At 72.2% G+C, this 113,391-nt stretch carries 112 protein-coding genes, 1 tRNA gene and 1 pseudogene (1 of these 114 only partly in view); 49 read left to right on the top strand and 65 right to left on the bottom strand.

Annotated elements, in window-relative coordinates; translation table 11 throughout:
- Both BLS56_RS00550 and BLS56_RS30300 read right to left on the bottom strand, forming a co-directional pair.
- Positions 1-125 carry the 5' end (the start) of a DUF1540 domain-containing protein gene (locus BLS56_RS00550; protein ID WP_091446946.1) on the bottom strand. It extends 187 nt beyond the left edge of the window, so the window shows 125 of its 312 coding nt (coding positions 1-125); it begins with the start codon at positions 123-125; the stop codon falls past the left edge of the window.
- 31 nt (positions 126-156) lie between these two features.
- Entirely contained in the window at positions 157-393 is a 237-nt protein-coding gene (locus BLS56_RS30300; protein WP_139190445.1) for a hypothetical protein, read from the bottom strand.
- A 17-nt stretch (positions 394-410) separates the two neighbouring features.
- Between BLS56_RS30300 and BLS56_RS00545 the strand changes: the two genes are divergently transcribed.
- Positions 411-1,157: a class I SAM-dependent methyltransferase gene (locus tag BLS56_RS00545; protein ID WP_324187484.1), complete on the top strand. Its 747-nt coding sequence runs from the start codon at positions 411-413 to the stop codon at positions 1,155-1,157.
- 56 nt (positions 1,158-1,213) lie between these two features.
- Here the strand turns inward: BLS56_RS00545 and BLS56_RS00540 are convergent, their stop codons facing one another.
- Positions 1,214-2,137, bottom strand: a complete 924-nt coding sequence (locus tag BLS56_RS00540) for a 5'-3' exonuclease (protein WP_091446941.1) — start codon at positions 2,135-2,137, stop codon at positions 1,214-1,216.
- Positions 2,138-2,241: 104 nt separating this feature from the next.
- Here BLS56_RS00540 and BLS56_RS00535 point away from each other — a divergent pair, with 104 nt between their 5' ends.
- The 3 genes from BLS56_RS00535 to BLS56_RS00525 all read left to right on the top strand — a co-directional run bounded on the left by BLS56_RS00535 (position 2,242) and on the right by BLS56_RS00525 (position 4,458).
- Positions 2,242-3,375, top strand: a complete 1,134-nt coding sequence (locus BLS56_RS00535; protein WP_091446939.1) for a M24 family metallopeptidase — start codon at positions 2,242-2,244, stop codon at positions 3,373-3,375.
- A gap of 73 nt (positions 3,376-3,448) precedes the next feature.
- Positions 3,449-3,901, top strand: coding sequence for an Lrp/AsnC family transcriptional regulator (locus BLS56_RS00530; RefSeq protein ID WP_091446937.1), 453 nt, complete (start codon positions 3,449-3,451; stop codon positions 3,899-3,901).
- A gap of 131 nt (positions 3,902-4,032) precedes the next feature.
- The gene (locus tag BLS56_RS00525; RefSeq protein WP_091446934.1) at positions 4,033-4,458 is read left to right on the top strand and encodes a hypothetical protein; all 426 of its coding nucleotides are present in this window, start codon (positions 4,033-4,035) and stop codon (positions 4,456-4,458) included.
- Positions 4,459-4,596: 138 nt separating this feature from the next.
- Here the strand turns inward: BLS56_RS00525 and BLS56_RS00520 are convergent, their stop codons facing one another.
- The 5 genes from BLS56_RS00520 to BLS56_RS00500 form a co-directional block, all read right to left on the bottom strand.
- Entirely contained in the window at positions 4,597-5,652 is a 1,056-nt protein-coding gene (locus tag BLS56_RS00520) for a GDSL-type esterase/lipase family protein (RefSeq protein WP_091448654.1), read from the bottom strand.
- A 99-nt stretch (positions 5,653-5,751) separates the two neighbouring features.
- Positions 5,752-7,188 carry a S28 family serine protease gene (locus tag BLS56_RS00515; protein ID WP_228771255.1) on the bottom strand — a complete coding sequence of 479 codons (1,437 nt, stop codon included), beginning with the start codon at positions 7,186-7,188 and terminating at the stop codon, positions 5,752-5,754.
- Between the two features lie 123 nt (positions 7,189-7,311).
- Complete coding sequence (locus BLS56_RS00510) at positions 7,312-8,163, bottom strand: metal-dependent hydrolase (protein ID WP_091446932.1); 852 nt, start codon at positions 8,161-8,163, stop codon at positions 7,312-7,314.
- Between the two features lie 32 nt (positions 8,164-8,195).
- Positions 8,196-8,846: a TetR/AcrR family transcriptional regulator gene (locus BLS56_RS00505; protein WP_091446929.1), complete on the bottom strand. Its 651-nt coding sequence runs from the start codon at positions 8,844-8,846 to the stop codon at positions 8,196-8,198.
- A gap of 95 nt (positions 8,847-8,941) precedes the next feature.
- On the bottom strand, positions 8,942-10,375 hold the full coding sequence (locus tag BLS56_RS00500; protein ID WP_228771254.1) for a KamA family radical SAM protein: 1,434 nt from the start codon (positions 10,373-10,375) through the stop codon (positions 8,942-8,944).
- An 83-nt stretch (positions 10,376-10,458) separates the two neighbouring features.
- On the opposite strand from BLS56_RS00500, the gene kdd reads away from it, so the two are divergent.
- From kdd to BLS56_RS00470, 6 genes are all read left to right on the top strand, one after another.
- On the top strand, positions 10,459-11,505 hold the full coding sequence (gene kdd, locus BLS56_RS00495; RefSeq protein WP_091446926.1) for an L-erythro-3,5-diaminohexanoate dehydrogenase: 1,047 nt from the start codon (positions 10,459-10,461) through the stop codon (positions 11,503-11,505).
- Positions 11,502-13,163, top strand: coding sequence for an amidohydrolase (locus BLS56_RS00490; RefSeq protein ID WP_091446924.1), 1,662 nt, complete (start codon positions 11,502-11,504; stop codon positions 13,161-13,163). The genes kdd and BLS56_RS00490 overlap by 4 nt, the downstream gene beginning before the upstream one ends.
- Positions 13,150-14,724, top strand: a complete 1,575-nt coding sequence (kamD, locus tag BLS56_RS00485; RefSeq protein ID WP_091446921.1) for a lysine 5,6-aminomutase subunit alpha — start codon at positions 13,150-13,152, stop codon at positions 14,722-14,724. The genes BLS56_RS00490 and kamD overlap by 14 nt, the downstream gene beginning before the upstream one ends.
- Positions 14,725-14,794: 70 nt before the next feature.
- On the top strand, positions 14,795-15,613 hold the full coding sequence (kamE, locus tag BLS56_RS00480) for a lysine 5,6-aminomutase subunit beta (protein WP_091446918.1): 819 nt from the start codon (positions 14,795-14,797) through the stop codon (positions 15,611-15,613).
- Complete coding sequence (gene kal / locus BLS56_RS00475; protein ID WP_091446916.1) at positions 15,610-16,053, top strand: 3-aminobutyryl-CoA ammonia lyase; 444 nt, start codon at positions 15,610-15,612, stop codon at positions 16,051-16,053. Before kamE ends, kal begins: the two co-directional genes overlap by 4 nt.
- Before the next feature lie 175 nt (positions 16,054-16,228).
- Positions 16,229-18,295, top strand: coding sequence for an AMP-binding protein (locus tag BLS56_RS00470; protein ID WP_091446912.1), 2,067 nt, complete (start codon positions 16,229-16,231; stop codon positions 18,293-18,295).
- 2 nt (positions 18,296-18,297) lie between these two features.
- Here the strand turns inward: BLS56_RS00470 and BLS56_RS00465 are convergent, their stop codons facing one another.
- The 3 genes from BLS56_RS00465 to BLS56_RS00455 are packed head-to-tail and all read right to left on the bottom strand — an operon-like array spanning position 18,298 to position 19,681.
- On the bottom strand, positions 18,298-18,486 hold the full coding sequence (locus BLS56_RS00465) for a hypothetical protein (RefSeq protein WP_091446911.1): 189 nt from the start codon (positions 18,484-18,486) through the stop codon (positions 18,298-18,300).
- Between the two features lie 60 nt (positions 18,487-18,546).
- Positions 18,547-18,987 carry a nitroreductase family deazaflavin-dependent oxidoreductase gene (locus BLS56_RS00460; protein ID WP_091446908.1) on the bottom strand — a complete coding sequence of 147 codons (441 nt, stop codon included), beginning with the start codon at positions 18,985-18,987 and terminating at the stop codon, positions 18,547-18,549.
- A 19-nt stretch (positions 18,988-19,006) separates the two neighbouring features.
- Entirely contained in the window at positions 19,007-19,681 is a 675-nt protein-coding gene (locus tag BLS56_RS00455; protein ID WP_228771253.1) for a cyclase family protein, read from the bottom strand.
- Between the two features lie 179 nt (positions 19,682-19,860).
- Between BLS56_RS00455 and lnt the strand changes: the two genes are divergently transcribed.
- The gene (lnt, locus tag BLS56_RS00450) at positions 19,861-21,477 is read left to right on the top strand and encodes an apolipoprotein N-acyltransferase (RefSeq protein WP_091446905.1); all 1,617 of its coding nucleotides are present in this window, start codon (positions 19,861-19,863) and stop codon (positions 21,475-21,477) included.
- A 47-nt stretch (positions 21,478-21,524) separates the two neighbouring features.
- Complete coding sequence (locus BLS56_RS00445; protein WP_091446903.1) at positions 21,525-22,289, top strand: polyprenol monophosphomannose synthase; 765 nt, start codon at positions 21,525-21,527, stop codon at positions 22,287-22,289.
- Between the two features lie 186 nt (positions 22,290-22,475).
- Here the strand turns inward: BLS56_RS00445 and BLS56_RS00440 are convergent, their stop codons facing one another.
- The 6 genes from BLS56_RS00440 to BLS56_RS00415 form a co-directional block, all read right to left on the bottom strand.
- Complete coding sequence (locus BLS56_RS00440) at positions 22,476-22,820, bottom strand: RNA polymerase-binding protein RbpA (RefSeq protein WP_091446900.1); 345 nt, start codon at positions 22,818-22,820, stop codon at positions 22,476-22,478.
- Positions 22,821-23,060: 240 nt separating this feature from the next.
- Positions 23,061-23,816, bottom strand: a complete 756-nt coding sequence (locus BLS56_RS00435) for a thymidine kinase (protein ID WP_091446898.1) — start codon at positions 23,814-23,816, stop codon at positions 23,061-23,063.
- A 125-nt stretch (positions 23,817-23,941) separates the two neighbouring features.
- Complete coding sequence (locus BLS56_RS00430) at positions 23,942-25,360, bottom strand: MFS transporter (protein ID WP_091448647.1); 1,419 nt, start codon at positions 25,358-25,360, stop codon at positions 23,942-23,944.
- Positions 25,361-25,517: 157 nt separating this feature from the next.
- Positions 25,518-26,225, bottom strand: a complete 708-nt coding sequence (locus BLS56_RS00425) for a methyltransferase domain-containing protein (RefSeq protein WP_175482590.1) — start codon at positions 26,223-26,225, stop codon at positions 25,518-25,520.
- Complete coding sequence (locus tag BLS56_RS00420) at positions 26,222-27,106, bottom strand: arylamine N-acetyltransferase family protein (RefSeq protein WP_091446892.1); 885 nt, start codon at positions 27,104-27,106, stop codon at positions 26,222-26,224. The genes BLS56_RS00425 and BLS56_RS00420 overlap by 4 nt, the downstream gene beginning before the upstream one ends.
- Positions 27,107-27,181: 75 nt before the next feature.
- Positions 27,182-27,982: a glycerophosphodiester phosphodiesterase gene (locus BLS56_RS00415; protein ID WP_228771252.1), complete on the bottom strand. Its 801-nt coding sequence runs from the start codon at positions 27,980-27,982 to the stop codon at positions 27,182-27,184.
- 67 nt (positions 27,983-28,049) lie between these two features.
- On the opposite strand from BLS56_RS00415, the gene BLS56_RS00410 reads away from it, so the two are divergent.
- From BLS56_RS00410 to BLS56_RS00390, 5 genes are all read left to right on the top strand, one after another.
- Positions 28,050-28,412, top strand: coding sequence for a hypothetical protein (locus BLS56_RS00410; protein WP_091446886.1), 363 nt, complete (start codon positions 28,050-28,052; stop codon positions 28,410-28,412).
- A gap of 61 nt (positions 28,413-28,473) precedes the next feature.
- Positions 28,474-30,177, top strand: coding sequence for a putative bifunctional diguanylate cyclase/phosphodiesterase (locus BLS56_RS00405; RefSeq protein WP_091446883.1), 1,704 nt, complete (start codon positions 28,474-28,476; stop codon positions 30,175-30,177).
- 107 nt (positions 30,178-30,284) lie between these two features.
- Positions 30,285-30,653 (top strand): YciI family protein, encoded by a 369-nt coding sequence (locus tag BLS56_RS00400; RefSeq protein ID WP_091446880.1) that lies wholly within the window; start codon positions 30,285-30,287, stop codon positions 30,651-30,653.
- Entirely contained in the window at positions 30,650-31,876 is a 1,227-nt protein-coding gene (locus tag BLS56_RS00395) for an RNA polymerase sigma factor (RefSeq protein ID WP_091446877.1), read from the top strand. Before BLS56_RS00400 ends, BLS56_RS00395 begins: the two co-directional genes overlap by 4 nt.
- A 146-nt stretch (positions 31,877-32,022) precedes the next feature.
- On the top strand, positions 32,023-32,802 hold the full coding sequence (locus BLS56_RS00390; RefSeq protein WP_091446874.1) for a putative protein N(5)-glutamine methyltransferase: 780 nt from the start codon (positions 32,023-32,025) through the stop codon (positions 32,800-32,802).
- A gap of 246 nt (positions 32,803-33,048) precedes the next feature.
- On the opposite strand, the gene BLS56_RS31120 is transcribed toward BLS56_RS00390, so the two are convergent.
- Complete coding sequence (locus BLS56_RS31120; protein ID WP_175482589.1) at positions 33,049-33,192, bottom strand: hypothetical protein; 144 nt, start codon at positions 33,190-33,192, stop codon at positions 33,049-33,051.
- 110 nt (positions 33,193-33,302) lie between these two features.
- Between BLS56_RS31120 and BLS56_RS00385 the strand changes: the two genes are divergently transcribed.
- From BLS56_RS00385 to BLS56_RS00375, 3 genes are all read left to right on the top strand, one after another.
- Positions 33,303-33,500 carry a hypothetical protein gene (locus BLS56_RS00385; RefSeq protein WP_091446873.1) on the top strand — a complete coding sequence of 66 codons (198 nt, stop codon included), beginning with the start codon at positions 33,303-33,305 and terminating at the stop codon, positions 33,498-33,500.
- 118 nt (positions 33,501-33,618) lie between these two features.
- Complete coding sequence (locus tag BLS56_RS00380; protein WP_139190444.1) at positions 33,619-35,004, top strand: alpha/beta hydrolase domain-containing protein; 1,386 nt, start codon at positions 33,619-33,621, stop codon at positions 35,002-35,004.
- 186 nt (positions 35,005-35,190) lie between these two features.
- Positions 35,191-35,928 (top strand): class I SAM-dependent methyltransferase, encoded by a 738-nt coding sequence (locus BLS56_RS00375; protein WP_091446869.1) that lies wholly within the window; start codon positions 35,191-35,193, stop codon positions 35,926-35,928.
- 70 nt (positions 35,929-35,998) lie between these two features.
- Here BLS56_RS00375 and BLS56_RS00370 read toward each other — a convergent pair whose 3' ends face one another.
- The gene (locus BLS56_RS00370) at positions 35,999-37,240 is read right to left on the bottom strand and encodes a tyrosine-type recombinase/integrase (RefSeq protein WP_228771251.1); all 1,242 of its coding nucleotides are present in this window, start codon (positions 37,238-37,240) and stop codon (positions 35,999-36,001) included.
- A 157-nt stretch (positions 37,241-37,397) separates the two neighbouring features.
- On the opposite strand from BLS56_RS00370, the gene BLS56_RS00365 reads away from it, so the two are divergent.
- On the top strand, positions 37,398-38,612 hold the full coding sequence (locus BLS56_RS00365) for a hypothetical protein (protein WP_091446863.1): 1,215 nt from the start codon (positions 37,398-37,400) through the stop codon (positions 38,610-38,612).
- A gap of 93 nt (positions 38,613-38,705) precedes the next feature.
- On the opposite strand, the gene BLS56_RS30295 is transcribed toward BLS56_RS00365, so the two are convergent.
- Positions 38,706-39,086 carry a hypothetical protein gene (locus tag BLS56_RS30295; RefSeq protein WP_175482588.1) on the bottom strand — a complete coding sequence of 127 codons (381 nt, stop codon included), beginning with the start codon at positions 39,084-39,086 and terminating at the stop codon, positions 38,706-38,708.
- Positions 39,087-39,606: 520 nt separating this feature from the next.
- Between BLS56_RS30295 and BLS56_RS00360 the strand changes: the two genes are divergently transcribed.
- Positions 39,607-40,143, top strand: a complete 537-nt coding sequence (locus BLS56_RS00360) for an EF-hand domain-containing protein (protein ID WP_175482587.1) — start codon at positions 39,607-39,609, stop codon at positions 40,141-40,143.
- A 40-nt stretch (positions 40,144-40,183) separates the two neighbouring features.
- Here BLS56_RS00360 and BLS56_RS00355 read toward each other — a convergent pair whose 3' ends face one another.
- The 3 genes from BLS56_RS00355 to BLS56_RS00345 all read right to left on the bottom strand — a co-directional run bounded on the left by BLS56_RS00355 (position 40,184) and on the right by BLS56_RS00345 (position 43,260).
- Positions 40,184-41,206: an alpha/beta hydrolase gene (locus BLS56_RS00355; protein WP_228771250.1), complete on the bottom strand. Its 1,023-nt coding sequence runs from the start codon at positions 41,204-41,206 to the stop codon at positions 40,184-40,186.
- Between the two features lie 124 nt (positions 41,207-41,330).
- Positions 41,331-42,269, bottom strand: a complete 939-nt coding sequence (locus BLS56_RS00350; RefSeq protein WP_091448643.1) for an RluA family pseudouridine synthase — start codon at positions 42,267-42,269, stop codon at positions 41,331-41,333.
- Positions 42,270-42,279: 10 nt separating this feature from the next.
- Complete coding sequence (locus BLS56_RS00345) at positions 42,280-43,260, bottom strand: tyrosine-type recombinase/integrase (RefSeq protein ID WP_091446858.1); 981 nt, start codon at positions 43,258-43,260, stop codon at positions 42,280-42,282.
- Positions 43,261-43,791: 531 nt separating this feature from the next.
- On the opposite strand from BLS56_RS00345, the gene BLS56_RS00340 reads away from it, so the two are divergent.
- Positions 43,792-44,151, top strand: coding sequence for a hypothetical protein (locus tag BLS56_RS00340; protein WP_091446857.1), 360 nt, complete (start codon positions 43,792-43,794; stop codon positions 44,149-44,151).
- A 116-nt stretch (positions 44,152-44,267) separates the two neighbouring features.
- Here the strand turns inward: BLS56_RS00340 and BLS56_RS32860 are convergent, their stop codons facing one another.
- Positions 44,268-44,960, bottom strand: a complete 693-nt coding sequence (locus BLS56_RS32860; RefSeq protein WP_324187495.1) for a VOC family protein — start codon at positions 44,958-44,960, stop codon at positions 44,268-44,270.
- Between the two features lie 9 nt (positions 44,961-44,969).
- Positions 44,970-45,383: an STAS domain-containing protein gene (locus BLS56_RS00335; protein ID WP_175482586.1), complete on the bottom strand. Its 414-nt coding sequence runs from the start codon at positions 45,381-45,383 to the stop codon at positions 44,970-44,972.
- Positions 45,384-45,516: 133 nt separating this feature from the next.
- Here BLS56_RS00335 and add point away from each other — a divergent pair, with 133 nt between their 5' ends.
- On the top strand, positions 45,517-46,497 hold the full coding sequence (gene add / locus BLS56_RS00330) for an adenosine deaminase (RefSeq protein WP_091446852.1): 981 nt from the start codon (positions 45,517-45,519) through the stop codon (positions 46,495-46,497).
- A 105-nt stretch (positions 46,498-46,602) separates the two neighbouring features.
- Positions 46,603-46,875, top strand: a complete 273-nt coding sequence (locus BLS56_RS00325; protein WP_091446849.1) for a hypothetical protein — start codon at positions 46,603-46,605, stop codon at positions 46,873-46,875.
- Positions 46,876-47,032: 157 nt separating this feature from the next.
- On the opposite strand, the gene BLS56_RS00320 is transcribed toward BLS56_RS00325, so the two are convergent.
- Together BLS56_RS00320 and BLS56_RS00315 are read right to left on the bottom strand one after the other, a co-directional pair.
- Positions 47,033-47,554, bottom strand: a complete 522-nt coding sequence (locus BLS56_RS00320; RefSeq protein WP_091446846.1) for a DinB family protein — start codon at positions 47,552-47,554, stop codon at positions 47,033-47,035.
- Positions 47,555-47,563: 9 nt separating this feature from the next.
- The gene (locus tag BLS56_RS00315) at positions 47,564-48,514 is read right to left on the bottom strand and encodes an SRPBCC domain-containing protein (RefSeq protein ID WP_091446843.1); all 951 of its coding nucleotides are present in this window, start codon (positions 48,512-48,514) and stop codon (positions 47,564-47,566) included.
- Between the two features lie 86 nt (positions 48,515-48,600).
- Between BLS56_RS00315 and BLS56_RS00310 the strand changes: the two genes are divergently transcribed.
- From BLS56_RS00310 to BLS56_RS00295, 4 genes are all read left to right on the top strand, one after another.
- Positions 48,601-49,263: an O-methyltransferase gene (locus BLS56_RS00310; RefSeq protein WP_091448639.1), complete on the top strand. Its 663-nt coding sequence runs from the start codon at positions 48,601-48,603 to the stop codon at positions 49,261-49,263.
- A 53-nt stretch (positions 49,264-49,316) separates the two neighbouring features.
- Positions 49,317-50,282 carry a helix-turn-helix transcriptional regulator gene (locus tag BLS56_RS00305; protein ID WP_091446840.1) on the top strand — a complete coding sequence of 322 codons (966 nt, stop codon included), beginning with the start codon at positions 49,317-49,319 and terminating at the stop codon, positions 50,280-50,282.
- 120 nt (positions 50,283-50,402) lie between these two features.
- Entirely contained in the window at positions 50,403-51,314 is a 912-nt protein-coding gene (locus tag BLS56_RS00300; RefSeq protein ID WP_228771249.1) for a sucrase ferredoxin, read from the top strand.
- 63 nt (positions 51,315-51,377) lie between these two features.
- Positions 51,378-52,472: a DNA glycosylase AlkZ-like family protein gene (locus tag BLS56_RS00295; protein WP_091446838.1), complete on the top strand. Its 1,095-nt coding sequence runs from the start codon at positions 51,378-51,380 to the stop codon at positions 52,470-52,472.
- Between the two features lie 83 nt (positions 52,473-52,555).
- On the opposite strand, the gene BLS56_RS00290 is transcribed toward BLS56_RS00295, so the two are convergent.
- The 3 genes from BLS56_RS00290 to BLS56_RS00280 form a co-directional block, all read right to left on the bottom strand.
- Entirely contained in the window at positions 52,556-53,674 is a 1,119-nt protein-coding gene (locus BLS56_RS00290; protein ID WP_091446836.1) for an SPFH domain-containing protein, read from the bottom strand.
- Between the two features lie 28 nt (positions 53,675-53,702).
- A complete protein-coding gene (locus BLS56_RS00285) occupies positions 53,703-54,131 on the bottom strand; it encodes an NfeD family protein (protein WP_091446834.1) in 429 nt (142 codons plus the stop codon).
- Between the two features lie 70 nt (positions 54,132-54,201).
- Positions 54,202-55,029: a DUF3097 domain-containing protein gene (locus BLS56_RS00280; RefSeq protein WP_175482584.1), complete on the bottom strand. Its 828-nt coding sequence runs from the start codon at positions 55,027-55,029 to the stop codon at positions 54,202-54,204.
- A 145-nt stretch (positions 55,030-55,174) separates the two neighbouring features.
- On the opposite strand from BLS56_RS00280, the gene BLS56_RS30285 reads away from it, so the two are divergent.
- Positions 55,175-55,954 carry a VOC family protein gene (locus BLS56_RS30285; protein WP_175482583.1) on the top strand — a complete coding sequence of 260 codons (780 nt, stop codon included), beginning with the start codon at positions 55,175-55,177 and terminating at the stop codon, positions 55,952-55,954.
- A 150-nt stretch (positions 55,955-56,104) separates the two neighbouring features.
- Here the strand turns inward: BLS56_RS30285 and BLS56_RS00265 are convergent, their stop codons facing one another.
- Genes BLS56_RS00265 through BLS56_RS00255 form a run of 3 tightly spaced genes read right to left on the bottom strand, consistent with a single transcriptional unit; the run spans position 56,105 to position 58,438 of the window.
- The gene (locus tag BLS56_RS00265; RefSeq protein WP_228771248.1) at positions 56,105-57,049 is read right to left on the bottom strand and encodes an MBL fold metallo-hydrolase; all 945 of its coding nucleotides are present in this window, start codon (positions 57,047-57,049) and stop codon (positions 56,105-56,107) included.
- A 22-nt stretch (positions 57,050-57,071) separates the two neighbouring features.
- Positions 57,072-57,866, bottom strand: coding sequence for an SCO1664 family protein (locus tag BLS56_RS00260; RefSeq protein WP_091446826.1), 795 nt, complete (start codon positions 57,864-57,866; stop codon positions 57,072-57,074).
- A gap of 5 nt (positions 57,867-57,871) precedes the next feature.
- The gene (locus tag BLS56_RS00255) at positions 57,872-58,438 is read right to left on the bottom strand and encodes a DUF3090 domain-containing protein (RefSeq protein WP_091446823.1); all 567 of its coding nucleotides are present in this window, start codon (positions 58,436-58,438) and stop codon (positions 57,872-57,874) included.
- A 111-nt stretch (positions 58,439-58,549) separates the two neighbouring features.
- Between BLS56_RS00255 and BLS56_RS00250 the strand changes: the two genes are divergently transcribed.
- Positions 58,550-60,496: a S9 family peptidase gene (locus tag BLS56_RS00250; RefSeq protein ID WP_091446821.1), complete on the top strand. Its 1,947-nt coding sequence runs from the start codon at positions 58,550-58,552 to the stop codon at positions 60,494-60,496.
- Positions 60,493-61,410 carry a S66 peptidase family protein gene (locus tag BLS56_RS00245; RefSeq protein ID WP_091446818.1) on the top strand — a complete coding sequence of 306 codons (918 nt, stop codon included), beginning with the start codon at positions 60,493-60,495 and terminating at the stop codon, positions 61,408-61,410. The genes BLS56_RS00250 and BLS56_RS00245 overlap by 4 nt, the downstream gene beginning before the upstream one ends.
- A 13-nt stretch (positions 61,411-61,423) precedes the next feature.
- Here BLS56_RS00245 and BLS56_RS00240 read toward each other — a convergent pair whose 3' ends face one another.
- From BLS56_RS00240 to BLS56_RS00215, 6 genes are all read right to left on the bottom strand, one after another.
- Positions 61,424-62,110, bottom strand: coding sequence for an MBL fold metallo-hydrolase (locus BLS56_RS00240; RefSeq protein ID WP_228771247.1), 687 nt, complete (start codon positions 62,108-62,110; stop codon positions 61,424-61,426).
- A gap of 57 nt (positions 62,111-62,167) precedes the next feature.
- On the bottom strand, positions 62,168-63,751 hold the full coding sequence (gene mptB, locus BLS56_RS00235; RefSeq protein WP_175482582.1) for a polyprenol phosphomannose-dependent alpha 1,6 mannosyltransferase MptB: 1,584 nt from the start codon (positions 63,749-63,751) through the stop codon (positions 62,168-62,170).
- 78 nt (positions 63,752-63,829) lie between these two features.
- Entirely contained in the window at positions 63,830-65,482 is a 1,653-nt protein-coding gene (gene nikE, locus BLS56_RS00230; protein ID WP_091446815.1) for a nickel ABC transporter ATP-binding protein NikE, read from the bottom strand.
- Positions 65,483-66,325, bottom strand: coding sequence for an ABC transporter permease (locus tag BLS56_RS00225; protein ID WP_091446813.1), 843 nt, complete (start codon positions 66,323-66,325; stop codon positions 65,483-65,485).
- A complete protein-coding gene (locus BLS56_RS31935) occupies positions 66,322-67,341 on the bottom strand; it encodes an ABC transporter permease (protein ID WP_407640466.1) in 1,020 nt (339 codons plus the stop codon). Before BLS56_RS31935 ends, BLS56_RS00225 begins: the two co-directional genes overlap by 4 nt.
- 6 nt (positions 67,342-67,347) lie before the next feature.
- Positions 67,348-69,147: an ABC transporter substrate-binding protein gene (locus tag BLS56_RS00215; protein ID WP_228771246.1), complete on the bottom strand. Its 1,800-nt coding sequence runs from the start codon at positions 69,145-69,147 to the stop codon at positions 67,348-67,350.
- Between the two features lie 91 nt (positions 69,148-69,238).
- Here BLS56_RS00215 and BLS56_RS00210 point away from each other — a divergent pair, with 91 nt between their 5' ends.
- The 3 genes from BLS56_RS00210 (at position 69,239) to BLS56_RS00200 (ending at position 72,295) form a co-directional block, all read left to right on the top strand.
- A complete protein-coding gene (locus BLS56_RS00210) occupies positions 69,239-70,066 on the top strand; it encodes a M55 family metallopeptidase (protein WP_091448626.1) in 828 nt (275 codons plus the stop codon).
- An 8-nt stretch (positions 70,067-70,074) separates the two neighbouring features.
- Positions 70,075-71,388 (top strand): M20/M25/M40 family metallo-hydrolase, encoded by a 1,314-nt coding sequence (locus BLS56_RS00205; RefSeq protein WP_091446811.1) that lies wholly within the window; start codon positions 70,075-70,077, stop codon positions 71,386-71,388.
- 232 nt (positions 71,389-71,620) lie between these two features.
- A complete protein-coding gene (locus BLS56_RS00200; RefSeq protein ID WP_091446809.1) occupies positions 71,621-72,295 on the top strand; it encodes a J domain-containing protein in 675 nt (224 codons plus the stop codon).
- Here the strand turns inward: BLS56_RS00200 and BLS56_RS00195 are convergent.
- Positions 72,292-73,722, bottom strand: a complete 1,431-nt coding sequence (locus BLS56_RS00195) for a carotenoid oxygenase family protein (RefSeq protein WP_091446807.1) — start codon at positions 73,720-73,722, stop codon at positions 72,292-72,294. The two genes, BLS56_RS00200 and BLS56_RS00195, sit on opposite strands and share 4 nt — an antisense overlap.
- A gap of 68 nt (positions 73,723-73,790) precedes the next feature.
- Here BLS56_RS00195 and BLS56_RS00190 point away from each other — a divergent pair, with 68 nt between their 5' ends.
- The gene (locus BLS56_RS00190) at positions 73,791-74,447 is read left to right on the top strand and encodes a TetR/AcrR family transcriptional regulator (RefSeq protein ID WP_175482580.1); all 657 of its coding nucleotides are present in this window, start codon (positions 73,791-73,793) and stop codon (positions 74,445-74,447) included.
- A gap of 3 nt (positions 74,448-74,450) precedes the next feature.
- Here BLS56_RS00190 and BLS56_RS00185 read toward each other — a convergent pair whose 3' ends face one another.
- Entirely contained in the window at positions 74,451-75,182 is a 732-nt protein-coding gene (locus tag BLS56_RS00185; RefSeq protein ID WP_091446804.1) for a hypothetical protein, read from the bottom strand.
- Between the two features lie 107 nt (positions 75,183-75,289).
- The gene (locus BLS56_RS00180; RefSeq protein ID WP_091446803.1) at positions 75,290-75,817 is read right to left on the bottom strand and encodes a hypothetical protein; all 528 of its coding nucleotides are present in this window, start codon (positions 75,815-75,817) and stop codon (positions 75,290-75,292) included.
- A 561-nt stretch (positions 75,818-76,378) separates the two neighbouring features.
- On the opposite strand from BLS56_RS00180, the gene BLS56_RS00175 reads away from it, so the two are divergent.
- Positions 76,379-79,471, top strand: a complete 3,093-nt coding sequence (locus BLS56_RS00175) for a GH92 family glycosyl hydrolase (protein ID WP_091446802.1) — start codon at positions 76,379-76,381, stop codon at positions 79,469-79,471.
- Position 79,472: 1 nt separating this feature from the next.
- On the opposite strand, the gene BLS56_RS00170 is transcribed toward BLS56_RS00175, so the two are convergent.
- From BLS56_RS00170 to BLS56_RS00160, 3 genes are read right to left on the bottom strand one after another with little or no spacing between them, the layout of a single operon-like run.
- On the bottom strand, positions 79,473-80,174 hold the full coding sequence (locus BLS56_RS00170; RefSeq protein WP_091446800.1) for a histidine phosphatase family protein: 702 nt from the start codon (positions 80,172-80,174) through the stop codon (positions 79,473-79,475).
- 48 nt (positions 80,175-80,222) lie between these two features.
- Positions 80,223-81,050: an undecaprenyl-diphosphate phosphatase gene (locus BLS56_RS00165; protein ID WP_091446797.1), complete on the bottom strand. Its 828-nt coding sequence runs from the start codon at positions 81,048-81,050 to the stop codon at positions 80,223-80,225.
- Positions 81,047-82,096 carry an LLM class F420-dependent oxidoreductase gene (locus BLS56_RS00160; RefSeq protein ID WP_091446795.1) on the bottom strand — a complete coding sequence of 350 codons (1,050 nt, stop codon included), beginning with the start codon at positions 82,094-82,096 and terminating at the stop codon, positions 81,047-81,049. The genes BLS56_RS00165 and BLS56_RS00160 overlap by 4 nt, the downstream gene beginning before the upstream one ends.
- 91 nt (positions 82,097-82,187) lie before the next feature.
- On the opposite strand from BLS56_RS00160, the gene BLS56_RS00155 reads away from it, so the two are divergent.
- Both BLS56_RS00155 and BLS56_RS00150 read left to right on the top strand, forming a co-directional pair.
- Positions 82,188-83,177, top strand: coding sequence for an aldo/keto reductase (locus tag BLS56_RS00155; RefSeq protein WP_175482579.1), 990 nt, complete (start codon positions 82,188-82,190; stop codon positions 83,175-83,177).
- Positions 83,178-83,223: 46 nt separating this feature from the next.
- Positions 83,224-85,677: a non-ribosomal peptide synthetase gene (locus tag BLS56_RS00150; RefSeq protein ID WP_091446789.1), complete on the top strand. Its 2,454-nt coding sequence runs from the start codon at positions 83,224-83,226 to the stop codon at positions 85,675-85,677.
- Here the strand turns inward: BLS56_RS00150 and BLS56_RS00145 are convergent.
- The 14 genes from BLS56_RS00145 to BLS56_RS00080 form a co-directional block, all read right to left on the bottom strand.
- Entirely contained in the window at positions 85,638-86,051 is a 414-nt protein-coding gene (locus BLS56_RS00145; RefSeq protein WP_091446786.1) for a hypothetical protein, read from the bottom strand. The genes BLS56_RS00150 and BLS56_RS00145 overlap by 40 nt on opposite strands.
- A 186-nt stretch (positions 86,052-86,237) precedes the next feature.
- Positions 86,238-86,708 carry a GNAT family N-acetyltransferase gene (locus BLS56_RS00140; RefSeq protein WP_228771245.1) on the bottom strand — a complete coding sequence of 157 codons (471 nt, stop codon included), beginning with the start codon at positions 86,706-86,708 and terminating at the stop codon, positions 86,238-86,240.
- 127 nt (positions 86,709-86,835) lie between these two features.
- Positions 86,836-88,032: an NAD(P)/FAD-dependent oxidoreductase gene (locus BLS56_RS00135; protein WP_091448621.1), complete on the bottom strand. Its 1,197-nt coding sequence runs from the start codon at positions 88,030-88,032 to the stop codon at positions 86,836-86,838.
- Positions 88,029-89,390 carry an FAD-dependent oxidoreductase gene (locus BLS56_RS00130; RefSeq protein WP_091446777.1) on the bottom strand — a complete coding sequence of 454 codons (1,362 nt, stop codon included), beginning with the start codon at positions 89,388-89,390 and terminating at the stop codon, positions 88,029-88,031. Before BLS56_RS00130 ends, BLS56_RS00135 begins: the two co-directional genes overlap by 4 nt.
- Positions 89,391-89,394: 4 nt before the next feature.
- Positions 89,395-91,455 carry a molybdopterin oxidoreductase family protein gene (locus tag BLS56_RS00125; protein WP_091446775.1) on the bottom strand — a complete coding sequence of 687 codons (2,061 nt, stop codon included), beginning with the start codon at positions 91,453-91,455 and terminating at the stop codon, positions 89,395-89,397.
- On the bottom strand, positions 91,448-92,809 hold the full coding sequence (locus BLS56_RS00120; protein WP_407640478.1) for a nitrate/nitrite transporter: 1,362 nt from the start codon (positions 92,807-92,809) through the stop codon (positions 91,448-91,450). The genes BLS56_RS00125 and BLS56_RS00120 overlap by 8 nt, the downstream gene beginning before the upstream one ends.
- A 112-nt stretch (positions 92,810-92,921) precedes the next feature.
- Positions 92,922-93,743 (bottom strand): PAS domain-containing protein, encoded by an 822-nt coding sequence (locus BLS56_RS00115; RefSeq protein ID WP_091446773.1) that lies wholly within the window; start codon positions 93,741-93,743, stop codon positions 92,922-92,924.
- A 23-nt stretch (positions 93,744-93,766) separates the two neighbouring features.
- Complete coding sequence (locus BLS56_RS00110; RefSeq protein ID WP_091446771.1) at positions 93,767-94,507, bottom strand: SDR family NAD(P)-dependent oxidoreductase; 741 nt, start codon at positions 94,505-94,507, stop codon at positions 93,767-93,769.
- Positions 94,507-94,743, bottom strand: coding sequence for a phosphopantetheine-binding protein (locus tag BLS56_RS00105; RefSeq protein WP_091446770.1), 237 nt, complete (start codon positions 94,741-94,743; stop codon positions 94,507-94,509). The genes BLS56_RS00110 and BLS56_RS00105 overlap by 1 nt, the downstream gene beginning before the upstream one ends.
- A gap of 13 nt (positions 94,744-94,756) precedes the next feature.
- Positions 94,757-95,920, bottom strand: coding sequence for a cytochrome P450 (locus BLS56_RS00100; RefSeq protein WP_175482578.1), 1,164 nt, complete (start codon positions 95,918-95,920; stop codon positions 94,757-94,759).
- Positions 95,908-96,348 (bottom strand): hypothetical protein, encoded by a 441-nt coding sequence (locus tag BLS56_RS00095; protein ID WP_091446767.1) that lies wholly within the window; start codon positions 96,346-96,348, stop codon positions 95,908-95,910. Before BLS56_RS00095 ends, BLS56_RS00100 begins: the two co-directional genes overlap by 13 nt.
- Positions 96,349-96,410: 62 nt before the next feature.
- A complete protein-coding gene (locus tag BLS56_RS00090) occupies positions 96,411-97,937 on the bottom strand; it encodes an amino acid adenylation domain-containing protein (protein ID WP_091446763.1) in 1,527 nt (508 codons plus the stop codon).
- Between the two features lie 71 nt (positions 97,938-98,008).
- Positions 98,009-98,377, bottom strand: a complete 369-nt coding sequence (locus BLS56_RS00085; RefSeq protein WP_175482577.1) for a cupin domain-containing protein — start codon at positions 98,375-98,377, stop codon at positions 98,009-98,011.
- 287 nt (positions 98,378-98,664) lie between these two features.
- Positions 98,665-99,861 carry an MFS transporter gene (locus BLS56_RS00080; protein WP_228771244.1) on the bottom strand — a complete coding sequence of 399 codons (1,197 nt, stop codon included), beginning with the start codon at positions 99,859-99,861 and terminating at the stop codon, positions 98,665-98,667.
- Positions 99,862-100,062: 201 nt separating this feature from the next.
- Here BLS56_RS00080 and BLS56_RS00075 point away from each other — a divergent pair, with 201 nt between their 5' ends.
- A complete protein-coding gene (locus tag BLS56_RS00075; protein WP_091446753.1) occupies positions 100,063-100,920 on the top strand; it encodes a class-II aminoacyl-tRNA synthetase family protein in 858 nt (285 codons plus the stop codon).
- Positions 100,921-100,968: 48 nt separating this feature from the next.
- On the opposite strand, the gene BLS56_RS00070 is transcribed toward BLS56_RS00075, so the two are convergent.
- The gene (locus BLS56_RS00070) at positions 100,969-101,778 is read right to left on the bottom strand and encodes an ABC transporter ATP-binding protein (protein WP_091446751.1); all 810 of its coding nucleotides are present in this window, start codon (positions 101,776-101,778) and stop codon (positions 100,969-100,971) included.
- 2 nt (positions 101,779-101,780) lie between these two features.
- A complete protein-coding gene (gene leuA, locus BLS56_RS00065) occupies positions 101,781-103,574 on the bottom strand; it encodes a 2-isopropylmalate synthase (RefSeq protein WP_091446748.1) in 1,794 nt (597 codons plus the stop codon).
- 184 nt (positions 103,575-103,758) lie between these two features.
- Here leuA and BLS56_RS00060 point away from each other — a divergent pair, with 184 nt between their 5' ends.
- The 4 genes from BLS56_RS00060 to BLS56_RS00045 all read left to right on the top strand — a co-directional run bounded on the left by BLS56_RS00060 (position 103,759) and on the right by BLS56_RS00045 (position 106,654).
- On the top strand, positions 103,759-104,448 hold the full coding sequence (locus BLS56_RS00060) for a FadR/GntR family transcriptional regulator (protein WP_091446745.1): 690 nt from the start codon (positions 103,759-103,761) through the stop codon (positions 104,446-104,448).
- Between the two features lie 30 nt (positions 104,449-104,478).
- Positions 104,479-105,243: a thioesterase II family protein gene (locus BLS56_RS00055; protein WP_091446735.1), complete on the top strand. Its 765-nt coding sequence runs from the start codon at positions 104,479-104,481 to the stop codon at positions 105,241-105,243.
- A 203-nt stretch (positions 105,244-105,446) separates the two neighbouring features.
- Positions 105,447-106,445 (top strand): YncE family protein, encoded by a 999-nt coding sequence (locus BLS56_RS00050; RefSeq protein WP_407640465.1) that lies wholly within the window; start codon positions 105,447-105,449, stop codon positions 106,443-106,445.
- Positions 106,442-106,654, top strand: a complete 213-nt coding sequence (locus BLS56_RS00045) for a DUF5703 family protein (protein ID WP_091446731.1) — start codon at positions 106,442-106,444, stop codon at positions 106,652-106,654. Before BLS56_RS00050 ends, BLS56_RS00045 begins: the two co-directional genes overlap by 4 nt.
- Here BLS56_RS00045 and BLS56_RS00040 read toward each other — a convergent pair.
- The 3 genes from BLS56_RS00040 to BLS56_RS00030 all read right to left on the bottom strand — a co-directional run bounded on the left by BLS56_RS00040 (position 106,647) and on the right by BLS56_RS00030 (position 109,470).
- Positions 106,647-107,132 carry a DUF2231 domain-containing protein gene (locus BLS56_RS00040; RefSeq protein WP_091446730.1) on the bottom strand — a complete coding sequence of 162 codons (486 nt, stop codon included), beginning with the start codon at positions 107,130-107,132 and terminating at the stop codon, positions 106,647-106,649. The two genes, BLS56_RS00045 and BLS56_RS00040, sit on opposite strands and share 8 nt — an antisense overlap.
- Positions 107,133-107,193: 61 nt before the next feature.
- On the bottom strand, positions 107,194-108,087 hold the full coding sequence (locus tag BLS56_RS00035) for an alpha/beta fold hydrolase (protein WP_324187483.1): 894 nt from the start codon (positions 108,085-108,087) through the stop codon (positions 107,194-107,196).
- A 36-nt stretch (positions 108,088-108,123) separates the two neighbouring features.
- Positions 108,124-109,470, bottom strand: a complete 1,347-nt coding sequence (locus BLS56_RS00030; protein ID WP_228771243.1) for a M20/M25/M40 family metallo-hydrolase — start codon at positions 109,468-109,470, stop codon at positions 108,124-108,126.
- Between the two features lie 99 nt (positions 109,471-109,569).
- Between BLS56_RS00030 and BLS56_RS00025 the strand changes: the two genes are divergently transcribed.
- A tRNA-Leu gene (locus BLS56_RS00025) sits at positions 109,570-109,653 on the top strand.
- On the opposite strand, the gene BLS56_RS00020 is transcribed toward BLS56_RS00025, so the two are convergent.
- Positions 109,635-110,408 (bottom strand): zinc ribbon domain-containing protein, encoded by a 774-nt coding sequence (locus BLS56_RS00020; protein ID WP_139190439.1) that lies wholly within the window; start codon positions 110,406-110,408, stop codon positions 109,635-109,637. The genes BLS56_RS00025 and BLS56_RS00020 overlap by 19 nt on opposite strands.
- A 134-nt stretch (positions 110,409-110,542) precedes the next feature.
- Between BLS56_RS00020 and BLS56_RS00015 the strand changes: the two genes are divergently transcribed.
- The 4 genes and pseudogenes from BLS56_RS00015 to BLS56_RS00005 all read left to right on the top strand — a co-directional run.
- Positions 110,543-111,541, top strand: a complete 999-nt coding sequence (locus tag BLS56_RS00015) for an IS30 family transposase (protein WP_091446728.1) — start codon at positions 110,543-110,545, stop codon at positions 111,539-111,541.
- Between the two features lie 64 nt (positions 111,542-111,605).
- Positions 111,606-112,799: an alpha/beta fold hydrolase gene (locus tag BLS56_RS00010; RefSeq protein ID WP_324187482.1), complete on the top strand. Its 1,194-nt coding sequence runs from the start codon at positions 111,606-111,608 to the stop codon at positions 112,797-112,799.
- Positions 112,681-113,094 (top strand): alpha/beta hydrolase, encoded by a 414-nt coding sequence (locus BLS56_RS32855; RefSeq protein WP_324187481.1) that lies wholly within the window; start codon positions 112,681-112,683, stop codon positions 113,092-113,094. Before BLS56_RS00010 ends, BLS56_RS32855 begins: the two co-directional genes overlap by 119 nt.
- 71 nt (positions 113,095-113,165) lie before the next feature.
- Positions 113,166-113,391: pseudogene (locus BLS56_RS00005) on the top strand (IS630 family transposase); the annotation flags it as partial.

Here is a 113,391-nt window from a genome sequence, read left to right as displayed (position 1 = left end):
GCGCAGTCGGCGGCACCGTCCTCACCACTGACGGTGATGGCGAAAGCATGGCACTGAATGTCGTGGTTGTAGGAACACCCCGTCACGGTGCATTCGCTGACGGCAGGCATTTCGGTCATGGACATGACAGCTCCTCTGGGCAATGAGCTCGGGTGATCAGACCGTGTCATCGAATACCTGGCATCGCAACTTCAGGTGTTTAGGCGAGCCTTCCCTTGCCGAAAAAGAAAGGAGAACCTTTCCTGTGCGCCATTCTTTCCGGAAGGCTCGCAGGTCAGCGCCCATGTCGTGGCGGCCGAGCGTTGTCCAGGCTCGCGCCTGACCGCTCGTGACATGGTGGTCGCGCGTGAGCTGGATGCGCTTCGCGAGGCGGAACCGCTCATCGGCAATCACCCCGACGGGCGATATCCGTGGGCGATGTCGACTCGGGTCATCGTCGCGCGCGCAGATGCCGACCGCGATGTTCGCCGACGCGGAAGGGCGCGCTCTTCGCGGTGACAATCCGTGTCCGGAACCCCCGGCTGCCTCGCCGGGCCGGTCAGGGGCAGTCGGCGCCGCGGGCCAGCACCGGGCACTGGAGTTCGATCACCCAGCGGGCAGCGGCCGCAGCCGCAGGGTGCTGTTGGTCATGGTCAGCCCTGTCTCGATGGAGCGGAGCCGTCGCCGCACCCGGGCGAGGCGGGCGGTGTCGGGCCTGGACGCGGTGTTCGGCCGTCGGCCCGCGGGGGTACGTCCTGGCCGTGGACGACAACGAGGTGATGGTCGCCCGTGCCCGCGCGCTGGTGCGCGAGCGCGGGTGGGACAACGTCGAGGTGCGCCAAGCGGACGCGACGACGATGACGGTCGAGGGGTTCGACGCGGCGATCTCGACGTTCTCGGTGAGCGCGACCCCGGACGTCGCAGCCACCCTGGAGCGCGTGCGCGCCGCGCTGCGGCCGGGCGGGCGGCTGTTCGTCTTCGACATGCGACTGGTGCCGGGCGGGCGGGCCGCCCCGCTGATCCGGCTGTTCCGCCGGGTCTACCGGCGGCTGGCCGGGTGGAGCGGGGTCGATGTGCTCGACACGGCCCGCGCGACCTTCGCCGAGGTGCGCCTGCACGGCGGCGCCGCGGAGCCCGCGCCGTGGCCGCCGCTGGTGGCGCTGACCGCGGTCCGCTAGCGGCCGCGGCCGGGCCGTTCGCTGCGGGTCCCCGGCCGTGGCGTCAGGACTGCGGCTCAGGACAGGGCGGCGAGCAGCCGGTCGACAGCGCTGCCCAGCGCCCAGCGTTCCTGCAGTTCCCGCACCCGGTCGAGGTCGGCGGGGGCGTGCGGGATGGCGGGGTCGCCGGTGGCGGTGATCGCGGCGTCGGTGGCGACCCGGACCACCAGCGGGGCCTTGGCCAGGTAGTCGGCGTCGTCGGTGAACGCCTGGCGCACGCGCAGCGGGACGTCTTTCGACCCGGCGGCCGCGGCGTCGACCAGGGCCTGCAGGGAGCCGAACTTCGAGATCAGCTTCGCCGCGGTCTTCTCGCCGATGCCGGTGATTCCGGGCAGGCCGTCGGACGGGTCGCCGCGCAGCACGGACATGTCGGCGTAGGCCATGCCGTCCTCGGGCAGCCCGTAGCGCTGGGCCAACTCCCGGGGGCCGACGACCTCGGCCTTGGCCCAGCCGCGTCCCACGTACACCACGCGCACCGGGCTGGGCTCGTCGCGGACGCACTGGAACAGGTCCCGGTCGCCGGTGACGATCTCCACCGGGGCCGCGGTCTCGCGGTGGGCGAGGGTGCCGATGACGTCGTCGGCCTCGTAGCCGTCCGCAGCGGCGGTGGCGATGCCCAGCGCTTCGAGCAGGTCGATGATGATCGGCACCTGCGGGGTGAGGGTGTCGGGGACCTCTTCTGCGTTGATCGAGGGGTCGGCGACCCGCTGGGCCTTGTAGCTGGGGATGGCCGCGACCCGGAAGGCCGGGCGCCAGTCCGCGTCCAGGCACGCGACCAGCCGCGCGGGACGGCGGTCGGCGATGACCTGCGCGATCATCCCGGCGAAGCCGCGCACCGCGTTGACCGGTACCCCGTCGGGCGAGGTCATCGACTGCGGCAGGGCGAAGAACGACCGGAAGTAGAGGCTGGCCGAGTCCAACAGCACGAGAGGTCCGCTCACGAGGCGTGAGCCTGCCACACCCCACCCACAGCCGACTTCTCGCGCGGGCCGCGGTTCATGATCACTCGGGCGGGTGGGCGGCCGACCCGGCTAGGCTGCCGGGCATGTCGACCACCGCCGCCATCGACGCCGACCGCCTGCGAACCCGGCTCGACCGGGCCCGTGCCGCCGCCGCGGACGCGGGCGCCGATGCCCTGGTGATCGCCCCCGGCTCCGACCTGCGTTACCTGATCGGGGGAACCAACACCTCGTTCGAGCGGCTGACCGCGCTCGTCGTGCCCGCCGGTTCCGGCGAGCCGGTGCTGGTGGTCCCGAAGCTGGAGGCGCCCGGGTACGACGAGGTCCCCCTCGACGCGCTCGGGGTGCGGATGGCCACCTGGGTCGACGGCGACGACCCGTACCGGCTGGTCGCCGGGCTCCTCGGCGGCGCCGGACGGGTCGCGGTGGGCGACATGCTGCCCGCGCTGCACGTGCTGGCCCTGCGCGCCGCGCTGCCCGCCGCCGAGCAGGTGCTCGCCGGGCCGGTGCTGCGGGAGTTGCGGATGCGCAAGGACGCCGCCGAGATCGCCGCGCTGCGCGCAGCGGGCGCCGCGATCGACCGCGTGCACGCCCGCATGGGCGAGTGGCTGCGGCCCGGCCGCACCGAGGCCGAGGTCGCCGAGGACATCGCCGCCGCGATCGTCGCCGAAGGACACGCCCGCGCCGAGTTCGTCATCGTCGGGTCCGGGCCCAACGGGGCCAGCCCGCACCACGAGGTGTCCGACCGGGTGCTCGCCGAGGGCGACGTCGTGGTCATCGACATCGGCGGGCCGACCCCGGCGGGCTACAACTCCGACAGCACCCGCACCTACGCCCTCGGCGAGCCCCGCGACGCCGACGTCGCCGAGAGCTACGCGGCGCTGCTGGCCGCGCAGCGGGCCGCGGTCGCGGCCGTGCGCCCAGGGGTGACCGCCGAGCAGGTCGACGCCGCCGCCCGGCAGGTCCTCGCCGACGCGGGCCTGGCCGACCGGTTCATCCACCGCACCGGCCACGGCATCGGCCTCGACGTGCACGAGCACCCCTACATCGTCGCCGGGAACGACTTGGTCCTGGAACCCGGCATGGCGTTCAGCGTCGAGCCCGGGGTCTACCTGCCGGGCCGGTGGGGCGCGCGGATCGAGGACATCGTGGTCGTGACCGAGGACGGCGCGGAGTCGGTGAACGCCCGCCCACGCGAACTGGTGGTGCTGCCTGCATGAGGAACCCCGACTCAGTGCCCCAGGGCGAGCTGCCCGACGCGTTGTCGACGCCGCGCACGGGTGAGGTGGCCCGGTGAACGGGGAACTGGAGCCCATCGACAAGGCCATCGTGCGGGAGCTGGCGGCCGACGGCAGGCGCAGCTTCACCGACCTCGCCGAGCGCGTCGGGCTCAGCGTGTCCGCGGTGCACCAGCGGGTACGCAGGCTCGAGCAGCGCGAGGTGATCTGCGGGTACGCGGCGAAGCTGAACGCGCACGCGATCGGGCTGCCGCTGACCGCGCTGATCTCGCTGACCCCGATCGACCCCGCCGCCCCCGACGACTACCCGCAGCGGCTGGAGCACATCAGCGAGATCGAGTCCTGCTACTCGGTCGCGGGCGACGAGTCCTACGTGCTGCTGGTGCGCGTGCCGTCCCCAGTGGACCTGGAGGAGCTGCTGCGCAAGATCCGCGAGGCGGCGAAGGTCTCGACCCGGACCACAGTCGTGCTGTCCACCCCGTACGAGGGCCGCTCACCGGCGCTGTAGGGCGAACACGGCCAGCCGCAGCAACGCCCGCGTCGGCCAAGTCCAACTCCTCCACAAGCACCGCCCCGTTCTACCCCTTCCGGGGAGAACCGGCGGTGAGGCGCCTCGACGGTGGTGGCACAGTTCGCGGTATGCGGAACCCCGGAGCGTTCGTCGCGGCAGGCTGCGCCTTGGCCTACACCGCCGCCAAGGTCGACCTCGCCCTCCGCGGCGAACTCGGCCTCCCCGGCTTCCCCACGTCAGCCGAGACAACCCGCGACTTCGAGGGCAGCATCGCCCTCGCCCAATGGGGAAACGCGGCGGTCGGCCTGGCCGTCGCCGCACTCGCCATCACCCTGACCCACCCACGCGGCGGCCTCCCCCTACGCCTGGCGTCCTGGGTAGGCGCCACCCTGATCGGCGCGGGCGTCGCCGGTTTCGCCCTCCGCGCGATTACCGACCCACCCGCCCCGGCGGGCTGGGCGACCCTTGCCGTGGGCGCGCTCTGGGTGGCCTCCTGGATTCAAGCCACGGTCGCGCACAGGCACCTCGCCGCCTCACCGACCAACCGCGCTTGACCCCACCAGCGCTCATCGAAGCGGAGCAGCACACCGGAGCACCCGCCAGCGCCGCCAGTGCTCGATGGGGTGCAGCAAGGACACCCGCCCCCTGCCCAACCGCACCCACCCCATCGAGCAGCCAGCCCGGGAACCAGCTCACGGCCCCGCACTGCTGGCGGCGTGCAGATTGCCATCCGCCCCCGGCAAACACGCCGCGGCGCGATCCGCGGTGCCAAGGAACTCCCCCAGACAACGGCCGAACTGCGCGTGCCCAGCCGCGTTGGGATGGAACGACTCCTGCAAGGCATGTGTCGCCCGGGCCTCGTCACGCAAGTCCTGCCAGCGGACCGCGAGCCTGCTGAACCACTCCTGCGCCGGGTCCTGCCGCGCGCAGGCCTCGCGGCCCGCCCCGGCCCGCGACAGGTCCAGGAAGCGGGCCCCCGCGCCGCGGGCGACGCGGCGGACGCCTTCGGTCATGGCGGGCACCGCGGCGTCCCGGACCCAGCGCAGGTCTTCCTCACGGAACGGGCAGCCGTTGAGGTTGCGCAGCTCCGGGCGCACGTCCGGGCTGATCGGGGCCACATAGGACTGCACGACGAGTTGGTAGTCGGTGGGCTGGTAGCCCGCGGCGAGCAGCACCGAGCGGATGTCGGCCAGCGCCCGGGTGGCTTTCGGGACCATCGCGTCGACCCGCTGCTGCCACTGCCCGCCGACCACCGCCGCGCAGCCGGGCTTGCCGCGGTCGAACCAGGCCTGCACGCAGCCGTCGAGGACGTGGGAGAACGCCGGGTCGTCGTTGGCGCCCACGGCCACCAGGACCGCCACCACCCGCTTCTGCCGGGCCAGCACGCCCAGCCGGTGCGCCTGGGAGCCCTCGGTGTACTGCTCCGCGTCGCCGAGGGCGACCTGCGCCGAGGGCGCGCCGGAGCAGGCGAGGTTGATCGTCTCGTCGATCCCGCGCAGGCCGGTGTGGTGGATGGAGGCGTTGCGGGAGCGGTGGCACCAGTTGCCGTCGGCGCCGTCGGTGCCGTCTTCGTAGTCGCCTGCCGCCTCACCGGAGATCGTGCTGTCGCCCAGCGCGACCAGCACCCGGGGCACCCCGGTCGGCGGGGCGGGCGCGGGCGGCGGCTCCGGTTCTGTGACGACCAGGAACGCGCCGAGCAGGAGGATCACCATGAGCAGCACGGCAACGTGCCATCGGTACCGTCGCATCATCGCGGCTGAGTGTAGGGCGTCGGTCCCCGGTTCGATCCACTGTGGTGTGTCACCCGCGTGGGTCGCTCCCGCCGGTGGGAGCGACCCACGGCCCGGCTAGCGCGTTCGGCGCGTTCCGCGCGGCTCCGCCTCGTCCAGGGCGGTGATCTCCTGGGCCGTCAGGGTCGGCGCGGCGGTGTCGGTCCCGGCCCAGCGGCGCAGCATCGCGGTGGCGGCGGCCCGGTCGGCTGGGTCCAGGGCGGTGATGTTCGCGCCGTGGTTGGCGCCGGGGGCGGTGTAGGTCGCCGAGTCGCGGCGGCTCGGGGTGAACTGCTCGGCGCCCCACGGGTCGTTGGCGCCGTAGACGAACAGCATCCGCTCCGAGCGGGACCGCACCCAGACGTCGACGTCGAGCATGGGGCGGGCGTCGTGGTGGCCGCGCAGCTCCGGGGGCAGGCTGGAGTTCGCCTGGTACAGGCCCGGGTACCGGGTCAGGCCCCGCAGGTGCTCGAAGCGCGGCTGCGGCCAGCCCAGCTGCGTCGCGGCCTGGTAGTAGTACGGCGCGTACGGCAGGATCCCGGAGTCGCTGTAGAAGGCGAACCCGGCGACGGAGTCGATGAACGCGTAAAGCTCGTCGCTGGTCGCCGTGGCCGCCGGGACCGTGGCGCAGTCGGCCTGGGTCGAGTACTGCCAGAACGCCCACACGGTGTCCAGGACCGTCATCTCGTAGGCGCGGTCGATCGAGCCGAGCACCCGGGTGAAGGTCCAGCCCTCGGCGTCGGCGGCGGCCTGGTACTTGGCGACCATCTCGGGGCGGCGGCGCAGCGCCTCGCGCTGCACGTCGGCCAGCCGCGCCCGGCACGCGGCGTCGGTGCCGACGGTGTCGAAGAACCGGTCGTAGGCGTGGTCGAACGGGTTGACCCGGTCCTGCGGGGCGACGTAGGCGACGACGCCGTTGACGTCGTCGGGGTAGAACCGGCGGTGGTAGACCGAGGTCATGCCGCCCTTGCTGGCCCCGGTGGAGATCCACTTGGCCGGGTACAGCGGTCTCAGCGCGGCGACGATGCGGTGGTGGTCGGTCGCGGCCTGCCAGATGTCGAGGTCGTCCCAGTCGGCCGGGTCCGGCCGCGACGGGGAGAAGAACCGCTGCTCCACCGAGATCTGGTTGCCGTCGACCAGGCGGGTCGGCTCGGAACGGAACGGGTTGGCGGGCATGTGGTAGCCGGTGGTGTGCAGGATCATCGGCCGGTCCACGTCGCGGTGCAGCAGCTGGAACCGCTGCTGGAAGCTGGGTCCGCCCGGCTTCCGGTGGTCGACCGGCTGGGTGTAGGCCAGCAGCAGGAACCGGTACCCCGCCGGTGGGGTCGCCGATTCCGAGACCACGGTCAGGCCGGGGATCGCCCGCAGCCGGTCCGCGATGTCGGTGGCGCCCGCGACGCTGGTGGCGTCGGGCTGGGCGGGCACGGCCTGTGCCGGGGCGACCCCGACGGCGAGTCCCACGGCGGTGGCCGCCACCAGGGTGGCCGCGAGCGCCCGTCTTGTGCGGATGAGCACGCCGAAACTCCTTGGCTCCGGGCCGCCGGGTCAGCGGCGCGTCGTCGTGAGTCTCGCGCATGACGGGCCCGGGTGGGATCACCCGATCCGCCCACGCGCGCCTGCCCGGGCCGGACGGGGAGCTCAGCGCAGGTTGTGCGCCAGCCGCCCGTTCTCGCCGAACAGCTCCGGGGTCCAGCGGTCGAGCAGGGCGGTGTTGTCGTTGTCGTCGGGGTGGAACCCGGGCTTGTTGTAGGCGCTGATCCGGCGCACGACCTCGCGGCTGAGGAACGGCGAGTGCCGCAGGGCGGCCACGCTGCGGGCCAGCCGCGCCGGGTGGTAAGCCGCGCGGTCGCCGAGCAGGGACGCGACAGTGTGCCCGACGACGCCGACGATGAACGCGAAGGTCACCCACCGCATCGTCCAGATCCGCCTGCGCTCGCTGCCGCCCGCGGCCCGGTAGACGTCGAAGGCGACGGCCTTGTGCTCGGCCTCCTCGAAGGCATGCCACAGCAGCATCGAGCGGACCTCGGATGTCCCGAGCAGGGCTTGCGCGCGCTCGTCGGTGAGCAGGGTCTCGGCGAGCGCGGCCGTGTAGTGCTCCAGGGCGGCGGTGACCCCCAGGCAGGACAGCGGCGAGAGGCGCTTCTCGTACATCCGCAGCGCGCGGCGGACCATGCGGTCGACCCGGCGGGTCGGGTAGCCCATCCGCGCCAGGCGCTCGTTGAGGGCGCGGTGCTCGCGGCCGTGGGTGACCTCTTGGCCGATGAACCCGGCGACCTGGGCGCGCAGGTGCGGGTCGGTTACCTGGTCGGCGCAGCGGCGCACGGAGCGGACGAAGAAGTCCTCGCCCTCGGGGAACATCGCCGAGAGCACCGCGACGACGTGGCTCATCACCAGGTCGCCGTCGACGTAGTGCCGGTCGAGGGAACCGGCGCCGTACTCGAAGTGGATGCGGCGCGTGCGCAGGGTGCGTGCGGGGTCGGCAGGGGACATGGGGGACCTCCGGGCGGGGATGGGGAGAGGGGTCAGGCTTCGGCGAGCTCGGGGGCGGGCGCGGTGGCCAGGACCCGGGCGATGAGGATCTTGAGGAAGGCGCGGACCTCCGCGCCGCGCCCGCGCGGGTCGCCGTCGGCGAGGGCGTTGAGGGCCAGGCCGGTGTAGAGGGCGTGGATCGAGCGCAGCGCCTCGTCGATGAACGGCAGCGCGGCCAAATCGGGGAAGAACTCGGCGAAGACCGCCATGCCCAGTTCGGCCACCCGGTCGGGCATGTCGCCCAGCACCTCGCGCAGCTCCCGGTTGTGCCGGGCGGCGACCATCAGCTCCAGCATCGCCACACCCCCGGTGTCGTCGTAGAACGACCACAGCACCGCCAGCGCCTCCGCGGTGGTGCGCCGCTCGACGGCGATCGCGCCGAACCGCTCGCGGAAGTCGGTGGCCCTGCCCTCGATCAGCCGCTGCGCCGCGGCGTTGAGCAGGTCGGCCTTGGTGGGGAAGTGGTGGGCCAGCGCGCCGCGGGAGACGTGCGCGCGGCGGACGATGTGGTTGGTCGACATGCGGCCGTAGCCGAGGTCGGCCAGGCAGGAGATGGTCGCGTCGAGCAGCCGTGCGCGCATCGCCTCGGCGCGTTCGGCCTGCGGGACGCGCTCGCGGGAGGTGTGCCGGTGACGACGGGTCATGTGGGCAAGGTAACTGTGGAACACACAAACAGGCAAGCCTGCCTGTATCGGTGCGGGCCTGGCCGCGCGGGCGGTCGACCGCCCGGGGGAGGCGGTCAGGCGTGGTGGTCGGGGTGCGCGCGCCAGAACGCCCGGCCCGGCTCGGGCAGGGTGGTGATGGGGTCGTAGTACGGGTAGCGGCGGTCCAGGTCCGCGGCCGGGTCGGCCCGCTCCGCGCCCGCGAGGTAGTTCTTCGTCCAGTACGACACACCCAGCTCACGGTCGTACTCGGCGACCTGGTGCACCCAGCGTTTGCCCACATACGGCACGTCGCAGATGATCCGCGGGGTGGCGTACCCGGGCAGGTACCCCATGATCGCGTGCTGTAGGTCCTGGGCCTCCCAGACCGCGATCCGCCAGTGTTCGGCGTGGGGGATCATGTCGCACAGGTAGAAGTAGTACGGGAGGATGTTCGCCTCGCCCTGCAGCGCGAAGCACAGGTCCAGCAGCGCCGCCGGGGTCGTGTTCACTCCGCGCAGCAGCACGCCCTGGTTGCGCACGTCGCGGACGCCGACCGCCAGGGCGGTGCGGGCGGCCTCGGCGACCAGCGGCGTCACCGACTGGGCGTGGTTGACGTGGGTGTGGATCGCCAGGTTCACCCCGCGCCGGGCCGCGGTGCGCGCCACCCGCTCCAGGCCCTCGACGACGGCGGGCTGCAGCCAGTGCTGCGGCAGGCCCGCGAGCGCCTTGGTGGCCAGCCGGATGTCGCGCACGGTCTCGATGTCCAGCAGCCGCATCAGGAACGACTCCAGCTGCCGCCACGGCACGTTCGCCACGTCGCCGCCGGAGACCACCACGTCGCGCACCCCGGGGCTGCGGCGCAGGTAGTCGATCATCTTGTCCTGCCGGTCGACCGGTTTGAGCAGCAGCCGGTGCTTGTCGACCTGCGGGGTGGAGTTGCCCACCAGGTCCATGCGGGTGCAGTGCCCGCAGTACTGGGGGCAGGTGGAGAGCAGCTCGGCGAGGACCTTGGTGGGGTAGCGGTGGGTCAGGCCCTCCACCACCCACATCTCGGCCTCGTGCAGGGAGTCGCGCTCCGAGCGCGGGTGGCTGGGCCAGTCGGGGTCGCGGTCGGAGGCCACCGGGAGCATGTAGCGGCGCACCGGGTCGGCGAAGAAGGCGTCGGTGAACCCCGCGGGGTCGGCGGCGGGGGCGATGGTGTTGAGCATCTGCGGGGGCAGCAGCATCGACATCGTGGCCAGCCGCTCCTGGTCGGCGGCCAGGTCGGCGTAGAAGGACTCGGCGAGCAGTCCGCCGACGACCGCGCGCAGCCCGCGGATGTTCTTCACGCAGTGGGCTCGCTGCCACTGCGCGTCGCGCCACTGGGCCTCGGTGACGTGCGCCCACCCGGGGAACCGGCGCCAGTCCGGCTCGACCAGTTCGGCGCGGGCGTAGGTGTAGGGCTGGTGGACAGCGCGGCCAGCGTGGTCGGTCCGGTCCCCGGCCCCCTGGCCCGCACGGCGTCGCACCGTGTCGCGCAGCGCGGTCATCTTTTCTCCTCGCCGTTCGGGTGCCGTAAAGATATGCTGCCAGAACGTCAGTGTGCCGCAAATCTTCCTGAAAGGTGAGGCGAGTGGGTGAAAGTTTCGACAGGGGCTCGCCGTACGGGCTGCACCGGGTGCTCGACCCGCCCGGGGTGCTGCCGCAGCGGGCGCGCCGCCTGGACCCCGACCCCCGGCCCTACGCCGACGAGGTCGTCGTGGACGTCGAACGGCTCAACCTCGACGCCGCGTCCTACCGGCAGCTGCGCGACGAGCACGGCTCCGGCGCGGCCGTGCGCGCCGCGGTCCTGGCGATCGTCGCCGCGCGCGGCAAGATGCAGAACCCGGTCACCGGCTCCGGCGGGATGCTGCTCGGCGCCGTGCGCGCGGTCGGCCCCGACTCGCCGCTGGGCCTGCGCGTCGGCGACCGGATCGCGTCGCTGGTCTCGCTCACCCTCACCCCGCTGCGGATCACCGACGCCCTCGCCGAGTGGGACGGCGAGAGCGAGCAGGTCCCCTGCCGGGGCACCGCGGTGCTGTTCGGGCGCTCCATCGCCGCGGTCCTGCCCGCCGACCTGCCCGAGCCGCTGGCGCTGTCGGTCCTGGACGTGTGCGGGGCGCCCACGCTCACCGACCGGGTGGTCCGCGAAGCCGGGCCCGGCGCGTCGGTGTGCGTGCTCGGCGGCGGCGGCAAGTCCGGGTCCCTGTCGCTGGCCGCCGCGCGCCGCGCGGGCGCGACCAGGGTGGTGGCGCTGGTGCCCACCGGCGCCGAAGCCGCCGCCGTGCGGTCCGCGGGACTGGCCGACGAGGTCGTCGTCGCCGACGCCCGCGACCCGGTCGCCGTGGCCGCCGCCGTCGGCGCCCCCGTCGCGGTCACCGTGGTCTGCGTGGACGTGCCCGGCTGCGAGCACGGCGCGATCATGGCCACCGCCGACGGCGGCACGGTCGTGTTCTTCTCCATGGCCACCTCCTTCGCCGACGCCGCCCTCGGCGCGGAAGGGCTCGCCAAGGACGTGCGGATGCTCATCGGCAACGGCTATGTCCCCGGCCACGCCGAGTTCGCCATCGACCTGCTGCGCGCCGAGCCCGGGGTGCGGGCGCTGATCAGCGGCCGTGAACGGCAGACTCTCCGCCCATGACCAGTTCCCCCACGCCCCCGGCCGCCCCCGGCACCACCCTGCTGACCGGGGGCCGCGTGCACTCCCCGGCCGACCCGCACGCCACCGCCATCGCCGTGCGCGACGGCGTGGTCGTCTGGCTCGGGCAGGACTCGGTGGGCCGCACCCTCTACGCCGACGCCGACGAGACCGTCGACCTCGGCGGCGCGTTCGTCGCCCCCGCCTTCGTCGACGCCCACGTGCACACCACCGCCGCCGGGCTGCTGCGCACCGGCCTGGATCTGACCGCCTGCGCGTCGCTGCGCGACTGCCTCGACGCGATCGCCGCCCACGTCCGCGCCGCCGGTCACGCCGTGGCCTGGGGCCACGGCTGGGACGAGACCGCCTGGCCCGAGGGCCGCCCGCCCACCCGCGCCGAGGTCGACGCCGCCGCCGACGGCGCCGCGGTCTACCTCTCCCGCGTCGACGTGCACTCCGCCCTGGTCTCCACAGCCCTGCTCGACCGCGCCCCCGCCGCCCGCGGCGCCGACGGGTTCAGCCCCGACGGGCCGCTGACCCGCGACGCCCACCACCGCGCCCGCCGCGCCGCCCAGGACGCCATCACCCCCGGCCAGCGCGCCGCCGCCCAGGAGGCGTTCCTGCGGCACGCCGCCGCCAGCGGCGTCGCCGCCGTCCACGAGTGCGCCGGGCCCGACATCTCCAGCGCCGAGGACTTCACCGCCCTGCTCGCCCGCGCGGGCGGGGACCTGCCCGAGGTCGTCGGGTACTGGGGCGAGCGCGCCGCAGCCGACACCGCCGCCGCGCTCGGCGCGCGGGGCCTGGCGGGCGACCTGTTCGTCGACGGCTCCCTCGGCTCCCGCACCGCAGCCCTGTGCCACCCCTACGCCGACTCCGGCACCTCCGGCGCGCTCTACCTCGACGCCGAGCAGATCGCCGATCACCTCGTCGGCTGCACCGAGGCGGGCATCCAGGGCGGCTTCCACGTCATCGGCGACGCAGCCGTCGCCGAGGTGGTCGAGGGCTTCGCCCGCGCCGAGAAGATCGTCGGCCGCCCCGCTCTCGCCGGGGCCCGCCACCGGCTCGAACACCTGGAGATGGTCACCGCCGAGCAGGCCGACCGGCTCGGGCAGTGGGGCGTGGTGGCCTCCGTGCAGCCGCTGTTCGACGCCACCTGGGGCGGCCCCGACGGCATGTACGCAGCCCGCCTCGGCGTCGAGCGGGGGACCGCGCTCAACCCGTTCGCCCGCCTGGCCGCCGCCGGGGTGATCCTCGCGCTCGGCTCCGACGCCCCGGTCACCCGCCTCGACCCCTGGGCCGCCGTCCGCGCCGCCGTGCACCACCGCACCGAGGGCTTCGGGCTGTCCCCGCGCGCGGCGTTCACCGCCCACACCCGAGGCGGCTGGCGCGCCGCCGGGGTCGACGACGGCCTCACCGGCACCCTCGTGCCCGGCGCGCCCGCCACCTACGCCGTCTGGGACGCCCCCGACCTCGTCGTGGCCGCCCCAGACTCCCGGGTGGCCCGCTGGTCGACCGACCCGCGCTCCCGGGTCCCCGGGCTGCCGCCGCTGGACCCCGGCGCCGACCTGCCCGTGTGCCTGCGCACCGTCGCCGGTGGCCGCACCCTGTTCGACAGCACCGCCCTCGACACGCAGAAGGCGAGCCGCGATGGCACTGCTTGACCTCGACCCCCGCGCCGTCGCCACCGCGCGCCGCCTCGCCGAGCGCGCCGCCGCCCCGGTCATCGACCTCGCCCGCCGCCACACCACCGTGTCCCTGGAACGCGCCACCCTGCGCCTGGCGGGCATCACCGGAGCCGACCACACCCACCGCGCCGGGGACGTGCCCTGGGTCAACCGGGTCGTGGACACCGTCCGCGCGCACTGCGGCCTCGACCACGGGGCCGCGCTGCCGGTGTTCCACGCCTTGGCCGAACACGGCCTGGGCACCCTCACCGACCTCGCCGAGGCCACCGCCGCGGGCCAGGTCCAGTACCGCGTCCCCACCGGAGCCGACGCCGCCCGCGCCGAGGGCAGCGCCCGCGCCGCGATCGCCCGCGGCCTGCGCGCCGTCGACCGCAACCGCGCCGACCGCGACCGGCTCGTCGCCGACCTCGGCGACCCGCCTCGGCGGCCCTGGCTCTACCTGATCGTGGCCACCGGCGACATCGACGAGGACGTCGTCCAGGCCGCCAACGCCGCCCGCGCCGGGGCCGACGTCATCGCCGTCATCCGCTCCACCGGTCAGTCGCTGCTCGACTACGTGCCGGAAGGCGCCACCCACCACGGGTTCGCGGGCACCTACGCCACCGAAGAGAACTTCCGGATCATGCGCGCCGCCATGGACGAGGTGTCCCGCGAGGTCGGCCGCTACATCCGGGTCACCAACTACGCCTCGGGCCTGTGCATGTCCGAGATCGCCGTCCTCGCCGGGCTGCGCAGGCTCGACATGATGCTCAACGACTCCATGTACGGCATCCTCTTCCGCGACATCAACCCCGTGCGCACCTTCGTCGACCAGCGGTTCTCCCGGCAGATCCACGCCCGCGCCGGCATCATCATCAACACCGGCGAGGACAACTACCTCACCACCGACGACGCCGTGGACGCCGCGCACACCGTCACCGTCTCCCAGCTGCTCAACGAGCGCTTCGCGCACGAGGCCGGGCTCGGCGACCACCTGCTCGGCCTCGGCCACGCCTTCGAGATCGACCCGGCCCTGCCCGACTCGTTCCGCCTCGAACTCGCCCACGCCCTGCTCGCCCGCGAACTGTTCCCCGACGCCCCGCTCAAGTGGATGCCGCCCACCAAGCACATGACCGGCGACGTGTTCAACGGCTACCTGCTCAACGGGTTCTTCAACCTCGCCGGGGCGCTCACCGGCCAGTCGATCCTGCTGGTCGGCATGATGACCGAGGCCGTGGCCACCCCGTTCCTGTCCGACCGCGACCTCGCGCTGCGCAACGTGCGCCACGTCCTCGACGCCGCGGGCGGCCTCGCCGAGGACTTCCGCCCCGCCCCCGGCGGGCTCATCGTCAAACGCGCCCACCAGGTCCTCGGCGAAGCCGTCGACCTGCTCGCCCGCATCGCCGACGACGGACTGCTCAACGCCATCGCCGAAGGCACCTTCGGGCTGATGAAACGGCCCGCCGACCAGGGCAGGGGAGCCGACGGGGTGATCGCCAAGGCCGAGGGCTACCGCAACCCCGCCACCGACCTGCTCGACACCGGAGGCGACCAGTGAGCGAGCTCGCGAGCGAACAGTCAACACAGTGCGTAGGCGCGCGAAGTCACCGACCTTGTGAGGTGGCCCGATGAGCGCGCTTGTCCGCCCCTACGGCGACACCCGGGGCGACGGCATGGCGCAGCTGTCGTTCACCCTGCCCGTCCCGCACGGGCCCCGCGCCGAGGGCGCCGCGCTGCTGCTGGCCCGCAAGATGGGCATGGACCCGGCCATGGTCGTGCACTCGCACCCCATCGGCCCGGAGTTCACCTTCTTCGTCGTCTACGGCTCGGTCACCCACACCGTGGACCTCGACGAGGTCACCGTCGTCGAACGCGACTACCCGCTGCTCACCCCCGGCGAGGTCAACACCGCGGTCAGACAGCGCCTGCGGCGCGAACTCGTCGTCGTCGGCGCCTGCATCGGCACCGACGCGCACACCGTCGGCATCGACGCCATCTGCAACATCAAGGGCTTCGCCGGGGAAAAGGGCCTGGAGTACTACCGCGAACTGCGCGTGGTGAACCTCGGCGCCCAGGTGCCGGTCCCCGACCTGGTCAAACGCGCCCGCGCCGAGCGCGCCGACGCGGTCCTGGTCTCCCAGGTCGTCACCCAGCGCGACGCGCACCTGCGCAACACCCGCGAGATGTCCGCGGCGTTCCGCGAGGCCATGGGGGAGCGCCGCCCGCTGCTCGTCGCCGGTGGCCCCCGCTTCGACCCGAGGATGGCCGCCGACCTCGGCGTCGACCGCGTCTTCAGCCGCGGCACCACCCCCGGCGAGGTCGCCAGCTACCTCGCCCACGCCATCGCGGGCCCCACCGGTCCCACCGGCCCCGCCCGCGCTGAATCCGCCAGTACCGATCCCACCCGCGCCGATCCCGTTGCGAACCCGGAGGCCACCCGCCCATGAGCCGCGTCGTCGGATTCTCCGTCACCCACCGCCGGTACGTGCCGCACGGGCACGCCCACTACGGCGGCGCGCTCGTCGACGGCGCCTACGGCCTCGGGCTCTTCGGCGACGCGGCCACCGAGCTGTGCGTGCGCGCCGACGGCGACGAAGGACTGTTCGCCGGATACAGCCACGTCGAGTTCCTGGCGCCCATCCAGGCCGGGGACGTCATCGAGGCCACCGCCACCCTGGTGCGGATCGGCTCCCGCTCCCGCGGCCTGGAGTTCGAGGCGCGCGTCGTGTGCCGCGCCGCCCCGCGCCGCGGCCCCTCCGCCGCCGACGTCATCGACCCGCCGCTGGTCGTCACCCGCGCCGCGGGCACGGTCGTCGTCCCGACCGCGGCGGACCCGTCCGAGCCCGTTGACGGCAATCACAGCGACCAACCACGCGATGGTGGTTGACACCCGCGCGATCGGGTTGATCCATTACGCCGAGTGAGTGATCTTCACTGCTATTAGCCCAAATGGTGGCATGGGTGCTTGCACCGATTAGCGGTTCGCTGATAACAAGCGGTTCCATCGTGTGCCGCAATCACGTTCCGGGCGACAATCCGGGGCGCCTCGCTGACGGAGGACCATGCCGACCGAGCTCGTCGAGGTGGAACTGACCCTCGACCACACGCCGGAACAGGTCTGGGAGGTCCTCAGCGAACCCGCCCTCTATCCCCGCTTCGTCCGCGAGATCGCCTCCGCCGACCGCGCGGGCGGAACCCCGGTCGGGCGCGGCGCCCGCTACCGGGTCCGGTTCTGCGTCGCGGGCCGCGCCCCCGTGCCCGACGAGATCGAGATCCTCGTGCACCGCCCAGCCGAGCACCTCGTGCTCGTCGGCCCCCGCTGGGCGGGCGGGCACCTGTCCATCCGGCTCACCCCGCAAGGCCGCGGCCGCAGCCTCGTGCAGGTCGTGGTGTCCCTGCCGGAAGGCGTCACCGCTGGCACCGTGCTCACCGCGCCCTGGCTGCGCAAACGGATCCGCAAGGCCATCGCCCGCGTCGAGCACCACCTCTCCGGCAGGCCCATCACCGTCTCGCCCACCCGCATCGACCAGGCCGCGCGCCGCCAGTCGGTGTTCTCCGTGACCCGCACCCTGGTCCGCGCGGGCGTGCTGGTCCCCGGCCGACCCGACCGGGTCGCCCGGCAACTGGGCGCGCTGGCCCGCTGGGGCCCCACCATCGTCGGCGGCTACCGCGCCGCCGCCGCCCGCAAACCGGGCGCGGTCGCCGTCATCGACGAACGCGGCACCCTCACCTTCGCCGAGATCGACGCCCGCACCACCCGCCTGGCCAACGGCCTGGCCGAATACGGCGTGCGCACCGGCCGCCGGGTCGCGGTCATGTGCCGCAACCACGCCGGGCTGGTCGAGGCCACCATCGCCTGCGGCAAACTCGGCGCGGACGTCCTCATGCTCAACACCGGCATCTCCGCGGACCAGGTCGCCGACCTCATCGAGGCGCACCGGCCGATCGCGCTGCTCGCCGACGACGAGTTCGCCCCGCTGTTCCACAACCTGCCCGCGACCCTGCCGTGGATCTCCACCTGGAGCGCCGCCCCCGGCGAGGTCACCGTCGACGGCCTCATCGAGGACGCCCCCGACACCCCGCTGCGCGCGCCCAGCACCGCGGGCAAGATCATCGTGATGACCTCGGGCACCACCGGCACCCCCAAGGGCGCCCGCCGCCGCAACCCCCAGGGCCTCGGCGCCGCCGCGTCCGTGCTGTCGCGCATCCCGCTGCGCAACGGGGAGCGGATGCTCGTCGCCGCGCCCCTGTTCCACACCTGGGGACTGGCCGCGCTGCAACTGGGGATGCCGCTGCACGCGACCCTCGCGCTGCACCGCCGCTTCGACGCCGAGGCCACCCTGGCCGCGATCGCCGAACTCAAGTGCACCACGCTGATCGCCGTCCCGGTCATGCTGCAGCGCATCCTCGCCCTGCCCGAGCGCGTCCGCGCCCGCTACGACGTGTCCTCGCTGCGGGTGGTCGCCTCCAGCGGATCGGCGCTGCCCGGCCCGTTCGTCACCGAGTTCATGGACACCTTCGGCGACATCCTCTACAACCTCTACGGCTCCACCGAGGTCTCCTGGGCCAGCATCGCCGACCCGGCCGACCTGCGCGCCGCCCCCACCACCGCGGGCCGCTGCCCGGTCGGCACCAAGGTCGGCATCCTCGACGCCGACGGCGACCCCCTGCCCCCCGGCGTCGTCGGCCGCATCTGCGTCGGCAACGAGATGCTGTTCGAGGGCTACACCAACGGCACCCGCAACGAGATGCACGACGACCTCATGGTCACCGGCGACCGCGGCTACCTCGACGCCGACGGGCGGCTGTTCGTCTCCGGCCGTGACGACGACATGATCGTCTCCGGCGGCGAGAACGTCTTCCCCCGCCCTGTCGAGGAACTCCTGCTCAACCTTGACGGCGTCCAAGACGCCGCCGTCGTCGGCGTCCCCGACCACGAGTACGGCCAGCGCTTCGCCGCCTACGTCGCCCTCAAACCCGGCGCCCGCCTCGGCGCCACCGCCGTCCAGGAGTACATCCACGACCACCTGGAACGCTTCTCCGTGCCCCGCGACGTCTTCTTCGTCCGCAAGGTCCCCCGCAACGCCACCGGCAAGGTCGTCAAACGCCTCCTGGTCGACCAGGACTGACGCTAGGCGTCGGGCAGTGGGCCGAGCGGCCAGTTCTCCCCCTCGGTCAGCAGGCCGTCCCTGTCGGTGTCCGCGATCCCCAGCAGAGCCTCCAGGAACGGGCCATAGCCCTGGTCGAACGACTCGGGCGTCTCAAGCAGGCCCGCGGCGAACGCGGCCTTGTGCTCGGCCACGGCGTCGCTGTGCGTCACTGGTCGTCAACCTAGCGGAGCGGCCGGTGGGCGCCCACGCGCGTAGGGGTGACGCGGCGATCAGCGCTCGGGCAGCGGCTCCACCACTACCAGCGGGATCTCGCGGGCGGCCTTGGCCTGGTAGGAGTCGTAATCCGGCCACAGGGACGTCATCAGGTGCCACAGCCGCGGCTTCTCCGCCGCGGTGGCCGGGCGGGCGCGGGCCAGGAAGGTCTCCGGGCCCACCTGCACCTCCACCTGCCCGTCGGCCACCAGGTTCAGATACCAGGACGGGTGCCGGGGCGCGCCGCCGTCGGAGGCGACCAGCACGTAGCGGCCGTCGTCTTGGCCGTAGACCAGGGCGGTGCGGCGGCGTTTGCCCGAGCGCCTGCCCCGGGTGGTCAGCAGCAGCATCTCCAGGCCGCGCGCGACCTCGGTCTCCCGGCCGCCGGACTCGACGTAGCGGCGGATGTGCCGGGCGACGAAATCACGCGGGCTGTCCACGACCTCGTCAGCGCCCACCGGGCCCTCCCTCCTGCGTCTAGAGCACCGCGTACGCCCGGACCGGGAACGTGCCGAAGCCGACCACCGGGGCGGGCACGGCGTGGAAGCGGAACCCGGCGGGCGGCAGCCGGTCGAGTCCGCGCAGGTGCTCGACCACCGGGATACCCGCGCCCAGCAGCGCGGTGTGCACGGGGCGGGCCGGGTCGTCGGTGTCGTCGATGTTGAGGCTGTCGATCCCGACCAGCGCCGCGCCCTGGGCGACGAGCCAGTCCGCGGCATCGGCGGTCAGGTGCGGGTGCCCGGTGAAGTACTCCTCGGTGCCCCAGCGCGTGTCCCAGCCGGTGCGCACCAGCACCGCGCGGCCCGCCACCTCCCGCCCCAGCAGCGCCGCCCGCCCGATCACCCGCCGCCCGCCCGCGTCGACCACGATCCCGTCGAGGTCGGCGAGCCTGTCCAGCGGCAGCGCCGCCAGGTCCGCGCCGTCGGCGTAGCGGTGGAACGGGCTGTCGAGGTAGGTGCCGGTGTTGGCGACCATCGTGATCCGCCCGATGTGGAACTCGGTGCCCGGCCCGTAGTGGGCGCGGGACTCCGCCCGGCCGAGGTGATCGCTGATCTCCGGGCCCGGCAGCCCCGGGTAGGTCACCATCCCGTGCCGGATCGGGTGGCTCAGGTCGACCAGGTTCCGGGGGCCGCCCACTCGCTGCTCGCTCACCGGGCGACGCTAGCACCGCGCCCCCGACGATCTCGGCTAATCCTCGACCAGAGGGTGAGACTCGGGCACTCTAACCCTCAAGTAAAGGTTTAGCTAAGGCTGTGACCAGGGATTATCCGCCAGGTGACGATCCGGTTCCCGAAGCGGGAATCACACAGGCCCGCCCGTACGCTGAGCGCGTGGTCGCCCCCGCCCTGTCCCCGGAACCCGGACTCACCGGTCCCGCGAGCCCGGCAGCCCGGGCCCGCGCGCTGCCCGTGCTGCTGCGCTGCCTCGCCGTGCTCGCCGCGGGCGGCCTGGTGTTCCTCAGCGTCCCGCCGCGGCCGACGTGGTGGCTGGCGCCGATCGGGTTCGCCGTCCTCGGCTGGGTCCTGCACGGCCGCCGCGCTCGCGCTGGCCTGGGCTACGGGCTGCTGTTCGGCCTCGGGTTCATGACCCCGCTGCTGGCCTGGACCGGGGTGTTCGTCGGCCCGGTCGCCTGGCTGCCGCTGAGCTTCCTGCAGGCCCTGCTCGTCGGTGTCGCGTGCGCGGCGATCGCCGCGGTGAGCGGGCTGCGCGGGCGGGTGCTGTGGGCGGCGCTGCTGTGGGTGGCGGGGGAGACCCTGCGCGCGGTGGTCCCCTTCGGCGGCTTCCCCTGGGGCAAGATCGCGTTCAGCCAGCCCGAAGGCCCGTTCCTGCCGCTGGCCGCCCTCGGCGGCACCCCGCTGATCGCGCTCGCGGTCACCCTCACCGGGTTCGGCCTGGGCGAGCTCGCCCGGCTGCTCGCCGCCCGCGCCACCGCGCCCCGGCTGCTCGCCGTCCCCGCGCTCGCCGCCGTGCTCCCCCTCGCCGCGGGCCTGGGCGCCATCCCGCTGGCGAGCGCCGCCCCCGACGCGGGCGAGGCCACCGTCGCGGCCATCCAGGGCAACGTCCCGCGCGCCGGGCTGGACTTCAACGCCCAGCGCCGCGCGGTGCTCGACAACCACGTCCGGCGCACCGAGGAACTGGCCGCCGACATCCGCGCGGGCCGGGTCCCCCAGCCCGACCTGGTGATCTGGCCGGAGAACGCCTCCGACATCGACCCCTACCGCAACCGCGACGCCCGCGAGCGCATCGACCGCGCCGCCAAGGCCGTCGGCGCCCCCATCGCCGTCGGCGCGGTCCTCGTCGGCGACGACGGGCTGCCGCGCAACACCGTGATCCTCTGGGACCCCCAGGCCGGGCCGGTCGCCGAGTACACCAAGCGGCAGTTGCAGCCCTTCGGCGAGACGATGCCGATGCGCGGGTTCTTCCGGCTGTTCAGCGCCGCGGTCGACCGCGCGGGCCGCTTCGTCCCCGGCACGGAGCCCACCGTGTTCCCGATGGGACCGGCCCGGGTGGCGCTGGCCACCTGCTACGAGGTCGCCTTCGACGGGGTGGTCCGCGAGTCGGTCGCCAACGGCTCCACCTTGCTGGCCGTGCCCACCAACAACGCCACCTTCGGCCGCAGCGAGATGACCTACCAGCAGCTCGCCATGGACCGCGTGCGCGCCGTCGAACACGGCCGCAGCGTCGTGGTCGCCGCCACCAGCGGCGTCTCCGCCATCGTCCTGCCCGACGGCACGGTGACCCAGAGCACAGGCCTGTTCGCCCCGGCGGCGCTGGTCGAGCGCGTGCCGTTGCGGGCGGCGGCTACGATGGCGGACCGACTGGGTGCGTGGCCCGAACGGGCCATGGTGGCCGCTGCCGTGGCCGCGCTGGTCGTGGGACTGGTGTCGAGCAGGCGTGAACGGTCTGCCGCGCGGGACGTCTCACCCGCGGCAGGCAACGACGAGTAGACATATCGGACCGGGGTGCGCGCGCACCCCGGCGAGGAGGAAAACCGATGGCGGACCAGCCGCACGGCCAGGGGCAGCTTGAACCGGTCCTGGTGGTGATCCCGACCTACAACGAGCGGGAGAACCTCGGGCCGATCGTGAAGCGGCTGCACGCCGCCGCGCCCAAGACGCACGTCCTGGTGGTCGACGACGGCAGCCCGGACGGCACCGGCGACCTGGCCGACGAGCTCGCCGCCGACGACGAGCGGATCAACGTGCTGCACCGCACGCAGAAGGCCGGGCTCGGCGCCGCCTACGTCGCCGGGTTCCAGTGGGCGCTGGAGCGGGACTACGCGGTGATCGTGGAGATGGACGCCGACGGCTCGCACGCCCCGGAGGACCTGCCGCGGCTGCTCGACGCCCTCGGCGACGCGGACCTGTCGATCGGCTCCCGGTGGGTCGCGGGCGGCAAGGTCGTCAACTGGCCGATCCGGCGGGAAGTCCTCTCCCGCGGCGCGAACCTGTACTCGCGGATGGCGCTGGGCGCGAAGGTCAAGGACCTCACCGGCGGCTACCGCGCCTACCGCAGGGCTGTGCTGGAGAAGCTGCGGCTGCACAACGTGGCCTCGCAGGGCTACTGCTTCCAGATCGACCTGGCGTGGCGCACGATCGAGGCGGGCTTCACCGTCGTCGAGGTGCCCATCACCTTCGCCGACCGCGAGCACGGCGAGTCGAAGATGAGCGGCAACATCGTCCGCGAGGCCCTGATCCGGGTCACGAAGTGGGGTCTGCGCCGCCGCGGCACCCAGCTCAAGGCCCTGTTCACCCGCTGACCCCTGGCCCGGCACACAGGTGAGGCCCCCTTCCCGAGTGTGAACTGCTCCCCGGAAGTTGGACTGTGAACTCAGTTCTGGCTTCCGGGGAGCAGTTCAGTGACCGGGGAGGGGGCCTCACACATGCCCTGGGCAAGGGACGGCCGCCCGGATGGGGGGAGTTCCGGGCGGCCGTCGGCCAGGTGGTCAGGCGGTGCGGCTGCGCCTGCCGCGAAGCTCCTGCAGCCGTTCGGTCAGCAGGTCCTCCAGCTCCGGGATGGTGCGGCGCTCCAGCAGCATGTCCCAGTGCGTGCGCGGCGGCTTGACCTTCTTCGGCTCGGGGTCCGAGCCGTCGATCATCTTGGACTCGGTGCCGTGCAGGCGGCACTCCCAGACCGAGGGGACTTCGGCGTCGTCGGAGAACGGGACCTCGAAGTCATGGTCTTTCGGGCACGCGTACCGGACCGTACGGCGGGGGGCGAGGTCGTGATTGCGGTCAGTCTCGTAGCTGACCGCCCCAAGCCTGCTACCACGGAGAACACGGTCGGCCATAGCGGTGTCCTTTCAACTCGGTCCACTCGAGTGGACCAGGGTGTTGCTTACCCAGAGCAACGAGCGGATCAAGAAATGGATTCCCGCCACCCCCGCCGCGATTGCTCAGGGTGACAAGCTTCACCCGTCAACAACAGCATCCTCTTAAGAGATGCCCCGAAGCCGCGTTCGTGACGCAATTTCGCGCGATGGACATGAACATCTCACCCACTTGGGGGATGGTACCCGGGAAGGACCCGGTCAGGCGAATGTGAGCTGCCCCTGAACACCCGCGTCCGCACCCAGGTCGCCGAGTCTGAAGTGCCGTCGACACAACACCTGGTAACGCACGGTAGTGGAAGTCGAGGTGTCAGTGTGGTCACCGTTAGTGTCGACATGGGTGGTTTCCGTGTCCGCGACCACCACCGTGTCGCCCTCATGGGTGATGCGCCCGTTCTGGACCCGCGCGTTGAAGCGGGCGGGCAGCCCGCACCAGCACAGCACGTCGACCTGGACCGGCAGCAGCTCGTCGGCGAGCTCGAACAGCCGCCGCGCCCCGGGGAAGAGCCTGCCGCGGAAGTCGGTGGCGATCCCGAAGCAGTAGACGTCCACCTGGGAGTCGTCGGCGAGGACCGCGAGCTGCTCGACCTGCTCGGGCACGAGAAACTGGGCCTCGTCGACGATGAGGTAGTCCACACGGGACCCGCTCGCCCAGCGCGCGCGGACCAGGTCCCGCGGGTCGACCCCGGCGTGCACCTCGACGGCCTGGCGGGTGATCCCGATGCGGCTGGTGATCTGCGGCAGGCCGGAGCGGTCCCGGTGCACCAGCAGCAGCCCCTTGCGGCCCTGCCGGGCCTGGTTGTGGTCGACCTGCAGGGCCAGGGTGGACTTCCCGCAGTCCATCGGCCCGTAGTAGAAGCGCAGGTGCCCCACGACCGGGACCGCGCGGCGCGAGCCAGCGGCGGGGACCGCGGACAGCGCGTCGGTCGGGTCGGCGCCCTCGGTGTTCGACTCCACCCGCGAAACCCTAGGGCGTGGCCCGCGGCGCGCGGCAGGTGGGATTGATGATCAGCGAAACCGTCCCCAGGTCCTGTCTCGAAGTACCGGCACACGCCAGCCGCGCCGGTACTTCGAGACAGGACCTAGAGGACCTTGGGCGCCGGGTTGCCCACGGCGGCGATGGCGCGGCGGACCGGCACGAACCACATGAGCACCAGCCCGATGGCGAAGAACACCACCAGCGAGATGATCGCGTAGCGGTAGGAGCCGGTGGCCCCGGCCATGATGGCGAACAGCAGCGGGCCCAGCCAGGAGGTGGCGCGCTCGCCGATCTCGTAGACCGCGAAGTACTGGGCCTCCTTGCCCGGGGGCACCATCTGGCTGAAAAGCGACCGCGACAGGGCGTTCGTGCCGCCCAGGACCAGGCCGATGCCGCCCGCGAGGGCGTAGAACTGCACCGCCTGCCCGGCCTGCACGAAGTAGGCGGCGCCGATGACGAGCACCCACACCGACAGGCTGATCATGATGGTCTTCTTCGCGCCGATGCGGCGGGCGATGACACCGTGCACGACGCCGCCGAAGAACGCGACGAACTGCACGATGAGGATCGTGGTGATCAGCACGTCGGCCTCGAACTTGAGTTCCTCGCGCCCGTACTGCGCCGAGACGTTCGCGACCGTGGCGATGCCGTCGGTGTAGATCAGGTAGGTGCCCAGGAACGCCAGGGTCAGCGGGAACGCGCGGGCGTGGCGCAGCGTGTCGCGCAGTTCGCGGAACCCGGCGGTGACCGCCGAGCCCTCGACCGGCGCGGCTTGCGGGCGGTGGTGGCTCCCGCGCAGGCGGCGCAGCGGGATGAGGGTGAACAGCGCCCACCACAGGCCCGAGAGCAGGAACGCGATCTGCGCGGCGTTGCCCGCGGTGATGCCGAAGCTGTCGCGGAACAGGTAGATCACCAGTTGCAGGGCGAGCGCGGTGCCGCCGCCGAGGAACCCGAACGCCCAGCCCTTGGTCGAGAGGCCGTCGCGCTCGTCGGCGGTGGCGATCTCGGGCAGGTACGAGTAGTAGATGACCACCGAGGTGCCGTAGCCGATGTTGGCGAGGATGAACAGGACCACGCCCAGTCCCCAGTTCGCGCCGCTGACCAGGGCCATCGCCACGGTGGCTGTGGCGCCGCCGAAGGCGAACAGGGCCAGCATCGGCTTCTTGTTGGGCGACCGGTCGGCGATCGCGCCCATCAGCGGCACGATCAGCACCTGCACGACGGTCGCGACCGAGAGCAGGTAGCCCCACAGCGACCCGGCGGGGAAGTCGAGCCCGAACAGGCTGATGTCGCAGTCGCGCAGCTTGTCGGTGTTGCCCGCGGCGTCGGCCGGGCACGGGTCGGGCCCGTTGCGGCCGGTGTCGGCGGTGGCGGCGGTGGCCGCGACCTCGGTCAGGTACAGCGAGCCGAACACGGTGGTGACCGAGGTGGGGAACACCTGGTTCGCCCAGTCGTACCAGCACCAGCCGCTCTGCTCCCGCTTTCGGGCGGCGGCCGCGGCCGGGGTGCTGTCGTCCACCATGCTCAACGCCGCCTCCACTGTCGAGTGATGCCGCTTTCCCCGCGGAGGGTACTGCTCCGATGATCCACTACCGGTGATCGGTTACCGGCCCACAGCCCTGTCCCACACCTGATCCACGACCGGACGACTGCGGCCTCGGGTCGCGGGCGGGGCGCGGTCAGCCCGCGCGGACGCCGGTGGCCACGCCGGTGATCGTGGTCAGGGTGAACCCGCCCTCGGCGGCGACCACGTCTCGGACGCGGCGCTCGACGATGGAGGCCAGCAGCTCCCAGGTCACGTCGGTCTCCTCTGGCCGCGACGACGCGACCAGGGCCAGCGCGGCCTCGGCGGGCACCGCGACCGTGCTGCGCAGCGGCGTCACGGTCACCTCGCCGAAGTGCCGCGACAGCCACGCCTGCGCGTGGTCGAGTGGGAAGCTCTCGTCCGCGTCGAGGAACGGCGGCGGGTCCACCACACCGCAGTCGCGCGCCGCGGCCCACCACAGCGCGCGCAGCTCCCGCAGGTCGCCCAGGGCGTTGGCGGAGACCACCACCAGCCCGCCGGGGGCGAGCACCCGGGCGAACTCGGCGAGCACGGCGTCGATGTCGGCGACCGCGCGCAGCAGATGCGGGGCCAGCACCGCGGCGGCGCGGCCCGAGCGCAGCGGCAGCGCGCACGCCTCGCCCGCCACGTCCGCCCGCGCCCGGTCGACGGCGACCACGGTGAGATCGGGCCGGGACTGCCGTAACCGGCGCCCGATTCTCCGGTCGCCGCCGACGTCGACGACGACCCCCGTGACGTCGGTCAGCAGCTCCACAGTCTTGCCCGGCAGGTCTACCGGCTCCCGGTAAGCGCGGTCGAGCGGATCTTCGCGTGTCTCGGTCACGGCGTCAGGATGCCCGGTCCGGCCGAGACTGTGGTCACCAGCCGGGACAATTCGTCGTCGTTCAGCTCGACGCCGAGCCCGCGCAGCACCTCGCCGAGCCGCTCCGGGGGAACCGGTGTGGTCCGCGCCGACCCGTCCGGCCGTTCGACGCGCAGCTCGTCGCCCACCAGCCGCCTGCACATCCCCTCGCTGAGCCGGGTCACGACCGGCTTGCCGACGAACGGCGACCGGGGGTGGGTGGCGGTGTAGTGGTGGGACAGGGCGAAGTCGATCGGCCGCTGCTCGGTGTCGTCGAACTCGTGCAGCGGCTCCCACTCCCGCCCCGAGCGGCGCGACAGCAGCCACAGCGGGCCGCGCCGGTCGAGCCGGTGCGCCCATCCGGCGTGGTCGCCGCGCGCCCCGTCCACCAGCGGCATCGGAGCCCACAGGCCCGCGCCGAACCCCACGTCGGCCAGGTGCTCCACCCCGTCCGCGGTCACCACCAGCACCATGTGCGTGCGCGGGCCCGACCGGTGCGGCCGCACCCGCGCGATCCGCCTGCGCACCGGGTACCCCAGGCGCTGCGCGGCGGCGGCGAACAGGGTGGCGTGCTCGTAGCAGTACCCGCCTCGGCCGCGGCCGACCAGCTTCGCCGCCACGGCGGCCACGTCCAGCGCCGGGGGAGTGCCCGTGGCGGTGTCGATGTTCTCGAACGGGATGGTCCGCACGTGCGCGATGTGCAGTACCCGCAGCGCCGCGGCGGACGGCGCGCGCCGGGGCGCCCCGATCCTGGCCAGGTAGGCGTCGAGGTCGAGGTCGGCGATGCCCCAGTCGATCGGCTCGGACCCGGCCCGCGCCGAGCCGGGAGCGTCGGGGGTCTGGTCGGGCGCTGTGGTCGTCATGGGCCTATGCCAGCACCTGCACTCCACTGGAGGTCAACAGTGGCGATGGACACTGGAGGTCGAGTGGAGGTCGAGTCAGATCCGCTGCCACAGGCCGCGCTCGATCAGCACGTCCCGCAGCACCTTGGGCCGGTCGGTCATGATGCCGTCCACGCCCAGGTCGAGCAGTTCGCGCATCTGCTGCGGCTCGTCGATGGTCCACACGTGCACCTCCGCGCCGCGGCGGCGGGCCGAGGCGACCAACTCCTTGTCGACCACCCGCAGCGGCCCGTGCCGCACCGGCACCTGCGCCAGCAGCGGCCGCTTTCCCGGCCGCGTCCAGGTCGCGGGCAGCCGCCGCGCCGCCCAGAACGCGGTGATCGCCCGCATCCCCATCGAGGTCAGCACCCCCGGACCGGCGAGCCTGCGCACCCGGGCCAGGCGCGCCTCGGAGAACGAGGCCAGGCACACCCGGTCCTCGGCCTTGGCGCGGCGCAGCACCGACAGCACCGGCTCGATCGCCGCGGTCGACTTGACGTCGATGTTCACCCGCGCGTCCGGAAGCTCTTCGAGCAGGTCCGCCAACCGGCACACCGGCTCCCGGCCGTCGATCTTGGCCTGCGCCACCGTCCGCCAGGTCTGCTCGGCGACCAGCCCGACCTTGTCGGTGGTGCGGTCCAGCCGCGCGTCGTGGTGGACCACGGCCACCCCGTCGCGGGTGGCGTGCACGTCGGTCTCCAGGTACCGGTACCCCTCGGCGACCGCCCGCCGGAACGCGGACAGGGAGTTCTCCATGCCCGCGAGGTCGTCGTAGTGCCACCCGCGGTGGACGAACGCGCGCGGGTGAGGGCCGTGGAGGAACCCGTGAACGGATCGCTCGGATCTGTCGGATCGCACCCGTCGAGTGTGCCCCAGCGGCGTGGCTGCGCGGTGCACGCAAAGTGTCCGGCTAGCGTCCAGCGGTATGGCTGCGATTACCCGACTGGCGGAGCCGACCCGGCGCCGCGACGAGGCCCGGCCGTGCGGCTGGTGCGGCGCCCAACTGCCCGAGGACACCCGCGCGGGCAGGCCCCGCCGCTACTGCGCCCAGGCGTGCAGGCAGCGCGCCTACGAGCGGCGGACCGCCGTGCAGCGCGGCGGGCTGCCGGAGGACGCGGTCGTGCTGTCCGCCGCGGAGCTCGCTGACCTGCAGGATCGCCTGTTCGCGCTGCGCTGCGCCGCCGAGGACGTCCTGACCGCGGCCCGCGACGGGGCCGACCGCGATGAGCTGGGCGAACTGGCCGAACGCGTCCACTTGAGCGCCAAGGGGCTCGAGCGACTGCGCTGATCATGACCGGTCCACTACGCTTCGTGCTCATGTCCCCACGAGAACGGGTGAGGGAGGCCGGGTGACGGATCCATCGACCGCCCCGGCGGAGGTGGTGGCCGCCACCGACACCGCCTTCGCGCTCACCGACCACCGCGGCCAGATCAGGTGGGTCAATCCCGCCATGACGGCCCTGCTGGGTCTCACCGCGGCGCAGAGTGTCGACCGTTCGCTCACCGCGCTGCTCGCGGGCGCCCCGGACGCGCCCCGGGAGACCGACGTCGTGATCTCCTTCCCGCTGCCCGACGGCGCGGGCCACCGCTGGCTGGAGATCCGCTGCACCGCCGCGACCGACCGGCAGTTGCTCTACCGGGTGACCGACGTGTCCCGGTGGCGGGCGCGGGAGCTGGACGCGGCCGGGCTGGCCGCCCACCAGGACGAGCTGCTGCGCATGGTCGACGAGGACCCGCTGACCGGGCTGCCGAACCGGCGCGCGCTGACCAGGGAGCTGGAGCGGCAGCTCGCGCTGGGCGCGCGCGGGGCGTTCCTGCTGCTCGACCTCGACCACTTCAAGGACATCAACGACCTGCACGGCCACCCCACCGGGGACCGGGTGATGTGCACGCTGGCGTCGCTGCTGCGCGACCGCATCGGCAGCGGGCAGGTCCTGGGCAGGCTGTCGGGCGACGAGTTCGCCGCGGTGCTGGCCGACACCGACGAGCGCGAGGCCGTCGCCGCCGCCGACCGGCTGCGCAACGCGATCGCCGCGATCCCGATGAGCGGGGTCGCCGGGGCCAGCCGGATCACCGTCAGCGTCGGCATCGCCACCTTCGACTCCGGGGTGGGCTGGCAGGAGGTGCTGGCCAACGCCGACATGGCCCTCTACGCGTCCAAGGCGGCGGGCCGCAACCGGGTCACCGTCTACGAGCAGGGCCACTACCAGGACACCGCGCTGCGGGTCACCGTGGTCGAGCGGGTCCGCGCCGCGCTCGCCGACGGCGGGTTCGTCCTGCACGCCATGCCGATGGTGAAGCTGGGCAGCGGCCGGGTCATCGGCCACGAGCTGCTGCTGCGCCTGGAGGACGGCCGCGAGCCGCGGCTGGGGCCGGGGGAGTTCCTGCTCGCCGCCGAGCGCAGCGACCTGGTCTTCGAGATAGACCGCTGGGTCGCGGGCAAGGCCATCGAGACCCTGGTGGAGCACCCGTACCCGGGGCTGCGGTTCAACGTCAACGTCTCCGGCCGCACCCTGGAGGACGAGGACTTCGGCGACTTCGTCCTCGACCGGCTCACCGCCGCCGGGGTCGCCCCCGGCCGCCTCGGGTTCGAGATCACCGAGACCGCCGCGGTCACCAACCTCGACGCCGCCCGCAGCCTGGCCCAGCAGCTTCGGGCCAGCGGCTGCCGGATCACCCTGGACGACTTCGGCTCCGGGTTCGGCTCGTTCGTGCACCTCAAGCAGCTGCCCATCACCGGGTTGAAGATCGACGGCGAGTTCGTGCACGGCATCGACTACGGCAGCCGTGACACGGTGCTGGTGCAGGGCATCGTCGACATCGCCCGCGGCCTGGGGCTGTCCGTGGTCGCCGAGTGGGTCGAGCGCGCCACCCAGGTCGAGGCCCTGTCCCGGCTCGGCGTGCGCGTCGCCCAGGGCTTCCACCTGGGCGAGCCGGAGCCGCTGGAGCGGCTGCTCGCCCGCCCGCACGGGGTGTGGATGCGTCGGCCCACCCTCATGCGCGACCTCGACGGCGACCCGTCGCTCGCCGCGCCGCTGCGGGACCACTCGTAGAACCGGTCCGAGAAATATCCTGGCCGGTGTAGAGAACCTGTCGTCGTCTCCGTCTTCCCCGCGAAAGCGCCCCGATGGCGGGCGCGGCGAACCGAGGAGCGCGAAGCGTGAAGTACCTGCTGATCATGCAGATCAACCCGGCCATCCTGGAAGCCCTGACCGAGGACGAGAAGGCCGCGATCGGCAACGGCCACGAGCAGCTGATGAAGACGATGCGGGAGACCGGGGAGCTGATCGTCACCCAGGCCCTGGGCGATCCGAGCGCCAGCGCGGTCGTCGCCGCCCGCGACGGCGTGCCCGTGGTCACCGACGGCCCGTTCCTGGAGGCCAAGGAGTACATGGGCGGCTTCTACCTGGTCGACTGCGAGAGCCGGGAACGCGCGATCGAACTGGCCCGGCTCATCCCGGACACCAAGATCGACGGCCTGGCCGTCGAGGTGCGCCCGGTGATGTTCTCCGCCGGGCCGGACGTGTGAGCACACCCCCCGGGGCGATCGAGGACCTGCTGCGCCTGCACGGGCCGCGGGTCCTCGGCGTCCTCGTGCGCCACCACGGGCACTTCGACGCCTGCGAGGACGCCGTGCAGGAGGCGCTGCTCGCCGCCGCCGTCCACTGGCCGGACAAGGGCGTGCCCGCCGACCCGATGGCGTGGCTGGTCACCGTCGCGGGCCGCAAACTCACCGACCACTGGCGCGGCGAGACCGCCCGCCGCCGCCGCGAGGCCGCCACCTGCTCCCCGGACCTGCTCGCCGCGGGCCCCGACGAGCCCGACCCCCGGCACACCGACGACACCCTGGCCCTGCTGTTCCTGTGCTGCCACCCCGACCTGTCGCCGCCATCGCAGGTGGCGTTGACCCTGCGCGCGGTCGGCGGCCTGACCACCGCCCAGATCGCGCACGCGTTCCTGGTGCCCGAGGCCACCATGGCCCAGCGGATCAGCCGCGCCAAGCAGCGGATCAAAGGCGCCACCTTCCGCGACCCGCCCGACCCGGCCCGGCTGCGGGTCGTCCTGCACGTGCTCTACCTGATCTTCAACGAGGGCTACACCGCCACCTCCGGCCCCGACCTGCGCCGCCCCGACCTCACCGCGGAGGCGATCCGCCTCGCCCGCGTCGTGCACCGGCTGCTGCCCGCCGACGGCGAGGTCTGCGCCCTGCTCGCCCTGATGCTGCTCACCGACGCCCGCCGCGCCGCCCGCACCACAGCCGACGGCGCCCTGGTCCCCCTCGCCGAGCAGGACCGCGGCCGCTGGGACCGCGCCGAGATCGCCGAGGGCGTCGCCCTGGTCACCGACACCCTCGCCCACGCGCCGCTGGGGGAGTACCTGCTGCAAGCCGCGATCGCCGCCGTCCACGCCGAGGCCCCCAGCACCGGCGAGACCGACTGGGCGCAGATCCTGATCCTCTACGGCATCCTCGACCGCGTCGCGCCCAACCCGATGGTCACCCTCAACCGGGCGGTCGCCCTGGCCAAGGTCCACGGCCCGCGCGCGGGGCTGGACCTGCTCGCCACCCTCGACACCCGGCTGCGCGGGCACCACCGGCTCGACGCGGTGCGCGCGCACCTGCTGGAACTCGCGGGCGACACCGCCGCGGCCGCGGAGTCCTACCGGCTGGCCGCACGGCGCACCCTGAGCCTCCCGGAGCGCCGCTACCTGCAATCCCAGGCCGCGCGCCTCGGTGGCGGCCCGCTCCGGTAGCCTGGCCCGGTCCCGTGGTGCAGGCGTCGAGGAGGTGGGAACCCATGACCGCTAGTCCAGGTCGGGTGCTCTCGCCGCACGGCCACACCGTCCACATCGGATAGGTGACCGGGAGAGCGCCCGTCGGCATCCGGCGAGAGGCGCTCATGTCACTGTCAGTCCCCTTTTCTCCCACCATCGCCGCCCGGCTGCGCGCGGCCGGGTGCGTGTTCGCCGAGGACGAGGCCAGGCTCCTCGTCGAGGCGGGCGCACCCGCCGAACTCGACGCCCTGGTGCGGCGCCGCGTCGCGGGCGAACCGCTGGAGCACCTGCTCGGCTGGGCGCAGTTCCACGGCCTGCGGATCGCGGTCGACCCCGGCGTGTTCGTCCCCCGCCGCCGCACCGAGTTCCTCGTGGACCAGGCCACCGCACTCGCCGGGACCGTCGTGGTCGACCTGTGCTGCGGCTCGGGTGCGGTCGGCGCCGCGCTGCTCGCCGCCCGCCCGGGCATCGACCTGCACGCGGTCGACATTCACCCGGCCGCCGCCCGCTGCGCCGCCCGCAACATCGGCGCCGCAGGCCACGTCTATGCGGGCGACCTCTACCGGCCGCTGCCCGCCGCCCTGCGCGGCCGCGTCGACGTGCTGGTCGCCAACGCCCCCTACGTCCCCACCGACGCGCTCGGCCTGCTGCCCCCGGAAGCCCGCCTGCACGAGCCCCGGGTCGCGCTCGACGGCGGTGCCGACGGCCTCGACGTCGCCCGCCGGGTGGCCCGCGAGGCCGCCCAGTGGCTGGCCCCGGGCGGTCACCTGCTGGTCGAGACCAGTGCGGGCCAGGCGCCCAGGACCGCGGCCTGCTTCGCGGGCAGCGGCCTGACCCCGCGGGTGGCGACCGAGGCTGACCTGGGCGCCACCGTCGTCATCGGCACCCGACCCAGGGTGACGTAGTCGGCTGTCCTCGTTTGACACTCCGTCCGCGTCCGCCTGCGGGCGGCTCGTAATTCTCAAGCCCGACAGGCAGTCCCGGTAGTACCGTTCCTCGACGAAAACGGGGGGCAGGGCATTGGGTGATGTGGCGCGGAGCCTGCGCGGGTGGCTGCGGGCGTGGCGGCTGCCGGAAATCCAGGTGGTCGCGGAGCTGACCGACCTCGGCGACCGGTCCCGGGTCTGGAAAGTACGCGCGGGCGGCGTCGATTACGCGGTCAAACTGTTCTTCGACACACCGCGTTTCATCGAACCGGGGAGGAAGCGGACCGGATCGGCGGGCGCGGTGGTGGCGACCTCGCCGCCGCCGTCGCCGAGGTCCGCGACTTCGGCCGGCGCGTCGGGCTCACCCACGGCGTCCTCTACGGCGACCCCGCGCCGGAGGTCCTACGCCGCGCGGGCGCCGGGACGCTGGCCCTGATCGACTGGGGCACCCCAAGCCGGGGCCGCTGCTGCACGACGTGGTGAGCTGGCAGCTGTTCGCCGCCAGCCACCGCCGCGACGACCCGGCCGCAGCGGACCGCCTGCTGGCCGCGTACCGGGAGTGGGTGCCCATCACCGACGCCGAGTTGGCAGGCCGAGAATCGGTCGCCGCGCTCTATCACGCGATTCAGGCTGCCTGGGCGCCCGACCTCGACGGAAAAGGCGTTCCGCAGGTCTAAGTGTGGATGTCTACGTATTCCGGACGAAGCCGAACGCCGAACGCCGTGGTTACCGTTCGCGACGACCCGGATTCGTTTCCCTCAGCGGAGGTTGTCGCACATGTCTCAAAGCACGCCAGTGCGAATAGCGGTGGCCGCGGTGGCCGCGGTAGGCCTGATCGGTGGCGTCCACACAGCGGGGGCAGCGCAAACCGAGGAAGGTCCCACGGTGACCCCGATCGCCGCAGCGGCGGGGAAGGGGCACCCGGTCGCGGGCGTCGCGGGCCTGGCCGACCTGCCCGGATACACCGAACTCGAGTACCTGATGTCCGGCGAGGCCGACACCTATCAGCAGGACGGCTCCTGGACGGAAAACGGGAAATGGGCCACCCGGGTCGCCTCCCAGGGCAATTCCTACACAACCCGGCTTTTGGTCGAGCGTCCCACCGACCCGGCCAAGTTCAACGGCACCGTCATCGTCGAATGGCTCAATGTCAGCTTCGGTGTGGACATCCCCGTCGACCTGTCCCAGTCCTACGAGCACTTCACCCGGGCCGGATACGCCTATGTCGGGGTGACCGCGCAGAAGCGGGGCGCCGACAAGCTCCGCGCCCTCGACCCGGCCCGCTACCCGGGCGTCGACATCAGCGACGACGCGCTGTCCTACGACATCCTGACCCAGGCCGCCCAGGCCGTGCGCACCCGGCCGGAGCTGCTCGGCGGCGCCACCCCCAGCGTCGTGCTCGCCTCCGGCCACTCGCAGTCCGCGGGCAGGCTGACCACCTACGCCAACGCGATCCAGCCCACCGCCAACGCCTTCGACGGGTTCCTCGTCCACGGCCGCGGCGGCGGCGCGGCGCCCATCTCCACCGGCGTCTCGGCGCCCGCCCGCGCCAAGATCCGAACCGACCTGCGGGTCCCGGTGTTCGTGCTGCAGTCCGAGACCGACATCGTCACCTCCGCCGCCGTCCGGCAGAACACCGAGCGGGTGCGGACCTGGGAGGTCGCGGGCACCGCGCACGCGGACAAGCACGGCCTCGACCTCTACGACGCCATCAACGCCCGCGACCACGCCATCAACGACGGCGCGCCCACCACGTGCGACAAACCCGTCAACAACATGCCCTCCCGCTACGCGCAGAACGCCGCCTACCACCACCTCGACCAGTGGGTGCGCCGCGGTGTCGCGCCGCCGGTCGCGCCGATGATCGAGAGCCTGTTCGGGGTGTTCGTCGTCCGCGACGGCGACCAGAACGCCCGCGGCGGCGTCCGCTTGCCGGACCTCGACGCGCCGGTCGCGACCTACGCCCCGCGCAACAGCGGCGGCAACGTCCTCGGCGCGTGCCTGCTGCTCGGCTCCACCACCCCGTTCAGCCCCGCGAGGCTCACCGCCCGCTACCCTGACCACGACGCGTACGTGCGCGCGTTCACCACCGCCGCCGACCGCGCCCGCGACGCGGGGTACCTGCTCCCGCAGGACCACGCCGAGGCGCTGGCCCGCGCCCGCGCGGCCGACATCCCCTGATCCGACCCCGCCGACGTCTTGGTCGAGGCCTGCCCGCGGGCCTCGACCAAGACGCGCCGATCAGCAGGCACGTCGTCGTCGCTGCTCACGCAGTCGCCCTGGGATCGGCAGTATGGAGATCACGGTGGACCCCGACAACGATCCGCGGCGGCGGTCGATCCGCCACCTGGAGATGGAGGCGCCCTGATGTCCCACGCGCGGCTGTACGACGCCATCGGGGCGACCTACGCGGTGACGCGGCGCACCGAGTCGCGGATCGCGGTCCAGGTCTGGGCCGCGCTCGGCGACGCGCGGACCGTGCTCAATGTCGGGGCGGGCGCGGGCTCTTACGAGCCCTCCGACCGTGAGGTCACCGCGGTGGAGCCGTCGGCGGTCATGCGGGCGCAGCGCCCCGCAGGCGCGGCGCCGTGCGTGGCTGCCTTCGCGGAGAGCCTTCCATTCGCCGACCAGTCCTTCGACGCCGCGATGGCTTTCGCCACCATCGATCACTGGCAGGACCCGATCGCGGGTCTGCGCGAGATGCGGCGTGTCGCTCGCCGCGTGGTGGTGTTCACGAAGGACTTCAGCGCCCTGGGCCTGTTCTGGTTGGATCGCGATTATCTGCCCGAGCGCGCAGGCCTTCTCCTCGGCAGGCCGTCGCTGGCCGAGTTGGCCCGCTCGATCGGAGCCCGGGTGGAACCGGTGCTCATCCCGTGGGACTGCGCGGACGGCTTCTACGAGGCCTACTGGCGCCGACCCGAGGCGTACCTGGACGCGGATATCCGCCGCGGAATGTCGGTCTGGGCCAGAGTCGGGCCAGTCGCCGAGCAGCGGGCAGTGCGCGGCCTCCGTGCTGACCTCGCCTCCGGCCGGTGGTCCGAAAGCAACCGCGACCTCGTCGATCTGGACGCGGCAGAGCTTGGCGTGCGTCTGCTTATCGCCTGATCCGGCTGCCGCGACCGGTCAAGGTCTCCCGCTGTGCCTCGGCATGGGCGTGCGGCACGCTTCCGCCGGGTCAGTCGGTGGCGCCGAAGACGCGTCGGGCGACCAGGTCGCCGGAGGACCGGGCGGGGTCGGGGGCGGCGGAGCTGTAGACGTGGCGGGTGGTGTCGACGCTGGCGTGGCCGACGTCGACCGCGACGTCGGCGACCTGGGCGCCTTCCTGGATCGCGGTGGTGACGTAGTAGTGCCGCAGGGCGTGCGGGTGCAGGGTCGCCGCGAGGCCCTTCTCGTCCGGGTCGACGGCGCGGGCGATGCGGCGCAGCAGTTCCCAGATGGCCTGCCGGGTGCAGCGGCGGCCGCCGCGGTTGACCAGCAGCGGTGAGCTGCCCGCCGCCTGGCGCCCGCGCGGAGCGGGGGAGTTGCCGGTGGCGCTGTCGAAGGCCAGCAGGTAGTCGTCCACGGCGGCGGCGACCGGGGCGGCGAGGTAGACGATGCGGTCCTTCGCGCCCTTTCCGTGCACCCGCAGCGCCCGGTGGCCGCGGTTGCGGTGCAGGTCGCCGCGGTCGAGGTCGCACAGCTCGCTGACCCGGACCCCGGCGGTGAACAGGGCGACGACCGCGCGGGCCCGGAGCCGGTCCAGCTCACGCTGCCGCGGCAGGCGACCGGCGAAGTGGTAGAGGGCGGCGACCTCGGCGTCGGCGAGGGTGATGGTCCGGGAAGCGCCAGAGCGGGCCGCGGTCAGGCCGAGCCGCTTGCGGTTGAGGGCGGCCGGGTTGGTCTCGGCGAGATCGTCGGCGACGAGGTGGTCGTAGAGGGCGCGCACGGCGCCGAGCATCTTGTCGCAGGTGCTCACCGCGGCTCCCGCCGCGGTGAGGTCGGCCAGCCACGCCTTCGCGTGCGCGGCGCGCGCCGCGAGCGGGTCCAGCCCCTGGGTGGCGCACCACCGGAACCAGTGCAGGTGCCGCAACCGCCCCGGCGGCGCGGGGGGCGGCGCGTGCCCGGTGCGGGCGGGTTCGGTCGGCCGCCGCATCACCGCGGCGTAGCGGCGGACAGCGGTCGACCAGCCGCGCGGGGCGTCGGGGACGGTGGCCCACCGGCCGATGTCCTCCGGTTTGGTGGGCAGGCCCAGCGCCTGTCCCGCGTAGGTGTGCCGGGTGCCGGTGTTGCCGTACCCGGCCAGCCAGTCCGCCACGGCGGTCAGCAACTCCGGCGGGTCCGCCACCCCCGGCCACACCCCGGCGACGAGCACGTCGTCACCGGGGTCCTGGTTTTCCGCCACCTTGGGGACGGTCACGGTCAGGTCGATTTCGGTCACTGTGCGCTTCGCTCCGTCGCCTCGTTGTCCTGCCGCAAGTCTATGCCTACAGAAGCACACTTCTGTAGGCATAGATGCTATACCAAGCCCTGTTGGGCTGGTTAGTTGCTTGAGACTATGCTCTATGGGTAGTTACTACTAACTTTGAGGATCAAGCATGGCTCAGCTGTCGCAGGAGAACGCGGCGAACGACACCGGAAGCGATGTTCCAGGCGCGGCCGAGGAATCCCGGTGCCTGTGCTGCGCGCAGCCGCTGCCCGAACGCGCCGGAGCCCGCGGCGGACCCCGGCTGCGGTACTGCCCCGAGGGCGAGGGCCGCTGGGACGACGGGACCTTCTCCTGCAAACGCCACGGAGCCGCGGTGGTCCTCTACCGCACAGCCCGCGGCGACACCGCCGCGGAAGACCCCCTGGTCGTGCTGGACCACACCGTGACCAGCCTGCGGACCGTCCTGGCCCCGGTCGCCGCCGCGCTGGCCGAGACCACCGCCGCCGTGGACCGGCAACAGGAAGTCGTCCGGGCCGAGGCGCTGCGCGTCGCGGAAGCCGAGGCGCACGCCGAGCGCGCCGCACGGGCCACGCTGGCGGCCGAGCACGCCCGCGCCGAAGCCGCGGCCGCCGCCGACGCGGCCCGCGCGGAAGCCGAACAAGCCCGCCGCGACCGCGACGAGGCCCGCAAACAAGCCACCGACGACCGCAAGAAGGCCGCCGAGGCGGCAAAACAGGCGGCCATCGCCGAACAGGCCCGCGTCGACGCCGCCACGGCCGCCGCCGACGCGGCCAAAACCCGCGACGCGGCCACCGCACGAGCCGACAAACTCACCGAAACCGTCGACCGCCTCACCACGGCCCGCGACGCGGACCGCGCGGCCCTGCGCGACCTCCAAGCCGACCTCGACACCGCGACCGCCGCGACCCACGCCGCCCAGGCCACCATCGCCGACCTCACCCAGGCCCACGCCGCCGACCAGGCGACCCTGCGGGACACCCAGGAAAAACTGGCCGCCGCCACCGCGGCCGCGCGCAACGCGCAAGCCAACCTCGCCACTCTCACCGACCAGGTCGCCACCCTCACCGCCGCCCGCGACCACCTGACCGCCGAGCACACCAGGCTCACCGCCGCCCTGGCCGTGGCCCACTCGACCCTCGACTCCCGCACCGCCGACGAAGCCCGCCACTCCGCCGAACTGACCGCCCTACGCCACGCCCACACCGCCGCGACCGTCCACCTGCGCGCCCTGCGCCGCCTCGCCGCCGCCGTCCCCGAGGACGCCCTCGACCACCCCGCCGCGCGCTACCTGCTCACCACCCTCACCAACACCGACGCCTTCACCGACGTGCCCGAAGAGGAACCCGAACCCCCACGCCGCTGACCTCATCTAGCGCAGGGGCGCCGCGGCGTCCCTCGCGGGGATGATCACACTGACCCTCGGCGGGTCAAGCGCTCCCCGGGGTCGGCCCGCACGTCACAGGCAGGGCACGCGGTGCCGGACGCTGCCGGTCAGCCTGCCCGCGCGCCATGCGGCGCCGTAGAACCAGCGGCCCGCCCGGTCGAGGGAGGCAGCTCGGGGGCCCGGCGCGGCTATCCGCCCCGACTCCGCGCTGCGGCGCGGGCGCCAACCGGGGGCAGCCCGTAGGCCAGGAAGCCGCGCATCAACCGCGCGTCGGCCCGCCCGTACCCGTATGCCTGCCTGGCCAGCGGCCACAGCCTGTCCCGCCAACGCCGCGGGGGAGTAGGACCCGAGACCGGCCACATAGGCCACCTCCGCGCCGATCTCGGCGAGCACCACCCGCTCACCCACCCAGATCGCGCTGTCACCGACATTGCCGTGCGCGGGGAAATCCACGAGCGCGCACCGCGTCCCCGGGGGATCAACCGCCTCAGCACCGTCGCCGCCAGCAGCCGCAGCCGCCGAATGCGCGCGGTCACCGGGCCCTCGCCACCCAGCCCACTTCACCCGCGGCGGCCACATCGCACCGCTCACCGTCCCGCACCTCCGGCAGGTCGAACTCGCAATCCTCCGGCCGTGCGTGCGCTCGCGCCACCGTCCACCCCTTCGCCGTGCCCGCGACCCGCGCTTTCCCGCCACCGCGAAATGAAAACCCGCCCGCCGATCCTGGAACCACGCGCACAGCCCTGTCACCCCCGACGACCGCAACTTCACCGAGTTGCACGACACGATCACCACTTCGGCCGAACCACCCGACGACAGCCCACCGACACGGGTTTCCCACCCCAGACAAGTAAGCACATCGAGTGACCCGCCGAACCCGAATCGCCGCTGCCACCCCCTTTCCACGGCCGCTAACCTCAGCCGGGCACAAAACACGGCGCCAACGAGAAAGACACCGCCAATGCTGAGCCAGTTGCAGACCGAAAACATCGACCGCGTGTTCACCGTCCTCGACATGGACGGAAACGACGAGATCACCTGGGCTGACTTCGAGCAGGTGACCGCCGGGCTCGCCACGGAATTCGGCCAGGAACCGAACTCAGGACTCATCCAGGACCTACTCGCCGCCTACGCCCGGATATGGAACTACGTTCGCGAAGCCGCCGACGTCAACCAGGACGACTCGGTCGGCAAGGCCGAGTTCCGCGACGCCCACGACCAGGGACTGCTGACCGCGAGCGACCTCATGGACAAGTGGCTGGCCGCCGCGGACGCCTGCTTCGCCATCGCCGACACCGACGGCGACGGCTACATCGACCAGGACGAACTCACCCGCGTCTACCGCGGCGCGGGCATCACCGACCCCGCCGTCGCCGCGGCCGCGTTCGCCGCCATGGACTCCGACAACGACGACCGGATCGACAACGAGGAGTTCTGCGCCAACGTGCGCGGCGTCTTCACCGCCACCCACGAATCAATGAAGGGCGCGCACATGCTCCGCCTCGGGTAACCCGCTACGGCCACCGGCGCCCCGGTGGCCGTAGCGCGCCTCAACCCCCGACAGCGTCCATCAACATGTCCACCGACGCGACGAACTCCGCCTCCCAGTACTGCCAGTCATGCGTGCCCTCGTAATGGTGCGTCCGCAGCAGGGGAGCCCCCGAACTGCCCGGATGCGCCGCCACATAGGCCGCGTTCAGCCGATTCTCGAACGCCAGCGTCTCCCGGTTGGTCACCGTCTCCAAATTCAACGGATCACTCCCACGCGGCGGCTGACCCGAGGCCACATACACCGGAATGTCAAAAAGGGCGTCCACACTGTAATACGGGTCGTGCTCCTGCCAGCGCGCCCGCCCCGCCGCCGTCGTCGGATCACCCCACAGTCCGTTGATATCCTGGAAGTTCAAGAACAACAGCGACTGGATGAAACTGAAATCCGCGAGCGGGTGCAACGCCCCACTGTAGGACGCCACCGCCGCGAACTCACCCGGATACCGCGCCGCGTACGACATCGCGCCGAAACCACCCATCGACAGACCCGCGATCGCCCGCCGCCCGCTCGCCGCGTAATTGCGCTCAAGCAACTGCCGCAACTCCACCCGGTGGAACGTCTCCCAATACGCGCTGCCATTGACCCAGTCCGAATACCACCCCGCCGACGCCGCCTCCGGCATCACCACCAGCGCCGCATAACCCGCCGTCACCTCCGCGACATCGGTGTTCTCCGTCCAATCCCGATAACCCGCCGAACCGGACACCCCACCACCGTGCAACAGATACAGCGTCGGCCACCGCCGCCCCGGATCGGCGCCGTGCCCCGACGGCAACATCACCCGCGCCCGCTGCGCGGTGACCCGGTTCCCGGCCGTCGAATTGATCACCAGGTCGAACACCCGTCGCGCGGAGTCCACCGTGATCACCGACGTGATGCACGAACCGTCGTCGCTCTTGGCCTTGTTCACCATGCACGTCGCCGCCGCGGCCGTCCCCGCGGTCACCGGCAGCACCGCCGCGACCGCGGCCACCACGGCGACCGACCACAGCGCCCTACGTCTGCTTCCCTTGCCTGACATCAAGTTCCTCATGAACCCCATGCTGGCCCCGGCGAACCCGAAGATCACCCGGATGTGGACGTGCGCACAAATTCAACACCTGAGGAACAAATTCGGCCCGCCCGACGTACTCCCCCTGAACACCTCACCCCGCACCCGCCCGCCACACCTCAGGGGAATCCCACGCCGCCAACCGGCACCCGCTCTCGAACCGCCGCCGCACCCCCGACACCGGATCGTTGAACTCCAACACCCGCGCCAACAGCTGCAACGGCCGCGAAAAGTCATCCAACGGCTTCTCCGTCAGCACCGGATAGAAGTCATCACCCAGAATCGGCAACCCCAACCCACTCATATGCAGCCGCAACTGATGCGTCCGACCGGTCAGCGGCACCAACCGATACCGACCCAAACCCGCGCGGTGCTCCAGCAACTCCACCCGCGTCTCCGCGTTCGGCTCACCCGGCACCTCCTGCGCGGTGATCACCCCACGCTCCTTCACGATCCGGCTGCGCACCACCACCGGCGACGCCAACCCAGGATCATGCCGGGCCACCGCCTCATACTCCTTGTGCACCAACCGATCCCGAAACAACGTCTGATATCGGCCACGCAACTCCGGCCGCACCACGAACAGCAGCAACCCCGCGGTCACCCGGTCCAGTCGATGCGCAGGACTCAACGTCGGAATCCCCAACTGCCGCCGCAACCGCACCAACGCCGTCTGCACAATGTGCTTCCCACGCGGAATCGTGGACAGAAAATGCGGCTTGTCCACTACCACCAGATCCTCGTCCTGATGCACGATCCCCATCTCGAACGGAACCGGCGTCTCCACCGGCAAATCCCGGTGGAACCACACGAACGACCCCGGCGCGTACGGCGCGTCCACCGCCACCGGACCGTCCACCCCGACGATCAGCCCCTCCCGCAGCATCGACTCGATCCGCGCCGGATCGACCCGGGGGAGACGCTCCACCAAGTGCTCCAGCACCGTCGCCCACGCCCCCTCCTCGGGCAGGCGCAACCGCGCCGCGTCGAGACCGTGGCGCTGGGGGAGCGGGGACCGAAGCTTGCGTCGCATCCCCGCCAGCCTACTGACCCGCCGGACCCTCACCCGCCAACTCCGCCAACGCCCGATACGTCCGATTGCTCGCCGCGGCCGCCCGCCGCTCCTTGCCGGTCGCGTCGATGTAGTTCTGGCTCGTGTTCAGGCTCGCGTGCCCCAGCAGCACCATGATCTCCACCGCGTTCGCACCGTCCTCGGCCAACCGCGTCGCGAACGTGTGCCGCAACGCGTGCAGATTCGCCCCCGCGGGCACCCGGTCATGCATCCCCGCCCCCCGAAAACACGCCTTCACCAGGTAATCCAACGCGCCCCGGCCGATCCCCTCACCATCGGAACCCAACACCAACGGCGACTCCGCCGAGAACCGCGCACTCGGAAACCGCGCCGCGCACGAGGCCAGATACGCCTCGATCACCCGCTCCAACGGCGCCTCGATCGGAATCGACCGCTCCCGGTTCGCCTTGCCGTGCACGAACAACCGCCGCTCACCCGGGCGCCCCACCACCGACGACCGCCGCAGCGCCCGCATCTCCGAGGCCCGCAGCCCCGCCACCAGCCCCAGCGCCAGCACCAGCAGATCCCGCTCCGGCCACGGCCGCCGAGCCCGCCGCGCCCCGCCCGCGATCGCGGCCAGCAACTGCTCCGGCGTGCGCTCACCCCGCAGCGGCTTGGGGGAGAGGGGGGCGGGTCGCGGCCTGCCGATCGCCCCCATCGGATTGCCCGGCGCCAGCCCATCGGCCACGCAGAACTGGAAGAACTGGTTCCACGTCGACCACGCCCGCGCCACCGAGCTTTTCGCGTGCGTGTCCGCGAAGACGCCGAACGCCGCCCGCAGCGCCTGCGCGGACACTTCGGACAGCTCGATCCCCGCCGCGTCCCGCTCCAACACCTCGGCCAGGCGCGCGGTCACCCCGGCGAGATCACGGCGGTAGGCCGCCGTCGTGTGTGGAGAGTCCTTACGGGAGCGTCGCGCCACAAAGAACGCCTCGTGCGCCTCGATCAACATCACAGTGCGTGCCTACCCGACCCCACCGACAAAAGTCGATCAACGAGGGCTTCGAGTAATGGATAACCGCGATTATCCATGAAACATGTGTTCGACAGGAGTGCGGGAGTGGTCCAGGGTGGCCCTCAGGGCCTGAGTGATCGGGTCCGGAGAGGCCGGGTCAAAACGTCACGGTGACGTTTTGATTGGGTGCCTGGGCGGCGCTCCGGGTCGTCCAGGGGCGCTCTTTCAGGTGTCCGATAGCCGACCCGTCGTCACGCTGTCGGCTTGGCGCGTCTCGGCGTCGAACCTTCGGGGGTCGCGCCTGTGGCGAGAACGCGGCGCTCACGGTGACAGCGTGGTGACGCGTTTCGGGGTGGTCTGGAGCCCCTTCTGCGGCCGAACAGCCAGGTTCTGTTTGTTCGATAATCTACATTATGTCAAGTAACTGGTTCATTCGTTCGTCGCAGTGATGACTCGGCCACGGTGGGTAATCGATCAGTAACCGGCTCACACGAGCCGGGGAACTCGAACCCAAGGAGGCAGGAAGCAGTGTCGCCGACCGTGTCACCGACCCTCAGGTTCCAGACCCAGACCTTCGAGTACCAGTCCGACGCCCAGCATCCGCAGAGGAAGAAGCTGACCTTCCACTTCGACAACCCCGTCATCAGCGCGAACGCGGCGCTGAGGGGCTTCGAGGCCGAGTTCGTGGACCAGGAGCGTCCGGTGCACCTGTTGTTCCACCGCATCACCGACGTGCGCAAGGCGGACTACTCGACGCGACTGGTCGAGGTCACGGTGGAATACGGACTTCGGGACAACTCCTCGAACCATTACGACGACAAGTACCGGGGCAGCATCGACGTTCTCGTGATCGCCCAGATTGACGAGCCAGACCGCCGTGTGAATTGAGTGTGTTACCCCAGCCCGGCCTGGCCCGGGTGCGGACCACTCCCCCAGGTCCCGGCTTGATCGTTTCCGATCGCGGCTCGCCCCCGCTTCTCCTTGCGCGGGGGCGAGCCGCGCGGTCATGTCTGGGTCGAGGCGAGGATGTCGAGGTAGTGCTGGTTGAACATGATGCCCAGGATGTTGCCGAACGGGTCGATCACCGACGCCGTGACCAATCCTTCGCCCCGCACGCGCGGAGTGTCGTGGACCTCGGCGCCCAGGGACAGCAGGCGGGCGAAGGCCGCGTCGAGGTCGTCGACGTGCCAGTAGGCGATGGCGCCCGCTCGGGTGGTGGTGTCGTGCGGCGCGTGGCGGCTGTCGACCAGGCCACTCCCCTGGTTCGGCTTGCTAGGCGATGCCGCAGGGTGTTTGGTGCGGGGTGTTCGGTGCGGGGCACGACTTCGCTGTCGAGGGTTCGGCTTGCTAGGCGGTGCCGCGGGCGTGGTGGACGCCGCGGTGGTGGGCCGGTCTTGGGTGGGGTCTGTGGGGCACCGCTCCCCTGGTTCGGCGTGCCAGGGGCCGCGGGGTGGTGTGATGGCGGCGGTTGTCGGCCCGGTTGTGGGTGGGTGCCTGTGGGGCGCGCGGTCGGGGCGGGTGGTTCTCGGGGTGGGCGCTTGGCCGCGGTCCGGCGCGTTCGCCGGTGAGTGCCCGCTTCTGGGGTGTGGGCTTGCTCCCCTGCCCCGCGTGTCGAGGACAACGGGTGGTGCGGGGGTGGGGTAGCGGGTTCTCCGGTGCGCGGGTCCTGCGAGTGGTGCGCTGTCCGGTGGTGGCAGCCGAGGGCGTTAGGCGATGAGCCAGCTGCTGGTGGCGCGGGCGGCCGGGGTGGGGGCGGTGCGGGCGCTGGGGGTGATGGTGATGTCTTCCGGGAGGTGGGTGAGCTGCAGGCCGGTGAGGACGGGGCCGCAGGCGAGGACGCGCAGGGTGCGGCCGCGGCGGCGGCAGGCGCGGTTGGCGCGGACGAGGACCGCGGTGCTGGCCCAGCTGAGGAAGGTGACGGCGGTGAGGTCGATGACGACGCGGGTGGTGCCGTCGTCCGCGGTGCTGGCGGTCATGACTTCGTCGTGCCAGGGGGTTTCTGTGGCGAGGTCGATGCGGCCGACGGCGCCGATGACGGCGGTGCGGTCGTCGCGGTCGACGGTGATTGTGAGTTCTCGGAGTGCCTGTTCCTCGGCTGACCGGGCGAAACTCAGTGCCACGGGTATCCCATGCCCTTCGACTGGTAGTTGGTCTTGCTTTCTTGATCCGGGCGCCGGGGAAAAGGTTGCCAGCTTTTTCAGGTTTTTGAAAAACAAGGAGCGCGGGGAGCCTGGTACCTCTTACCATGGACGCATGGGGGATTTGGCACTGTTGCCGAAGGCGCATCTGCACGTGCATTTGGAAAGCACGGTGCGGTCGTCGACCTTGGTCGAGATCGGTGCTGCGAACGGGATCGCGGTTCCGCCCCAGGTGAGTCATGGGCCGTTTCGGTTTCGGGGGTTTCGGGAGTTCGCGGATCAGAACTCGCGGGTGCGGGACGTGCTGCGCGGGCCGGAGGACTTTCGGCGGATCGCGGTGGAGTTCTGCGCGGACGAGGCGGCGCAGGGCACCGGGTACGCGGAGGTGACGTTCACCGCGGCGTCGCATGGTGAGCGGCTGGGTGATCTGGAGATGCCGTTGGCCGCGGTGCTGGAGGGGTTGGCCGAGGGGCAGCGGCGGCACGGGATCGAGGTGCGGGTGCTGCTGGACCATTCGCGGCGCAAGCCGGTGGCGCGGTTGCGGCGGACGGTGGAGTTGGCGTCGCGGTTCGAGGGTGTGGTCGGGGTCGGGTTGGCCGGGGACGAGGCGTATCCGGCGGCGCCGTTCGCGGAGGTGTTGGCCGAGGCCCGGGAGGCGGGGTTGCGGTTGGTGCACCACGCGGGCGAGTGCGGTGGGCCGGAGAGTGTGCGGGAGGTGATCACCGTCGGCGGGGCCGAGCGGGTCGGGCACGGGTTTCGGGTGCTGGAGGACCCTGAGGTGGTCGCCGAGGTGCGGGACCGGGGGGTGCCGCTGGAGGTGTGCCCGTCGTCGAATGTGGCGTTGGGGCTGGTTCCGTCGTTGGCGGCGCATCCGCTGCCGCGGTTGTTGGCGGCGGGGCTGGTCGTCACGGTGAACACGGATGTGCCGAATGTGACCGGGCGGGGGCTCGCGGCGGAGTACGCGGCGCTGCGGGCGGCGTTCGGGTTGGACGACTCGGTGTTGGCCGGGTTGGCGCGGTCGTCGGTCGAGGCGTCGTTCGCCTCGGCGGGGACGAAGGCGCGGTTGTTGGCAGGTATTGGTTCGTGGTTGGGGTGAACTGGGGGAACGTGTGGGGTGGCCTGGGGGTATTCGGTCAGCTCGCGGTCAGTGGAGCCTGCTACCACATGGTGTGACCGTCACCACTGCACTGGGAGGGGCGAGATGACGGAGAACGAGAGGACGGCGTTGCGAGACGCCGCGCAGGGGGCGGTGCTGTTCCACAACGGGTTGTGGGGGGCGCCGATGGGATTTCTGTGGGCTGGTTCGGATGGTTCTCCCGCTGGGCGGTTGCCGCAGTGGGAGGAGGAGGCGCTGGCGCTGCTGGAGCGGCGTGGGCTGGTCGCCATCAGGCCGGGTGTGGGGACTCGGGACGTTCCGGTGCGGGCGACCGAGGCCGGGGAGCGGTTGTTGGGTGAGGTGAGGGCCGCTGCCTAGTGCTGTTCACAGCGGGCCTGGCGGTGTCCGCGGGAGGTCTTCTCGCCGGTGCTGTCAGGGCGTTGTGGGCCGGTCGCCGCACTGGTGTCGCCGCACTGGTGTCGCTGTGCTGCCGCGCCGTCTCGTCGGGTTTCCGGCGGGGCGGCGCGGGCGGGCGCTACTCCCCCACGTGGCCGTCGATGAGTTCGCGCAGGATGTCGAGGTGGCCGATGTGGCGGGCGGTTTCCTGGGTGACGTGGGCCAGGACCCAGCGCAGGGTGTGGGTGTCGTCGGCGCGGGCCGGGTCGTCGGGCCGCAGGCCAGCGATGGCTGATTCGGCGAGGTCCCATTCGACGCGGTAGGCGGCGGCGACGGCGGTGGGGGTGTCGGCCGGGGTGAGGCGCCATTCGGCGTCGGCGTCGTGCGGGTCCCAGAGGGCGGGCAGGGTGGCGCCGCCCGCGGTGCGGGTGAGCCAGTGCCGTTCGACGGCGGTGAGGTGTTTGAGGATGCCGGTCACGCTCATCAGCGGTGAGGTCGGCAGGGGTGTCTCGGTGGCCTGGGCTGGGCTCAGGCCCGCGGCTTTGGCGAGCGCGGTGGTGCGCAGGAAGGCCAGGAACTCCCACTGGAGGCGGAGTTCGTCGTGAGCGTCGGTGCGTGGCCAGGCGCGGTCCGTCGTCCGCGCCGACCCGATGATCGACATGGGCTCAGTTTACGGCATGGTCGCCTCGATCGTGTGACGGTAGCAGGCGTCCAGGTCGTCGTCGGGGGCGCCGGGGGTGGTGCCCATGAGTCGGGCGGCGAGGGCGCGGATGGCGGTGTGCCAGTGCACGAGGGCGGTGACGACGCGGTCTTCGGTGCCGTCTTCGGTGGGGCCATCGTGGGTGGGCAGGCCGTGGGTGGGCAGGCCGTGGGTGGGCAGGCCGTGGGTGGGCAGGCCGTGGGTGGGCAGGCGGTGGGTGAGCAGGCGGTGGGTGAGCAGCAGGCGGGCGCCGCCGGGGCCGGGGGTGAGGTCGATCTGGACGGTGTCGCCGGTGTCGTGGCGGGTGAGCAGGGTGTCGGGGGCGTTCTCGGTGACGGGGCGGCCGCCCGCCAGTGCGGCGAGGTGGGGCCAGACCTGGTCGGCGGGGACGGTGAGCTGGCGTTCGAAGCGGACCAGCCAGGTGTCGCCGTCGGGTTGGGCGGTGCCGTGCAGGAGGCCGAAGCGGGCGGTGTAGGTCTCGTGGGCGGCGGCCCAGTCGTAGTCGGGGGTGGGGGCGCCGTCGAGGTGGGCGGTGAGGGCGGCGAGGCAGCCTTCCCAGCCCGCGGCGAAACTGGCGGCGCCGGGGCGGTCGTCGAAGCGGTGGGTGAACACGAGCAGGCAGCCGTCGTCGGTGGGGCGCAGGTCGAAGCGGAGGTTCTCGCCTTGCCAGGTGAAGGCGAACAGGCGGGGCGGGTCGTAGTCGGTGATGACGCCGGAGCCGCCGTCGGTGCCGTCGTCGAAGGCGAAGGTGAAGGTGATGGGCGCTTCGGGGCGGCGTTCGCCGGTCAGGGTGGCGGGGAACCAGTGGGCGAGGTGGTCGGGTTCGGTGATGGCGCGCCAGACCTTGTCCGGTGGGTGGGCGAGGGCGCGGGTGAAGCGGAGCACGCAGCGGCCCGCGTCGGTGCGCAGTGTGGCGTCCATGGACGTTCCCTTCTCGGTGATTCTCCCTCGTCGAACATACCGATCGAAGTATATGCCCGTCAAGGAATGTAGGTAGGGTGGGGCAGGTGACCGAGACTCTGTGGACGACTGTCGACGACTACCTGTGCGCCGCGCTCCTGCCCGAGGACCCGATCCTGGACGCGGCGCTGCGACGCTGCGACGCGGCCGGGTTGCCGCCGATCGCGGTCGCTCCCAACCAGGGCAAGCTGCTCAACCTGCTGGCCAGGGTGCGCGGGGCGCGGCGGGTGCTGGAGATCGGCACGCTGGGCGGGTACAGCGCGATCTGGCTGGGGCGGGCGCTGCCGCCGCGGGGGCGGCTGGTGACGCTGGAGTTCGACCCGCGCCACGCCGAGGTGGCCAGGGAGAACCTGGCCGAGGCCGGGTTGGGCGGGATCGCCGAGGTGCGGGTGGGGGCGGCGCTGGAGACGCTGCCGACGCTGGTCGACGATGAGCCGTTCGACTTCGTGTTCATCGACGCGGACAAGCCCAACAACCCGCACTACTTCACATGGGCGTTGCGTCTGACCCGGCCGGGTGGGGTGATCGTGGTGGACAACGTGGTGCGCGGCGGCGCCATCGCCGACGCGGGCAGCGCCGATCCGGCGGTGGTGGGCACGCGGGCGCTCCACGAGCTGATCGCGGCCGAGCCGAGGGTGGAGGCCACGGCTGTCCAGACGGTCGGGGCGAAGGGGCACGACGGGTTCACCTTGATCCTGGTCACCGGGTAGACGGGCGGGCGTCGCGGACCGGAGCTGTCCGCGACGGCTGCGACACTGGGCCCATGTTGGAGACCTCGGCGCGGCTGCTGCGGCTGCTGTCGCTGTTGCAGACCCGCCGCGACTGGTCCGGCGCGGATCTGGCCGAGCGGCTGGGCGTGACCGACCGGACGGTGCGGCGCGACGTGGACAAGCTGCGCTCGCTGGGGTACCCGGTGCACGCGGTGACCGGGACCGCGGGCGGGTACCGGCTCGGGGCGGGTGCGGCGCTGCCGCCGCTGCTGCTCGACGACGAGGAGGCGGTGGCCGTCGCGGTGGGGTTGCGCACCGCGTCCAACGGGACGGTCGCGGGCATCGAGGAAACCTCGGTGCGGGCGCTGGCGAAGCTGGAGCAGGTGCTGCCCGCGCGGCTGCGCAACCGGGTCAACGCCCTGGGGTCGATGATGGTGCCGCTGCGCGGGCGCGGCCCCACGGTGGACGCGGGCACGCTCGCCGCCATCGCGGGAGCCTGCCGCGACCACGAGCGGCTGCGGTTCGACTACCGCGACCGCGACGGCGGGGAGAGCCTGCGCCAGGTCGAGCCGCTGCGCCTGGTGCACACCGGCCGCCGCTGGTACCTGGTGGCCTACGACCTCGACCGCGACGCCTGGCGCACGTTCCGCGTGGACCGGCTCGTCCCGCGCACCCCGACCGGGCCGCGGTTCGCGCCCCGCGACCCGCCCGACGAGGACCTGGCCGCCTACACCGCCTACGGGCTGTCCAACGCCGCCTACCGGCACCAGGCGGTGATCACCCTGCACCTGCCGCTGGACGAGGCCGCCGAGCACATCGGCCCGACCAACGGGGTCCTCGAAGCCCGCGACGAGCGGTCCTGCACGCTGCGGGCGGGCGCGAGTTCACTGGACGGGCTGGTCGTGTGGATCTCGCTGATCGGCTGCGAGTTCGAGGTCCAGGAGCCCCCGGAGCTGGCCGAGCGGATGACCGGGATCGCGGCCCGGCTCACCAGGGCGGCGCAGCGGTCCCGCCGCTGACCCGGGCGGCCTGGTCGGGCGCGTCCGCCCAGGACAGCCGGCGCGTGCGGTGGCCGGGTCGTGTTCGGTGACGCCCGGGTGCACACGAACGGCGGTACCGGGCGTGAGAGCCTTGTGGTGATGGTGACCACTCCCCCGGCGCTGCCCGGCGACGCCTGCTCCGTGCGCTCCCGCGCGCTCGACGAGCCCATGGCGGGCACCGCGGTGACGGCGGCGACCTGGCTGTGCGTGGAGCAACCCGGGCCGTGGGGCCGCGACGCGCCGCGGGAGAGCCACCTCGACACCGGTCTCGGCGCGGAACTCGCCGCCCGCGCGGCGGGGGCGGGGGTGCGGGTCGTGCTCATCCGCCGTCCCGGCGCGCATCCCGACCGGCACCGCCCCGCGCCCCGGCGGGTCTACCTCGCGCACACCGCGCCCGGGCGCGCGTTCCTGCGCCGGGAGGTCGTGACCGACCCCAAGCACCTGCTCGACCTGGACTTCGCCGCCGCGGGCGGGGGCGAGCCCGCCGGGTTCGGTGAGACGATCACCTGGCCGGTGCTGCTGGTGTGCACCAACGGGCGCCGCGACCTGTGCTGCGCCGTGCGCGGCAGGCCGGTCGCCGACGAGGTCGCGCTGACCCACGGCGACGCGGTCTGGGAGTCCAGCCACCTGGGCGGGCACCGGTTCGCCCCCACCGGTCTGCTGGTGCCCACCGGCTACGCCTACGGGGACCTCGACGCGGCCCGCGCCCGCGCGCTGCTGGCCTCGTCCGCGGTGGTGACCGACCGCTGCCGCGGCCGCTCCACCTGGCCCGCGGCGGGGCAGGCGGCCGAACTCGCGGTCCGGGAGCTCACCAACACCGTCCACCCCGACGTCCTGCGGGTGCGTGATCCCGAACTGGACGACGACGGGCACTGGCGGGTCGTGGTGTGGCATGTGGACGGGCGGGGGTGGCGGGTCACCGTGGCGGAGCGGGCCATGGGTGACCGGGTCCTCAGCTGCGGTGCCGCGCCGGGCGACCGGACCACGCACGTGGTCACCCGCATCGACTGAGCGCTTTTCGCCGGTGGGCATCTCGGTGCCGGTGTAGGTCCAGGCTTCGTCCACAATGGCGGCGTGGACCTCACCCGTGAGCGAGTGCTCGCCTACCGCGTCGCCCGGCACGGGCTGCACCGCGACACCGCCCGCGTCACGGACCTGGCGGTGCTCGACCTGGGAGTGCAGGACGGCGGCGCGCCGAGGGCCGCGCTGGCGGCGCGGCTGCCCGACGGCGCGGACCTCGACGACCCGGCGCTGGTGGTGGTGTGGGCGTTCCGCGGCGCGCCGCACCTGCTGCGGCGCGCGGACCTGCCGGAGTTGGCGGGGAGCCTGTGGCCGCGCTCGGACGCCGACGCGATCGCCCGGCTGGGCGGGTCCGGCACGAAGTTCAAGAAGGCGGGGATACCCGGGCTCACCGTGTTCGCCGGCGGGGCCCGCGCGCTGCGTGACGTGGTGGACCGGGAGAAGCCGCGCGGGCAGGTCAGCGCGGAGGTCACGGCCGCGTTGCCGCCGGAGTACTCCTACGACTGCCGGGTCTGCGCCGCCACCCACGTCTACGGGAGCCTGTTCCAGCTGGTCGGGCTGTTCGCCGGGGTGGAGGTGCGCGCCCAGACCCGGCCGACCACGCTGCGCCCGGTCGCCGACCGGTGCCCGGTGCCCGCCGAGTCGACCGGGGCGGGCCCGCTGGTCGAGGCCTACCTGCGGTTGCACGGGCCCAGCACCCTCGCCCACGCGGCGGGATTCCTGGACACCACGCAGGCGCAGGTCAAGCCGGTGTGGCCGGAGGGCCTGGTCGAGGTCCGGGTCGACGGCAAACCTTGCTACCTGGCCGAGGAGGACGTGCCCGCCCTGCTCGGCGCCCCACCCGCGGACCTGGTGCGGCTGCTGCCCCCGCACGACCCGCTGCTGCAACTGCGCGACCGCGACCTGCTCGTGCCCGACGAGGCCCGCCGCAAGCGGGTGTGGCGGATGATCGGCAACCCGGGGGCGCTCCTGGTCGGCGGGGAGGTCGCGGGCACCTGGCGCACCAAGACCGCAGGCCGCGCGTTGGCGGTGACCGTGGAGCCGTTCGCCCGCCTCGCCTCGGCGGCCCGGAAGGCCGTGGAGGATGAGGCGCAGCGGGTCGCGGTGGCCCGAGGGCACACCGAGGCCCGGGTGACGATCACCGCCTGACGGGAGTCCCCCGCGTGGGAAGGGCGTCCGCGGAAAAAAAAGGGCGCCATACCCGGTGATCGGGTATGGCGCCCTCGGACGCGTCAGGCGCCGGGGTTCAGCGGGCTTTCGACCTCTTTGCGGGCCACGGCCTCGGCCGCGCGCACGGCTTCCTCGATGCGCGGGTCGGTGGAGGTGTCGAACCAGTCCGCGATGGACGGGTCGTCTTGCTCCGGCTGGGAGGGCTGGATGTCCTCGGACGGCTCGTAGCGGAACACGCCGTCGTCGCCCTTGGCGCCGAGTTGGCGGGCGAAGCCCTCCAACGCCTTGCCGAAGTCGCTGGGGATCATCCAGACCTTGTTCGCGTCGCCCTGCGCCATCTGCGGCAGGGTCTGCAGGTACTGGTAGGCCAGGACTTCCGGGGTGGGGCGGCCCGCCTTGATCGCGGCGAACACCTTCTCGATGGCCTTGGCCTGGCCCTGGGCCTGCAGGTAACGGGCGGCGCGCTCACCCTGGGCCTTGAGGATGCGGGACTGGCGTTCGGCCTCCGCGGCCATGATGGTGGCCTGCTTCGCGCCCTCGGCGGCGAGGATCTGGCTCTGCTTCTGGCCTTCGGCGGTCTTGATCGCGGCCTCGCGCTGGCCCTCTGCGTTGAGGATGATGGCGCGCTTCTCCCGGTCTGCGCGCATCTGCTTCTCCATGGAGTCCTGAATGGACGGCGGCGGGTCGATCGCCTTGAGCTCCACCCTGGCCACCCGGATGCCCCACCGGCCGGTCTCGTCGTCGAGGACCCCGCGCAGCTGCCCGTTGATCTGGTCGCGGGAGGTCAGGGTCTCCTCCAGGCTCATCCCGCCGACCACGTTGCGCAGCGTCGTGGTGGTCAGCTGCTCCACCGCGATGATGTAGTTCGAGATCTCGTAGACCGCGGACCGGGAGTCGGTCACCTGGAAGTAGACGACCGTGTCGATCGAGACTGTCAGGTTGTCCTTGGTGATCACCGGCTGCGGCGGGAACGACACCACCTGCTCCCGCAGATCGATCCGGGCCCGGACCCGGTCGAAGAACGGCACCAGGAAGTTCAGCCCCGGCTCGGCGACGTTGCGGAACCGGCCCAGGCGCTCGATCACCGCGGACTGCGCCTGCGGGATCACCAGGATCGACTTCACCACGATCGTCAGGACGAACAACACCACCACGATCGTGACGATGAGTGTGACGCTCACGTGCCTTCCCTCCATTTCCGGTCGACTCTCATACCCGGTCCGCCCACACGACCGCGGTCGCCCCGGAAATCTCCATGACGGTGACGGTGGCCCCCGGTTCCAGCACCTGCGTCGCGTCGAGCGCGCGCGCCGACCACTCCTGCCCGTGCAGCCGCACCCGCCCGCCGGAGCCGTCCACTGTGGCCGTCACCACCGCCTGCGCCCCGACGAGCGCGGCGACGTTGTCGGCCACGCGCGGGGCGTTGACCCGCCGCTTGAGGGCCGGGCGGGCGACGGTGATCAGCCCGAGCGCGACCACCGCGAACACCAGCGCGCTGATCGCGGTGACACCGAAGAGCGCCTCGGCTCCCGCGCCCGCGAGCGCGGCGGCGCCGAGCATCAGCAGCACGAAATCCCCGGAGAGGACTTCGGCTGCGACGAGCGCGATCCCGCCGATCAACCAAATCAGGGCCGCCATAGGTCCATCGTGGCAGACCGCGCGGCCGGAAGTGGCCGAAAGCGGTCTACTCGTGACCCGCGGGGCGGTCTCAGTCGTCATCGGGGTCGGTGACGAAGTCGATCAGCCGTTCCACCGCGCCCACCAGTTGCGGCTCCAGGTCGCGGAACCCGGTCACCGCGGCCCGCACCCGCCGCCACCCGTCGGCCGGGTCGCCCCAGCCCAGGGCGGCGCACACACCGTCCTTCCAGGACACCCCGCGCGGCACCGGCGGCCACGCCGGGATGCCCACCGCGGCCGGTTTCACCGCCTGCCAGATGTCCACGTACGGGTGCCCGGTGACCAGCACCCGCTCGTCGCGCACCGCGGCCACGATCCTGGACTCCTTGCTGCCGTCGACCAGGTGGTCGACCAGCACGCCCAGTCGCCTGCCCGGCCCGGTCCCGAACTCCTCGACCCGCTCGGCGAGCCGGTCGACGCCGTCGAGCGGCTCCACGACCACGCCCTCGACGCGCAGGTCGTGCCCCCACACCCGCTCCACGAGTTCCGCGTCGTGGACGCCTTCGACCCAGATGCGGCTCTCCCGCGCCGTGCGCGCCCGCAGCCCCTCGACGCGCACCGACCCCGACGCCGACACCGCGGGCCGGGCTGGCGCAGCCGCCTGCGCGGGCCGCACCAGGGTCACCGGTCGGCCCTCCACGAGGAACCCGGCCGGGACCAGCGGGAACAGCCTGCGCCTGCCGTGCCGGTCCTCCAGCACCACCGAGGCGACCGCGCCCTTCTCGAACCCGACCACCGCACCGCAGAACCCGCTCGCCGGGTCCTCGGCCACCAAGCCGGGCTCGGCGACCACCTCCGGGATCTGCTTGCGCGGCTTACCGCTGGAGAGGACGTCGCGGCCGTAGTCGTGGGTGCGCACGGCCGCCACGCTAGCGAGGTCGCCCGACCGGGGCCCGCAGGCACGCCGTCGCCACGCGATCCGCGTGCGGGGTCTCGGCCACCGGGCAACGATGAGACGGCGGACCCCGTCCCCCGGGAGCCGCCGAGCACCCGCGGGAGGACACATGGCAGCCAAGACCCCCGTCCCGGAAAGCGCACTGGCCTGGCCGCCGACGCTGAGCCCCTACCTCGCGGTGGCCGACGCCCGCCGCGCCATCGACTGGTACACCGAGGTCTTCGACGGCCACCAGCGCGGCGAGGTCCACCTGATGCCCGACGGCGCGGTCGGGCACGCCGAGGTCGGCATCGGCGACGCCGTGCTGATGCTCGCCGAAGGCGGCGCGGGCGGCGTCCCGGTGGTCGCGCCGGACTCCCCCACCGTGTTCACCCACACCCTGCACGTCCAGGTGCCCGACGTCGACGCCACGTTCACCCGTGCTGTCGCGGGCGGAGCCACCGTCGAGCGCCCGCCCACCGACGAGGACTACGGCAGGGTCGCGGTCGTCGTAGACCCCTTCGGGCACCGCTGGCTGCTCAACACCCCGCCCGCGCGCGCCACCCGCCGCAGCGTCGGCGACGTCGCGTACGTGACCATGGTCGTCACCGACGCCGAGGCGGCCAAGGCGTTCTACGCCCACGTCCTGGGCTGGTCCTACCACCCGGGATCGACCCCCGGCGGGTGGGCCGTGGCCGACCACGACGGCCTGGGCCTCTACGGCGCGGGCCCCGACGCCACCGGGCAGGTCCAGCTCTGCTTCCGCACCGACGACATCGAGGCCGCCCTGGACCGCGTCCGCGAGCGCGGCGGCGAGACCGGCCCGGTGCGGCGCCAGCCCTACGGCTTCATCGCCGACTGCGTCGACCCCCTCGGCGCCGCGTTCCAACTGTGGGAAGCCGCCGGGTAGCGGTGCGCCCCGCGCCGAGGTGCTGCCGGGCGGGTTCTGGTAGGTGATGAAGGTGACGCCGACGGGGGCCCGCACGACCGGGGTGGACGTGGACGTGGGATAGCGGTTGGCGTTGGCCGCACTAGCTCCCCGGTGTGGTTTCCCACCGGGTCAGGAAAGCGGTGGGGGCCGCAGGACGCGGGTCTCGCCGACCGCGAGGTCCCACAGGTCCTCGGCCGGTCGCCCGGTGGCGGCCCACGCCGCGCGGACCCGGTCCAGCGGCTCGGCGACCGGCTCGCGGGTCAGCACGAATGTGCCCCAGTGCATCGACGCCAGCCGCCGCGCGCCCAGGTCGCCCAGGGCACGCACCGCCTCGTCGGGGTCCATGTGGACCGGCGACATGAACCAGCGCGGCTCGTACGCGCCGATCGGCAGCATCGCCACGTCGATGCCGGGGTAGCGGTCGCCGATCTCGGCGAACCAGTGCCCGTAGCCGGTGTCCCCGGCGTGGTACACGCGGACGCCCCCGGCGGTCATGACCCAGCCGCCCCACAGGGACGCGCAGGTGTCGCGCAGGCCGCGCCTGCTCCAGTGGTGGGCGGGCACGAAGTCGAACGCCACCCCGGCGACGGTCGCCGACTCCCACCAGTCGAACTCGACCACGCCGGTGAACCCGCGCCGGGCGAACCATTTCCCGGACCCGCCGGGCACCAGCAGCGGCGTGTCCCCCGGCAGCCGCCGCAGTGTCGGCAGGTCCAGGTGGTCGTAGTGGTTGTGGCTGATCACCACCGCGTCCACCCTCGGCAGCGACTCCCACGCCACCCCGGGCGGGGTGATCCGCCGCGGCGTCCCGGGGATGCGGTCGGACCACACCGGGTCGGCCAGCACGCACGCCCCGCCCATCCTGATCACATAGCTCGCGTGGCCCACCCAGGTCAGCGCGGCCTCGGCCGCGGCCACCTCGGGCAGCGCGGCCCGGGTCGCCGGGATGCGGTGCGCCTGGTCGGTCGGCCCGCGGAACCCGCCGGTCCGCAGCACCCGCACGACGTCGCCGACCCCGGGCAGCGGCGAGGTCAGCCGGTCGGCGAACGACGCGGGCCACACCCGGTCCGCCATCAAGACCCCACCCGCACGGCCATCAGAACGCGGGCCACGGGATCGGGCGGCCATCGGCGTCCGGGGTCGGGTACACCGGGGCGGCCAGCAGCGCCGCGGTCCGCGACCGCAGCGCGTCCACCTCGGCGCGGGTCAAATGCTCGGCCAGGTCCTCGGCCAGGTCGCCCTTGAGCGCGGCGTCGAGCGTGTGCAGCGCCGCCACCGCCTCGTCCGGCAGCGCCTCCCCCGCCCACCCCCACAGCACGGTGCGCAGCTTGTTCTCGCTGTGCAGGCAGATGCCGTGGTCCACCCCGTACACGCCGCCGTCGGTGCCGTGCAGGACGTGCCCGCCCTTGCGGTCGGCGTTGTTGAGGACCACGTCCAGCGCCGCCATCAGCGCCACGGCCGGGCTGTCGGAGTGCGCGAGGACCGCGGGCTCGCCGAACCGGTCGTGCGCGCGCAGGATCGGCCGCCACCCCGGGGGCAGGTCCTCGGGGGCGATCACGTCGACCAGGTCGTCGCCTTCCTTGGTCTCCACCCACAGCTGCACCATGCCCGGCCCGAACGGGCCCGGGCGCAGCACCGTCGGCGGGACCAGCGCCAGCCCCGCCGCCCGGGTCACCAGGTACGCCGAGACCTCCCGCCCGGCGAGGGTGCCATCGGGGAAATCCCACAGCGGGCGTTCCCCGCGGACCGGTTTGTAGACGCACTTCGCCGACACCCCGGCCGCCTCGATCTCGCAGAACAGGGTCGCGTTGGACGCGTCCACCAGCCTGCCCTCGACCTCGATGCTCCCGCGCAGCAGGAACTCCCCGGCGTCCGGGTCGGTGGGAAGCACGGGGCTCAGTCCTCTTCGCCGCGGCGGTACCCGTTCTGCCGGGGGCAGACGTGACCGGCCGGGTCGAGCGGCTCCGCGCACAGCGGGCACGGTTTGCGCCCGGCGTTGACGACCCGGTCGGCGCGCTCGGCGAACGCGCGGGCCTCGGTGGGCGAGAGGAACACCCGCACCGCGTCCGGCCCCTCCTCGGTGTCGTCGAGCACGACCGACTCGTCGACCTCGCCCTCGGTCGCGGCGAGCAACTCGATCACCACGGCGCGGGTCTCGGCGTCCCAGCCCAAGCCCATGGTGCCGACGCGGAACTCCTCCTCCACCGGCACCTGCAGCGGGTCGGCGTCGACGAGGTCGTCGGGCACGTCGGCGGGGATCTCCGCGCCGAAGCGGCGGTGGACCTCCTCCAACAGCGACCCGATGCGCTCGGCGAGCACCACGACCTGCTGTTTCTCGATGGTCACACTGACCGTGCGGGCGCTTTCGACAGCCTGCAGGTAGAACACTCGGTCACCGGGTTGCCCGACCGTGCCTGCTATGAAGCGGTCGGGCTGACGGAAGACGTGGATGACACGGGCCATGGCACCTCCGACCTTATGGGACATCGCCGGATCGAGCAGGCCTTACCCGCCGGTTTGCCGCACACGTCCACCGTATCGGGCCGCCCTCGCCCAGTCGGTAGGGTCCTGCTTGTGGTGAAGATCGCTTCATACGGTACCTGGGGTTCCCCGGTCGCCGCGGCTGATGTCGCCCAGGCGAGCAGCAGCCCCGCGTGGGTGACCCGGCACGCCTGCGGAGTGTGGTGGACGCAGGCCAAACCCGCCGAGGGCGGGCGGCTGGCGCTGACCCGCGACGACGGCCACGGCGCCCGGGAGGTGCTGGGCGCGCCGTGGAACGCCCGCAACCGGGTCCACGAGTACGGCGGGCGGCCCTACGCGCTGCTCGACACCCCCGACGGCGCCCGGGTCGCGTTCACCCACTGGGGTGACCAGCGGGTGTACCTGCTCGACCCGGACGAGGGCGACCCGGCCGCGATCAGCGCCGCCCCGGACCGCCCGCACGGAGTCCGCCACGCCGATCTGGTCGCCGGGCCCGCCGGGACGCAGGTGTGGTGCGTCCGCGAGACCGTGACCGGCGAGCGGCCCACCGACGTGCGCCGCGACCTGGTCGCGCTGCCCATCGACGGGGGGCCTGCCCGGGTGCTGGCCGCGAGCCACCACTTCATGACCGTGCCCAAGCCGAGCCCGGACGGCCGCCACGCGGCCTGGATCGGCTGGGAACACCCGAACATGCCGTGGGACGGGGCGGAGCTGTGCGTGGCGGAGATCCTGCGCGACGGCGCGTTCGGCCCGCACCGGGTGCTCGCGGGCGGGCCGCGGGAGGCGGTCTGCCAGGTCGAGTGGGAGTCGCCTGCGACGCTGCTGGCGCTGACCGACCCGGACGGCTGGTGGAACCTGCACCGGGTCGGCATCGACGGGACCGCGGTGAACCTGGCGCCGGGGCCGTGGGAGATCGGCGGCCCGCTGTGGCAGCTGGGCAAGCGGTGGTTCGCCGCCCTGGGCCGCGGCCGGTTCGCGGTGCTGCGCGGGCACCGGCTCGCGATCCTCGACGAGCGCACCGGCACCGTCACCGACGTCGACAGCGACTTCACCCGGTGGAGTGACCTGTCCGGGGGCGAGGACGGGGTGGTCACGGCGTGCGCGGCGGGCCCGTTCACCGACTGGACCGCGGTGCGGCTGGACCTGTCCACCGGGGACCTGACCGAGCTGAGCGCTCCCGCGCAGGGCCTGCCCGACCCCGCGTACCTGCCGGAGCCGGTCGCCCGGGTCTTCCAGAGCCCCGACGGCCGCGAGATCCCGGCCTACGTGTACCCGCCGACCAACCCCGACCACGCCGCCCCCGACGGGGAGCTGCCTCCGTACCTGGTGCACGTCCACGGCGGCCCGACCGGCCAGTTCTCCCCGGTGCTGGATCTGGAGTTCGTGTACTTCACCAGCCGCGGCTTCGGGGTGGTCGCGGTCGACTACGGCGGCTCCACCGGCTACGGGCGCGCGTTCCGCGAAGCCCTCGACGGGCAGTGGGGCGTGGTCGACGTGCGCGACTGCGCGACGGTGGCCGCGGCGCTGGCCGCCGAGGGGGTCGCGGACCCGGCGCGGCTGGCGGTGCGCGGCGGCAGCGCGGGCGGGTGGACCGCGGCGGCGTCGATGACCACGGTCGACACCTACGCCTGCGCCACGATCATGTTCCCCATCCTCGACCTGGAGGGCTGGACCAGCGAGGGCGCCGAGACCCACGACTTCGAGTCCCGCTACGTCGAGGGCCTGGTGGGGCCGCTGCCCGAGTTCCGCGACCGCTACCGCGACCGGTCCCCGGCCAACCACGTCGACCGGCTGACCGGCCCGGTGCTGCTGCTGCAGGGCCTCGACGACGAGATCTGCCCGCCCGAGCAGGCCGACCGGTTCGTCGCGGCCCTGGACGGCACCGGTGTCCCGCACGCGTACCTGACCTTCGAGGGCGAGCAGCACGGGTTCCGCAAGGCGGAGACGATCACCGCGGCGCACGAGGCCGAGCTGTCGTTCTACGGGCAGGTGTTCGGGTTCACCCCGCCAGGGGTGCCGGTGCTGGGGTTGCGCCGGTGACCCGGGCCCGGCCGGCGCGGCTGCGCCCGGGGGCGACGGTGGCGGTGGTGGCCCCCGCAGGCCCGGTCTCCCCCGCCCTGCTGGACACCGGGGTGGCGGTGCTGCGGTCGTGGGGCCTGACCGTCGAGGTCGCCCCGCATGTGCTCGACCGGCACCCGACCCTGCCCTACCTGGCCGGTGGTGACGCCGACCGCGCCGCGGACTTCCAGCGGGCGTGGTGCGATCCCCGCGTCGACGCGGTCGTCTGCGCGCGCGGCGGCTACGGCTCCCAGCGTGTCCTGGACCTGCTCGACTGGGACGCGATGGCCGCGGCGGGCCCGAAGGTGTTCGCCGGGTCCAGCGACGTCACCGCCCTGCACGAGGCGCTGGGCGCGACGCTGGGCGTGGCCACCCTGTTCGCCCCGATGATCGCGGGCGCCCTGTTCGACGCCGACGCCCAACGGCACCTGCGGGACACCCTGTTCGCCCCGGAGAGCGTCCAGCGGCTCATCGGCCCGGCCACCGCCACCGCCTGCCACGGCGTCGCCCGCGGGGTGACCGTGGGCGGGAACCTGACCCTGCTCGCCGCGTGCGTGGGCGCCGAGGGCGTCGCGCGGCCGCCGGACGGGGCGATCCTGCTGCTGGAGGACGTCGCGGAGCCGCCGTACCGGATCGACCGGATGCTGACCCAGTTGCTGCGGGCGGGCTGGTTCACCGGGATTTCGGGGATCGCGCTGGGTTCATGGGCCGACTGCGGGGACTTGGCGCAGGTGCACGACGTGGTCGCGGACCTGCTGGGCGGGCTGGGGGTGCCGATGGTGTGGGAACTCGGGTTCGGGCACTGCCCGGGGCAGCTGACCGTGCCGCTGGGTGTGGAAGCGGTCCTCGACGCCGACAACGGCACCCTGACCATGGCCGAACCGGCCCTGCGGTGACCCGGCCCGGGCTCTAGAGGTGGGCGGCCGCGGCGCGCAGGGCGGTGGCGGCGTCGCCGACGAGCGGGTCGCCGTGGCCGAAGCAGGCGATGTCGACGTCGAGGGCGGCCTGGCGGCGCATCGAGTCGGCGGCGCGGTCGGGGTCGAGGTTGAACACACCGAGGATGACCTGCCCGTCGGCGCGGGCGATGGTGTCGCCGCAGAAGAGGACGCCGTGGGCGGGCAAGTGGATCGCGATGCTGCCGTCGGTGTGGCCGGGCACCTCGATGACGTGGGCGCCGCCGCCGAAGTCGAGGGTGTCGCCGCCGTGGAGTTCCCGGTCGACCGGGCAGGGGGGCGCGGCGGGCACCCCGGGCACGATCCGGTCGTAGAGGTCCTGTTCCCAGGGCGTGGTGAGCACCGGGTCGCCGTGGCGGGTCTCGCCGCGGACGATGGGCGCGTCACGGTGGTGGGCGTGCACGGGCGCCCCGTGCCAGGACCGCACGTCGGCGGCTCCGCCCGTGTGGTCCTCGTGCCCGTGGGTGAGGACGACGCGGGTGATGGCGGCGGTGTCCAGCCCGGTTTCCCGGACGGCGGCGGCGATCGCGGCCCCTGACCCGGCGGCGCCGGTGTCGATCAGGGTGAGCGACGCCCCGTCCCGCCACAGGTAGGCCTGGCCCACCGGGAACCGCAGCATCGTCAGCCGTTCGGTGATCCGCATGTCCCCGACGGTAGGGGGCGCCGCGGCGGGCCGCCGCCGGTTTCGCTCAGGGGTGAGTCAGGCCTTGGCGGGGGCGGGGTCGACGGTGACCAGTTCTTCGCGGTCGCCGAACAGGCGCAGGGGGTCGTTGCGCAGGAGGGTGAAGCCGGCGAGGATCGACACGGCGACGGCCCCGGCGATGAACGGCCAGTTGTAGAGCAGGTCTTCCCCTGCCGGGGAGTAGGTCAGCACCAGGAACACCGCGGCGCTGACCAGGATCGCCAGCTGCCGTCGCTGCCAGGGCAGGGCGGCGGCGATGACGAAGCCCCAGGTCAGGTACCAGGGCAGGGTGGCCGGTGAGAGGACGGCGACGGCGAAGAGGATGAACGCCATGCGGCGGACCGCGTCGGACCCGCCGTGCCGCGACAGCCACCACTGGTGGATGCCGATGGTGAAGAACGCCAGGCCGCCGATGACGCGGGCGGTGTTGACGAACCAGCTCTTGTTGGCGTCGACGAACACGTCCACGAGGGTGTGCGCGATCTCGCCGACGCCGGTCGGGATGGACAGCCAGTTCACGATCATCGTGGGGGCCTGCAGGGCCTTGAACCAGCCGAGGTTGACCCCGGCGAGCAGGGTGGTCACCGCGAAGGTGACGACGAAGGTCGCGAACGCGGCGGCGACGGCGCGGGTGAAGTTCTTCCAGAACGTCGACTTCAGGTGCCCGGCCCACACCCACACCAGGAACGGCAGGGCGATGGCCGCGGTGGCCTTGACCGCGGCGCCGAGGGTGACCAGGGCGACGCCCAGGACGTGTTTGCGTTCCAGGACGCACAGGGTGCCCGCGGCGAGGAACCCGACCATGAGCAGGTCGTTGTGCGGGCCGCCGGTGAGGTGCACGACGGTCATCGGGCCCGCGACGGCCAGCCACAGGGTGGTGGGCAGGTGCCCGCCGAGGTGGCGGACGAGGCCGGGCAGCGCCCAGACCAGCAGCACCAGGCCGATCATGAGGACCAGGCGCATGAGGACGACGCCGAGGATCATGTTGGTGCCCGCGACGGCGGCGACGCCCTTGGCGAGCAGGATGAACATCGGCCCGTAGGGGGCGGGGGTGGTCTGCCAGAACGGGTGGACGTTCTGCACGACCTCCTGCAGGCCCAGCACGATCGGCCCGACCGCGTACGGGTCCTGCCCGTAGAGCGGCAGGGTGCCCTGGGCGATGTAGGAGAACACGTCGCGGGTGAAGATCGGCGGGGAGAACACCAGCGGCGCGATCCAGCACGCCGCGGCGACCAGCACCGGGCGGGACCCGACGCGTCCGGCGATGACGTGCCTGCCCAGCCGCACCCACGCCCACACCACCAGGGCGAAGCCGAGGTAGAGGGTGCCGGTGGCGAGCATCCGCCCGTGGCCGTAGCGGATCCACGACAGCGGTCCGTGTCCGAGGACGGGGTCGCTCACCAGGACGCCCGCGGCTCCGAAGGAGCTGAGCAGGATCAGCAGACTGCCCGCGGCGCCCAGCGCGATCGTGCGCACGGGCAGCGGACCAACCCGCTCGTCGGGCCGGTCGGTACGGCCGTCGACTGCGGATTCAACGTTCACTGCGTTCTCAGCGACCAAGGACTCTTCCACGTCTGGAGACGGATCTGTGGTGGTGGCCATCGTTGGATGAGATTACACAGGGGGTGTCCGACACTTTCGCGCAATGGTCGTTGCGGGCGGGTCGGGCGCCGCCGCGGGTCACCCTCCGGGCCGGTGGCCGAGGTGGTCAAGGGGGTCGCCGCGCTCACCGTGGCCGCCGTGGCCGCCGCGGCCGGGGTCGGGCAGCGCGGCCAGCAGTGACCGGGTGTAAGCGTGCTGGGGGTCGCCGAGCACGTCTTCGACGGGGCCCTGTTCGACGATGACGCCGCGGCGCATGACCGCGACCCGGTCGGCGATGTTCCAGGCCAGCCCGAGGTCGTGGGTGATGACCAGGGCGGCGAGCCCGAGTTCGGAGCGCAGCCGCAGCAGCAGGGCCAGGATCTCCCCGCGCACGGAGGCGTCCAGGGACGCGACCGGCTCGTCGGCGACCAGCAGCCGCGGCGCCAGCGCCAGCGCGCCCGCGATGACCACCCGCTGGCGCTGCCCGCCGGACAGCTCGTGCGGCAGGGCCCCGGCGTAGCGCTCGGGCGGGCGCAATTCGGCCGCGGCGAGCGCGGCGGCCACCAGGTCGGCCTCCGAGCCGGGGACGCGGTGGATGCGCAGGCCCTCGGCGACGGCATCGCCGACGGTGTGGCGGGGGTTCAGCGCGCTGGTGGGGTCCTGCAGGATCAGCTGCACCTGCCGCCGGTAGGCGCGCAGCCCTTTCCCCGTGGTCGGCAGGGGTTTCCCGGCGAACAGGACGCGCCCGGACCGCGGGCGTTGCAGGCCCAGGACGGCGCGGGCGAGGGTCGTCTTCCCCGAGCCGGACTGGCCGACGAGGGCGACGATCTCCCCGGCGCGCACGCTCAGGTCCACCCCGTCGACGGCGTCGACGGAGCCGAACCGCACCCGCAGGTCCTCGACCCGCAGCAGCTCCTCGCCCACCATGGCGGTCCCCGGTTCGGGTGATTTTCCGGAGGTGGCGGGGGCGTAGCGGTGGCGGGGGTCGCCGACGGTGGGGAACGCCGCGGCCAGCGCCCGGGTGTGCGGGTGGGCGGGGGCGGCGATGACCGCGCGGGCCGGTCCTTCCTCGACGATCTCCCCGTGGCGCATCACCGCGAGCCGTTCGCAGGTGGTGGCGAGCACGGACAGGTCGTGGCTGATCAGCAGCAGCCCGATGGCGCGCTCGGCGACCAGGCGGGTGAGCACGCCCAGGACCTGGGCCTGCACGACGACGTCGAGCGCGGTGGTCGGCTCGTCGGCGATGATCAGCTTCGGCTCGCAGGCCAGCGCCATGGCGATCATGACGCGCTGCTTCTGCCCGCCGGAGAGCTCGTGCGGGTAGGCGCCCGCGCGGTCCACCGGCAGCTCGACCTGCCGCAGCAGGGTCTCGACGCGGGCGCGGACCTGGGCGGGGCTGGTTTTGGGGGTGTGCAGGCGGATGGGCTCGGCGATCTGGTCACCGACGCGGTGCACGGGGTTGAGGGCGTGCATGGCGCCCTGGAACACCACCGACGCCCGCGCCCAGCGGACCGCGCGCAGCGTGCCCCACTTCATCGTGGCCACGTCCGCGCCGTCGAGCAGGATCTGCCCGTCGACCTGGGCGGCCGGGGGCAGCAGCCGCAGCACCGACAGCGCCAGGGTCGACTTGCCGCAGCCGGACTCCCCGGCCAGGCCGAGGGTCTGCCCGGCGTCGAGGGACAGGTCGACCCCGCGCACGGCGTGCTCCGCCGGGTAGCGCACGTGCAGGTCGCGCAGTTCGAGCAGGGTCATCTACGGCTCCCGCAGCCTGGGGTTGAGCACGGACTCCAGGGCGCGCCCGCACAGGGTGAACGCGAGCACCACCCCGGCGATGGCCAGCCCCGGCGGCACCAGGTACCACCAGGCGCCCGCGGTGACCGCGCCGCTGCCCGACGCCGCGCGCAGCATCGCCCCCCAGGACACCTCGGTGGGGTCGCCCAGCCCGAGGAACGACAGGGTGGACTCGGCGACGATGGCGGTGCCCACGGCCAGGGTGGTGTTGACGAACACCAGCGGCAGCACCCCGGGCAGCACGTGCCTGCCGATGACGTGCAGGTGCCCGCCGCCCAGGGCGCGGGAGCGCTCGATGTAGGGGCGGGCGGACACCGTCAGCGTCTGCGCGCGGACCAGCCGCGCCGCCGACGGCCAGGAGGTCAGGCCGATGGCGAGCACGATGGTGCCCACGCCGCGGTCCAGGACGGTGGACAGCGCGATCGCGAGCACCAGCGAGGGCAGCACGAGGAAGAAGTCGGTCACCCGCATCAGCGCCGCGGCTGCCAGGCCGCCGAAATGCCCGGCGACGAGCCCGACGACGGTGCCGATGGAGATCGACAGCAGCGTCGCGGACAGCCCGACCAGCAGCGACACCCGCGCCCCCCACAGGGTCAGCAGCAGCACCGAGCGCCCGTTCTCGTCGGTGCCCAGCCAGAACTGGCCGCTGGGCGGCTCCAGCCGCCCGCCGGTGGCCTTGGTGACCTCCAACCCCTGCGGGTCGGTGATCAGCGGCGCGAGGACCGCCAGCGCCACGATCAGGACCAGCGCGCCCAGCCCGACCAGGCCCGTCCGGTGCCGGGTGTACTCCCGCCAGGCGCTCACGAGGCACGCACCCGGGGGTCGAGGACCCGGTAGAGCAGGTCCGCGGCGAGGTTCATGACCACCACCGCGCCCGCCAGGACGATGAACGTGCCCTGCAGCAGCGGCAGGTCCGGCCCGCGCAGCGCCTCGTAGGTCAGCAGCCCCAGACCGGGCCAGGAGAACACCGTCTCCACGGTGATCGCCCCGGACACCACCAGCCCCAGGTGCAGGAACACCAGGGTGACGGTGGGCAGCAGCGCGTTGGGCACGGCGTGCCGTCGGCGGACCTGGTCGTCGCGCAGGCCCTTCGCGCGGGCGGTGAGCAGGTGGTCGGCGGTCATCTCCTCCACCAGCGAGGACCGCATGACCAGCTGGTACTGGGCGTAGACGACCGCGACCAGGGTGAGCACCGGCAGCACCATGTGGTGGGCGGTGTCCAGGGCCTGGGACAGGAAGTCCGGCGGGGTGTCGGGGTAGGTGATGCCGCCGGAGGGGAACAGCCCGCCGGTGGCCGAGAGCAGCAGCAGCCCCAGCCAGAACGTCGGCGCCGACCACAGGGTCAGCGCGATCCCGGTGGCGGCCTTGTCGAAGCGGCTGCCGCGCCGCCACGCCGACCGGGCGCCCAGCCACAGCCCCAGCGCCACCGCGAGGACCGTGCCGACGCCCACCAGCAGCAGCGTCGGGCCGATCCGCTCGCCGATCTTCTGGGTGACCGGCACGTTGAAGGTGTAGGACACGCCCAGGTCGCCGCGCAGGAGACCGCCGAGGTAGCGCAGGAACTGCTCGGGCAGCGGCCGGTCCAGGCCCAGGCGCGCCTGCAGTTCGGCGATCTGCTCGGCGCTGACCGGGCGGCCCCTGGTCATGGTCTGCACCGGGTCGCCGGGCAGCGCCCGGAACAGCAGGAAACCCAGCACCACGATCATGGCCACGCTCAGCAGCGCCCCGCCGACCTTGTTCAGCGCGTACCGGGCGGCCCCGCCGCCGCGCCGCGCCCGCGCGGGCGGCGGCTCCCCGGTCGGGGCCAGGACGTCAGACACCGGCCCTCACTCGCGCTCGTCGGCGGTGGACCGGCGGCGCCGGGCGAGCACCAGCGCCCCGGCGGCGGCCAGGACCAGCGCCCCGCCCACCACGCCGAGCACCACCCCCGTCGAGCGGCCCGCGCCGGTGGCCATCGCCACCGGGGTGGCGCTGTAGTACCCCCAGTACGACTGCTGGTTCATGATCACCCCGCCCGGGTCGGGCGAGACCTGGAACGGCGCGAACCGGTCCTTGCGGTAGGCCTCCAGCACGTTGTCGTAGCCCAGGATCACCATCGGCGCCTGCTCGTGCAGCACCCGCTGCATCCGCTTCACCAACTCGACCCGCTTGGCCCGGTCGAACTCCTGCGACTGCTGGGCGTAGAGCGCGTCGTAGACCGGGTCGCACAGGAAGCTGTCCGGCGTCGCGCCCTTGCCCTGGGCGTCTGGCCGCGCCGAACACGTCTGCAGCCGCAGGATGTAGTCCGGGTCCGGGTTGCCGTTCCACCCGCTGTAAGCCAGGTCGAACGTGCCCGCTGTGGTGGCCTCGTTGACCTTGGTGTCGGAGACCATCCGCACCTCGACCGCGATGCCCACCTCCCGCAGCCACTCCTTGACGAACGGCGCGGACTGCTCGTCGAAGTTCGTGCCCGCGTGACCCATCAGCCGAAACGCCAGCGGCCGCCCGCTGACCGGGTCCACCCGCACCCCGTCGCCGCCGCGCGCGTACCCGGCCGCGTCCAGCGCCGCGTTCGCCTTCCCCAGGTCGAACGGGCGCGCGAGCTCCGGCGGCGGCGACCAGTGGAACTCGGCGAACAGCGGCGGCACATACCCGCTGCCCGGCTCGGCGTACCCGCCCCACACCTTCTCCACCAGCGTCCGGGTGTCGACGGCCTGCGCGATCGCCCGCCGCAGCCTCGGGTCCCGCAGCGCGGGATGCCCGTCGCCGATCGGCGCCCCGGTGTCGTCGGCCGCGCCCGAGTTCATGATCAGCTCGTTGAACCGCTTGCCCTTGGCGTTGTTGCGCTCGACCGCGGGCTCACCGGCCAACCGGTCGAACTGCGCCGGGGTGAGCCGGTTGACCAGGTCCACCTCGCCGCTGAGCAGCGCCTGCACCGCGGCGTCGGAGTTCTTGTAGTACACGAAGTCCAGGTGGTCGATCTTCGGCGCGCCCCGCCAGTAGCTCTTGTTCGCCGTGAGCCGGGTGTACTGGCTCTCCTTGAACTCGGTGATCACGAACGGGCCGCTCGCGACCATCGGCAGCGCGGGCGGCGCGCCCACATCGGCGACCTTCGACCACACGTGCTCCGGCACGATCGGGATGTCCAGCGCCGTCATCGTCGCCTGCGGGGTCTTCGTCTTGACCACCAGCGTGCGATCGTCGACCGCGCTGACCGACTCCCACGACGCCACATAGTTCCCGTTGGCCGTGCGCGCCACCCCGTCGCGCAGCATCAGGTCGAAGGTGAACGCCGCGTCCCGGGCGGTGATCGGCGCCCCGTCGCTCCACCGCGCGCCAGCGCGGATCGTGAACGTCCAGGTGAGCTTGTCCGCCGAGGGCTCCCACCGCTCCGCCAACCCCGGCTCCGGGGCCAGGTCGTCCGCGCTCGCCGTGGTCAGCTGCTCGAAGTTCGCCCGCAGGATGTCAGTCCCCGTTCGGGTGATCGACAGGAACGGGTTGAGCGAATCCACCTCCTGGCTGACCGCCACCCGCAACGTGCTCCCCGACCGCGCCGCCGCCGGGGCCGCCGGGGCGCCCGCGGCCATGCCCGCCGACAGGGCCACCACCACGGCCACGCCGCCCAACCCCCATCGCCGCACCCGCACCGCGATCACCCCTTCCCCACGTGGTGGCAAGAAGTAACCACCCGGCCACGGCCGAAGTCAACGAATGACGGCCAGAAGTACCGTGTGGGCGGTGCGCATCCTCATCTCCGCCGACATGGAAGGCGCCACCGGCGTCACCTGCACCGCCGACGTCGTCCCCGGAACCGAGCAATGGCAACGCTTCCGCCGCCTGCTCACCGGCGACGTCAACGCCTGCGCCACCGGCCTGCTCTCCGCGGGAGCCACCGACGTGCTGGTCAACGAGGCCCACTCCGCCCAGCGCAACATCCTCATCGAAGACCTCGACCCCCGCGCCCGCCTGCTCACCGGCAGGCACAAACCCCTGTCCATGATGCAGGGAATCGACACCCGCGTGGATGGCGTCGTCTTCCTCGGGTACCACACCGGTGCGGGCGCCGACGGCGTCCTGGCCCACACGTACCTGGAGAACGCGATCACCGAGGTCCGACTCGACGGCGTCCCCGCCAGCGAGGGCAGGCTCAACGCCGCCCTCGCCGCCGAACACGGCGTCCCCGTCATCATGGTCACCGGCGACGACCTCACCTGCGCAGAAGCAGCAGGCTACGCCCCCCGCGCGGCCACCGCCGCCGTCAAGGAATGCGTCAGCCGCTACGCCGCGATCTGCGCCCCACCCCAGACCACCGCCGACCTCATCCGGACCGCCGCCGCGCGGGCCATGGCCACCGCCGGACGCGGCCACGGCGACGCCGCCGCGCACGTGATCGAAGTCGACTTCGACGCCACTCATCTTGCGCACGCGGCCGCTGTCGTGCCCACTGTTGACCTGAGCGCCACCCGCACCGTGCGGTTCACCGCCGAATCCATGACCGAGGCGATGAAGGCGTTCAAGGTGGTGACCGCCATCGCGGCGGCCGCCATGGACGGAATCTACGGCTGAGGAGGACCATGACCGAGGCGGTCGAGGACCTGTGCGCCCGCTTGATCCGGTTCGACACCACGAACCGAGGCCACGGGCAGGGCAACGGCGAACGGGACGCGGCCGAGTTCGTCGCCGACCGGCTCACCGACGCGGGCCTCAAACCCACCCTGCTGGAACGCGCCCCCCGCCGCGGCAACGTCGTGGTCCGGGTCTCCGGCGCCGACCCGGACCTGCCCGCCCTGCTGGTCCAGATGCACCTCGACGTCGTCCCGGCCGACCCGGCCGAGTGGACCGTGCCGCCCTTCGCCGGGGAAATCCGCGACGGCTACGTCTGGGGCCGCGGCGCGGTCGACATGAAGGACATGTGCGCCACCGTCCTCACCGTCCTCGCCCGCTGGTCGGCCGAACGCCGCGTCCCCCGCCGCGACATCGTCGTCGCCTTCGTCGCCGACGAGGAAGACGCGGGCGAATACGGCGCCCACTGGCTCGTCGACCACCACGCCGACCTCTTCGACGGCTGCGCCGCCGCCATCAGCGAATCCGGCGCCTACACCATGCCCGTGCGCCGCGCCGACGGCACGCTCGTCCCGCTCTACCCGATCGGCACCGCCGAACGCGGCACCGCGCACCTGCTGCTCACCGCCACCGGCCGCGCCGGGCACGGCTCCCGCCGCAACGACGACAACGCCGTGGTCAAACTGGTCGACGCGCTGCACCGACTCGCCGCCCACCCCTGGCCCGTCGTGCTCACCCCCACCGTCCGCGCCTTCCTCGAACGCACCGGAGCCGCCCTCGGCGTCGAGGTCGACCTGGCCACCGACGCGGGCGTCGACGCCACCATCGCCCGCTTCGGCCTCGCCGCGAAACTGGTCGAGAACGTCGTGCGCAACAGCACCCGCCCCACCGTGCTCTCCGCGGGCTACAAGGTCAACGTCGTCCCCAGCGTCGCCCAAGCCCAGATCGACACCCGCGTCCTGCCCGGCACAGAAGACGACCTGCTCGCCGAAGTCGACCGGCTCCTGGGCCCCGGCATCCGCCGCGAGTTCATCACCAACCAGCCCCCCGTGCAGGCCCGCGTCGACTCCCCCTGGTTCGACGCGATGGCCGCCGCGCTGCGCTCCCAGGACCCCGACGCCGTCGTCGTCCCCTACTGCATGGGCGGCGGCACCGACGCCAAAGCCTTCTCCCGCCTGGGCATCGAGTGCTTCGGCTTCGCGCCCCTGCTGCTGCCGGAAGGGTTCGACTACCGCGCCATGGCCCACGGCGTCGACGAACGCGTCCCCGTCGCGGGCCTGCGCTTCGGCGTCGAGGTCCTCGACCGGTTCCTGTCCGACTGCTGACCGCCTGCCGCCAGCCAAGATCGCCGCACTAGGCCCTGTCTCGAAGTACCGGCACACGCCAGCCGCGCCGGGTGCGGCCCCTGACGGCACGGCCACGACACCCAAGTACGACACCGGTACGAGCGGCGCCGGCGGCCGCACCGCCAGGAACCACCCCGATCACGACTGACACGCACCGGCACTTCGAGACAGGGCCTAAGATGACGGCGCTGTCATCGACGGGGGAAGCAGCGTGCCCGGAGCCGACCACTACGACGTCCTCGGTGTGTCCCAGGACGCCACGGCCGAGCAGATCAAGGCCGCGTACCGCAGACAGGCCCGCGGCGCGCACCCCGACCTGGGCGGCGACGTCGACCGGTTCCACCGCGTCCACCATGCCTACGAGACCCTGATGGACCCCGCCGCCCGCGCCGACCACGACCGGGCCCGCGCGGCGCGGCTCCCCACCCCCGAACCCACCCGCCCACCGGCCCCGCTGCCCCAGTGGATCTCCGGCCCGTGCTGGCTTTGCGTCAAACGCGCGGGCCAGCCCCTGCTGCGCATCACCCTCGAACACACCGCCAACCAGCCCAGGACCGTCGACATCCCCTGCTGCGACTCCTGCTGGTCGCGCTACATCATCTTCGGCACCACCGGCCTGGCCACCGCGGGCGCCGCCACCGCGGGCGCTGCACTGCTCATCGCGATCATGCTCGTCGACGGGCTCGCCCCACTCGACCCCGGCGGCCTCGCCGTCTTCGCCGCCTGCTGCGCCCTGCTGCTCGCCTGCGCAGCGGCGGTCGTGCGCGGAATGCGCCGCCGCACCACCGCCGCCCGCCTGGAGACCGCGGCCAGAGTCCACAACCGCATCGCCTGCTATCCGCCGATCTCCACCCTGCTCAAACTCGGCTACCGCATGGACCGCTAAGCCATGTTCCCGGTCGGCGCCCAGTTGCCGTGGAACCCGTTGGGCACCCGGGTCGGAAGGTGCACCGCGGCCACCGTCGCCAAGGTCTCCGCGTCCAACAGCACCAGATCACTGCGGTCGGCCGCCGCGTCGTGGACGTACCCCATCAGCACACCGTCGTCCTCAGCGGCGTCGGCACTGTTCGGGTGGAACACGAACTCCCCGATCGAGCGGCCCCGGCCGAACTCCCGCGCCACCGCAGAACCCGTGCCGTGGTCGTGCTTGAGCAGCGTCCCGGCCAGACCGTCCGCGCCGAACGCGACGCTGTAGCCGAAGCGGTGCCGCCTGCCCACCACCCGCTCGTCCACCCGGGGGAACTCCTGCGGGCGATCGTCCACCCGCGACGACGACACCGCCCCCGCGGCCAGATCCACCACCCACCGCTCCACCGTGGGCAGCCCCTCGGCCGGTCCCGCGATGTTCGTGTCGAACGTCTTCGGGTGCCGCACCACGTCCAGGACCACCCGGTCGCCGTCGTCGTAGGCGTTGAACGGGTGGTAGACGTAGCACGGCTCGATCTCGAACCAGCGCACGTCGGCCGAGCCGCCCGAGCGCGGCATCACCCCCACCCGCGCCGGATACCCCGGATTCCACCGGTAGGGCAGCGGCCCGTTCGGCCGCAGCGGCGTCCCCATCGCCGCCGCGATCGGGTCCGGCACCCGCACCCGCCCGATCACCGCCGAGAGCACCAACCGCGCCGCCGGGCGCACCGCCGCGGGCACCTCCGGCCCCACCGCCAGCCGAGGATCGAAGGTCACCGGCAGGTCGTAGAACACGACGTGCTTCTCGGTCAGCGAAAAGTTGTGCATCATCGGGCTGCCGCCGACCTCGATGTCCACCTGGCGCCGCAGCCGACCGTCCGCCCCGATCACGGTGTACCGCACCTTGTCGCCCCACCCGAAGAAGTACGACACCGCGTGCAACTCCCCGGAAACCGGGTCCCGCAGCGGATGCGCGGTGTAGCCGCCGCGCAGAGTCCCATCGAAATCGCACGCCCGCAGCGTGTCCAGCTCGTCGGACAACTCGTAGCCGGACACCCCGGCCTCGATGAGCGCGAGCGTGCGGCCCGCGTGCGCGAGCACGTTCGTGTTGGCTCCCAGCGTGTCCAGCGTCCCCGGCGCCCCCTTCGGGCCGCCCAGGGCGGGTGTGCGCACCCACCGGCTGCGGTACCACTCGGCGTTGCCGTCGCGCAGGCGGACACCGTGGACCATGCCGTCGCCCATGAACCAGTTGTAGGTGTCCGGGTCGACCTCCGCGACCGGGTTCGGCCCGATCTTGAGGTACCGGCCGTCGAGGTGCTCGGGGATCGCCCCGGTCACCGACAACCCGGTGAGCGTGCTCTCCTCCCGCACCGGCCGGTAGTTGCCTTCCAGGTAGCTGTTCCCCACGGGACCTCCCCAATCGCATAACGCGGTTATGGCGACAGGTATAACGTGGTTATGCCAGAATGGCAAGCATGGACATCCGGGACCGCCTCGTCGCCGCCGCCATCGACCTGCTCGCCACCGGCGGCCCCGACGCCGTGCAGACCCGCAAACTCGCCGCCGAGATCGGCACATCCACCATGGCCGTCTACACCAACTTCGGCGGCATGGCAGGCCTGGTCCAGGCCATCGTCGCCGAGGGATTCACCCGCCTCGGCCACACCCTGGCCACCGTCGAGCGAACCGACGACCCGATGGCCGACCTGGTCGCGCTCGGCGGCGCCTACCGCGACCACGCCATCACCAACCCCGAGCTATACCGGGTGATGTTCGGCGTCACCGCCATCAACGGCCACCGCGCCGCCCTCGGCGACCCCACCGCCGCCACCGAAACCGAATCCCCGGAGCCCCACGACCCGCACGCGGGCGAAGCCCCCGACGCTCCGGACGACACGGCCGCGGCCGCCCTGGCCACCTTCGACGTCCTCGCCGAGTTCGTCGCCGCCGTCATCGACCGCGGCCTCGTCCGCCCCGACGACCCCCGCGCCCTCGCCGCCCAACTCTGGAGCGCCACCCACGGCTTCGTCCTGCTGGAAATCGCGGGCTTTCACGGCGCCGACGGCGCGGAACGCGTCCTGCGCCCGATGATCGCCAACCTGCTCGCGGGCGCAGCCGCCCGACCCGACTAGGTCCTAACCTGCGTGCCTGCTCAAAAACTCGTGCGCCCGCTCCGCGTCGAGCAACGGCGGCCCGAACCGACGCGGATGCGTCGCCCCGATCAGCAACGCCGACCGCACCTGCCCGCCACACGCCTTCGGGAACAACGACCACAGCAACGCCGCCGCGCCCGCCACCACCGCGGCGGCGATCCCGTTCCCGGTCGCCGCCCCATGCGGACCCGGCACATCCTCCCCCGGAGCCAACAGCCCACGCGGCTCCACATCCGGGTCCAGATCCACGAACCAACTCACCCGACCCGACGCCGTGCATGACAACACCGGCAACACCCACGGATGCCGAGTCAGCACACTCGACGCCGCACCCGCCGCCGCCACAACCGGCACCCCGCGCACCGCCGCCTCGTCCAGCACCTCGTGCAGCACCCGGTTCTCCCGCGTCGTCCCGTCCACCAACGGCACGCTCACCAACAACACCCGCGCCGACCCCGCGACATCCAGCACCCCGGCCAACTCCGCGGGCCCACACCCCTGCGCCACCGAACGGGTGACCACCGGTGACAGCGGGCAGATCGATAACGCCGAAAACCCGGTCACCGCGGCCAGAAACGGTGTGTCCTCGGCACTCGCGACCACCTCGACGGACACCGGCCCCGCACCGGCGCCCCGCCGCATCACCGGGGTCAACCGGACCAGGTCCAACAGCGGCGAGCGCGCCCGATGTCGAAGATCGGCACTGGAGATCACCGCCCGAACCACCTCTCCCACGCTCGACACCGGAGTACGGCCCAGCCGGTCCAGCGCGAACTGTAGTGGTGCGACGGCGTTCTGTGATCACTCCAACTGAGTGATGCTCAGGCCTGCGCGATGCGCACACTGTCACCGGAGAACGAGCGCACCGCGGCCACGATCTCGTCCCGGTCGCGGGTGAACAGCCGGGTGTCCACCGGCAGCCCCGGCCCCGACGCCACCGGCCACGCGTCCCGCCGGTGCAGCCCCTCCACCCCCGGCGTGCTCGGCGTGATGCTCGGCCGCACCCGCACATACAGCGTCGGCCCGTCGACCACGACCGACCGCAGCGCGTCCCACGGCAGGAAAGCCGGACCCTGCCCCGTCGGCAACCGCATCCCCGTCACATCCACCGTGAACGGCGACGCCCGCCGCTTCCGCCGCGCCACGTACGCGCCCACTTTCGCCGCCACCACCGCCAGCGCCGCGACCACCACGACCAAGCCGAGCAACCGATCGACCCACCCGGCCAACAACAGCACCACACCGGTCAACGCCACCGCGCCCCCGCCAACGACCCACGGCACCAGCGGTCGCCGCCAGGCCTCCTGGTCCACCTCGGCGATGAACAGCTCCCCGACCCCCGGCGCCATCGTGCTCCCTCCACTGTCGACAGGAAGGCAAACCCTACTTGACCTGCCGCTACACCAGGCCGAGAACGCGCAATCCCCATGCGCGGCACCGACAACGGCGACGTCGAGGCCCGCCGATCGCACGGACTAGCGCCGAGACAGGCAGTCACAGGTCGCGCTGCGAACCATTCCGAATCGACCACGAGAACCTCGACGCGACCGGCTCCCGGCACGGGGGTGGTGTACCTGTATCGCAACAGCGCCAACGGCCAGAACTGCGTGTTCACCGAGAAGGCCGTCGCCGTGGGAACCGCGACCCGCACCTCCGCCCACCTCTGCCGCGCCAGCAAGCCCAGCCCCTGGGCCTCAGTGCGTCTTTTGTGGGTCAGTAGGTGGTGTTTCTCAATGGAACCACGGTTGACTCTTACCCTTCTTATTATCTTGATACAAGATAGGCAAATTGACATGTCGGTAGTGGATCTGAAGAGGAAGCCCGGGAAGAGTGGCCCCTGGTCGGGTTCGCGGGCAGGGGCGGTAGTTCGTCAGGCGGAATCGGACCCGGTTTCGCCGTAACCTGGTTCGATGGACGTCTTCCGCACGTCGTTTGAAGCGGCCGACCCGGTGCCCGCCTGGACGGACACGCCGGACCAGGGCGGTGCGGCGGACGGGGTGCGGCTGCGGACGTGGGTCGGCTCTGGGCCCGCGGTTGCCCCCGCGGCGAAGACTCGGGTCGGGTTCACCGGCGTCCGCGCGCTGCGCTACGAGGGCGAGCACACCGCGCCGGGTGAGGCGCGGGTGACGAACCGGCTGTTCACGTCCGATCTGCGGGTCGACGCCGACACCGAGCTGTCCTATGTCGTCTTCCCGGAGCTGGGAGATCTGCGGTATCCGGCGACGTTCGTCGCGGTGGATCTCGCGTTCGACGACGGGACTCGCCTATCGGACTTGGCGGCGACCGACCACCTCGGGTTTCCGTTCACCGCGCGCGGCCAAGGGGAGTCGCGGGCGCTGTTCCCCGACCAGTGGAACCAGCGGGTCGTGCGGCTCGGACCCGTGGCCGAGGGACGGACCGTCGCCCGAATCCTGCTGACCTACGACTCGCCGCACGGGCCTGCGGAGTTCTCCGGCTGGCTGGACGACCTGGTCATCGGCCCGCCGCCCGCCCGGCCCGCCGATCCGGTCGACCGGGTGGTGACGACGCGGGGCACGCATTCCAGCGGGAAGTTCTCGCGGGGCAACACCGTGCCCGCGACGGCCGTGCCGCACGGGTTCAACTTCTGGATTCCGGTGACCAACGCGGCCGTGACCAACTGGTCCTACGAGTACCACCGGGGCAACACCGCGGTGAACCGGCCCGCGTTGCAGGCCATCGGGCTCAGCCACATGCCGAGCCCGTGGATGGGCGACCGGCACACCTTCCACCTCATGCCCACGACGGGGACGAGCCTGGGCAGGCGGGCCCGCGCGCTCACCTTCGACCACGCGAACGAGACCGCGCTCCCGCACCACTACGTGGTGCGCTTCGACAACGGGGTGCGCGCCGAGGTCGCCCCGGCCGACCACGCCGCCGTGCTGCGGTTCGCCTTTCCGCCGGGCCCGGCGAACCTGGTGCTGGACAACGTGAACCGGCAGGGCGCCGTGCGGGTCGACGGGAACGTGGTCACCGGGCACACCGATGTCCGAAGTGGACTATCTGTCGGCGCGGGGCGGATGCACGTCCACGCCACGGTGGACCGGGAGATCACCGAGGTCACCCGGCGGTTCGGCCGCAAACGCGCCCTGCTCCTGCGGTTCGAGCCCGAAGCGGAGGGGACCGTGGTGACCGTGCGGATCGCGACGTCGCTGATCAGCCCGGATCAGGCCCGGCGCAATCTCGGCGAGGTCGAGGGATTGTCGTTCGACCAGGTGCGCGAGCGAGCCCGCGTGGCGTGGGCGGAGGTGTTGGGGCGCATCGAGGTCGACGGCGCCACCGACGACCAGCTCACCACCCTCTACTCGTGCCTGTACCGATTGTTCCTGTATCCCAATTCCGGGTACGAGGACACCGACACCGGTCCCCGCTACGCCAGCCCGGTCGACCCGCCAGCGGTCAAGGCCGGGAAAATCTTTGTCAACAACGGCTTCTGGGATACGTATAGAACCTGCTGGCCCGCCTACGCCCTGCTCTCCCCCACCCGCTGCGCCGAGCTGATCGACGGATTCGTGCAGCAATATCGCGACGGCGGGTGGATCGCGCGCTGGTCCTCACCCGGTTACGCCAACCTGATGACCGGCACGAGTTCCGACGTCGCGTTCGCCGACGCCCACGCCAAGGGCGTGCCGGTCCCCCGCGACGCCTACGACGCCGCGCTGCGCAACGCCACGGTCGTCCCGCCGAACGAGTCGGTCGGGCGCAAGGGCCTCGACCGGTCGATTTTCCTGCACCACACCCCGACCAGCGTGCACGAGGGCATGTCCTGGGCGATGGAGGGCTGCGTCAACGACTTCGGCATCGCCACCATGGCCGCCGCGCTCGGCGACGAGGACAACCACGCGTACTTCCTGGACCGCGCCCGCCACTACGCGCACCACTTCGACCCGTCGGTCGGCTTCTTCCAGGGCCGCGACGGCGGGTGGCGCTGGTCCCCCGCCGACTACGACCCGCGGGTCTGGGGCTACGACTGCACCGAGACCAACGGCTGGACGGCCGCGTTCGCCGTCCCGCACGACCCGATGGGCCTGGCCGCCCTGCACGGCGGGCCGGACGCGCTGGCCGACAAGCTGGACGAGTACTTCGCCACGCCCGAGACCGCCCGGTATCCCGGCTCGTACCGCACCGTGATCCACGAGATGACCGAGGCTCGCGACGTCCGGATGGGCCAGTACGGGCACAGCAACCAGCCCGCCCACCACATCGCCTACCTCTACACCCACCTCGGCAGGCCGTGGCGCACCCAGGAGAAGGTCCGCGACGTGCTGGCCAGGCTCTACCAGGGCAGCGCGATCGGCCAGGGGTACTGCGGCGACGAGGACAACGGAGAGATGTCGGCCTGGTTCGTCTTCAGCGCCCTTGGCCTCTACCCGCTGCGCGTCGGCAGCCCCTCCTACGCCATCGGCTCTCCCCTGTTTCCCCGCGCCACCGTGCACCTGGAGAACGGGCGCGACCTGGTGGTGACGGCCAACGGCACCGGCGTCTACGTGCAGAGCCTGCTGGTCGACGGCGAGCCGCACGAGCGCGCCTGGATCGACCACGACGTGGTCGCGGCGGGAGCCCGCCTGGAGTTCACCCTGGGACCCGAGCCGTCGACGTGGGGCTGCGGGCACCTGCCGCCCGCGCTGGGCGACGGCCCGCCGCTGCGGGACATCACCGCCGGATCGCGCGGTCCGCTGTTCGACGACACCGCCGCTACCGAAACCGTGGTGAGCGCCCCCGTCGAGGTCGTGACGGACCCCGCCGAGGTGCTGATCTACACGCTGACCTCCGCCGCGACCGGGCCGGACCCCGCGGGGTGGACGCTGGACGGCTCGACGGACGGCCGCACCTGGCAGGTGCTCGACACCCGCGTCGGGCAGGAGTTCCGGTGGCGCAGGCAGACCCGCCCGTTCAAGGTCGCCGCGCCGGGCCGATACCGCCACCACCGTTTGGTCTTCGACGGCTCCCCACGGCTGGCCCAGGTGCAGCTTCTCGCGCGCTGAGTCAGCGCCCGGTCGAGCCGCCGACGGTCGCCTCGCCCGCCCGCTCCAGGTCCTCGTCCGGCTTGGGCTCCGGGGGGACGACGCCGCTCAGCTGGCCGCCGTTGTCGTTCATCCGCAGCACGAACGGCCGGGTCTCGGTGTAGCGGACGACGCTGACCGACGCCGGGTCGACCACGATTCGCTGGAAGGCGTCCAGGTGCTGGCCCAGGGCGTCGGCCAGCAGTGCCTTGATGACGTCGCCGTGGCTGCACAGCAGCCACACGGCCCGGTCGCCGAACTCGGCGGTCACCCGGGCGTCGTGGGCGCGCACCGCGGCCACCGCGCGGGCCTGCACGGCGGCCAGGCCCTCGCCGTCGGGGAAGACCGCCGCGGACGGGTGCTGCTGCACGACCTTCCACAGCGGCTCGCCGAGCAGGTCCTTGATCGCCTTGCCGGTCCAGGAGCCGTAGTCGACCTCGGCCAGCGCTTCCTCGGTCACCGGGGTGAGCGCGCGGGCCTCGGCGAGCGGCGCCACCGTCTGCGCGCAGCGCAGCAGCGGGGACGTCACGATCGCGTGCAGTGAGACGTCGGCGAGCCGGTCCACGAGTCCGGCCGCCTGTGCGCGGCCGGACTCGTCCAGGTGCACGCCCTCGCTGCGGCCCGCGAGCACGCCGGAGTTGTTGGCGGTGGAGCGGGCATGCCGAAGCAGTACGACTGTGGCCACTCCCCGAGCTTAGGGCGTGTCCGGTGGATCACGACACGCCCCAGGCGATCAGGTCGGGGAGACGACGCCGGTGGCCAGCAGCCCGCACAGCAGCGCGCCGAGGGCGATGCGGTACCAGACGAAGACCATGAAGCTGTGCTTGGAGATGTACCTGAGCAGCCAGGCCACGCACGCGTAGCCGACGACGAACGACACGGCCGTCGCCACGATGGTCTGCGGGATGCTCGCCTGCAGTCCGGGACCGCTGCGGTCGAGGACGTCGGGGATGCTGAAGATGCCCGCGCCGAAGACCGCCGGGATGGCCAGCAGGAACGAGTACCGGGCGGCGGCGGCGCGGTCGAGGCCGAGGAACAGGCCCGCGGTGAGCGTGCCGCCGGAGCGCGACACCCCGGGGATGAGCGCCATGGCCTGCGCCAAGCCCATCAGGACGCTGTCCTTCATGGTCAGCTTGTCCCGGTTCTGCTTGGCCGATTCGTCGGCGATGGCGAGGAACACCGCGAACACCATCAGCACGAACGCGGTGATCCACAGGTTGCGCAGGCCGGAGCGGATCTCGTCTTTGAACAGCACGCCGAGCACGCTGATCGGGACCGAGCCGATGATCACGTACCAGGCGAGCCGGTAGTCCGGGTCGCGCCGGGCCTCGGCGCTGCCCAGGCCGCGGAACCAGGCCAGCAGCAGCCGCCAGATGTCCTTGGCGAAGTAGATGACCACCGCGGCCTCGGTGCCGAGCTGGATGACGGCGGTGAACGAGGCGCCCGCGTCGGCGCCGAACCAGAGTTCGGAGACGACGCGGATGTGCGCGGAGGACGAGACTGGGAGGAACTCGGTCAATCCCTGGACGATGCCGAGGATTATGGCTTGAAACCAGGTCAACTACCGACTCCCGCGAGATCCAGAGCTTCCACGGCGACGCGCAGGGCCGCCTTGCTTTGCTCAAGATCTTGCAGGATCGGTGAAACGGTCAGCGTGGTGACCCCTGACTCGGCCAGGGCCTGCATCTTCTCGGCGATGCGCTCCTTGGGGCCGAGAAGCCCGGTCGAGTCGAGGAAGCCCAGCGGCACCGCGGCGGCGGCGCCCGCGTAGTCCTTGGCGAGGTAGCGGTTCTGGGTCTCGGCCGCCTCGGCCTCGTAGCCCATCCGGCAGGCGAGGTTGTTGTAGAAGTTCTGCTCGCGGCTGCCCATGCCGCCCACGTAGAGTGCGGCGTAGGGGCGCACGGTGTCGGCGGCGGTCTTCCAGTCGTCGCCGACGACGATGGGGGTGGTGGGGACGACGTCGAAGCCGTCGAGGGTCTTGCCAGCCTTGGCGCGGCCCCGGGCGATCAGCTCCAGGGACTCCTTGCCGTGCTCGGGCGAGTAGAAGATGGCCAGCCAGCCGTCGGCGATCTCGCCGGTCAGCTCCAGGTTCTTCGGGCCGATCGAGGCGAGGTAGATGGGGATCTGCTCGCGCACCGGGTGCACGGTCAGCTTGAGCGGCTTGCCGGGGCCGTCGGGGAGCGGCTGCGTGAAGTGTTTGCCCTGGTAGCTCACCCGTTCGCGGCGCAGCGCCTGGCGGACGATGTCGACGTACTCGCGGGTGCGGCCGAGCGGCTTGTCGAACTTGACCCCGTACCAGCCCTCGGACACCTGCGGGCCGGACACGCCGAGGCCCAGGCGGAACCGGCCGCCGGAGAGGGTGTCGAGGGTCGCGGCGGTCATCGCGGTCATGGTGGGGCGGCGCGCGGGGATCTGCAGGATGGCGCTGCCGATGTCGATGCGCTCGGTGTGCGCCGCGACCCAGGCCAGGACCGTGGGCGCGTCGGAGCCGTATGCCTCGGCGACCCAGGCCACCGAGTAGCCGAGTCGGTCCGCCTCCTTGGCCAGCTCAAGGTTCGCGGCGTCGTTCCCGGCGCCCCAGTAGCCCATGTTCAGTCCCAGTCGCACGGACCGACACTACCCATGGGTAACGCCGTTCCACCAGTCGTCCGGAGTGGCGCGTCCGGTGCCCGGGGTCGGCCGCCTAGGCTCCGTGCTCGTGGAGCAACGACACCTCGGGCGCAGTGGGCTGCGGGTGTCCCGGATGGCGCTGGGCACGTTGACCTGGGGCGGGGACACCGACGCCGGTGAGGCGGCGAGCCAGTTGGCGGCCTTCGTTGAGGCGGGCGGCACGCTCGTGGACACTGCGGACATCTACGCCGACGGCGAAAGCGAACGCGTGCTGGGCGCGCTGCTCGACGATCTCGTCCCGCGCGAGCAGGTCGTGCTCGCCACCAAGGCCGTCGCCCGCCGCCACGACGGGCCCTTCGGCGGCGGGGCGTCGCGCGGCGCGCTGCTCACGGCCCTGGAGGCGTCGCTGACCAGGCTCGACACCGACCACATCGACCTGTGGCAGCTGCACGCGTGGGACGAGTCTGTGCCGCTGGATGAGACGCTGTCCGCGGTCGACGCCGCGGTGCGCAGCGGCAAGGTCCGCTACGCGGGCATCTCGAACTACTCCGGTTGGCAGACCGCGACGGCCGCGACCCGGCAGGCGTGTGTCGCGGGCGGCGCGCCGCTGGTCAGCACGCAGGTCGAGTACTCGCTGCTGGAGCGGGGCGTGGAGCGGGAGGTGATCCCGGCGTGCGCGCACCACGGGATCGGTGTGCTGCCGTGGGCGCCGCTGGGGCGCGGTGTGCTCACCGGGAAGTACCGCACGAGCACCCCGGCCGACTCGCGCGGGGCCTCGGCGCGGTTCGCGCCGTATGTCGAGCAGCACCGCACGGAGCGGGCGGCGCGGATCGTGCAGGCGGTGGTGACGGCTGCGGACGGGCTGGGGACCTCGCCGCTGGCGGTGGCGCTGGCCTGGGTGCGGGATCGGCCGGGTGTGGTGGCCCCGGTCGTCGGGGCGCGGGACACCGCTCAGTTGCGCGGGTCGCTGGCGGCGGAGGAGCTGACCCTGCCCGCGGCGATCCGGGCGGCGCTGGACGACGTGAGCGGGATCGAGTTCGGGTATCCGGAACAGGGTGTGAAATCCCGGTTTGGTTAGCCTATGCTCAGCCGGTTCCTGACCGTCTGACGCCGAGGTTGACGCCGTGCCCGCTCCCAGCGCCCCGCAGCGCGTCGGAGTCCCGTTAGCCGAGGCGCTGGCCGGGTTCGGTGACCGGCCTGCGCTGATCGGCCGCGACACCGTTACTTCCCATGAGATTCAGACTACCTACCGTGAGCTGGCGGCGCGGGTAGCCGAGACCGCGGAACGGTTGGGCACGACCCGCCGTCTGGTGCTGGTGGCGGCAGGCAACGCGGTGGAGCCGATCGTGGCCTACCTGGCCGCGCTGCGGGCGGGCCACCCGGTGCTGCTCGCGGCGCCCGACCGCGTCGACGCGCTGGTCGAGGCCTACGACCCGGACGTCGTCGTCCGGGATGACCTGCGGGAACGCCGGGCGGGCAGCGCGCACGACCTGCATCCGGACTTGGCGTTGCTGCTGTCGACCTCGGGGTCGACCGGCTCGCCCAAGCTGGTCCGGCTCTCGGCCGCCAATGTGCAGGCCAACGCCGAGGCCATCGCCACCTACCTCGACATCCGCGACACTGACCGCGCGGCGACAACGCTGCCGATGCACTACTGCTACGGGCTGTCCGTGCTTAACAGCAACCTCTTACGCGGCGCCGCCGTGCTGCTGGACGACCGGTCGGTGGTGGACCCCGGGTTCTGGGCGGACTTCCGGGCGCGCGGCGGCACCAGCGTGCACGGCGTGCCGCACACCTTCGACCTGCTCGACCGGGCCGGTTTCGGCGACCTCGACTTACCCAGCCTGCGGTATGTCACCCAGGCGGGTGGGCGGCTCGCCCCGGAGCGGGTGCGGCACTACGCGCGGCTGGCCGAGCGCGGCGGCTGGCGGTTCTACGTGATGTACGGGCAGACCGAGGCGACCGCGCGGATGGCGTACCTGCCGTCTGAGCTCGCGGCGGCGCGGCCCGAGGCGATCGGGGTGCCCATTCCGGGGGGTTCGTTCGAAATCCGGCCGTCGGGGGAACTGGTTTACCGCGGGCCGAATGTCATGCTCGGCTACGCGCGCACACCCGCCGACCTCGCGCTGGGCGCCACGCTCGACGCGCTGCCCACCGGCGACCTGGCCCGGCGCGCCGACGACGGGCTCTACGAGGTGATCGGGCGGGCCAGCCGGTTCGTCAAGCCGTTCGGCCTGCGGGTCGACCTCGACGAGGTGGAGCGCGTGCTCGCCGCGGCCGGGTTCCGCGCCGCGGTCGCGGGCGACGACACCGCGATCACGCTGGGCCTGGTGTCCGGGCAGGACAGCGCGGCCGCCGCCGCGCTGGTCCGCCGGAAGGTGGGGCTGCCGGAAGTCCATGTGCGCGAGTTCGCCGCACTCCCCCGCCTGGCCACCGGCAAGGTCGATTACGCCGCGATCACCGCCCCCGCCGAGGACGCGCCGGTCTCGGTGCGCCGGATCTACGAGCGCGTCCTGCACCGCCCGCGCATCGCCGACGACGACACCTTCGTCAGCCTCGGCGGCGACTCCCTGACCTACGTGCGGGTGTCCATCGCGCTGGAGAAGGCTCTGGGCCACGTGCCCGACGGCTGGCACACCATGGCGGTCGGCGACCTGGAGCGGCTGCGGCCGAGGGCGCGCAGGCTCCGGTCGGTGGAGACCAACATCGTGCTGCGCGCCGCGGCGATCGCGCTGGTCGTGTCCACCCACATCGGCGTGACCCAGGTCTGGGGCGGCGCGCACCTGCTGCTGGCGATCGCGGGGTGGAGCTTCGCCCGGTTCGCCCTGGCCGCCCCGGACCGGGTGCCCGGGCGCGTCGCGCGGGCGGCGGCCAGGATCGCGGCGCCCGCGGTGCTGTGGCTGGCGTGGCGGGCGACGCAGGCCGACAACGTGACCGTGGCGAACGTGCTGCTGGTGAACAACTACGCCCGCACGGGCACCATCGCCTACTGGTACGTCGAGGCGCTGGTGCAGATCCTGCTGCTCATGGCGCTGCTGTTCGCCGTGCCCGCGATCCGGCGGCTGCAACGGGCGCACGGGTTCGCGGTGGCGCTGGCCGTGCTGGTCGCCGCCCTGGTCGCGGCGATCCCGGCCGGGCACGACCCGGTGTTCTCCGCCCGCGACATGAGCACCCACGGCGTGCTGTGGCTGTTCGCCCTGGGGTGGGCCGCCCAGCGCGCGGCGACCGACGCGCAGCGGCTGGCGGTGATCGTGCTGACCCTGGTGCTGGTGCCCGGCCACTTCGAGGACCCGCTGCGGGACGCGATCGTCGGCGGCGGCCTGCTGCTGGTGCTGCTCGTGCCTCGGCTGTCGGTGCCCGCGCCGGTGGTCCGGCTCGTCGGCCTGCTCGCCGGGGCCTCGCTCTACCTGTACCTGACCCACTACGTCGTGTTCCTGGCGCTGCTGCCGCACCTGCCGAAGTGGACGGTGCTGGCCGTGACACTGGCCGTGGGCGTGGCCGGGTGGCGGCTGGTGTGCCGTGTCGGGCAGTGGGCGGCTCAGACCCGGTCGGCCTGGTCGCCCGCCTGCGCGAAGTAGTCGGCGACGTCGGCCCGGAACATCTGGTGCGCCGAGCAGCCGACGAGCAGCGCGGACAACGCGACCGCGGCGAGGTCCACCGCCCCGGACGACACGGTCAGTGTCAACAGCAAGACCAGCGGCGCGACCAGGAGCACGGCAAGCCGCGCCCAGTCCCGGCCGCCGCGCACGCTGAGCGCGAACCACACGATCAGTCCCAAGGGGACGGCGAACAGGGACAGGTCCTGTCCGGTCTTGGCCCAGACCAGGGCGAGATGGCCCCCGGTCACGGTCACGTGGGCCAGCAGCAGCACACTCGCCGCGCGGACCGGCGAAGGCGGATCGGCGGGCTCGACGTTGCCGAGAAGGGGCAGGTGCGCCGGATCGATCGACATTGATTCCTCCTGCACTCGTGCCTGCTGAGTCGGCCCAAGCACGGTACGTGTTACAGCTTGGTCTCGACTTCACCCGCGCGGGTCAGTCAGGGCAGTCAAGTCAGTCAGGTCAGTCAGGTCAGTCACTGTGCGGAATCCGGTGAACCGATCACGGCGAGGCACGGCATTCCCGCGCGTCCCAGCTCGTCAGGTGCCCAGCACCTTGGTCATGAACACGCTGTTGGGATCTTCCCGGTACCCGGCGAACGGCCCGCACACCTCGAACCCGTGCTTGGCGTACAACCCGCGAGCGGGAGCGAAGAACCCGAACGACCCCGTCTCCAAACTCAACCGCGAGTATCCGCGTTCGACGGCGACACCGATGATGTGCCGCAACAGCGTGGACCCCACCCCCTGTCCCATGCGCTCCCCCGCCACCCGCATCGACTTGATCTCCCCATGCCCGGCGTCAAGCTCCTTGAGCGCCCCGCAGCCAACCAGGCCGTCCCCGTCGAGCACCGTCCAGAACGTGACCTCGGGCTCGCGCAGACCGTCGAGGTCCAGCGCGTGCTTGCTCCCCGGCGGGGTGATGGACCGCATCTCCTCGGTATGCCCCCGCAGAAACTCCGCGATCCGCGCGCCGGAAAGATCATCGACCGCGATGGTCAGCTCAGCCATGTCCGGGCTCCGTTCATCAGTGGCAAGGCAGGGGCCGACACGGCAGGAGGATAGGTTCGCCGTTGCGTCGCATGGGCACCTGGCGGGCTCGCGAAGCCTGCGCGGCCCGGCCGCGGTGAGATGAACGTCAGGGAAGGAGCAGCCGCTCCAGGTCGGACGGCGGCGGGCGGCCGACGAAGGACCCGACCGTCGTCCAGGACCCGGTGTCGCCCGCGAGGATTCCGCCCATGAGGTCGCCGGTGTCCCGGCTGAGCAGCACCTTGGCGTAGCGGGCGTCGCCCTCGGCGAAGACCACTTCGAGAGCGTCGTCGGAGCGCGCGGCGCCGAAGGTGGCGACGCTCACGCCGAGGAGTTTGAGGGTGGTCGAGGCGTCGGAGCCGTCGACGGGCGCGGTGCGCTGTCCCAGCACCTGCCGGGCGACGTTGTCGGCCATCCGGTATCCGGGGGCGACCAGGCCGTGGCACCGTCCCCGGATGGCGGCGCACTCCCCGATGGCCCACACGCGGTCGTCGGCGGTGCGGCAGTGGTCGTCCACGGCGAAACCGCCGCGCTCGCCGCGGGCGAGGCCCAGGACGGCGGCCAACTCGTCTCGGGGGCGGACACCGGCGGCGAAGACCACCAGGTCGGCCGCCAGGACGGTTCCGTCCGACAGGGTGACGGCCCGCACCGCGCCGTCGGGGTCGGCGTCTACCGATGTGGTCGCGGTCGCGCAGCGCAGGTCGAACCCGAGCCCGGTGAGGTGTCGGTGGAGGACGCGGGCCGCGCCCGCGTCCAGTTGCGCGGGCATCAGGTGCGGCGCGGTCTCGACGACGTGGGCGCGCATCCCCAGCAGGCGCAGCGCGTTGGCCGCTTCGAGACCGAGCAGCCCGCCGCCGACCACGACCCCGGGGCGTCCGGCGCGGGCCGCGGCGCGCAGGGCGTCGAGGTCGTCGAAGGTCCGGTACACGAAGCAGCCCGACAGGTCGTGGCCGGGGACCGGCGGGACGAACGGGCGCGAGCCGGTCGCCAGCACCAGGGCGTCGTAGCGGACCTCGTCGCCGTCGGCGGTCCGGACCAGGCGGCGCGCCCGGTCGACCGACACCGCCGGGCAGGCGAGCCGGAGGTCGACGCGGGGGTCCGCGCGGAGGTCCCGCCCGGGGAGGGCGAGGTCGCTCTTGCTCTTGCCCGCCAGGTACGAGGACAGGCTGACCCGGTCGTAGGCGGGGTGGTGTTCCTCGGCGAGGACGACCACGCGCCAGGTGTCGTCCGTGTCCAGGGCCCTGACCTGCTCCACGAACCGGTGGCCCACCATGCCGTGCCCGACGACCACCAGGGTGCTGGTCACGACGCCGCCACCAGTCGGTCGCCGGACTCGCTCGCCCAGACCCGGCACAGGTCCGCCACCGACTGGCTGCACCCGCCGCACCCGGTGGTCGCCCTGGTCACCGTGGCGAGCGCGCCCGCGGTGCGGGAGCCTGTCCGCCACGCCTGGCGCAGCGTTCCCATCGAGACGTTGTTGCAAAGGCAGACCTGGCTGTCCACGCTCGTCTCCCGGGCGTGGGAGGCGGGCCTGGGCGGCAGTCCGAGCAGCAGCCCCAGCCGGTCGGACGGGAAACACCGCCCGTGCCGGTGCAGGAAGCCGATCGTCGCGATGGCCTGCGGCAGGCCGAACAGCACGGCGGCGACGACGCGCTCGTCGCGCAGCGCGACGCGCGCGTGCCGCCCGCCCGCCGGGTCGGTGACGCTGATCAGCCGGGTCCCGGGCTGTTCCAGGTCGGCGGGCGAGCCGAAGCCCGCCACGTCCGCCCCCGGAACGCGCAGCCGCAGCGCCGGGGGCGGCGGCCGGTAGGCCGCGGCCTGGCCGGTGAGGACCCGCGCGAGGACCTCGGCCTGCGCCCAGGCCGCGTCCGCGCCGGGGACGGTCCGACCGTCGTGTTCCGCGCAGTCGCCGATGGCGTGGACGCGCGGATCGCTGGCGCGCAACTGGTCGTCGACCACGATCCCACTGTGGACGATCAGGCCCGCCGCGAGCCCGAGTCGGGTGTCGGGGACCGCGCCCGCGCACAGCACGAGCGTGTCGGCGCGGAGGGTGGTCCCGTTGTCCAGCACCAGGCGGCCCGGTGCGCGGCGCACCGCGTTCGCGCCGCCGACCACGGTCACGCCGGTCCGCTCCAACCACTCGCTGAGCAGGCTGGCGCAGATCTCACCGAGCCGCCCGAGCAGTGGGCGGGGTTCGGCGCAGACCAGGGTGGTGTCGACGCCGCGGGCGGTCAAGGCGCTCGCGACCTCCACTCCCAGCGGCGCGTCACCGAGCACGACGACGGTGCCGCCGGTGACGCGGGCGGCGTCGGTGACCGCGCTCGGCGCGACGACGCCGTCGACCAGTCGTCCCCGCGCGTCGAGCAGGCCGGGAATACCGGGGACCACGGGGCGGGTCCCGCCCGCGAGGACCAGGACGTCGTATGGGTAGGTGGTCTCCACTGCGTCGACCCGCGCCGACACCCGGCGCCGTTCCCGGTCGACGCCGACGACTTCGGCGCGGAGTCCCGCTCCCCCGCCTCCGACCACGGGGCCGAAGGCGGGCGATAACGCCGGGGGGTCGGTTTCCAGGACGGTGAGGGAGCCCGGGTGGGCGTGGTGGCGCATCCGGTCCGCGAACCGCTGGAGCGTGGGACCGCTGCCGATGACGAGGACGTCGCTCAAGGTGTCACTCCTGGGTGGGGGCGATCCGCACGGCGCACACCTTGAACTCGGGCATACCGCTGCGCGGGTCCAGGGCCGGGTTCGTGACCAGGTTCGCCCTGCCGTCGCCGGGGAAGTGGAACGGCACGAAGACGGTGTCCAGTCGCATCGTCGCGTCCAGTCGCACCTGGGCCGTCATGGCTCCGCGCGCGGAGGTGATCAGCGCGCGGCCGCCGTCGAGCAGGCCGGAGCGGGCCGCGGTGTCGGGGTGGACCTCGACGAACGGCGCCCCGACTGCCTCGACCAATTCCGCGACGCGGCGGGTCTGCGCGCCGGACTGGTAATGGGCCAGGACCCGGCCGGTCGTGGCGTGGAGGGGGAACTCGGGGCTGGTCTCCTCGGCGGCCTCCCGGTGGTCGACCTCCCAGAACCGCGCTTTGCCGTCGGGGTGGGCGAACCGGTCCAGGAAGAGCCGGGGCGTGCCGGGGTGCCGCGTGTCCGGGCAGGGCCAGTGCAGGGCTTCTCCCGCGTCCAGGCGCTGGTAGGAGATGCCGGAGTAGTCGGCCTTCCCGCCCCGGGATGCGGCGCGCAACTCGTCGAACACCTCTCGCGGGGCGCTCGGGTAGCGGCTCGCGGGCTCGCCGAGCCGCACGGCGAGGTCGCGCAGGACGCGCAGGTCGCCGCGCACCCCCGGAGGCGGGGACAGCGCCTGCCGACGCCGCAGCACGCGGCCCTCCAGGTTGGTCATGGTCCCCTCCTCCTCTGCCCACTGCGTGACGGGCAGCACCACATGGGCCATGGCGGCCGTCTCGGACGGCACGAAGTCGGCGACGACCAACAGGTCCAGCGCCGCGAGCCGTTCGGTCACGTGGGCGGCGCGGGGGGCCGACACGGCCGGGTTCGACCCGAACACCAGCAGCGCCCGCGGCCCCTGCGGGGTACCGAGAGCGTCCAAGAGTTCGTAGGCGCCGCGCCCGGGGCCCGGCAGGTCCTCCGGCGCCACGCCCCACACGGAAGCGACATGCGCGCGCGCCGCCGGGTCGGTGATCGACCGGTATCCGGGCAGTTGGTCGGCCTTCTGACCGTGCTCCCGGCCGCCTTGGCCGTTGCCCTGCCCGGTCAGGCACCCGTAGCCGCTGCCCGTCCGTCCGGGCAGGCCGAGGGCGAGCGCGAGGTTGATGAACCCGGACACGGTGTCGGCGCCCTTGCTGTGCTGCTCGACCCCGCGGCCGGTGAGGATGTAGGAGTCGCGGGATTCGGCGAGCATCCGGACCGCTTGGCGCTGCGCGCTCGCGGGAACGCCGGTAGTCCCCTCGACCCGCTCGGGCCACCACGCCATCGCCCGCCGCGCGGCGGCGGCGAAACCGTGGCAGCGCTCGTCCACATAGGACTGGTCGACCAGCCCCTCCACGATGGCGATGTGCACCAGCCCGAGCGCGAGCGCGAGGTCGGTGCCGGGCGCCGGTTGCAGGTGCAGCGCGGCGCGCCGGGCAGTGGCCGAGCGCCGCGGGTCCACCACGATCAGCCTGGCCTGCTCCAGGTGCTGCATCAGCGGCGGCATGGTCTCGGCGATGTTCGCCCCGGCCAGCAGCACGGTCCGCGCGCCGCGCAGATCGGTGACCGGGAAGGGCAGGCCCCGGTCCACCCCGAAGGCCGCGGTCCCCGCGGCGGCCGCCGACGACATGCAGAACCGGCCGTTGTAGTCGATCTGCGAGGTGCCCAGGGCGAGGCGGGCGAACTTGCCGAGCAGGTAGGCCTTCTCGTTGGTCAGGCCGCCGCCGCCGAAGACCGCGACCGCGTCCGGGCCGTGCCGCGCCCGGATCTCGCGCAGGCCGTCGGCGACGACGTCGAGCGCGGTGTCCCAGGACGCCTCGACGAGTCGCCCGTCGGGGCCGCGCACGAGTGGGCGGGTCAGCCGGTCCACGGCGGAGAGGACCTCGGGCGCGGTCCAGCCCTTCTGGCACAGCCTGCCCCGGTTGACCGGGAAGTCGCTCGGGCGCACCCGCACGGTGTCCGCCCGGCCGCCGCTGAGCCGCGTGCCGCATTGCAGCGCGCAGTACGGGCAGTGGGTGTCCACATCAGACATGGCTGGTCTCCTTGCCGCTCGCGGGCCCGCGGCCGAGGTAGACGGCGCGGATCACCACCAGGCACAGCGCGTAGTAGGCGATGAACACGACGAAGGCCGGGGTGCCGGAGCCGGAGCCGTCGGTGTAGGCGAGGGTGAAGGCGAAGTTGATCGCGGCCCCGCCGAGGGCGCCGACAGCGCCCGCGATCACGAGAACCGCGCGGGACACCCTGCGCGCCCTGGCGAAAGCCTCGGCAGCGGCGCGGCCCGCGGCGATCTCGTCCTCGGCTTTCGCCGCCAGGACCGCCGGGATCATCTTGTACGTCGAGCCGTTGCCGATGCCGCTGAGGACGAACAGGGCGGTGAATCCGGCCATGAACAATTCCAGGGAGTTCGCCTCGGCGGCCACGATGAGCACGGCGGTGCCCGCGCCCATGGCGAGGAAGTTCCAGAAGGTCACCCGCGCGCCCCCGATGCGGTCGGCTAGCCACCCGCCGATCGGACGCGAGACGGACCCCAGCAGCGGACCGAGGAACGTGTAGCCGACGGCCTGCAGTGGTGTGGCCCCGAACTCGTTCTGCAGCACCAGGCCGAAGGCGAAGCCGTAGCCGATGAAGGAGCCGAAGGTTCCGATGTAGAGCAGCGAGATCAGCCAGGTGTGGCGCTCGCGCACCGCTTCGCGCTGGCCGCTCGGCTCGGCGCGCACGGCGGCCACGTTGTCCATCTTCCACGCCGCCAGCAGCGCGACCACCACGATCAGCGGCAGGTACACCGCGGCGACGTAGGCGGGGTGCGTGTCACCGACGACGGAGATGACCCCGAGCCCGATGAGTTGGACGGCTGCGACGCCGAGGTTTCCGCCGCCCGCGTTGAGCCCGAGCGCCCAGCCCTGGTGGCGCCGGGGATAGAAGACGGCGATGTTCGTCATGGACGAGGCGAAGTTGCCCCCGCCGACGCCCGCCAGAGCCGCGATCGTCAGGAACACCCACAGGGGCGTGCCGGGCTGCCGCACGAAGTGCATGGCCAGGAGAGTGGGGACGAGCAGGATGGCGGTGGCGAACACGGTCCAGTTCCGGCCGCCGAACCGGGTCACCGCGTAGCCGTAAGGCAGGCGCAGCAGGGCGCCGACGACGGTGGGCGTCGCCACCAGGAGGAACTTCTGGCCCGGGTCGAAACCGAGCCCGATCTTGGGGGACATGAACAGGACGAGGACCGACCACAGCGTCCACACCGAGAACCCGACGTGCTCGGAGAGGATGGACAGCACGAGGTTGCGGCGGGCGATCCCGCGGCCGCCCCTGTTCCACGCGTCCTCGTCCTCGGGGTCCCAGTCGGCGAGCGGGTCGCCTTGTCTGACCAGTACGTCAGCCACGATCACTCCGTCTGTGCGCGACGTTGGGTGCGTTGGCGAAACGCGCCCCGGCGAGGATCGCTCGCCGGGGCGTCCATCTCGGCGCCGTCGCCCCGGGTCGGGGCGGACGCGGGCCTTAGAAGCTCAGGTCGAGCGCCTTGACCTTGTCCCGAGCGCGGTCGGGGTGGCTGTCGGAGAAGACGAAGCAGCGGGTGTTCTTGAGCTTGTCGCCCTCGACCTTGGCGGTGGAGAAGATGACCACCGGGACCCGCTCCTGCTTGTTGAGGAAGTCCGCGCGGAAGTCGATGATCGGCGCGTCCTCGCCCCAGCGGGCCAGGAAGTCCTCGACCACGTCCTGGTCGGCGTAGATGCGCCGGATGTGGTGGCCCACGTAGGAGTCGGGCCGCTCGCTCGCCCCGACGATCTCGATGTCCTTCCAGTTGGCGTGCCCGACGGTGCCGTCCTCCTCGATGAGGTGGATGGCGACCGGGCAGGTGTCGTAGTAGGCCTTGATGAACTCGACCGCCTCCTCCCCCACCGGCTTGTAGGACCCGCTGGCGCGGTCCACCCGCTCGATCCACGCCTGCGCCGTGGAGGAGCCCTCGCCCGGCTTCGGGGCGGGAGTGGGGTGGGTGGTCACCGGGCGCAGCGCCCAGAAGCCGTAGGTGCGGCCGTCGACCTGGCCGAACCCGACGTTGGCGTATCCGGACGGGAAGTCGGGGTTGGTGAAGCTCGCCTCCAGGTTCTCCACCGGCTGCCCGGCGGCCAGGAGAGCGGCGTGGTTGTCGATGCCCAGCACGTCGGGGAGATCGACGCCCGCGGCGACCTTGTCGCCGAGCAGTTCCGTCGCGGCCTTGTTCGCCAGCACGACCGAGCCGTCGGATTCGGTGACGACCATGCCGGGGGAGGCCCAGTTGAACAGGTCGACGAGCTGCTCGGAAGTGGGGTAAGCAGACATTTCTTCTCAATTCCTTTCGGTTGTCACAGAACTTTTCGGCTGTAGTTGAAAACCTGGCCGGTCGGCCCGTTCGACGGGAACTCGGCGATGGTGGCGATCCACTGCGCCACCGTGCGCGACGACTTGAGCCAGTCCGTTCCGAATCCCGCGTTGACGGCCTGGATGAGCGCGTCGCTCACCTCGCCGTCGATCCCGGGCATCGTCATCGCGGTCGCGACCGGGCCGGGGCGCACCTCGTTCGCCACGACGCCGTCGTCGGCGAACTCGACGGAGCACGCCCGCATCAGCGTGGTCATCGCGGCCTTGCTGGCCGCGTAGGCCCAGCGCTTGGGCTCGTACCCGTTCGCCAGACTCGCTCCGACGAACGTCAGCGACCCGCCGCCGCTCTGCTTGAGCAGCGGGGCCATCGCCTGGACCAGGGTGAGCGCGGTGCGCACGTTGGTCTCGTATGCCTGCGCCGCCACCCGCCACTCGGCCTTGACGAGGTCGGTCGGCTCCGGTGAGGCGCCCGCGTTGAGCACCACCGCCTTCACTCCGCCCGCCAGCGTCTCGGACGCGGAGGTGAGAGCGGCCCGCACGGCCTCCTCGTCGCACAGGTCCGCGACGAGGTCCACGTAGCCTTCCGTCCGGGCCAGCGCGGGGTTGCCCCGCCGGGAAAGGCCGACGACCGTGTAGCCCCGGTGGGAGAACTCCGCGGCGACGGCCGCGCCGATGCCCGACGACGCCCCGGAGACCACCGCGACCCGAGAGGGGTCCGCGGCCATCAGGCGTCCTGGAACACGGCCGCGTCGATGGCCTTGAGCGTCCGCATCGACTCGACGGTGATCACGCCGGGGTCCAGCTTCCGGCCGTGCAGACGCTCGATCTCGATGACCATCTGCACGAACTGGAGGCTGGTCACCACGCCCGACTGGATGAGGTCGGTGTCGTCCTGGATCTCCAGCGGTTCATCGTGCAGGCCGTCGAGCCACTTCCGCAGCGACGCCAACTTGCTTTCCACTGTTGCTGTCCTCCTATTTCTGCTTTGTCCTGAACTCGACGGAAAAATCGGCGGGATGCGAAAACGACTGACTTTCCATACGGGTCCCGTCGCGGACGACGACGATGTCCGTGCAGCGGGCCACGAGTCTGTCGACGAGCAGCGAGAACTCGGCCTTGGCGAGCATCGCCCCCGGGCAGGCGTGCGCGCCGACAGCGAAGGGGATGGAGCCGCGCGGACTCCGGCCGATCTGGAACCGGTCGGGGTGCTCGAACACCCTGGGGTCCCGGTTGGCGCCCGCGATCGAGGCCAGCACCGCGGCGTGCCGAGGCACCGGCACACCGCGCACGAGCAGGTCGTCGCCCGCGAACCGGACGATCGTCCGCACCGGCGGGTACAGCCGCATGGCCTCGTCGATGAACGATTCCCGCACGGCTTCGTCGCCTAGCTCGGCCAGGTCGAAGATGCCGCGGCCCAGGCAGTAGACGAGCGAGGTGATGAACGCGCTGCTGGTCTCCGTGCCCGCCAGGAAGAACAGCAGCGCCGTCGAGCGCACCTCGTCGTCTGTCAACGAGATGCCCTTCTCGTCGCGGGTCCGCTCGATCGTCTCCAGCAGAGACCGTCCGCCCGCGGTCATGGCGCCGCGCTGAGCTTCGATCAGCCGCAGCAGTTCGGCGACGTTGGCGTGTGTCTGCTCGGTCTCCTCGGTGGGAAAGTCCAGCAGCCGCGCCAACGGGCGGGTCAACTCGTGGAACCGGTCTTGCAGCGAGGCGTCGACGCCGAGGATCGCGCACACGATCCCGTAGGGGACCCGGTGGGCGAACCGGTGGTGGAAGTCGTCGGTCTCGACGCCCGCGACGCTGTCCACCAGGGCGTCGATCAACTCGGGCATCAGCGTCCGCTTGTACTCGGCGATGCGTCCCGCGGACAGGATCGGCGCCAGCAGGCGGCGGAAGGCCCGGTGGCTCGGCCCGTCCGCGTCGAGCACATTGGGCCCGAAAGCCCGCGAGCTGGCCTTGAGGGGGTGCTCGGCCACGATCTGGGGATGAGTGAGCGCCTCCTGCACGGCCGCGTTCCCGGTGACGGCGAACAAACCGTCGTCCAGCCTGTGCACATCGGTTTCCGCGGGCAGTTCGCGATACCAGTACGGTTTCGCGAGAAGGGCCGCCGGGCCGCCCGCCGTCGCTACCGCTGACATTGGACATGCCCTCCGACACCCAGGCCGCTGATACCGGCCAGCAGGCGCATCGCCGCGAGCCATTCGCCGCCGGTCAGCCCCAGGGAACCTGGTTCGCGGTAGACAGCGGTGAGTGTTCCGCTTTTCCCGTCCGGCCCGTGGATCTCGCAGTGGAAAACCACATCACCCGACTCGCCGTCGGATTCGGCGAGGTCGAGCAAGCCCGCCGGACCGAGGTCGAGACCGTCGTACGCGACGGCCACCCGGTCGGTGAGGTTCCGCCGGACGAGCTCGAAGACGATCCTCAGCCGCTCAGTGGATTCGGACTGTTCGGCATATCGGTCCAGGAGCGCGTTGGCCGCTTCCAGAACCCGTTCGATTCGACGTTTTCCCTGAATGGATTCGAGCGCGATCGAAAACTGCGCTTCCGCGCGACTCTGCGTGTTCAACTGAGGATTCCTTACCGGGTGCGCGGGATTCGGCACCGCGTGATTCGAGAAGCAGGCGACGTTCAGGAGGTGTAACCGAAGCGCGCCGAGAGTTCCCTTTTGTTGATTTTAGTGTTGTCCAGCAACGGCATAGTGGACACGAAGTGCACTTTGGCGGGCAGCATGTACGCGGGGAGCAGCTCGCTGAGCCTGCCCCGCATCTCCGCCTCGGTGATGTCCGCGCCCGGCCGCTCGGCGAACAGGATGATGCGCGGCGCGCCGGTGCGGTCGGGGATCGGCATGACGACCGACCGCCTGCTGCCCAGGGCGTTGACGGCCGATTCGATCTCCGCCGGTTCGATCCGGTGCCCGGCGATTTTGAGCTGGGCGTCTTTGCGGCCAGTGAGATGCAGGACGCCGGTCTCGTCCAGCCTGCCGTAGTCGCCGGTCAGGTAGACCATGACCGCGTCGCCGTCGACCGTGACGCGCCGGAAGGCGGCGGCCGTCTGATCGGGGTCGTTCAAGTAGCCCGAGGCCAGGCCCGTGCCGCTGATGGCGACCTCGCCGCTTTCGCCCGGCGGAACCGGGACGCCGTCGGCGACGATGTGCACCCGCGTGCCGGGGACGGGCAGCCCCGCCGGAATGCCGCCCGCCGCGTGGGTGTCGTCCATGGTGATCCGGTGGACCGTGGCGAACACGCAGGACTCGACCGGGCCGTACCCGTTGTACAGCTCGACCGACGGGTGGGCGGCGAGCAGTTTCCGGCAGTTGGCGGGCGGGGGCTTGTCGCCGCCCAGGATGAGGGCGCGCAACCCGGCGAGGCAGTCGATGTCGCCGCTCGCGATCACGTCGAACAGCGACGGCGTCAGGAAGAGATGGGTGGCGCCGAAGTCGGTGACGTAAGCGCGGATGGAGTGCGGCAGCAGCAGGTCGTCCTCGTGCAGCACCGCGGTGCCGCCGCGCAGGAGCATTCCCCACAGCTCCAGGCTGAACGCGTCCCAGGCCGCCGCCGCGGCGAGGATCATCACCGGGCGCTCGCCGAAGTCCATGAAGCTCTCCGGGACGAACAGCCTCGTGGTGGCCTGGTGCGGGGAGAGCACCGCCTTGGGATCGCCGGTGCTGCCCGACGTCCAGAAGACGGTCGCGCGGTCCGCTGGCGACACCCGGGGCAGGTCGGCCGTCGGCGCCTCGGCAGGCCCCGCGGCCTGCCCGAGGTCCGCGAAGGCGATGTGCTTGATCCCCGCCTGCCCCAGCCGGGCGGAACCCGCCCCGTCGGCCAGCACGACCGGTGGCCGCATGGCGGTCAGGAGCCGGTCGGTCCGCGGGTGCGGCCACCTCGGGTCCAGGACCGCGTAGGCCCCGCCCGCCATGAGCACGCCGAGGATGGCGGCGAGAAGGTCCGGCGACCTGCGGGCCACGACCGGAACGATGTCGTGTGGCCGGACTCCCCGACCGATCAGGTCGTGGGCGATGTGCCGCGCCCTGGTCGCGAGTTCGGCGTAGGTCGTCGACCCGGTCGCGGTGACGACGGCCTGCCGGTCCGGTAATTCGCTCGCGATCCGGGCGAAAGTCTCGTGGATAGTGGTCGGTGAACGAAACTGACAGTGCATGCTGCCACGCACGATATATCCCCCAGTTTGTGCAGGCCTGCCGCCTGCGTCAGTGTTTCCCGCGGCGCGCCTTAGTCGTACTTCATCGAGGATGGGATTATCGAGCCGGGCGCGAGGTCGAGTCGCGGCGGCGCGGAGAACTCCAGCAAGACCGCCCCCTGCTCCCCGACGAAAGTGGCCGTGTGCCGCTGGCGCGCCGGGATGTAGGCCACGTCACCGGCGTTGAGTTCGTACTCGGTTCCATCGCACACAAAGCGAATCGATCCCTCGATGACCACGACCCACTGCTCGTTCTCGTGCCAGTGCTGCGGAAGGCCGAGGTCTCCGGACTGGTCGGCGACCACTTTCAGGCAGGACATCTCCTGACCGAAGGCGAAGCGCCGCGACAGCGCGATCCCCTCAGCCTTCAGCTCCTCGTGCTCATCCCAGTTAATCTTCACAAGGCTCTCCTTGCTGACGCGCGAATATTCGACGCATAGGTTCGATGACTCGGAGTCTTTTCGGCGCGGCCCCAGTCGCGCAAACCCCCATAACCCGACACTAGCGCACCAGCGGGGCGGCATCAATGACAATTCTGAATGTTAAACCTGGAGCTTGCTCCATAGGTGATTCTCAAAACAGCGGAAACCGTGCGAAAAGGACAGCGGGAGCGACCGCGGCGAACGCGTCCGCCCTGGCAGGGGCGCCACGCCCGGTCTCGAAGTGCCCAAGGCCTGCCTTGCCGGACCTAGTGGGTGTTGCCCACGCCTGCCTCGACCGGCTCCGGCGGCGGGGCGGTCGAGGCCAGGACGCGGTCGGGGAGTCGGGTCGCCATGAGGACGGGGAAGACGAAGAGCGCGACCAGGGCGTAGAACGCCCACCGCAGGCCGCTGGAGTCGGCGAGCCAGCCGAACGCGGGGGCGCACAGCCCGCCCGCCGCCATGGCCAGTCCCAGCGTGAGCCCGCTCGCCGTGCCCGGACGGTTGGGCAGGTAGTCCTGGGCGAGGGTGACCTGCGCGGCGAACGGCAGGAACATCGAGGCGCCGAACAGCAGGGCGCTCAGCACCAGCACCGGGAACGTCGGCGCCCACGCGATTCCCACCAGCGCGGGAAACGCCACCAGGTAGCCCAGGCGCACCGAGGTCATCCGGCCGTGCCGGTCGCCGATCCAGCCGCCGAGCAGAGTCCCGACGGCCCCTGCCGCGGTGTAGCAGGTGAGCACGGCCGCGCCCGCCGCCGCGGACTGGCCCAGATCGCGCTGCGCGTGCAGGGACACCAGCGAGGTCACCGTGACGAACGGGATGGACCACCCGATGATGACCGCCACCAGGCGGGCGAAGGAACGCCAGTCGTCGGCCCGGCCCGCGCCGCCCGCGGCCCGCAGCGCGGCCCCGGTGAGCAGCGGAGGCACCGGGGTGTGGCCGCGCCTGCGCATCCACGGTCCTTTGAGGACCCACAGGACGCCCATGACCAGCGCGGGAACCGCCAGCAGATAGCTCCCGGAGAACCCGACCGACCCGATCACCAGTGTGACCAGCGACGGCGCGAGGGAACCGCCGATCGTCCCGCCCACGGCGAACACGCTCATGGCCTTCTGCGACGAGCCGCCCGCGGCGCGGGCCTGGCTCGTCGCGGGCGGGTGGTAGGCGGCGATCCCGATTCCCGCCAGCGCGACGCACAGCCAGGTGACCATGTAGCTGTCGGACAGTCCCGCGGCCACCACACCCAGGGCGGCGGCGCTGAAGCCGACCGGCACCAGCCAGGTCCGCGGCTTGCGGTCGGACAGCACGCCGAACAGCGGCTGGAACAGACTCGAGACCCCGCTCGCGGCGAAGGCCAGGCCGGAGACCGCCACGTAGCTGTAGTGCCGCTCGACCATGAGGAACGGGAGCATCGCGGGGATCGCGCCCTGGTACAGGTCGTTGACCAGGTGCGTGCCGGTCAAGAAGCCCAGTTGACCCTTTTTCATCCGAACGCCCGCCCCCGTCTGCCGAAGCTGCTCGCACCAGAAATTTATCAGGTACTCAGGTCCTCTGAGGTGTTACCTTAGCAGCGTCAGTCTGATCTCAAACGTGTTTTGTGCCAACGGTTTCGCGGCCTGGTCCACACCGCACCCGACGGGACCTTGACGCTAAGGAGCGTTCTGATGAGGATCACGACAGGTGTCCAGGTTTCAGCGGGACTGGCCACCCTGGAACAGGAGCCGACGCGGCTCGCCGAGGCGCTGGACCGCGTCTGCGCGCGCTGGGCCGCGAACGCCGGAGCCACCGCGCTGACCCTGTCCCCGCTGCTGCCGGTCGCCGACCTCGCCACGCTGGACGTCTACCGGAACTTCCCGCAACTCGCGCTCGTCGCCTCGGCCCTGGACGTGCCAGCCGCCGGGGCCGCGCGGATCGAGCAGGACGCCGCGGCTGGCGGCTTCCGTCCCGACTCGCTGCGCGCCGCGGGTCTCGCGCTGCCCTCCAGCGCCTGCTACGGGGTGTATCTCCACTACCGCGGCAGGCAGGTGTCCCAGCACGGCGAACTGGTGACCGTGCTGGGACAGTGCTTTCGCGAGGAGGACCACTTCGACGGCCTCCGCCGCCTCAAGGCGTTCCGGATGCGCGAGGTCGTGGCACTGGGGACTCCCGAGCAGGCCGCGGCCCACCTCGACCGCTCCGCGGTGTTCCTGGACCTCTTGGCGGACGCGATCGGTCTGCCCCTGCGGCGCCGCGTCGCCACCGACCCGTTCTACGACCAGTCCGGCGACCGCGCGACCTTCCAGCAGGTCATCCCGGTCAAGCACGAGTACACCTACAAGGACATGGCCGTGGCCTCGGTGAACGCGCACTTCGGCTTCTTCGGCGACCGGTGCTCGATCACGCTGCCCGACGGCGACGCGGTGGCCACCAGCTGCGTCGGCTTCGGCGTCGAGCGGTGGCTGCACGCGCTGGCCGACCACTTCGACTCGGACTGGGCCCGGGCGCGGGACGCCGTCGAGAAGGCGGAGGCAATCCTGGGCTGAGCGAGGTGGTGCGCGCCCGGCGGGGCGCGCACCACCTCGGCCCCACGGTCAGCCGACGCGCGACCGGTCGGGGCCACCCGCCCGCACACTCCAGCGCCCGTCGGCGCGGACGATGCGGATCGGGTGGTCGAAGCATTTGCTGACCTGGTCGCTGGTCAAGACCTCGTCGGCGGGACCGGCGGCCAGGCAGCACCCGTCGCGCAGCAGCATGACGTGCGTCGTGCCGGGCGGAAGCTCCTCCAGGTGGTGGGTGACCAGGACGGAGGCGAGATCCGGGTAGGTGCGCTGGAGAATGTCGATCCGCTCCAGGAACTGCTCGCGGCCCGCGACGTCCAGACCGGTCGCGGGCTCGTCGAGCAGCAGCAGGCGCGGACTTGGCATGAGCGCCCGCGCGATCAGCGCCCGGCCCCGCTCCCCCTGCGACAGGGTCGGCCACCGGGCGTCGCGCCGGTCGCTCAGGCCGAGCAGACCGATGAGCCGCTCCGCCAAGGCGACCTGCTCAGCGGTCGGCCCCCACCGGGGCACCCATTCCGCGGTGTTGGTCAACCCGGTCAAGACCACCTGCCACACCGTCAGCGGCGAGCGCGGGGCGTGCTTCGGGTCGACGTGGCCGACGTGGGAGCGCAACTCGCGCATGTCCACTCGGCCCAGCCGGTGGCCCAGCACCTCCACCGTGCCCCGGGTGGGGTGGGCGAACGCCCCGAGAAGGCTGAGCAGGGTGCTCTTGCCCGCGCCGTTGGCGCCGAGCAGCGCCCAGTGCTCGCCTGCCCGGACGGTCAGCGACACCTCGCGCAGGATCGGGTTGCCTTCTCGGACGAGGTCCACGTTCTCCACGTGGAGCACCGGAGTCGAGTTCACGGTCAGGCCGCCCCGGCGCGGTTGACCGCGGCCATGACGGCGTTGACGGACGCGGTGAGGACAGAGGTGTCCCAACCCGATCCCCAGCGCAGGAGGCCGTTCACCCGGCACTCGGCGTAGGCGACGGCGTGGCTGCCCAGTCCGACGCCGGTGGCGTGCTCGGTGAAGCCGAGGATGTCCACCGCGATCCCGACGGCGCGCAGCGCGTCGGTGAGAGCGGCCAGCGGGCCGTTCCCGACGCCTTCGCAGGAACGCTCCTGTTCCCCGACGCGCAGGATGCAGGTGAACCGGTGCTCGCCTGGTTCGGTTTCCGCTGTGGTCCAGGACGCCAGCGTGACCGCGCCGTCCTCGGCCGGGGCGATGTAGGTGGTGCGGAACAGTTCCCACAGGTCCTTGTCGGACAGTTCCAGCCCGGTGGCGTCGGTGACCTGCTGCACCACGCGCGAGACGTCCGGGCGCATCGCCTGCGGCAGGTCCAGGCCGTGGTGGGTGTGCAGCAGGTGGGCGACGCCGCCCTTGCCGGACTGGGAGTTGATCCGGATGACCTCTTCGTACGTGCGGCCGATGTCGGCCGGATCGATGGGCAGGTACGGCACCGCCCACGGCGCCTCCCCCGCGGGCACGCCCATCTCGGCGGCCCGCTTGGCGTGGTGGGCCATGCCCTTGGCGATGGCGTCCTGGTGGGTGCCGGAGAAGGCCGTGTGCACCAGGCTGCCGCCGTAGGGGTGCCGCTGGTGGACCGGCAGCCGGTTGCAGTGCTCGACCACGTCGCGCACGGCGTCGAGGTCGGAGAAGTCGATCATCGGGTTGACCCCCTGCGCGTACAGGTTCAGCGCCAGGGTGACCAGGTCGACGTTGCCGGTCCGCTCGCCGTTGCCGAACAGGCAGCCCTCGACGCGCTGCGCCCCGGCCAGGACGGCGAGTTCCGCGCAGGCGACCCCGGTGCCGCGGTCGTTGTGCGGGTGCACCGAGAGGATCACCGAGTCGCGGCGGGCCAGGTGCCGGTCCATGTACTCGATCTGGTCGGCGTAGACGTTGGGGGTGGCGATCTCCACCGTCGCGGGCAGGTTGTGGATCACCGGCCGGTCGGGGCTGGCGTCCCACAGCTCGGTCAGGCTGTCGCACACCTCCAGGACGAAGTCCGGCTCGGTCAGGTTGAAGACCTCCGGGGAGAACTGGAAGCGGATGTCGGCGCCGGACCGCTCCTCGGCGCGCCGCACCAGGTAAGCGGCGGCGGCGTGGATCAACTCGTGGACTTCGGCGCGGGAACGGCCGAGGACGACGTCGCGCCAAGTGGGCGCGGTGGCGGTGTAGAGGTGGACGACGACGCGGGGAAGCCCCTCGATCGAGGCGATGGTCCGGTCGATCAGGTCGTCGCGGGCGGCGGTGAAGACCACGACGGTCACGTCGTCGGGCACCGCGCCGCTGCGCGCCAGGTGGCGCACGAAGTCGAAGTCGGTCTGGCTGGCGGAGGGGTAGCCGACCTCGATTTCCTTGTACCCCATGGTGACCAGGAGGCCGAACAGCCTGCGCTTGCGTTCGGTGTCCATCGGCTCGGCCAGCGCCTGGTTGCCGTCGCGCAGGTCGACCGGCACCCACAGCGGAGCCCGCTCCAGCGTGCGCGAAGGCCAGGTCCGGTCCGTCAGCGGCAGCGCGACCTTGGCGTGGGCAGGCTGGTAGCGGTGGTGCGGCATCGCGCTCGGGCGCTGCGGGTTCCAGGCAGGCGAGCCCGGCGGAAGGTCGCCGGAGGGCGTGCGCAGGGTGGGGAAGGTCGTGGTCTCGAAGGAGGAAACCATGGAGGAAGAGACTCTTTCACTCGGCCATTCGACGGTGACCGGCGCAGCCCGACACCCGCTGCGGGGAGCCGGTCGCGTCAGGCCCCGCAGCGGCGGTGAAGGAGAAGAAGCTCGCGTGGCGGCATACCGGTACAGTAACCACAATCAAACTCCACAGACAACCTGAGAAGTTGGAGGCACGCCCATGGCTTTAGGCGCCTTGCGGCCATCCCCGCTGGTAGAGCAGGCCACCGAGCACCTTCGCGAACAGATCACCAGCGGCGTGTGGGGCATCGGGACGAAGCTGCCCGGCGAGACGTCGCTGGCCAAGTCCCTCGGGGTGGGCCGCTCCACGGTCCGCGAGGCGCTGCGCGCGCTGGCGGGCGCGGGCCTCGTGCAGGCGCGCCAGGGCGCGGGCGTGTTCGTCACCGCGACCCAGCCCGAGCAGGACTGGTCCACCCAGCTCCGCCAGGCGGCCATCACCGACGTCTACGAAGTCCGCATGCTGGTGGAAGTCGAGGCCGCGCAGCTGGCCGCCCGACGCCGCACCGACGACGACCTCGTCACCCTCAACGCGGTCCTGGCCAAGCGCCGCGACGCCGCGAACGGAACCAACGCCGAGTTCGTCGAGGCCGACACCGTCCTGCACGCCGCCGTGGTCGCCGCGGCGCACAACCCCGTGCTCACCGGCTTGTTCACCGAGTTCCTCCCCGTCCTGCAGCGCGGACTGATCGACCTGGTGGAACTGCTCGACCTGCGCTCAGCCGACCCCAACCACGGCGACGACGGCCACGCCCGGCTCGTCGACGCCATCGCCAGAGGGGACACCGAGGCCGCGGGCGGCACCCTGCGGGAAGAACTGGAGCAGACCCTTGCCCGCCTCCACGCCCTGTGATCGGCCCCGTCTGACCAGAAAGCGGTAGCCGTGCTCGACGCCGAACCGTGGATACGGCGGTTTCCCGCGAGGGTCTCCCCCACCACGGCGTGGACAGTGCTGTTCTTCCCGCACTCGGGCGCTTCCGCGGGTTCCTACCAGCGCCTCGCCGGACACCTGTCCGACACGGCCGCCACCGCGTGCGTCCACTACCCGGGCCGAGCGGAACGCCGAGCCGAGCCCCTGTTCACCGACCTGCACTTACTCGCCGACGATGTGGCCGACGCCTTCACGCGCGCGCGTGCGGAGGGGCCCGTGCTCTTGTTCGGACACAGCATGGGCGCGGCGCTCGCCTACGAGGTCGTCACGAGAACAGCCGACCAGCGGCAGGTCATCCTGGCGGTCTCCGGGCACCCCGCCCCGTGCAGGCTCAGACTCCCCGACCTGAGCACCCCCGCGGCGGCGGCCGAACTGATCAGATCACTGGGCGGCGGCGACACCGACCTGCTGGACCACCCGTTCCTGCGCCAGGTGTTCCTGCCGGTCATCCAGGCCGACCTCGTGGCGCACAGCCGCTACCGACCGAAACCCGGATCGACGGTCCACTGCCCCACGATCGCCCTCATGGGAACCACCGACCCCCTCACGACCGAACCCGACATGCGCGCGTGGGAGCACCACACAACCGCGGACCTGCGACTGCACACCTTGCCGGGCGGCCACTTCTTCACCGACCAGCACACCACAAAGGTGGCAGAAATCCTCCGCTCGGCGATGTCCCCCGGTCTCGTGAGAACGCCACCCGACGACCTTTAGGCGCGCAGGCCTCGAACTCGTGAGTCCCGTCGAACACAGAACGGGCGAGCGCTATGCCTTCCATACCAACGCGATCGGCCAGTGGCGAACGGTCTCCTTGAGCGATCTGGGACACGCCGCGGCGGCCGGACGTGGCCTGACGGGACGCGGTGCGGGATGCTGGGAAGAAGTCCGTTGTCGCCATCGCTGTCGGAGGTTCGCTGGTGCGTCGCTTGGTCACCGCCGTGGTTGTCGTCGCCACGCTCACGGCGGCGTGCTCGTCCAGCGGGCAGCCCGAGGACGAGCTGATGGTGTCGGACAACCCGATCGCCGCGACGGCCGCTCGTTCGCCCGTGCCGACTGTCGCTCCCGCGGGGACCGTAGTTCCGCTCGACGCGCCGGTGGCCGCGGCCGTGATCGATGAGAAGACCCGGGTCCTCGCCGTCGCCGTGGCCGCGGAACTGCGGCTTTACGACCTCGACGCGCTCGACCGGGCGCCGCGGACCGTCGCCCTGCCCGGGCCTGCCGAGACGCTGGCGCTCGCGGGGGCGGGGGGGCCGGTGCTCGCGGCGGTGCCGAGCAGCGGCGTGGTGCGGGTGAGCCTGCCGGACGCGGTCGCCACCGAGGCCGCGGTGCCCGGACAGGCGGCGGGCGCGGCCGACCACCAGGGCGCCACGCTGGTCGCGGTGCGTGAGCGCAAGGGGGTCGCCGTGCTCGACGGCGACCAGGTCCAGCGGGTCATCTCCGGCGGCCTGCTCAGCGCCGACCAGGTGTTCAGCGCCGGTTCCGGCGCGGTGGTCCTCGACCGGCTGCGCAACGCGGTGTTCCAACTCGACATGGGCAAGGGCGCCGTCGGCCAGGGCCTGCGCGCGGGCCAGGGCGCCACCAACGGCACGGTCGACCGCCACGGCCGCGTCCTGGTGACCGACACCCGCGGCGGCGCGCTGCTCGCGTTCTCCCTTGACCCGCTGCTGATGCGGCAGCGCTACCCGGTCCCGGGGGCGCCGTACGGCATCGCCTACGACCCGCGCCGCGACCTGGCCTGGGTCACGCTGACCGAGACGAACGAGGTCGTCGGCTTCCACGTCGCGGGTGAGGAGCCCCAGGAGCGGTACCGGTTCCCGACCGTCGGGCAGCCGAACTCGGTGGCCGTGGACCCGGCCAGCGGGCGCGTGGTGGTCGCGTCCGCCAGTGGAGGAGGTGTGCAGGTGGTGCAGCCATGAGTGACGGGGTGATCGACGGCGAGTGGGAGTACCGGCCGCTGCGGCTGCCTCCGGGCGTGTCGCGGCTGACAGCGGCCACACAACTGGCGATCCACGCCGAGTTCAGCGGGTGGGAGCTGTCCAACGTGCGCCTCTACGCCGACGGCACACGCAAGGTGTGGCTTCGGCGCAAGCGGCGCAAGAACCCGCTGCCCGGGCTTATCACCTAGCAGGCAGGTTCTCGATCCCCTCCCACACGGCGCGGGAGCCCGCGTCGCCGACGCGGAACACGTGCACGCCCGAGGCGACGCCCAGCCCGATGCTGGCCACGGCCGCCAGCACGAGCGCGATCTTCGTCCAGCTCGGCGACTCGCCACCGCGGGCGGCGAGCGTGTGCACCACCATGAGCGCGGTGACCGCGAGGAACAGCGGCAGCACGAACCAGATGAGCTGCTCGCCAAGCTGCTGGTGAGTGGCGATCTGCGGGTTCTCCGGCAGCCTGCGGGCGAGCGCGTTGCCGCTGCTGGTCGTGATCGGGGTGAGAACCACACTCGCCGCCGCGAAGGCCACCACCAGCCAGCCGAACCGCCGCCGCGCGGCTGGCCAGACCGCGATGACCACCGCGCCCAGCACCGTCAGCGGCACCAGGACCACGACCGCGTGCAGCACCAGGGCGTGCAGTGGCAGACCGTCGACGAACTCGGGCATGTGAAGACCTCCAGGCGAGTGTTGGCGTCACCCGTGGTTACGCGTCCATTCGGCGGATGGTTCAGCGGCGCAGGGCGGCGTGCGCAAGTCCTACCAGCCGGGGCAGGACCTGCGCGACACCTTCCAGCGGAAGCATGTGCCCCAGGCCGGGCAGCACCACGGCCGTCCCGTCCTGCACCGCGCCCGCCAGGGCCGCGGCGTGCGAGGCGGGCACCAGCCGGTCGCGGTCGCCGACCATCGCCACGACCGGTGTGTCGGCGGCCACGGCGAGCGCGGCCTCCCGGTCGTAGCGGTCCAGGCCGGGCCGGAACAGCGCCACGGTGTCCGGCCAGTGCGCGGAGACCATGTCCGCCACCAGCCGGACGTCGTCGGGATCGGGGTCGTCGCCGAGCAGCAGCCACCGCAACCCGACCGAGGTGGCCTTGTCGATCCGCTTGGCCACCCGGTCGACCACCAGGCCGTCCAGGCGGGGTCCGAGGATGGCCCGCAGGTCCTGCGCCACCCGGCCCACCGGGCTCGCCCACGCGGGCTCCGCGAGCCAGCTCGCCGCGGTCGACAGGAACGCCAGCCCGGCGACCCGCTCGGCGAACAGCGCCTGGTGGCGCACCGTCAGCGCCATCACGGCCAAGCCGCCCATGCCGTGCCCGGCCAGCACCACCCGGCCTCGCGGCACGACACCGGCGATCAGCTCGGCCAGGTCGTCGCCCAAGCGCTCCACGGTCGCGGTCGCCGCGTCGGCCGCGGTGGACGAGCCGTGCCCCCGGTGGTCGTAGGCCAGCACCTGCACCGGCCGCTCCACGGCGACCGGCAGCGTCTCCAGGACGCGGTGCCAGACCCGGTGGTCCTGCGCGTAGCTGTGCGACAGGACCACCGTCACGTCGGCGGCCGGGTCGCCCGCGCGCACGACCGTCAGCTCCGCCCCATCGGCAACGGCGAAGCGTTCGATCGTGGACACGGGCGGAATACTGACATGCCCGGGTGGACTGTCCACTCAGCAGTCACGCAGAAACCGGTCCAGCACTCGGGTCCCGAACTTCAGCGCGTCCACCGGCACCCGCTCGTCCACGCCGTGGAACAGCGCGCTGAAGTCCAGGTCGGCGGGCAGCCGCAGCGGGGCGAACCCGAAGCAGCGGATGCCCAGCGACTGCAGCGCCTTGGCGTCGGTCCCACCCGAAAGCATGTACGGCAGCGTCTTGGCGCCCGGGTCCTCCGCGACGATCGACGCGGTCATGGCGTCCACCAGGGCACCGTCGAAAGTGGTCTCGACCGGGGGCAGGTGGGTCACCCACTCCCGCTCGATGTCGGGCCCGAGCAGCTCGTCGATCTCCCGCTCGAAGGCGGCCTCGCGGCCGGGAAGCACCCGGCAGTCGACCACGGCCTCGGCCACCGAGGGGATCACGTTGGCCTTGTACCCGGCGTTGAGCATGGTCGGGTTCGCGGTGTCGCGCAGGGTCGCCCCCACCATCCGCGCCACGGCCCCCAGCTTGGCCACCGACCCGTCGAGGTCGTCCTCGTCGAACTCCATCCCGGTCATCTCGGTCACCGCGGCCAGGAACTCCCGCACGGAGTCGGTCATCACCAGCGGAAACCGGTGCGTCCCCAACCTGGCCACGGCCTGGGTCAGCTTCGTGACCGCGTTGTCCTCGTGCACCATCGACCCGTGCCCCGCGCGCCCCCGCGCCCGCAACCGCATCCAGGCGATGCCCTTCTCCGCGGTCTCGATCAGGTAGGCCCGCACCCCGTCCTTCACGGTGATGGAGAACCCGCCCACCTCGCTGATCGCCTCGGTCGCCCCCTCGAACAACTCCGGCCGGTTCTCCACCAGCCACTGCGACCCGTAGTCGCCCCCGGCCTCCTCGTCGGCGAAGAAGGCGAAGATCACATCCCGCGGCGGCACCACCCCGTCCCGCTTGAACCGCCGCGCGGTGGCCAACGTCATGGCCACCATGTCCTTCATGTCGACCGCCCCGCGCCCCCACACGTAGTCGTCCTGCACAGCCCCCGAGAACGGATGAACCGACCACTCGGCGGGATCGGCGGGCACCACATCCAGATGCCCATGCACCAACAACGCCCCCCGGCTCGGATCCGCCCCCGCCAACCGGGCGAAGACATTGCCCCGCCCCCTGCCCCCGGACTCCACGTAGGTGGTCTCGTACCCCACCTCCGCCAGCTTCCCGGCCACGTACTCAGCCGCCACCCGCTCCCCGACCACGGTCGCAGGATCCCCGGTGTTCGTGGTGTCGATGCGGATCAACTCACTGGTCAGCGCGACGGCCTCTTCCTCGGCCAACCTGGTGTCATGGGGCACGGACGCTGCGCTCTGCTGCTCGGTCACACCGCTTTCCTACCACTGCCACCCCACCACCACAGCCCCGATTTGGGAGTAGCTGAGGGCATCGGATAAGGTATGTCCACACCACGCGGGAGACCGCGAGTCCGGGTGGCGGAATGGCAGACGCGCTAGCTTGAGGTGCTAGTGCCCTTAACGGGCGTGGGGGTTCAAGTCCCCCCTCGGACACCGGCATTATCCTTACTAAAAGGGCGGATGGTCACATCGACCGTCCGCTCTTCTGCCGTGTAGACCGTCTCCAGGTTTACGGCCTCGTAGAAGTCCCATAGGTCAGCCGCCTCTGCCCGGCTCAACCCGCCGGCCGACTCGCCGAGCTGGTCGATACGGGCTTCGATCTCCGCGTGCCCGGTGATCCGCCCGGCTGGCATCCTCGCCAACTCCTCCGTGGCGGCGTCGATCTCCTGCTTCGCGCTGTTGATCCGCTCCACCAGCGCATCGAAGTCCACCCCACGCTCTGCGAGGTTGAGCAGATTCCGAAGTCGTGCCTCAGCATCGGCCTTGCGCACCTTGATCCCCTCGACGCGAGCCTCTTCGGTCGGCGACTCGGCCACGCCGAGCAGTTGCCGCACAGTGCGCCCTCGATTCCGCCGATCGAACAGCCCAGCAAGCCACTGGTTGACCCCGTCGAGAACCTTGATCTCCGGGAGGTAGACGTCGGTCGGGTGCCCATTGAGCGCGGGCGACCCAGGCACGATGGTGCGCGCCGCGCATCGGTAGTAGATCCGCTTTTGGCGCGGACTACCCTCCATTTGACGCTTGCAGTAGCCGCACCGAACCCGCCTGCGGAGCGCGTAGACGTGTTTGGTCGTCTTCTTCCGCCCGCGCTCCAATTTCCGCCGCGCCGCCAGCCCGCCAGCCGCGCGTGTCCGGCGCATGAGGGCGATTTCGGTTAACGCGGTAGTGGACGGCGACGGTGCGCCCACCGACGTCTATTCCGATCGGTACAGAAGTCGATTTCTCTTGACCATGCCTCAAGGACACCTTGGGCTCAACTGGTCAATGCGACGCTGTGGGATGATCTTGGGGGACTGATCGGAGTGTCGCCCTGTGGCGTTGAATGTGTCGTTGTCGTCGGGGTGAGCGGGAGACGATTTCGCGGGAGTTGGCCGCTGGTCGGTCGCATCGTGGGATCGCGTTGTTGGTGGGCAGACATCACTCGGTGATCTCTCGGGAGATCGCCCGCAACGGTGGCAACCAGAAATACCGCGCGGTGATCGCTGACCGGCGGGCCAGGCGGATGCGGACCCGGCCGAAGGAACGAAAACTGGAACGGGCGGGCCGGGTCCGGGACTATGTGATGGAGAGGCTGGCCTTGCGGTGGTCGCCGGGTCAGATCGCGACCCGCCTGCGCGCCGATCACCCCGACGACGAGGAGATGTGTATCTCGCACGAGGCGATCTACCAGACCCTGTTCGTCCAGGGCCGGGGCCAGTTGCGGGCCCTGTTGTACCGGGCGTTGCGGTCGGGGCGGGCCAAGCGGGTCTCACCAGCGAAAAGGGTCCCGGCGCACGACCGGATCGCGGGCATGGTCTCGATCAGCGAACGCCCGAAGGAGGCCGACGATCGGGCGGTGCCCGGGTTCTGGGAAGGCGACCTCATCCTCGGCTCCGCCTGCAAATCCCAGATCCTGACCCTGGTGGAACGCCAGACCCGGTTCGTCATGCTCATCCGAGTCCCGCACGACCGCTCCACCGACCGGGTCGCGACCCTGTTGTCGTTGAAGATGCGGACCCTCCCAGCGTTTCTGAAGAACTCGTTGACCTGGGATCGGGGGACCGAGATGGGCGAACACGCGAGGTTCACCACGGCCTCCGGGATGCCGGTCTACTTCTGCGACCCGCACTCACCCTGGCAGCGCGGATCCAACGAGAACACCAACGGGTTGCTGCGCCAGTACTTCCCGAAAGGCACCGACCTGTCGGTGCACTCCCAAGCCCACCTCGACGAGGTCGCCCGCGAGCTCAACGGGCGCCCCCGCATGACCCTGGACTGGGCCACCCCCACCGAAAAACTCAACCAACTCCTGATCAACCACGGTGTCGCAACGATCACTTGAGACCAAGCACGGCTTCTACTCGGGTGTTGGGCGGGCGCATGTCCCGTCCACGGAGAGGGAAACCATGCGCAGAGCGTTGACCACCGTTGTCGTCGCGGCCGCGGCCGCGACGGCACTCGCACCACCGGTGCTCGCGGAACCGTCGTTGCGATGGGGCTACTGCGAAGGGCTGGACGTTCCCGGCCTGCAGTGCACCACCGTGGACGTTCCGCTCGACCACCGGAACCCGGACGGGCCGCAGATCGAGATCGCGCTGTTCAAGCTGGCGAGCAAAAATCCCGAGCAGCGCCGGGGCGTGCTGCTGACCAATCCCGGCGGGCCGGGCGGAGCCGGGCTGGACTTCCCCGTCGGCCTCGGGCTGCCGCAGAGCGTGCTCGACACCTACGACATCATCGGGTTCGACCCGCGTGGTGTCGGCCGCAGCACGCCGGTGACCTGCGACCTGACGCCGGAGCAGCAGAGCCGCGGCAACATCCCGTCCTACGCGCACAACGCGGTCGACGTGCTGGAGCAGGCGAAGAACGCGAAGGCCGTCGCCGAGCAGTGCGCCAAGTCCGAGACCGCGCACCTGCTCCAGTTCATCTCGACCGCGGCCACCGCGCGGGACATAGACCTGATCCGCGGGAAGCTGGGCGAGGACAAGCTTTCGTTCCTCGGTTACTCGTACGGCACGCATCTCGGCGCGGTCTACACCACGTTGTTCCCCGAGCGCAGCGACCGGATCGTGCTCGACAGCAACCTGGTCCCGGCCGGACTGGACCGCGAGGCCAGCCGCCTGTTCGGCCTTGGCATGGAAGAGCGGTTCCCAGACTTCGCCGCGTTCGCCGCCTCGCATCCCGAGTACGGCCTCGGCGCCACCCCGGAGGCGGTGACCGCGAAGTTCCACGAGCTGTCCGACCGCTTGGACCAGAAGCCGGTGGACGGCATCGACGGCTCGACGTTCCGGTTGCTGACCTTCGGCGGGCTCTACCGCGACAACCGGATGCCCCGCTTGGCCGAGACGTGGCGGGCGCTCGACACGAACCAGCCGCTGCCGCCCACCGCGACCGAAGCGGCGGCGCAGGATGTGGACAACCTCGTGTCCAGCCACCTCTGTGCTCTGCAACGACAACCGCTGGCCGCGGTCCATCGGCCCCTACGTGCACGACACCGCTGTGGACCGGGAGCGCTTCCCGCTGTTCGGTGGGGCCGGGGCCAACATCCGCCCGTGTGCGTTCTGGTCGACCGAACCGGCCGAGCCCCCCGTTCGCGTCGGTGACCGCGGGCCGTCGAACGTGTTGCTGTCGCAGAACACCAATGACCCGGGCACCCCGCTGGCCGGCGCCGAGAAGATGCACCGCGCCCTCGGTGACCGGTCCCGGATGGTCACCACCGAGCAGGGTGGCCACGGTGCCTACCTGCTCGGCGCGAACCAGTGCCTGAACGACGCGGTCACGACCTATCTGACCACGGGCGAGCGCCCGGCGGAGGACCTCGTCTGCTCGTCGACCCCGCGGCGGCCCGCCGACCACCAGGTCAGCGGGCGACTCCGGGCTAGTGGCTCGTCTCGATAGGTTGACCCGGTAATTGATCTTGGTGGTGGTGGGTCAGGCTGTCTCCCGTAAATCGAGTGTGGGAGGTGGTTGTGGCTCGTCGGCCCGAGGTGTTCGTGCGGTCGTTGTCGATGGAGGAGGGCCGCAAGCTTCAGCGGGTGACCAGGACCAGCAAGGATCCGATCCGGTTGCGGCGGGCGATCGTGGTGATGATGTCCGGCCAGGGCCGGGCGGTGCGGGACATCACGTCGTTGTTGCAGGTCAGCGCGGAGTATGTGCGGGATGTGATCCACGCGTTCAACGAGCGGGGGTTCGACG

Origin of the sequence: Actinokineospora iranica (assembly GCF_900101685.1) — a bacterium.
GTDB lineage: Bacteria > Actinomycetota > Actinomycetes > Mycobacteriales > Pseudonocardiaceae > Actinokineospora > Actinokineospora iranica.
Note: the sequence above shows the minus strand (reverse complement) of the source record. Positions and strands in the feature narration are given on the sequence as shown.

Coding starts and splice junctions, on each gene's coding strand:
- BLS56_RS00535 (WP_091446939.1), top strand. CDS start 2,242: ATGTCGACCACCGCCGCCATCGACGCCGACCGCCTGCGAACCCGGCTC.
- BLS56_RS00525 (WP_091446934.1), top strand. CDS start 4,033: ATGCGGAACCCCGGAGCGTTCGTCGCGGCAGGCTGCGCCTTGGCCTAC.
- BLS56_RS00520 (WP_091448654.1), bottom strand. CDS start 5,652: ATGCGACGGTACCGATGGCACGTTGCCGTGCTGCTCATGGTGATCCTC.
- BLS56_RS00510 (WP_091446932.1), bottom strand. CDS start 8,163: ATGTCCCCTGCCGACCCCGCACGCACCCTGCGCACGCGCCGCATCCAC.
- BLS56_RS00505 (WP_091446929.1), bottom strand. CDS start 8,846: ATGACCCGTCGTCACCGGCACACCTCCCGCGAGCGCGTCCCGCAGGCC.
- BLS56_RS00500 (WP_228771254.1), bottom strand. CDS start 10,375: ATGACCGCGCTGCGCGACACGGTGCGACGCCGTGCGGGCCAGGGGGCC.
- BLS56_RS00490 (WP_091446924.1), top strand. CDS start 11,502: ATGACCAGTTCCCCCACGCCCCCGGCCGCCCCCGGCACCACCCTGCTG.
- kamD (WP_091446921.1), top strand. CDS start 13,150: ATGGCACTGCTTGACCTCGACCCCCGCGCCGTCGCCACCGCGCGCCGC.
- kamE (WP_091446918.1), top strand. CDS start 14,795: ATGAGCGCGCTTGTCCGCCCCTACGGCGACACCCGGGGCGACGGCATG.
- kal (WP_091446916.1), top strand. CDS start 15,610: ATGAGCCGCGTCGTCGGATTCTCCGTCACCCACCGCCGGTACGTGCCG.
- BLS56_RS00470 (WP_091446912.1), top strand. CDS start 16,229: ATGCCGACCGAGCTCGTCGAGGTGGAACTGACCCTCGACCACACGCCG.
- BLS56_RS00445 (WP_091446903.1), top strand. CDS start 21,525: ATGGCGGACCAGCCGCACGGCCAGGGGCAGCTTGAACCGGTCCTGGTG.
- BLS56_RS00440 (WP_091446900.1), bottom strand. CDS start 22,820: ATGGCCGACCGTGTTCTCCGTGGTAGCAGGCTTGGGGCGGTCAGCTAC.
- BLS56_RS00430 (WP_091448647.1), bottom strand. CDS start 25,360: ATGGTGGACGACAGCACCCCGGCCGCGGCCGCCGCCCGAAAGCGGGAG.
- BLS56_RS00420 (WP_091446892.1), bottom strand. CDS start 27,106: ATGACGACCACAGCGCCCGACCAGACCCCCGACGCTCCCGGCTCGGCG.
- BLS56_RS00410 (WP_091446886.1), top strand. CDS start 28,050: ATGGCTGCGATTACCCGACTGGCGGAGCCGACCCGGCGCCGCGACGAG.
- BLS56_RS00390 (WP_091446874.1), top strand. CDS start 32,023: ATGTCACTGTCAGTCCCCTTTTCTCCCACCATCGCCGCCCGGCTGCGC.
- BLS56_RS00375 (WP_091446869.1), top strand. CDS start 35,191: ATGTCCCACGCGCGGCTGTACGACGCCATCGGGGCGACCTACGCGGTG.
- BLS56_RS00365 (WP_091446863.1), top strand. CDS start 37,398: ATGGCTCAGCTGTCGCAGGAGAACGCGGCGAACGACACCGGAAGCGAT.
- BLS56_RS00355 (WP_228771250.1), bottom strand. CDS start 41,206: ATGTCAGGCAAGGGAAGCAGACGTAGGGCGCTGTGGTCGGTCGCCGTG.
- BLS56_RS00350 (WP_091448643.1), bottom strand. CDS start 42,269: ATGCGACGCAAGCTTCGGTCCCCGCTCCCCCAGCGCCACGGTCTCGAC.
- BLS56_RS00345 (WP_091446858.1), bottom strand. CDS start 43,260: ATGTTGATCGAGGCGCACGAGGCGTTCTTTGTGGCGCGACGCTCCCGT.
- add (WP_091446852.1), top strand. CDS start 45,517: ATGGGGGATTTGGCACTGTTGCCGAAGGCGCATCTGCACGTGCATTTG.
- BLS56_RS00325 (WP_091446849.1), top strand. CDS start 46,603: ATGACGGAGAACGAGAGGACGGCGTTGCGAGACGCCGCGCAGGGGGCG.
- BLS56_RS00320 (WP_091446846.1), bottom strand. CDS start 47,554: ATGTCGATCATCGGGTCGGCGCGGACGACGGACCGCGCCTGGCCACGC.
- BLS56_RS00315 (WP_091446843.1), bottom strand. CDS start 48,514: ATGGACGCCACACTGCGCACCGACGCGGGCCGCTGCGTGCTCCGCTTC.
- BLS56_RS00305 (WP_091446840.1), top strand. CDS start 49,317: ATGTTGGAGACCTCGGCGCGGCTGCTGCGGCTGCTGTCGCTGTTGCAG.
- BLS56_RS00300 (WP_228771249.1), top strand. CDS start 50,403: ATGGTGACCACTCCCCCGGCGCTGCCCGGCGACGCCTGCTCCGTGCGC.
- BLS56_RS00285 (WP_091446834.1), bottom strand. CDS start 54,131: ATGGCGGCCCTGATTTGGTTGATCGGCGGGATCGCGCTCGTCGCAGCC.
- BLS56_RS30285 (WP_175482583.1), top strand. CDS start 55,175: ATGGCAGCCAAGACCCCCGTCCCGGAAAGCGCACTGGCCTGGCCGCCG.
- BLS56_RS00265 (WP_228771248.1), bottom strand. CDS start 57,049: ATGGCGGACCGGGTGTGGCCCGCGTCGTTCGCCGACCGGCTGACCTCG.
- BLS56_RS00255 (WP_091446823.1), bottom strand. CDS start 58,438: ATGGCCCGTGTCATCCACGTCTTCCGTCAGCCCGACCGCTTCATAGCA.
- BLS56_RS00240 (WP_228771247.1), bottom strand. CDS start 62,110: ATGCGGATCACCGAACGGCTGACGATGCTGCGGTTCCCGGTGGGCCAG.
- mptB (WP_175482582.1), bottom strand. CDS start 63,751: ATGGCCACCACCACAGATCCGTCTCCAGACGTGGAAGAGTCCTTGGTC.
- nikE (WP_091446815.1), bottom strand. CDS start 65,482: ATGACCCTGCTCGAACTGCGCGACCTGCACGTGCGCTACCCGGCGGAG.
- BLS56_RS00205 (WP_091446811.1), top strand. CDS start 70,075: ATGACCGAGGCGGTCGAGGACCTGTGCGCCCGCTTGATCCGGTTCGAC.
- BLS56_RS00190 (WP_175482580.1), top strand. CDS start 73,791: ATGGACATCCGGGACCGCCTCGTCGCCGCCGCCATCGACCTGCTCGCC.
- BLS56_RS00180 (WP_091446803.1), bottom strand. CDS start 75,817: ATGGCGCCGGGGGTCGGGGAGCTGTTCATCGCCGAGGTGGACCAGGAG.
- BLS56_RS00175 (WP_091446802.1), top strand. CDS start 76,379: ATGGACGTCTTCCGCACGTCGTTTGAAGCGGCCGACCCGGTGCCCGCC.
- BLS56_RS00145 (WP_091446786.1), bottom strand. CDS start 86,051: ATGTCGATCGATCCGGCGCACCTGCCCCTTCTCGGCAACGTCGAGCCC.
- BLS56_RS00140 (WP_228771245.1), bottom strand. CDS start 86,708: ATGGCTGAGCTGACCATCGCGGTCGATGATCTTTCCGGCGCGCGGATC.
- BLS56_RS00125 (WP_091446775.1), bottom strand. CDS start 91,455: ATGTCTGATGTGGACACCCACTGCCCGTACTGCGCGCTGCAATGCGGC.
- BLS56_RS00115 (WP_091446773.1), bottom strand. CDS start 93,743: ATGTCTGCTTACCCCACTTCCGAGCAGCTCGTCGACCTGTTCAACTGG.
- BLS56_RS00110 (WP_091446771.1), bottom strand. CDS start 94,507: ATGGCCGCGGACCCCTCTCGGGTCGCGGTGGTCTCCGGGGCGTCGTCG.
- BLS56_RS00100 (WP_175482578.1), bottom strand. CDS start 95,920: ATGTCAGCGGTAGCGACGGCGGGCGGCCCGGCGGCCCTTCTCGCGAAA.
- BLS56_RS00090 (WP_091446763.1), bottom strand. CDS start 97,937: ATGCACTGTCAGTTTCGTTCACCGACCACTATCCACGAGACTTTCGCC.
- BLS56_RS00075 (WP_091446753.1), top strand. CDS start 100,063: ATGAGGATCACGACAGGTGTCCAGGTTTCAGCGGGACTGGCCACCCTG.
- leuA (WP_091446748.1), bottom strand. CDS start 103,574: ATGGTTTCCTCCTTCGAGACCACGACCTTCCCCACCCTGCGCACGCCC.
- BLS56_RS00060 (WP_091446745.1), top strand. CDS start 103,759: ATGGCTTTAGGCGCCTTGCGGCCATCCCCGCTGGTAGAGCAGGCCACC.
- BLS56_RS00045 (WP_091446731.1), top strand. CDS start 106,442: ATGAGTGACGGGGTGATCGACGGCGAGTGGGAGTACCGGCCGCTGCGG.
- BLS56_RS00040 (WP_091446730.1), bottom strand. CDS start 107,132: ATGCCCGAGTTCGTCGACGGTCTGCCACTGCACGCCCTGGTGCTGCAC.
- BLS56_RS00015 (WP_091446728.1), top strand. CDS start 110,543: ATGTGTCGTTGTCGTCGGGGTGAGCGGGAGACGATTTCGCGGGAGTTG.
- BLS56_RS00010 (WP_324187482.1), top strand. CDS start 111,606: ATGCGCAGAGCGTTGACCACCGTTGTCGTCGCGGCCGCGGCCGCGACG.